General features: G+C 69.7%; 118 protein-coding genes, 5 tRNA genes and 3 pseudogenes (1 of these 126 cut by a window edge). 97 read left to right on the forward strand and 29 right to left on the reverse strand.

What is annotated here, in order from left to right:
• The 4 genes from ACWGJ5_RS17620 to ACWGJ5_RS17635 all read right to left on the reverse strand — a co-directional run.
• On the reverse strand, positions 1-627 hold a 627-nt coding region (locus tag ACWGJ5_RS17620), incomplete at its 3' end, for a 2-oxoacid:acceptor oxidoreductase family protein (RefSeq protein WP_453310612.1).
• Positions 628-893: 266 nt separating this feature from the next.
• Entirely contained in the window at positions 894-1,553 is a 660-nt protein-coding gene (locus tag ACWGJ5_RS17625) for a response regulator transcription factor (protein ID WP_308280789.1), read from the reverse strand.
• Between the two features lie 285 nt (positions 1,554-1,838).
• Positions 1,839-3,176, reverse strand: a complete 1,338-nt coding sequence (locus tag ACWGJ5_RS17630; RefSeq protein WP_453310820.1) for a sensor histidine kinase — start codon at positions 3,174-3,176, stop codon at positions 1,839-1,841.
• Positions 3,177-3,597: 421 nt separating this feature from the next.
• Complete coding sequence (locus ACWGJ5_RS17635; RefSeq protein WP_453310613.1) at positions 3,598-4,779, reverse strand: sensor histidine kinase; 1,182 nt, start codon at positions 4,777-4,779, stop codon at positions 3,598-3,600.
• A 272-nt stretch (positions 4,780-5,051) separates the two neighbouring features.
• On the opposite strand from ACWGJ5_RS17635, the gene ACWGJ5_RS17640 reads away from it, so the two are divergent.
• The 12 genes and pseudogenes from ACWGJ5_RS17640 to ACWGJ5_RS17695 all read left to right on the forward strand — a co-directional run.
• Entirely contained in the window at positions 5,052-5,471 is a 420-nt protein-coding gene (locus tag ACWGJ5_RS17640) for an NADH-quinone oxidoreductase subunit A (RefSeq protein WP_453310614.1), read from the forward strand.
• Complete coding sequence (locus tag ACWGJ5_RS17645) at positions 5,462-6,058, forward strand: NADH-quinone oxidoreductase subunit B (RefSeq protein WP_228621291.1); 597 nt, start codon at positions 5,462-5,464, stop codon at positions 6,056-6,058. The genes ACWGJ5_RS17640 and ACWGJ5_RS17645 overlap by 10 nt, the downstream gene beginning before the upstream one ends.
• Positions 6,055-7,689 (forward strand): NADH-quinone oxidoreductase subunit C, encoded by a 1,635-nt coding sequence (locus ACWGJ5_RS17650; protein WP_453310615.1) that lies wholly within the window; start codon positions 6,055-6,057, stop codon positions 7,687-7,689. Before ACWGJ5_RS17645 ends, ACWGJ5_RS17650 begins: the two co-directional genes overlap by 4 nt.
• Complete coding sequence (locus ACWGJ5_RS17655; protein WP_453310616.1) at positions 7,686-8,654, forward strand: complex I subunit 1/NuoH family protein; 969 nt, start codon at positions 7,686-7,688, stop codon at positions 8,652-8,654. The genes ACWGJ5_RS17650 and ACWGJ5_RS17655 overlap by 4 nt, the downstream gene beginning before the upstream one ends.
• The gene (locus ACWGJ5_RS17660; protein WP_453310617.1) at positions 8,654-9,214 is read left to right on the forward strand and encodes a NuoI/complex I 23 kDa subunit family protein; all 561 of its coding nucleotides are present in this window, start codon (positions 8,654-8,656) and stop codon (positions 9,212-9,214) included. Before ACWGJ5_RS17655 ends, ACWGJ5_RS17660 begins: the two co-directional genes overlap by 1 nt.
• A 14-nt stretch (positions 9,215-9,228) precedes the next feature.
• Entirely contained in the window at positions 9,229-9,867 is a 639-nt protein-coding gene (locus ACWGJ5_RS17665; RefSeq protein WP_453310821.1) for an NADH-quinone oxidoreductase subunit J family protein, read from the forward strand.
• Positions 9,867-10,241, forward strand: coding sequence for an NADH-quinone oxidoreductase subunit NuoK (nuoK, locus tag ACWGJ5_RS17670; protein WP_153539358.1), 375 nt, complete (start codon positions 9,867-9,869; stop codon positions 10,239-10,241). Before ACWGJ5_RS17665 ends, nuoK begins: the two co-directional genes overlap by 1 nt.
• The gene (locus ACWGJ5_RS17675) at positions 10,238-12,232 is read left to right on the forward strand and encodes an NADH-quinone oxidoreductase subunit 5 family protein (protein WP_453310618.1); all 1,995 of its coding nucleotides are present in this window, start codon (positions 10,238-10,240) and stop codon (positions 12,230-12,232) included. Before nuoK ends, ACWGJ5_RS17675 begins: the two co-directional genes overlap by 4 nt.
• Positions 12,233-12,238: 6 nt before the next feature.
• Positions 12,239-13,813, forward strand: a complete 1,575-nt coding sequence (locus ACWGJ5_RS17680; RefSeq protein ID WP_453310619.1) for an NADH-quinone oxidoreductase subunit M — start codon at positions 12,239-12,241, stop codon at positions 13,811-13,813.
• Positions 13,810-15,330: an NADH-quinone oxidoreductase subunit N gene (locus ACWGJ5_RS17685; protein WP_453310620.1), complete on the forward strand. Its 1,521-nt coding sequence runs from the start codon at positions 13,810-13,812 to the stop codon at positions 15,328-15,330. Before ACWGJ5_RS17680 ends, ACWGJ5_RS17685 begins: the two co-directional genes overlap by 4 nt.
• Before the next feature lie 193 nt (positions 15,331-15,523).
• The gene (htpX, locus tag ACWGJ5_RS17690) at positions 15,524-16,387 is read left to right on the forward strand and encodes a zinc metalloprotease HtpX (RefSeq protein WP_453310621.1); all 864 of its coding nucleotides are present in this window, start codon (positions 15,524-15,526) and stop codon (positions 16,385-16,387) included.
• Positions 16,388-16,506: 119 nt separating this feature from the next.
• A pseudogene (locus ACWGJ5_RS17695) lies at positions 16,507-17,037 on the forward strand (GvpL/GvpF family gas vesicle protein); the annotation flags it as partial.
• 227 nt (positions 17,038-17,264) lie between these two features.
• Here the strand turns inward: ACWGJ5_RS17695 and ACWGJ5_RS17700 are convergent.
• The 3 genes from ACWGJ5_RS17700 to ACWGJ5_RS17710 form a co-directional block, all read right to left on the reverse strand.
• Positions 17,265-17,666 carry a YccF domain-containing protein gene (locus tag ACWGJ5_RS17700; RefSeq protein ID WP_453310622.1) on the reverse strand — a complete coding sequence of 134 codons (402 nt, stop codon included), beginning with the start codon at positions 17,664-17,666 and terminating at the stop codon, positions 17,265-17,267.
• Positions 17,667-17,807: 141 nt separating this feature from the next.
• Positions 17,808-19,061, reverse strand: a complete 1,254-nt coding sequence (locus tag ACWGJ5_RS17705) for an APC family permease (RefSeq protein WP_453310623.1) — start codon at positions 19,059-19,061, stop codon at positions 17,808-17,810.
• A gap of 230 nt (positions 19,062-19,291) precedes the next feature.
• Entirely contained in the window at positions 19,292-19,780 is a 489-nt protein-coding gene (locus tag ACWGJ5_RS17710) for a YajQ family cyclic di-GMP-binding protein (RefSeq protein ID WP_019756392.1), read from the reverse strand.
• Positions 19,781-20,016: 236 nt separating this feature from the next.
• On the opposite strand from ACWGJ5_RS17710, the gene ACWGJ5_RS17715 reads away from it, so the two are divergent.
• Positions 20,017-20,098: transfer RNA gene (locus tag ACWGJ5_RS17715), tRNA-Tyr, on the forward strand.
• A 714-nt stretch (positions 20,099-20,812) separates the two neighbouring features.
• On the opposite strand, the gene ACWGJ5_RS17720 is transcribed toward ACWGJ5_RS17715, so the two are convergent.
• The 3 genes from ACWGJ5_RS17720 to ACWGJ5_RS17730 all read right to left on the reverse strand — a co-directional run bounded on the left by ACWGJ5_RS17720 (position 20,813) and on the right by ACWGJ5_RS17730 (position 22,865).
• Positions 20,813-21,172, reverse strand: coding sequence for a hypothetical protein (locus tag ACWGJ5_RS17720; RefSeq protein ID WP_453310624.1), 360 nt, complete (start codon positions 21,170-21,172; stop codon positions 20,813-20,815).
• A gap of 284 nt (positions 21,173-21,456) precedes the next feature.
• Positions 21,457-21,849 carry a hypothetical protein gene (locus ACWGJ5_RS17725; RefSeq protein ID WP_453310625.1) on the reverse strand — a complete coding sequence of 131 codons (393 nt, stop codon included), beginning with the start codon at positions 21,847-21,849 and terminating at the stop codon, positions 21,457-21,459.
• A gap of 533 nt (positions 21,850-22,382) precedes the next feature.
• Positions 22,383-22,865, reverse strand: a complete 483-nt coding sequence (locus ACWGJ5_RS17730; RefSeq protein ID WP_453310626.1) for a carboxymuconolactone decarboxylase family protein — start codon at positions 22,863-22,865, stop codon at positions 22,383-22,385.
• A 209-nt stretch (positions 22,866-23,074) separates the two neighbouring features.
• Between ACWGJ5_RS17730 and ACWGJ5_RS17735 the strand changes: the two genes are divergently transcribed.
• Genes ACWGJ5_RS17735 through ACWGJ5_RS17745 form a run of 3 tightly spaced genes read left to right on the forward strand, consistent with a single transcriptional unit; the run spans position 23,075 to position 23,951 of the window.
• Positions 23,075-23,428 carry a DUF6233 domain-containing protein gene (locus ACWGJ5_RS17735; protein WP_453310627.1) on the forward strand — a complete coding sequence of 118 codons (354 nt, stop codon included), beginning with the start codon at positions 23,075-23,077 and terminating at the stop codon, positions 23,426-23,428.
• 44 nt (positions 23,429-23,472) lie between these two features.
• On the forward strand, positions 23,473-23,697 hold the full coding sequence (locus tag ACWGJ5_RS17740) for a hypothetical protein (protein ID WP_228621255.1): 225 nt from the start codon (positions 23,473-23,475) through the stop codon (positions 23,695-23,697).
• Positions 23,698-23,738: 41 nt separating this feature from the next.
• Positions 23,739-23,951 (forward strand): hypothetical protein, encoded by a 213-nt coding sequence (locus ACWGJ5_RS17745; protein WP_453310628.1) that lies wholly within the window; start codon positions 23,739-23,741, stop codon positions 23,949-23,951.
• Between the two features lie 130 nt (positions 23,952-24,081).
• Here ACWGJ5_RS17745 and ACWGJ5_RS17750 read toward each other — a convergent pair whose 3' ends face one another.
• Together ACWGJ5_RS17750 and ACWGJ5_RS17755 are read right to left on the reverse strand one after the other, a co-directional pair.
• Positions 24,082-24,738, reverse strand: a complete 657-nt coding sequence (locus ACWGJ5_RS17750; RefSeq protein WP_453310629.1) for an SDR family oxidoreductase — start codon at positions 24,736-24,738, stop codon at positions 24,082-24,084.
• A gap of 198 nt (positions 24,739-24,936) precedes the next feature.
• The gene (locus ACWGJ5_RS17755; RefSeq protein ID WP_453310630.1) at positions 24,937-26,199 is read right to left on the reverse strand and encodes an amidohydrolase family protein; all 1,263 of its coding nucleotides are present in this window, start codon (positions 26,197-26,199) and stop codon (positions 24,937-24,939) included.
• Positions 26,200-26,584: 385 nt separating this feature from the next.
• On the opposite strand from ACWGJ5_RS17755, the gene ACWGJ5_RS17760 reads away from it, so the two are divergent.
• The 9 genes and pseudogenes from ACWGJ5_RS17760 to ACWGJ5_RS17800 all read left to right on the forward strand — a co-directional run bounded on the left by ACWGJ5_RS17760 (position 26,585) and on the right by ACWGJ5_RS17800 (position 32,555).
• Positions 26,585-26,657: transfer RNA gene (locus tag ACWGJ5_RS17760), tRNA-Thr, on the forward strand.
• A gap of 46 nt (positions 26,658-26,703) precedes the next feature.
• A tRNA-Met gene (locus ACWGJ5_RS17765) sits at positions 26,704-26,776 on the forward strand.
• A 91-nt stretch (positions 26,777-26,867) separates the two neighbouring features.
• Positions 26,868-27,032 carry a 50S ribosomal protein L33 gene (gene rpmG, locus ACWGJ5_RS17770; RefSeq protein ID WP_003948671.1) on the forward strand — a complete coding sequence of 55 codons (165 nt, stop codon included), beginning with the start codon at positions 26,868-26,870 and terminating at the stop codon, positions 27,030-27,032.
• 184 nt (positions 27,033-27,216) lie between these two features.
• Positions 27,217-27,669, forward strand: coding sequence for an FAS1-like dehydratase domain-containing protein (locus ACWGJ5_RS17775; RefSeq protein WP_453310631.1), 453 nt, complete (start codon positions 27,217-27,219; stop codon positions 27,667-27,669).
• A gap of 7 nt (positions 27,670-27,676) precedes the next feature.
• Positions 27,677-28,105: a MaoC family dehydratase gene (locus tag ACWGJ5_RS17780; RefSeq protein WP_453310632.1), complete on the forward strand. Its 429-nt coding sequence runs from the start codon at positions 27,677-27,679 to the stop codon at positions 28,103-28,105.
• 115 nt (positions 28,106-28,220) lie between these two features.
• On the forward strand, positions 28,221-28,790 hold the full coding sequence (locus ACWGJ5_RS17785; RefSeq protein ID WP_453310633.1) for a TetR/AcrR family transcriptional regulator: 570 nt from the start codon (positions 28,221-28,223) through the stop codon (positions 28,788-28,790).
• An 85-nt stretch (positions 28,791-28,875) separates the two neighbouring features.
• Positions 28,876-30,450: a DHA2 family efflux MFS transporter permease subunit gene (locus ACWGJ5_RS17790; protein WP_453310634.1), complete on the forward strand. Its 1,575-nt coding sequence runs from the start codon at positions 28,876-28,878 to the stop codon at positions 30,448-30,450.
• 44 nt (positions 30,451-30,494) lie between these two features.
• Positions 30,495-30,884: pseudogene (locus ACWGJ5_RS17795) on the forward strand (DUF3291 domain-containing protein).
• A gap of 615 nt (positions 30,885-31,499) precedes the next feature.
• Positions 31,500-32,555, forward strand: coding sequence for a UDP-N-acetylmuramate dehydrogenase (locus tag ACWGJ5_RS17800; RefSeq protein WP_453310635.1), 1,056 nt, complete (start codon positions 31,500-31,502; stop codon positions 32,553-32,555).
• 19 nt (positions 32,556-32,574) lie between these two features.
• Here ACWGJ5_RS17800 and ACWGJ5_RS17805 read toward each other — a convergent pair whose 3' ends face one another.
• Positions 32,575-33,207, reverse strand: coding sequence for an NAD(P)-dependent oxidoreductase (locus ACWGJ5_RS17805; RefSeq protein ID WP_453310636.1), 633 nt, complete (start codon positions 33,205-33,207; stop codon positions 32,575-32,577).
• A gap of 102 nt (positions 33,208-33,309) precedes the next feature.
• On the opposite strand from ACWGJ5_RS17805, the gene ACWGJ5_RS17810 reads away from it, so the two are divergent.
• The gene (locus ACWGJ5_RS17810; RefSeq protein ID WP_453310637.1) at positions 33,310-33,921 is read left to right on the forward strand and encodes a TetR/AcrR family transcriptional regulator; all 612 of its coding nucleotides are present in this window, start codon (positions 33,310-33,312) and stop codon (positions 33,919-33,921) included.
• Positions 33,922-33,966: 45 nt separating this feature from the next.
• Positions 33,967-34,704, forward strand: a complete 738-nt coding sequence (locus tag ACWGJ5_RS17815) for a hypothetical protein (protein ID WP_453310638.1) — start codon at positions 33,967-33,969, stop codon at positions 34,702-34,704.
• Here the strand turns inward: ACWGJ5_RS17815 and ACWGJ5_RS17820 are convergent.
• Together ACWGJ5_RS17820 and ACWGJ5_RS17825 are read right to left on the reverse strand one after the other, a co-directional pair.
• Entirely contained in the window at positions 34,649-35,689 is a 1,041-nt protein-coding gene (locus ACWGJ5_RS17820) for an adenosine deaminase (RefSeq protein ID WP_453310639.1), read from the reverse strand. The genes ACWGJ5_RS17815 and ACWGJ5_RS17820 overlap by 56 nt on opposite strands.
• Before the next feature lie 123 nt (positions 35,690-35,812).
• Entirely contained in the window at positions 35,813-37,039 is a 1,227-nt protein-coding gene (locus ACWGJ5_RS17825; RefSeq protein ID WP_453310640.1) for a pyridoxal phosphate-dependent aminotransferase, read from the reverse strand.
• A 262-nt stretch (positions 37,040-37,301) separates the two neighbouring features.
• Between ACWGJ5_RS17825 and ACWGJ5_RS17830 the strand changes: the two genes are divergently transcribed.
• The 10 genes from ACWGJ5_RS17830 to ACWGJ5_RS17875 all read left to right on the forward strand — a co-directional run bounded on the left by ACWGJ5_RS17830 (position 37,302) and on the right by ACWGJ5_RS17875 (position 50,656).
• Positions 37,302-37,374, forward strand: a tRNA-Trp gene (locus tag ACWGJ5_RS17830).
• Between the two features lie 106 nt (positions 37,375-37,480).
• Positions 37,481-37,768, forward strand: coding sequence for a preprotein translocase subunit SecE (gene secE / locus ACWGJ5_RS17835; protein WP_023547417.1), 288 nt, complete (start codon positions 37,481-37,483; stop codon positions 37,766-37,768).
• An 80-nt stretch (positions 37,769-37,848) separates the two neighbouring features.
• Positions 37,849-38,709: a transcription termination/antitermination protein NusG gene (gene nusG / locus ACWGJ5_RS17840; RefSeq protein WP_228621241.1), complete on the forward strand. Its 861-nt coding sequence runs from the start codon at positions 37,849-37,851 to the stop codon at positions 38,707-38,709.
• Positions 38,710-38,879: 170 nt separating this feature from the next.
• On the forward strand, positions 38,880-39,314 hold the full coding sequence (rplK, locus tag ACWGJ5_RS17845) for a 50S ribosomal protein L11 (protein ID WP_031167035.1): 435 nt from the start codon (positions 38,880-38,882) through the stop codon (positions 39,312-39,314).
• A 100-nt stretch (positions 39,315-39,414) separates the two neighbouring features.
• Positions 39,415-40,140 (forward strand): 50S ribosomal protein L1, encoded by a 726-nt coding sequence (gene rplA, locus ACWGJ5_RS17850; protein WP_453310641.1) that lies wholly within the window; start codon positions 39,415-39,417, stop codon positions 40,138-40,140.
• A 165-nt stretch (positions 40,141-40,305) separates the two neighbouring features.
• The gene (locus ACWGJ5_RS17855) at positions 40,306-41,265 is read left to right on the forward strand and encodes a hypothetical protein (RefSeq protein ID WP_453310642.1); all 960 of its coding nucleotides are present in this window, start codon (positions 40,306-40,308) and stop codon (positions 41,263-41,265) included.
• A 297-nt stretch (positions 41,266-41,562) separates the two neighbouring features.
• A complete protein-coding gene (gene rplJ, locus ACWGJ5_RS17860) occupies positions 41,563-42,093 on the forward strand; it encodes a 50S ribosomal protein L10 (RefSeq protein WP_069779227.1) in 531 nt (176 codons plus the stop codon).
• Positions 42,094-42,209: 116 nt separating this feature from the next.
• Positions 42,210-42,593 (forward strand): 50S ribosomal protein L7/L12, encoded by a 384-nt coding sequence (rplL, locus tag ACWGJ5_RS17865; protein WP_453310643.1) that lies wholly within the window; start codon positions 42,210-42,212, stop codon positions 42,591-42,593.
• Positions 42,594-43,173: 580 nt separating this feature from the next.
• A complete protein-coding gene (gene rpoB, locus ACWGJ5_RS17870) occupies positions 43,174-46,659 on the forward strand; it encodes a DNA-directed RNA polymerase subunit beta (RefSeq protein ID WP_453310644.1) in 3,486 nt (1,161 codons plus the stop codon).
• 97 nt (positions 46,660-46,756) lie between these two features.
• Positions 46,757-50,656, forward strand: coding sequence for a DNA-directed RNA polymerase subunit beta' (locus tag ACWGJ5_RS17875; protein WP_453310645.1), 3,900 nt, complete (start codon positions 46,757-46,759; stop codon positions 50,654-50,656).
• Between the two features lie 91 nt (positions 50,657-50,747).
• On the opposite strand, the gene ACWGJ5_RS17880 is transcribed toward ACWGJ5_RS17875, so the two are convergent.
• The 6 genes from ACWGJ5_RS17880 to ACWGJ5_RS17905 form a co-directional block, all read right to left on the reverse strand.
• Positions 50,748-51,959: a M48 family metalloprotease gene (locus tag ACWGJ5_RS17880; RefSeq protein WP_453310646.1), complete on the reverse strand. Its 1,212-nt coding sequence runs from the start codon at positions 51,957-51,959 to the stop codon at positions 50,748-50,750.
• Between the two features lie 52 nt (positions 51,960-52,011).
• Positions 52,012-52,557 carry a Pycsar system effector family protein gene (locus tag ACWGJ5_RS17885; protein ID WP_453310647.1) on the reverse strand — a complete coding sequence of 182 codons (546 nt, stop codon included), beginning with the start codon at positions 52,555-52,557 and terminating at the stop codon, positions 52,012-52,014.
• Positions 52,554-54,167 (reverse strand): hypothetical protein, encoded by a 1,614-nt coding sequence (locus tag ACWGJ5_RS17890; RefSeq protein WP_453310648.1) that lies wholly within the window; start codon positions 54,165-54,167, stop codon positions 52,554-52,556. The genes ACWGJ5_RS17885 and ACWGJ5_RS17890 overlap by 4 nt, the downstream gene beginning before the upstream one ends.
• Positions 54,168-54,188: 21 nt before the next feature.
• Positions 54,189-56,402 carry a hypothetical protein gene (locus ACWGJ5_RS17895; RefSeq protein WP_453310649.1) on the reverse strand — a complete coding sequence of 738 codons (2,214 nt, stop codon included), beginning with the start codon at positions 56,400-56,402 and terminating at the stop codon, positions 54,189-54,191.
• Positions 56,399-57,283 carry a hypothetical protein gene (locus ACWGJ5_RS17900; RefSeq protein ID WP_453310650.1) on the reverse strand — a complete coding sequence of 295 codons (885 nt, stop codon included), beginning with the start codon at positions 57,281-57,283 and terminating at the stop codon, positions 56,399-56,401. The genes ACWGJ5_RS17895 and ACWGJ5_RS17900 overlap by 4 nt, the downstream gene beginning before the upstream one ends.
• Before the next feature lie 460 nt (positions 57,284-57,743).
• Complete coding sequence (locus ACWGJ5_RS17905; protein ID WP_453310651.1) at positions 57,744-58,520, reverse strand: Crp/Fnr family transcriptional regulator; 777 nt, start codon at positions 58,518-58,520, stop codon at positions 57,744-57,746.
• Positions 58,521-58,976: 456 nt separating this feature from the next.
• Between ACWGJ5_RS17905 and rpsL the strand changes: the two genes are divergently transcribed.
• The 4 genes from rpsL (at position 58,977) to tuf (ending at position 63,336) form a co-directional block, all read left to right on the forward strand.
• Entirely contained in the window at positions 58,977-59,348 is a 372-nt protein-coding gene (rpsL, locus tag ACWGJ5_RS17910; RefSeq protein WP_003948652.1) for a 30S ribosomal protein S12, read from the forward strand.
• A gap of 2 nt (positions 59,349-59,350) precedes the next feature.
• Positions 59,351-59,821, forward strand: coding sequence for a 30S ribosomal protein S7 (rpsG, locus tag ACWGJ5_RS17915; RefSeq protein WP_003992340.1), 471 nt, complete (start codon positions 59,351-59,353; stop codon positions 59,819-59,821).
• A 39-nt stretch (positions 59,822-59,860) separates the two neighbouring features.
• Positions 59,861-61,987: an elongation factor G gene (gene fusA, locus ACWGJ5_RS17920; protein ID WP_453310652.1), complete on the forward strand. Its 2,127-nt coding sequence runs from the start codon at positions 59,861-59,863 to the stop codon at positions 61,985-61,987.
• A 155-nt stretch (positions 61,988-62,142) separates the two neighbouring features.
• Positions 62,143-63,336, forward strand: coding sequence for an elongation factor Tu (gene tuf / locus ACWGJ5_RS17925; RefSeq protein ID WP_201816804.1), 1,194 nt, complete (start codon positions 62,143-62,145; stop codon positions 63,334-63,336).
• Between the two features lie 88 nt (positions 63,337-63,424).
• On the opposite strand, the gene ACWGJ5_RS17930 is transcribed toward tuf, so the two are convergent.
• Positions 63,425-63,940: an ATP-binding protein gene (locus tag ACWGJ5_RS17930; protein ID WP_453310653.1), complete on the reverse strand. Its 516-nt coding sequence runs from the start codon at positions 63,938-63,940 to the stop codon at positions 63,425-63,427.
• A 149-nt stretch (positions 63,941-64,089) separates the two neighbouring features.
• Here ACWGJ5_RS17930 and ACWGJ5_RS17935 point away from each other — a divergent pair, with 149 nt between their 5' ends.
• From ACWGJ5_RS17935 to ACWGJ5_RS17945, 3 genes are read left to right on the forward strand one after another with little or no spacing between them, the layout of a single operon-like run.
• Positions 64,090-64,935: a helix-turn-helix domain-containing protein gene (locus tag ACWGJ5_RS17935; RefSeq protein ID WP_453310654.1), complete on the forward strand. Its 846-nt coding sequence runs from the start codon at positions 64,090-64,092 to the stop codon at positions 64,933-64,935.
• Positions 64,932-65,117, forward strand: coding sequence for a DUF397 domain-containing protein (locus tag ACWGJ5_RS17940; protein ID WP_453310655.1), 186 nt, complete (start codon positions 64,932-64,934; stop codon positions 65,115-65,117). The genes ACWGJ5_RS17935 and ACWGJ5_RS17940 overlap by 4 nt, the downstream gene beginning before the upstream one ends.
• Before the next feature lie 37 nt (positions 65,118-65,154).
• Positions 65,155-65,808, forward strand: a complete 654-nt coding sequence (locus tag ACWGJ5_RS17945) for a serine/arginine repetitive matrix protein 2 (protein WP_453310656.1) — start codon at positions 65,155-65,157, stop codon at positions 65,806-65,808.
• Positions 65,809-66,009: 201 nt separating this feature from the next.
• On the opposite strand, the gene ACWGJ5_RS17950 is transcribed toward ACWGJ5_RS17945, so the two are convergent.
• Positions 66,010-66,273: a hypothetical protein gene (locus tag ACWGJ5_RS17950; RefSeq protein ID WP_453310657.1), complete on the reverse strand. Its 264-nt coding sequence runs from the start codon at positions 66,271-66,273 to the stop codon at positions 66,010-66,012.
• Positions 66,274-66,277: 4 nt separating this feature from the next.
• Between ACWGJ5_RS17950 and ACWGJ5_RS17955 the strand changes: the two are divergent.
• From ACWGJ5_RS17955 to truA, 36 genes and pseudogenes are all read left to right on the forward strand, one after another.
• Positions 66,278-66,850 (forward strand): annotated as a pseudogene (locus ACWGJ5_RS17955) (DUF5753 domain-containing protein); the annotation flags it as partial.
• Positions 66,851-67,030 carry a DUF397 domain-containing protein gene (locus ACWGJ5_RS17960; RefSeq protein ID WP_453310822.1) on the forward strand — a complete coding sequence of 60 codons (180 nt, stop codon included), beginning with the start codon at positions 66,851-66,853 and terminating at the stop codon, positions 67,028-67,030. It abuts the pseudogene before it with no gap.
• Between the two features lie 226 nt (positions 67,031-67,256).
• Positions 67,257-67,742, forward strand: coding sequence for a hypothetical protein (locus ACWGJ5_RS17965; protein ID WP_453310658.1), 486 nt, complete (start codon positions 67,257-67,259; stop codon positions 67,740-67,742).
• A 97-nt stretch (positions 67,743-67,839) separates the two neighbouring features.
• Positions 67,840-68,826 (forward strand): hypothetical protein, encoded by a 987-nt coding sequence (locus tag ACWGJ5_RS17970; protein WP_453310659.1) that lies wholly within the window; start codon positions 67,840-67,842, stop codon positions 68,824-68,826.
• 98 nt (positions 68,827-68,924) lie between these two features.
• Positions 68,925-69,065, forward strand: a complete 141-nt coding sequence (locus ACWGJ5_RS17975; protein ID WP_453310660.1) for a hypothetical protein — start codon at positions 68,925-68,927, stop codon at positions 69,063-69,065.
• A gap of 1,156 nt (positions 69,066-70,221) precedes the next feature.
• On the forward strand, positions 70,222-70,530 hold the full coding sequence (gene rpsJ / locus ACWGJ5_RS17980) for a 30S ribosomal protein S10 (RefSeq protein WP_003948644.1): 309 nt from the start codon (positions 70,222-70,224) through the stop codon (positions 70,528-70,530).
• A 17-nt stretch (positions 70,531-70,547) separates the two neighbouring features.
• The gene (gene rplC, locus ACWGJ5_RS17985) at positions 70,548-71,192 is read left to right on the forward strand and encodes a 50S ribosomal protein L3 (protein WP_062706771.1); all 645 of its coding nucleotides are present in this window, start codon (positions 70,548-70,550) and stop codon (positions 71,190-71,192) included.
• 8 nt (positions 71,193-71,200) lie between these two features.
• On the forward strand, positions 71,201-71,857 hold the full coding sequence (gene rplD / locus ACWGJ5_RS17990; RefSeq protein WP_453310661.1) for a 50S ribosomal protein L4: 657 nt from the start codon (positions 71,201-71,203) through the stop codon (positions 71,855-71,857).
• Positions 71,857-72,276, forward strand: a complete 420-nt coding sequence (rplW, locus tag ACWGJ5_RS17995) for a 50S ribosomal protein L23 (RefSeq protein WP_453310662.1) — start codon at positions 71,857-71,859, stop codon at positions 72,274-72,276. The genes rplD and rplW overlap by 1 nt, the downstream gene beginning before the upstream one ends.
• A 38-nt stretch (positions 72,277-72,314) precedes the next feature.
• Entirely contained in the window at positions 72,315-73,151 is an 837-nt protein-coding gene (rplB, locus tag ACWGJ5_RS18000; protein ID WP_228621219.1) for a 50S ribosomal protein L2, read from the forward strand.
• Between the two features lie 12 nt (positions 73,152-73,163).
• Positions 73,164-73,445, forward strand: coding sequence for a 30S ribosomal protein S19 (gene rpsS / locus ACWGJ5_RS18005; protein ID WP_023547380.1), 282 nt, complete (start codon positions 73,164-73,166; stop codon positions 73,443-73,445).
• A gap of 43 nt (positions 73,446-73,488) precedes the next feature.
• Positions 73,489-73,836 carry a 50S ribosomal protein L22 gene (gene rplV, locus ACWGJ5_RS18010; RefSeq protein WP_019329637.1) on the forward strand — a complete coding sequence of 116 codons (348 nt, stop codon included), beginning with the start codon at positions 73,489-73,491 and terminating at the stop codon, positions 73,834-73,836.
• Positions 73,836-74,654: a 30S ribosomal protein S3 gene (gene rpsC, locus ACWGJ5_RS18015; RefSeq protein ID WP_055706471.1), complete on the forward strand. Its 819-nt coding sequence runs from the start codon at positions 73,836-73,838 to the stop codon at positions 74,652-74,654. Before rplV ends, rpsC begins: the two co-directional genes overlap by 1 nt.
• Positions 74,655-74,659: 5 nt before the next feature.
• Positions 74,660-75,079: a 50S ribosomal protein L16 gene (rplP, locus tag ACWGJ5_RS18020; protein ID WP_030788270.1), complete on the forward strand. Its 420-nt coding sequence runs from the start codon at positions 74,660-74,662 to the stop codon at positions 75,077-75,079.
• A complete protein-coding gene (gene rpmC / locus ACWGJ5_RS18025; protein WP_023547377.1) occupies positions 75,079-75,303 on the forward strand; it encodes a 50S ribosomal protein L29 in 225 nt (74 codons plus the stop codon). The genes rplP and rpmC overlap by 1 nt, the downstream gene beginning before the upstream one ends.
• Positions 75,303-75,587 carry a 30S ribosomal protein S17 gene (gene rpsQ / locus ACWGJ5_RS18030; protein WP_153539280.1) on the forward strand — a complete coding sequence of 95 codons (285 nt, stop codon included), beginning with the start codon at positions 75,303-75,305 and terminating at the stop codon, positions 75,585-75,587. The genes rpmC and rpsQ overlap by 1 nt, the downstream gene beginning before the upstream one ends.
• 100 nt (positions 75,588-75,687) lie before the next feature.
• Positions 75,688-76,056 (forward strand): 50S ribosomal protein L14, encoded by a 369-nt coding sequence (gene rplN, locus ACWGJ5_RS18035; protein WP_003998823.1) that lies wholly within the window; start codon positions 75,688-75,690, stop codon positions 76,054-76,056.
• Positions 76,057-76,058: 2 nt separating this feature from the next.
• Positions 76,059-76,382 carry a 50S ribosomal protein L24 gene (gene rplX / locus ACWGJ5_RS18040; protein WP_133043289.1) on the forward strand — a complete coding sequence of 108 codons (324 nt, stop codon included), beginning with the start codon at positions 76,059-76,061 and terminating at the stop codon, positions 76,380-76,382.
• Positions 76,382-76,939, forward strand: coding sequence for a 50S ribosomal protein L5 (rplE, locus tag ACWGJ5_RS18045; RefSeq protein ID WP_061920719.1), 558 nt, complete (start codon positions 76,382-76,384; stop codon positions 76,937-76,939). Before rplX ends, rplE begins: the two co-directional genes overlap by 1 nt.
• Before the next feature lie 5 nt (positions 76,940-76,944).
• Entirely contained in the window at positions 76,945-77,130 is a 186-nt protein-coding gene (locus tag ACWGJ5_RS18050) for a type Z 30S ribosomal protein S14 (protein WP_003948630.1), read from the forward strand.
• A gap of 214 nt (positions 77,131-77,344) precedes the next feature.
• Positions 77,345-77,743: a 30S ribosomal protein S8 gene (gene rpsH, locus ACWGJ5_RS18055; RefSeq protein ID WP_007384075.1), complete on the forward strand. Its 399-nt coding sequence runs from the start codon at positions 77,345-77,347 to the stop codon at positions 77,741-77,743.
• 24 nt (positions 77,744-77,767) lie between these two features.
• A complete protein-coding gene (rplF, locus tag ACWGJ5_RS18060; RefSeq protein WP_453310663.1) occupies positions 77,768-78,307 on the forward strand; it encodes a 50S ribosomal protein L6 in 540 nt (179 codons plus the stop codon).
• 3 nt (positions 78,308-78,310) lie between these two features.
• Positions 78,311-78,694, forward strand: coding sequence for a 50S ribosomal protein L18 (gene rplR / locus ACWGJ5_RS18065; protein ID WP_014674380.1), 384 nt, complete (start codon positions 78,311-78,313; stop codon positions 78,692-78,694).
• A gap of 36 nt (positions 78,695-78,730) precedes the next feature.
• Entirely contained in the window at positions 78,731-79,336 is a 606-nt protein-coding gene (gene rpsE / locus ACWGJ5_RS18070; protein ID WP_019753099.1) for a 30S ribosomal protein S5, read from the forward strand.
• A 2-nt stretch (positions 79,337-79,338) separates the two neighbouring features.
• Positions 79,339-79,521, forward strand: coding sequence for a 50S ribosomal protein L30 (gene rpmD / locus ACWGJ5_RS18075; protein WP_003998814.1), 183 nt, complete (start codon positions 79,339-79,341; stop codon positions 79,519-79,521).
• 2 nt (positions 79,522-79,523) lie between these two features.
• Positions 79,524-79,979, forward strand: a complete 456-nt coding sequence (gene rplO, locus ACWGJ5_RS18080) for a 50S ribosomal protein L15 (protein WP_014674382.1) — start codon at positions 79,524-79,526, stop codon at positions 79,977-79,979.
• 244 nt (positions 79,980-80,223) lie between these two features.
• Entirely contained in the window at positions 80,224-81,537 is a 1,314-nt protein-coding gene (gene secY / locus ACWGJ5_RS18085) for a preprotein translocase subunit SecY (RefSeq protein ID WP_385311883.1), read from the forward strand.
• A complete protein-coding gene (locus ACWGJ5_RS18090) occupies positions 81,537-82,199 on the forward strand; it encodes an adenylate kinase (RefSeq protein WP_453310664.1) in 663 nt (220 codons plus the stop codon). Before secY ends, ACWGJ5_RS18090 begins: the two co-directional genes overlap by 1 nt.
• Positions 82,200-82,299: 100 nt before the next feature.
• Positions 82,300-83,136, forward strand: coding sequence for a type I methionyl aminopeptidase (gene map, locus ACWGJ5_RS18095; RefSeq protein WP_453310665.1), 837 nt, complete (start codon positions 82,300-82,302; stop codon positions 83,134-83,136).
• 159 nt (positions 83,137-83,295) lie between these two features.
• Entirely contained in the window at positions 83,296-83,517 is a 222-nt protein-coding gene (infA, locus tag ACWGJ5_RS18100) for a translation initiation factor IF-1 (RefSeq protein WP_003948620.1), read from the forward strand.
• A 59-nt stretch (positions 83,518-83,576) separates the two neighbouring features.
• Positions 83,577-83,690: a 50S ribosomal protein L36 gene (gene rpmJ / locus ACWGJ5_RS18105; RefSeq protein ID WP_003998809.1), complete on the forward strand. Its 114-nt coding sequence runs from the start codon at positions 83,577-83,579 to the stop codon at positions 83,688-83,690.
• Positions 83,691-83,886: 196 nt separating this feature from the next.
• Entirely contained in the window at positions 83,887-84,267 is a 381-nt protein-coding gene (rpsM, locus tag ACWGJ5_RS18110) for a 30S ribosomal protein S13 (protein ID WP_009300593.1), read from the forward strand.
• Positions 84,268-84,332: 65 nt separating this feature from the next.
• A complete protein-coding gene (gene rpsK, locus ACWGJ5_RS18115) occupies positions 84,333-84,737 on the forward strand; it encodes a 30S ribosomal protein S11 (RefSeq protein WP_003956432.1) in 405 nt (134 codons plus the stop codon).
• A 147-nt stretch (positions 84,738-84,884) separates the two neighbouring features.
• A complete protein-coding gene (locus tag ACWGJ5_RS18120; RefSeq protein ID WP_003966937.1) occupies positions 84,885-85,907 on the forward strand; it encodes a DNA-directed RNA polymerase subunit alpha in 1,023 nt (340 codons plus the stop codon).
• A gap of 85 nt (positions 85,908-85,992) precedes the next feature.
• Positions 85,993-86,487 (forward strand): 50S ribosomal protein L17, encoded by a 495-nt coding sequence (gene rplQ, locus ACWGJ5_RS18125; RefSeq protein ID WP_228621214.1) that lies wholly within the window; start codon positions 85,993-85,995, stop codon positions 86,485-86,487.
• A 91-nt stretch (positions 86,488-86,578) separates the two neighbouring features.
• Entirely contained in the window at positions 86,579-87,433 is an 855-nt protein-coding gene (gene truA, locus ACWGJ5_RS18130) for a tRNA pseudouridine(38-40) synthase TruA (RefSeq protein ID WP_453310666.1), read from the forward strand.
• Position 87,434: 1 nt separating this feature from the next.
• Here the strand turns inward: truA and ACWGJ5_RS18135 are convergent, their stop codons facing one another.
• Complete coding sequence (locus ACWGJ5_RS18135; RefSeq protein ID WP_453310667.1) at positions 87,435-88,313, reverse strand: hypothetical protein; 879 nt, start codon at positions 88,311-88,313, stop codon at positions 87,435-87,437.
• Positions 88,314-88,570: 257 nt separating this feature from the next.
• Here ACWGJ5_RS18135 and rplM point away from each other — a divergent pair, with 257 nt between their 5' ends.
• The 4 genes from rplM to ACWGJ5_RS18155 all read left to right on the forward strand — a co-directional run bounded on the left by rplM (position 88,571) and on the right by ACWGJ5_RS18155 (position 91,711).
• Positions 88,571-89,014 carry a 50S ribosomal protein L13 gene (gene rplM, locus ACWGJ5_RS18140; protein ID WP_189978663.1) on the forward strand — a complete coding sequence of 148 codons (444 nt, stop codon included), beginning with the start codon at positions 88,571-88,573 and terminating at the stop codon, positions 89,012-89,014.
• Positions 89,015-89,056: 42 nt separating this feature from the next.
• Positions 89,057-89,569 carry a 30S ribosomal protein S9 gene (gene rpsI, locus ACWGJ5_RS18145; RefSeq protein ID WP_228621210.1) on the forward strand — a complete coding sequence of 171 codons (513 nt, stop codon included), beginning with the start codon at positions 89,057-89,059 and terminating at the stop codon, positions 89,567-89,569.
• Positions 89,570-89,707: 138 nt separating this feature from the next.
• Positions 89,708-91,066, forward strand: a complete 1,359-nt coding sequence (gene glmM / locus ACWGJ5_RS18150; protein WP_453310668.1) for a phosphoglucosamine mutase — start codon at positions 89,708-89,710, stop codon at positions 91,064-91,066.
• 102 nt (positions 91,067-91,168) lie between these two features.
• Positions 91,169-91,711, forward strand: coding sequence for a hypothetical protein (locus tag ACWGJ5_RS18155; protein WP_453310669.1), 543 nt, complete (start codon positions 91,169-91,171; stop codon positions 91,709-91,711).
• A gap of 48 nt (positions 91,712-91,759) precedes the next feature.
• Here ACWGJ5_RS18155 and coaA read toward each other — a convergent pair whose 3' ends face one another.
• Positions 91,760-92,728: a type I pantothenate kinase gene (gene coaA, locus ACWGJ5_RS18160; RefSeq protein WP_453310823.1), complete on the reverse strand. Its 969-nt coding sequence runs from the start codon at positions 92,726-92,728 to the stop codon at positions 91,760-91,762.
• A 258-nt stretch (positions 92,729-92,986) separates the two neighbouring features.
• Here coaA and glmS point away from each other — a divergent pair, with 258 nt between their 5' ends.
• Positions 92,987-94,834 carry a glutamine--fructose-6-phosphate transaminase (isomerizing) gene (gene glmS, locus ACWGJ5_RS18165; protein ID WP_453310670.1) on the forward strand — a complete coding sequence of 616 codons (1,848 nt, stop codon included), beginning with the start codon at positions 92,987-92,989 and terminating at the stop codon, positions 94,832-94,834.
• Between the two features lie 66 nt (positions 94,835-94,900).
• On the opposite strand, the gene ACWGJ5_RS18170 is transcribed toward glmS, so the two are convergent.
• Positions 94,901-95,680, reverse strand: a complete 780-nt coding sequence (locus ACWGJ5_RS18170; RefSeq protein ID WP_453310671.1) for an SDR family NAD(P)-dependent oxidoreductase — start codon at positions 95,678-95,680, stop codon at positions 94,901-94,903.
• Between the two features lie 98 nt (positions 95,681-95,778).
• Between ACWGJ5_RS18170 and ACWGJ5_RS18175 the strand changes: the two genes are divergently transcribed.
• The 6 genes from ACWGJ5_RS18175 to tsaE all read left to right on the forward strand — a co-directional run bounded on the left by ACWGJ5_RS18175 (position 95,779) and on the right by tsaE (position 101,809).
• Positions 95,779-96,150, forward strand: a complete 372-nt coding sequence (locus tag ACWGJ5_RS18175) for a holo-ACP synthase (RefSeq protein WP_228621205.1) — start codon at positions 95,779-95,781, stop codon at positions 96,148-96,150.
• A gap of 44 nt (positions 96,151-96,194) precedes the next feature.
• Complete coding sequence (locus tag ACWGJ5_RS18180; RefSeq protein ID WP_453310672.1) at positions 96,195-97,628, forward strand: NAD(P)H-hydrate dehydratase; 1,434 nt, start codon at positions 96,195-96,197, stop codon at positions 97,626-97,628.
• Positions 97,629-97,759: 131 nt separating this feature from the next.
• Positions 97,760-98,698 carry a L,D-transpeptidase gene (locus ACWGJ5_RS18185; RefSeq protein WP_453310673.1) on the forward strand — a complete coding sequence of 313 codons (939 nt, stop codon included), beginning with the start codon at positions 97,760-97,762 and terminating at the stop codon, positions 98,696-98,698.
• A gap of 55 nt (positions 98,699-98,753) precedes the next feature.
• On the forward strand, positions 98,754-99,917 hold the full coding sequence (gene alr, locus ACWGJ5_RS18190) for an alanine racemase (RefSeq protein ID WP_453310674.1): 1,164 nt from the start codon (positions 98,754-98,756) through the stop codon (positions 99,915-99,917).
• Positions 99,918-100,071: 154 nt separating this feature from the next.
• Positions 100,072-101,331 carry an alpha/beta fold hydrolase gene (locus tag ACWGJ5_RS18195; protein WP_453310675.1) on the forward strand — a complete coding sequence of 420 codons (1,260 nt, stop codon included), beginning with the start codon at positions 100,072-100,074 and terminating at the stop codon, positions 101,329-101,331.
• Complete coding sequence (tsaE, locus tag ACWGJ5_RS18200; RefSeq protein WP_453310676.1) at positions 101,297-101,809, forward strand: tRNA (adenosine(37)-N6)-threonylcarbamoyltransferase complex ATPase subunit type 1 TsaE; 513 nt, start codon at positions 101,297-101,299, stop codon at positions 101,807-101,809. The genes ACWGJ5_RS18195 and tsaE overlap by 35 nt, the downstream gene beginning before the upstream one ends.
• A gap of 337 nt (positions 101,810-102,146) precedes the next feature.
• Here tsaE and ACWGJ5_RS18205 read toward each other — a convergent pair whose 3' ends face one another.
• Positions 102,147-102,695 carry a hypothetical protein gene (locus ACWGJ5_RS18205; protein WP_453310677.1) on the reverse strand — a complete coding sequence of 183 codons (549 nt, stop codon included), beginning with the start codon at positions 102,693-102,695 and terminating at the stop codon, positions 102,147-102,149.
• 141 nt (positions 102,696-102,836) lie between these two features.
• Here ACWGJ5_RS18205 and tsaB point away from each other — a divergent pair, with 141 nt between their 5' ends.
• From tsaB to ACWGJ5_RS18230, 5 genes are all read left to right on the forward strand, one after another.
• Positions 102,837-103,493, forward strand: coding sequence for a tRNA (adenosine(37)-N6)-threonylcarbamoyltransferase complex dimerization subunit type 1 TsaB (tsaB, locus tag ACWGJ5_RS18210; protein ID WP_453310678.1), 657 nt, complete (start codon positions 102,837-102,839; stop codon positions 103,491-103,493).
• A gap of 17 nt (positions 103,494-103,510) precedes the next feature.
• On the forward strand, positions 103,511-104,005 hold the full coding sequence (gene rimI / locus ACWGJ5_RS18215; RefSeq protein ID WP_453310824.1) for a ribosomal protein S18-alanine N-acetyltransferase: 495 nt from the start codon (positions 103,511-103,513) through the stop codon (positions 104,003-104,005).
• Entirely contained in the window at positions 103,998-105,086 is a 1,089-nt protein-coding gene (gene tsaD, locus ACWGJ5_RS18220) for a tRNA (adenosine(37)-N6)-threonylcarbamoyltransferase complex transferase subunit TsaD (protein WP_453310679.1), read from the forward strand. Before rimI ends, tsaD begins: the two co-directional genes overlap by 8 nt.
• Positions 105,083-105,340 carry a hypothetical protein gene (locus ACWGJ5_RS18225; RefSeq protein WP_453310680.1) on the forward strand — a complete coding sequence of 86 codons (258 nt, stop codon included), beginning with the start codon at positions 105,083-105,085 and terminating at the stop codon, positions 105,338-105,340. Before tsaD ends, ACWGJ5_RS18225 begins: the two co-directional genes overlap by 4 nt.
• Positions 105,341-105,426: 86 nt before the next feature.
• Positions 105,427-105,499: transfer RNA gene (locus tag ACWGJ5_RS18230), tRNA-Arg, on the forward strand.
• A 41-nt stretch (positions 105,500-105,540) separates the two neighbouring features.
• Here the strand turns inward: ACWGJ5_RS18230 and ACWGJ5_RS18235 are convergent.
• A complete protein-coding gene (locus ACWGJ5_RS18235) occupies positions 105,541-106,410 on the reverse strand; it encodes a COG4705 family protein (RefSeq protein WP_453310681.1) in 870 nt (289 codons plus the stop codon).
• 157 nt (positions 106,411-106,567) lie between these two features.
• Positions 106,568-108,877, reverse strand: coding sequence for a beta-xylosidase/alpha-l-arabinosidase (locus ACWGJ5_RS18240; protein ID WP_453310682.1), 2,310 nt, complete (start codon positions 108,875-108,877; stop codon positions 106,568-106,570).
• 130 nt (positions 108,878-109,007) lie between these two features.
• On the opposite strand from ACWGJ5_RS18240, the gene ACWGJ5_RS18245 reads away from it, so the two are divergent.
• Positions 109,008-109,666, forward strand: the 5' portion of a protein-coding gene (locus ACWGJ5_RS18245; protein ID WP_453310683.1) for a LacI family DNA-binding transcriptional regulator. It continues 373 nt past the right edge of the window; 659 of the gene's 1,032 nt are visible here — the first part of the coding sequence; its start codon is at positions 109,008-109,010; its stop codon lies beyond the right edge, outside the window.

Here is a 109,666-nt window from a genome sequence, read left to right on the forward strand (position 1 = left end):
GAACCTCTCGGTGCCCTCGGTCGGCCGGTGATACATCCACGACAGCAGACCCAACGCGAACATGTTCTTGCTGCGCTCGGCCTCCTTGCGGGACAGGTCGAACTCCTTCAGCGCCTCCACCGTCAGCGTGGTCAACGGCACCGGATGCAGGCCGTAACCCTCCAGCGAACCGTCCTGAAGCGGCGAGGCCTCGTAGCCGACCTTCTGCAGCGCACGCCTGGTGAACTCGTCCGTGTTCACGATGATCTCCGCACCGCGCGGCAGATCACCGATGTTCGCCTTCAACGCGGCCGGGTTCATCGCCACCAGCACGTTCGGCGCATCCCCCGGGGTCAGGATGTCATGATCGGCGAAATGGAGCTGGAACGACGACACACCCGGCAGCGTGCCGGCAGGCGCCCGGATCTCGGCGGGGAAGTTGGGCAGGGTGGAGAGGTCGTTGCCGAACGACGCCGTCTCCGAGGTGAACCTGTCACCCGTGAGCTGCATACCGTCACCCGAGTCCCCCGCGAACCGGATGATCACCCGGTCCAGGCGCCGCACATCCTTGACGCCGCCCGGTTTGCGCTGCTCTCCGACGACGGCTCCGTCGGCCTGCTCCGCCTGGCTGCTGACCTGGCTGGTCACTGAACTGGACCTCCTTCGAGGCGGCTGTCCGGGGCGTGGTCGTCCCACGGACCATCCCAGGATCAACACTACGTCGGTTAGGGTCGCCTTCCCGAGGCCATCCACAGATTGGACGACATCGAGTCGGCCTGTGGCGCTTTCGATTCGGCATGAATCTGCGGTGTCAGGGTGTCTCCCTGGTCGTGTCCTCCGGCCTTCCACCCGGGTACCCGGCCTCCCCGTGGAGGCCGGATCGGCCGACACCCTGCTGACACAGTGTCTTTCGGTCAGGAGTTCAGATAGGTCAGCACGGCCAGAACACGCCGGTGGTCCCCGTCGCTCGGCGCCAGCCCGAGCTTCAGGAAGATGTTGCTGACGTGCTTCTCCACGGCTCCGTCGCTGACCACCAGCTGCCGGGCGATCGCCGAGTTCGTGCGCCCCTCCGCCATCAGCCCCAGCACCTCGCGCTCCCGCGGGGTCAGCCCCGCCAGCACGTCCTGCTTGCGGCTGCGGCCGAGCAGCTGCGCGACCACTTCGGGGTCCAGCGCCGTACCGCCCTCGGCCACCCGCACCACTGCGTCCACGAACTCGCGCACCTCGGCGACCCGGTCCTTGAGCAGATAGCCCACGCCCCGGCTGGAACCGGCCAGCAGTTCGGTGGCGTAGCGCTCCTCCACGTACTGCGACAGCACGAGCACGCCGAGCCCCGGATGCGCCTTCCGCAGCCGTACCGCCGCCCGGACGCCCTCGTCGGTGTGCGTCGGCGGCATCCGTACGTCCGCCACCACGACGTCGGGCAGCTCGCCCTGTGCGTCCAGGTCGGCGATGGTCTTCACCAGGGCCTCCGCGTCCCCGACGCCGGCCACGACATCGTGCCCGCGGTCGGTCAGCAGCCGGGTCAGGCCCTCCCTGAGCAGCACTGAGTCCTCGGCGATGACCACGCGCACCCTGTCCTCCACGATCTCCCGGCCCCCAAGCCCAAGCCCGATCCCGATCCCGATCCAGCCTCCGACGACTGTCGTCCGTACGGAGGTCCGGCATTCGAGCGTACGAAGGTCCAGCATTCCAGCATCGGGTACGCGCCGCTCGCCGCATCAGCACAATCCCGCCTCCGAGGTGGGGCGGGACGGCGCTGGTGCGGTGAATACGGGATCTTCTTCACAGCGAGTCGCTGGTCGCGGTTCGCGGGTCGGTCACCGATCGGTGGGCTTCGACGGTTTCAGGCCCTCGCGTCAGGTTCGCCAGGGCAGTTCCGCGATCACCCGGGTGGGGCCGCCCGCCGGGGAGTCCACCACGAGGACGCCGTCCACCGCGTCCAGGCGGCCGGCGAGACCGGCCAGGCCCGAGCCGCGGGAAGCGTCCGCGCCGCCGACGCCGTCATCGGTGACCTGCAGCATCAGGCGGTCCTCCGCGCGCCACACGTCGACCGAGGCGGAGCGGGCCCGGCTGTGCTTGCTGATGTTCTGCAGCAGTTCGGAGACCGTGAAGTAGGCGATGCCCTCGATGGCCGGCGCGGGGCGGGCCGGCAGATCGACCTCCACCCGCACCGGCACCGTGCAGCGGGAGGCGACCGAGGACAGGGCCGCGTCCAGGCCCCGGTCGGTCAGTACGGCCGGATGGATGCCGCGGGCGAGGTCGCGCAGCTCCTGCAGCGCCGTCTTCACCTCGCCGTGCGCCTCGTCCACCATCCGCGCCGCCGCCCGCGGATCCTCGTGGAGCTTCTCCTTCGCCAGCCCCAGGTCCATGGCCAGGTTGACCAGCCGTGCCTGGGCGCCGTCGTGCAGGTCCCGCTCGATGCGCCGCAGATCGGCGGCGGCCGTGTCGACCACCACCCCGCGGTCCGACTCCAGCTCCACCACCCGAGCCGACAGCGGCGACGGCCCCAGCAGGCCCCGCACCAGCAGCCCGTCCACCGTCGTCAGGGCCCGTACGATCCACGGCGTGGCCAGCGTGAACAGCAGCCCGACCAGCGCGGTCACGGTGATCTCGAAGGGGTTGTCGAGATAGACGCTGTGGTGCTCGTCGCCGTACAGCTGGATGCCGCCCTGGCCGGCATAGGCCGGGAAGACCCAGAACCACAACGGGTAGGTCAACAGCGTCCAGCCCATCGTCCACAGGCTCACCGCCACCGAGAACGAGAACACCGCCCACGGGAACTGCACCAGCGCGTACAGCAGGTTCCGCCAGGACGTGCCGCTCTTGAGCACCGCGCCCATCCAGGCCAGCGCGCCCGGCTTGCGCATCCGCAGCGGCACCGGCTCGGCCACCTCCAGCCGCAGCAGCCCGCGCGCCCGCGCCCGCTCCAGCGCGCCGAAGCCGCGGCAGCCGGCGAGCGCCGCCGCGAGCACCGGGACGCCGAGAAAGGTCACCAGCAGGCCCGCGCCGAGCGACGCCATGGTCACCGTCCAGGTGAACAGCGCGATCGAGAGCGGCAGGCTCAGCAGGACGTAGCCGAACTCGCGCCAGCTGCGCGCCTCGAACGGCGCCCGCAGTGCGGGGGGCAGCCGATGGCCGGTTCCGGCGGGCTGTCCCTCCCCGTATCCGTACCCGTGTCCGTACTCCGTGGCCATCGATTCCGTCCCGTTCTCCTCGTCCCAGCGGCGGTTCAGCCGCATCTCCAGGGTCGTGCGGCGGGGGTCTCCGGGCCATGGAGTCCGTCGGCGTCTTGGGGCGGGGGTTTTCCCCACCTCCTGCCTCCGGCGGTCGGGCCGTTTGACCGGTGCGGTTGGTTTCTTGGTGCGGTTGGCTGTGGGTGGCTGTGGGTGGCTTTGTGCGGGATAGGCGCGGGGGTTCTGCTGTGGGGCGGCTGCGGGGGCGTTGGGGTTGCCCGCGCCCGCGCAGGGGCAGCCGCATATCAGACACAGCCCCGCGCCCTTGGGGGCAGCCGCCGCACCCGCACGCGAGCCCTAACCCCCGCACCCGCACGGGCGCCCTAACCCCCGCACCGGCATGCGGAACCGCGGCCGCCGCACACGTATACGAAGCCGTCGGCTACTCCGTCCGGTCCCGCCACGGCAGCTCGGCCGTGACCACCGTCGGGCCGCCCGCCGGGGAGTCGAGCACGAACAGGCCGTCCACCGCGCCCAGCCGGTCCGCGAGGCCGCGCATGCCGGTGCCGCCCTCGAGGCGGGCGCCGCCCCGGCCGTCGTCCCGGACCTGGATGAGCAGCCGGTCCTCCGCGTGCCACACGTCGACCGAGGCGGAGCGGGCCCGGCTGTGCTTGCTGATGTTCTGCAGCAGTTCGGAGACCGTGAAGTAGGCGATGCCCTCGATGGCGGGCGCCGGGCGGTCCGGGAGGTCCACGGTCACCTTCACCGGCACCGTGCAGCGGGTGGCGACCGAGGACAGGGCCGCGTCCAGGCCCCGGTCGGTCAGTACGGCCGGATGGATGCCGCGGGCGAGGTCGCGCAGCTCCTGCAGGGCCAGCTTCACCTCGCCGTGCGCCTCCTCCACCATCGTCGCCGCCGAGTCGGGATCCTCCAGCAGCTTCTCCTTGGCCAGACCGAGACCCATGGCCAGGTTGACCAGCCGCGCCTGGGCTCCGTCGTGCAGGTCCCGCTCGATGCGCCGCAGATCGGCGGCGGCCGTGTCGACCACGACCCCGCGGTCCGACTCCAGCTCGGCGATACGGCGCTCCAGCTCGTCCGAGGGCGACAGCAGTCCGCGCACCATGAAGCGGTCCACGTTCGCCAGGCCCCGCGCCAGGTACGGCAGCACCGGCCACAGCACGAACAGCGAGGTCAGCACGGTGCAGAAGGTGAGGATGCCCCAGGGCAGCCGGATGAGGTCGTACAGCAGCGTCCGCCAGCCCACCGGGTCCTTCAGCGCCATCCACAGCCGCTGCATCAGCCCACCGCCCTTCGCGAGCGGTAGCGGAGTCGGCTCCTCCACGCGCACCCCGAGCAGCCGTCGCGCGCGGGCCCGCTCCAGCTTTCCCAGCTGCCGGGCGCCCAGCAGACTGAGCGCGAGCAGCGGAAGACCGATGACAGTGATCGTCAGGCCCCCGCCGACGGACAGCACGGTGATCGCGTAGACGAACCCGAACACCGTCACCGGCAGGTTCAGCAGGAGATGCAGGATCTCCTTCCATGTGTGCGCGTCGTACGCCGGCCGGATGGGCGGGAGACGGTCGGTGCCGTCGGCCCGGCCGACGGCGGAGCTGGTAGCGGTCATACCGGTCAGCCTGCCGTGCCCGGCACCCTGCGCGCCATGCGGTTCGCCGCCCTGCGCCGACGGGGGAAAACCCCACCCCGCACGCCTCGCCCGGCTCCTCCACCTGTCCCATGGCGTGACTGGCTGCTTACCGGTTCTTTATCAGGGCCTAGACTCCGGTGCGTACAGATCGTCGAATCACGCTGCATCGCAGAGTGCCCCCTCGTGCACGAGGGCGTACGACGGTGCACGAGTTCACTAAGGTCACGGGGTCAGAGAGCGAGGGACGAACGGTGCGGGAGACGTTGGGGCACTCGACGGCCGCCGCGGCGAACGTCATCGCGGCCGGCTACTTCCGGTCCTATTCGGTGGTGGGCCTGCTCGCCCTCATCGGCGTGCTGTTCGTCGCCGTCGCCTTCGGCGCGGGCCGTCTGCTGCGTCCGGTCGTGCCGACCCCCGAGAAACTCCTGACCTACGAGTGCGGCGTCGACCCCGTCGGCGAGGGCTGGGCCCACACCCAGGTCCGCTATTACGTCTACGCCTTCCTGTACGTGATCTTCGCCGTCGACTCGATCTTCCTGTTTCCCTGGGCGACGGTCTTCGCCGCCCCCGGCTACGGCGCGACGACGCTCGTGGAGATGTTCGTCTTCCTCGGCTTCCTCGCCGTGGGCCTGCTGTACGCATACAAGAAGGGCGTCCTGGCATGGACGTGAACCCTGAGCCTGTTTACCTGCCGGAGCCCAAGCGGCTCGGCGCCCTGGCCCGCCTGGCCCCCGAGCCGATGAAGGTGGTCCTGAACTGGGGACGCCGCTACTCGCTCTGGGTCTTCAACTTCGGCCTCGCCTGCTGCGCGATCGAGTTCATCGCCGCGTCGATGGCCCGCCACGACTTCATCCGCCTCGGCGTGATCCCGTTCGCACCCGGGCCCCGCCAGGCCGACCTGATGGTGGTGTCGGGCACGGTCACGGACAAGATGGCCCCGGCCGTCAAGCGCCTGTACGAGCAGATGCCCGAGCCGAAGTACGTCATCTCCTTCGGCGCCTGCTCCAACTGCGGCGGCCCCTACTGGGACTCCTACTCCGTCACCAAGGGCGTCGACCAGATCATCCCGGTGGACGTGTACGTCCCCGGCTGCCCGCCGCGCCCCGAGGCGCTGCTCCAGGGCATCCTCAAGCTCCAGGAGAAGATCGCCCGAGAGTCGCTTGGGGAGCGGTACGGCGAGTCCCGGCCGTCCGCGGCCGCGCTGACCAGCGACCTGGTGAAGCCGCCCGCCCCAGCCGGTGAGGGGGATGGCCGATGAGCACCGTCGGCTGGCTGCCCGCCCCGGTCGAGGACCTCTTCGGTACGGACGCCACGGCCGAGGAGTCCTACGACCTCCTGACCGTGGACGTGCCGCCGTCCTCCTGGCTCACTGCCCTGGAGACGGCCCGTACGACCCTGGGCTGCACCTACTTCGACTGGCTGAGCGCGGTCGACGAAGCGGGCACGGGGTTCCGCGTGTCCGCCCACGTCGTCGCCCTGGGCCCGGTCCGCCGCCTCCTCGTCCGTACGACCGTCCCGCACGAGGCGCCGACGTTGCCCTCCGCCGTCGGCGTCTACGCGGGCGCCGCCTGGCACGAGCGCGAGACCCACGAGATGTTCGGCGTGGTCTTCGAGGGCCACCCGGGGCTGGAGCACCTGCTCCTCCCGGAGACCTTCGAGGGCCACCCGCTCCGCAAGGACTTCGTCCTCGCCGCGCGCGTCGCCAAGGCCTGGCCCGGCGCCAAGGAGCCCGGCGAATCCGAGCACGGCGGCCCGAAGCGCCGCCAGATGCTTCCCCCGGGCGTGCCCGACCCCAACGAGTGGGGCCCCCTGAAGGGCCAGCTGCCCCCCGCCCCGGCCCGCCCGGCACGCGGCGCGGGCCGCGCGGCGGGCGAACGCCCGGCAGCGCGCGCGGGCGCGGCCGGCGACCGACCGGTACGACGGACCCGCACGGCGGCACAGGGCTCGGCCAGCCAGACAGACGAGGCTGTCGGAGCTGGGACCGAGACCGGGGCTGCCGAGGCTGCTGGCGCTGGCGGAGCTGCTGGGGCCAGCGGGACTGCTGGGGCCAGCGGGACTGGTGGGGCCAGTGGGACTCATGGGGCTGATGAGGCTGCTGGTACTGCCGGGGTCGCCGGGACCGGCGGGACTGCCGGAGCTGGCGGAGCTGCGGGTGCTGCCGGTGCCCGGCCGCGGCGGATGCGGAGTGCCAGCGAGGGCTCGGCGAGCCAGACGCGCGCACCTCAGGACGCGGCCGAGCTCAAGCAGACCGCTGCCGAGGGCGACGCGACGGGTGCCGAAGCGGCGGAAGGCCCGGCCGCCGAGGCCTCCGTTGCCCACGAACCCAGTACCGCCCCGGCCCGTCCGCGCCGCGCCCGCAGCGCCTCGGAAGGCTCGGCCGCACAGCGAGCCCAGACCCCGGAACCGACAGCCCCGGCTACGGGCGAGCCGACGGGACTGGCTACGGGCGAGCCGACGGATCCGGCTGCCCGCGAGTCGACGGCCCCGGCTACGGGCGAGCCGACGGATCCGGCTGCCCGCGAGTCGACGGCCCCGGCTACGGGCGAGCGGGCGGCCCCGGCTCCTGGTGAGTCGGCGGCGCCGGACACCGCGGCTCGTCCCGCGCGCCGGAGCCCGGCCCCGCGCAGCTCGGACGCCCCATGGCACCACGCCCGCCCGGCCTTCGAGGAACCCGGGCAGACCCGCGCCGAGCCCGAGCGGACCCCCGCCGAACCCCGGCAGGCCGAGCAGCAACCCGAACCGCCCGCCGCCACCGGTGACGACCCGACCCCCGGCGACGTGCCCGCCACCCCCGACAACTCCACCCCGAACCCCGGCACCAACCCCGACTCCGACACCGACCCCGCTCCCGACCCCAACGACGACAACCCCGCAGGAGGCCCGCAGTGAACGGCGTGTTGGACGTCGCTCTGCGACTGCTGGCCGTGTTCGCCGTCTTCCTCACCTTCCCGCTGATCGTCGGCCAGACAGAGCACAAGGTGATGGCGCACATGCAGGGCCGCCTCGGCCCGATGTACGCGGGCGGCTTCCACGGCTGGGCCCAGCTCATCGCGGACGGCGTGAAGTTCGCGCAGAAGGAGGACGTGGTCCCGGCAGGCGCAGACCGCCGCGTCTTCCAGCTCGCCCCCGCCGTGGCCCTGCTGCCGTATCTCCTCGTACTGCTCGCCATCCCGATCGGCCCCAGCGAGGGCGCCGTCGGTCAGGTCCTGGACGCGGGTGTGTTCTTCGTGCTCGCGGTGATGGGCGTCGGCGTGCTCGGCTCGCTCATGGCCGGCTGGGCCAGCGCCAACAAGTTCTCCCTGCTCGGCGGCCTGCGCACGGCTGCCCAGCTGCTCGCCTACGAACTGCCGATGCTGCTCGCCGCCGCCTCGGTGGCGATGGCGGCGGGGACCGTCTCCCTGCCCGGCATCCTGCACGCCTTCCACTGGTGGTGGGTGCCCTGGCAGATCGTCGGCGCGGTCGTCTTCTTCGTCGCCGGACTCGCCGAGCTGCAGCGCCCGCCGTTCGACATGCCGGTCGCCGACTCGGAGATCATCTTCGGCGCGTACACCGAGTACACCGGACTGCGGTTCGCACTCTTCCTCCTCGCCGAGTACGCCGGGATCGTCGTCCTGTGCGGCCTGACCACCGTCCTCTTCCTCGGCGGCTGGCACGGCCCGTGGGGCCACGACGGCCTGGGCTGGCTGTGGACCTTGCTGAAGACCGCGATCCTCGCCTTCCTCGTCATCTGGCTCCGCGTCACCTACCCGCGCCTGCGCGAGGACCAGCTCCAGAAGCTGTCCTGGACCCTCCTCGTCCCCCTCTCCCTCGCCCAGATCGCCCTCACCGGCATCGTCAAGGTGGTGATCTCCTGATGGCCCCCATTCCCGGCTCCGGCCTTGCCAAGGGCCTGGCCGTCACCCTCCGCACGATGACCAGGAAGACGGTCACCGAGCAGTACCCGGACGCCCAGCCCGAACTGCCGCCCCGCACCCGCGGTGTGATCGGCCTGTTCGAGGAGAACTGCACGGTCTGCATGCTCTGCGCCCGTGAGTGCCCGGACTGGTGCATCTACATCGACTCCCACAAGGAGACGGTCCCGCCCGCCGTCCCCGGCGGCCGCGAGCGCAGCCGCAACGTCCTCGACCGGTTCGCCATCGACTTCTCCCTGTGCATGTACTGCGGTATCTGCATCGAGGTCTGTCCTTTCGACGCGCTGTTCTGGTCCCCGGAGTTCGAGTACGCCGAGACCGACATCCGCGACCTCACCCACGAGCGGGACAAGCTCCGCGAGTGGATGTGGACGGTCCCGGCCCCGCCCGCCCTCGACCCTGCCGCCGAGGAGCCGAAGGAGATCGCCGCCGCCCGCAAGACCGCCGAGAAGCTGGCGGCCGCACAGGCCGAGCAGCAGGAGCCGCAGGAGGGCGCGTCGTGAGCCTCGCCCCGACCGTGAGCCTGGCCGCGGGCCACCCCGGCTTCCTGTCCCCGACCGGCGTCGAGATCGCCTTCCTCCTGGTCGGCCTGGTCACCTTCGGCGCCGCGCTGGTCACCGTCACCACCCGCCAGCTGGTGCACGCCGCCCTGTGGCTGGTGGTCTCGCTCGGCGGCCTCGCCGTCGAATACCTGCTGCTCACGGCCGAGTTCATCGCCTGGGTGCAGGTCCTGATCTACGTCGGTTCCGTTGTCGTCCTCCTGTTGTTCGGTCTGATGCTCACCAAGGCCCCCATCGGCCGCTCCCCGGACGCCGACTCCGGCAACCGCTGGGCCGCCCTGATCGTCGCGGTCGCTGCCGCCGTCGCCCTGGTGTGGGTGGTCGTCGACGCCTTCCGCACCACCTGGATCGACCTGAACGGCCCGGCCGCCGGCTCCACCCGGGTCACCGGCGAGAGCCTGTTCCGCAACTGGGTGCTGCCCTTCGAGGCTCTGTCCGTGCTGCTCCTCGCGGCCCTGGTCGGCGCGATCGTCCTGTCCCGCAAGGCGAAGGCGGAGTCGAACCCTCGCCATGTGAACTCCCGAGGTGTCACCGAGAGTTCCCCCTCCGTCACGGATTCCGGAATTCACCCGGTCGAGCAGGAAGGCGCCCGCTGATGCACCTCGCCTACCCGGCCGTACTCTCCGCCCTCCTGTTCTGCACCGGCCTGTACGGCGTCCTCGCCCGCCGCAACGCGATCCTGGTCCTGATGTCGGTCGAGCTGATGCTCAACGCCGTCAACCTCAACCTCGTCGCCTTCGACGTCTGGCTCAGCCGGGCGGCGAAGGACACCCTGCACTCCGGACAGGCGCTGACCCTGTTCACCATCACCATCGCCGCCGCCGAGATCGGCATCGGCCTGGCGATCGTGCTCGCCGTCTACCGCAACCGCGGCACCTCCGACATCGACAAGCTCCGCGACACCGCCGAGGGACCCGGCACCGAGGGACCGGGCTCCTCCGCGGCCGAGAAGGCTGAGGCCACCGCGTGACCACGACCACCCTCGCCGTCCTCGTCCCCCTCCTGCCGTTCCTCGGCGCCGCGGCCGGACTGCTGCTGGGCCGCACCGCGCCCGGGTTCGTCCGCCCGCTCGCCGTGCTGCCGCCGCTGGCCTCGCTCGTCCTGGCCGCACTGGTCGCCGTACGCCAGGGCGGCGACCAGGCCATCACCGCGCACACCGAGCTGACGCCCACCGGCTCGGTCCCGATTGATTTGGCCCTGTACATCGACGGGTTCGCCGCGCTCGTCGCGATCCTGGTCGCCTTCGTCGCGGCCTGCGTGCAGATCTACTCGACCGGCTATCTGCGCGACGACCCGCGCTACCCCTCGTACGCCGCCCTAGTCTCCCTGTTCACCTCCGCGATGCTCCTGGTCGTCTACTCCGGCGATCTGATCGTGCTGCTGGTCGGCTGGGAAGCCATGGGCATCTGCTCCTACTTCCTGGTCGGCCACTACTGGGAGACCCCCGAGGCCCGCGCCGCCTCCCTGAAGGCCTTCCTGGTCACCAAGCTCGGCGACGTGCCGTTCCTCATCGGCCTGTTCGTGCTCGCCACCGACGCCGGCTCGTTCCGGATCACGCGCGTCCTCGGCGCCGTCGCGAGCGGCAACCTGCACCATCCGACGGTGGTCGCCCTGCTGCTCCTCGCGGGCGTCGCGGGCAAGTCGGCGCAGTTCCCGCTGCACACCTGGCTCCCGGACGCGATGGCCGGCCCCACGCCCGTCTCGGCGCTGATCCACGCTGCCACGATGGTCGCCGCCGGCGTCTACTTCGTCGCCCGCCTCCTTCCGGTGTTCGAGGCCTCCCAGGCCGCGATGCTCGTGCTGGCCGTCATGGCCGCCGTCACGATGGTCGGCTCCGGTCTCGCCGCGCTCGCCCAGGACGACATCAAGCGCGTCCTCGCCTACTCGACGATCGGCCAACTCGGCTACATGACGGGCGCCCTCGCCGTCGGCGACCGGGGTGCCGCCGTCTTCCACCTCCTGTCCCACGGCGCCTTCAAGGCGCTGCTGTTCCTCGCGGCCGGCGTGATCATCCACGCCGCCGGCACCAACTCACTGGCCGCCATGTCCCGCATGCACGGCCTGCGCGACCGCGTCCCGGACGCCTACTGGACGATGACCGTGGCGCTCCTCGCGCTCGCCGCGATCCCGCCGTTCAGCGGCTTCTTCTCCAAGGAATCCGTCCTCGGCGCCGCCGAGCACGTGGTCGACGGCCACCCGGACCACGCCCCCTGCGCCGCCGGCTGGATCGTCCTCGTCGCCGGTCTGCTCACCGCCCTGCTCACCGCCGCCTACGCGACGCGGCTGTGGCTGCTGGCCTTCCGCGGCCGGGGCGCCGAGGCCCCCGACCACGGCCGCCAGCCGCTGACGATGACCGCGGTGCTGTGGGTCCTCGCCGTACCGTCCCTCGCCTTCGGCGGGCTCGCATACCGCGCGCTGCCCGGCTGGTTCGACGGCCGCGACCTGACCCCGACCCTGCTCACCTCCATCCTCGGCACGGGCCTCGCCCTGGTCGGCGGGCTGCTCACCTACGGCGCCTGGCAGCGCACCACCCAGCTCGCCGCCCGGGTCCCGCTGGGTGCGGTCGCCGCCCATCCGGAGCAGGACGCCGGGCTGGTCGAGGCCGAGGCCATCGCCACCCACGCGCCGGCCTACGGCGACATCGCCTACGCGCCCGACCCGGCGGACCCATCGCGGCTGCTGCTCGGTCCGCTGCGCCGCCACGCGGCCGTCGGCTTCCACCTGGACGCCGTGTACGCGGTGCTGTTCGTCCGCCCGGTGCAGGCCGGAGCGAGCCTCGTCCGGTTCCTCGACCGCGAGGTCGTCGAGACCTACGTACAGGGCGCGGCCGGCCTGCCCCGGTTGCTCGGGGCCGCCGTACGGCGCGCCCAGACAGGCAATGTGCAGACCTATGTGAGCGCGCTGCTCGCCGGCACCGTCGTCCTGGCGGTCGCCGTCGTCCTCGTCGCCACGGGAGCGTGAGCAGGCGTGATCGATATCAACGAGTCCGTGATGCAGTTCCTTCTGGCATTCGTCGTCGTCGGCCCGCTCCTCGGCGCCGTCGCCGCCCTTCTCCCGGCCCCGCCCGGGCTGAAGGGGAAGTCGCCCGAGCAGGCCGTGCTGCGGCACGGCGTGACCGTGACCGGCGCGATCCTCATCGCCGCGATCGTCCTCGCGCTCGGCTTCGACCAGGGCCATCCGTCGAGGATGCAGGCCACGACCGACATCAGCTGGATCCCCGCACTCGACGTGCGGATCCACCTCGGCATCGACGGCATCTCCCTCCCCCTTGTCGTCCTGACCGCGCTGCTGACCTTCCTCTGCGCGCTGTACTCCTACTTCAAGCCGCCCGCGGGCGGCTCCCCGAAGGCGTTCGTCGCGCTGCTGCTCCTGCTCGAGTCCGGCACCCTGGCGACCTTCGCCGTCCTCGACCTGCTGCTGTTCTTCCTCGCGTTCGAGATGGTGCTCATCCCGATGTACTTCCTCATCGCCCGCTGGGGCGGCGAGGGTCGGACCCGGGCCGCCTGGAAGTTCATCCTGTTCACGCTGCTCGGATCCGTCGTCATGCTGCTCGGCCTGCTCCTGATCGGTATCAAGGCGGGCACGTTCGACATGGTGGCACTCGCCACTGACAACGGCCGGTCGCTGACCGCATCCGTGCAGGTCATCGCCGTTCTGGCGATCGGGATCGGGCTTGCGGTGAAGTCGCCGATGTGGCCCATGCACAGCTGGCTGCCCGACGCCCACACCGCCGCGCCGACCGTCGGCTCGGTCCTGCTGGCCGGTGTCCTGCTCAAGATGGGTACGTACGGGTTCGTCCGGATTCTGCTGCCGATCGCGCCGCACGGCTTCCACACCTTCGCGCCGTACCTCGCCGCGTTCGCCGTGGTCGGGATCATCTACGGGTCCCTGGCCTGCCTGGCCCTGGCCAAGCGCGGCGCCAAGGGCGATCTCAAGCGGCTGATCGCCTACTCCTCCGTCGGCCACATGGGCTTCGTCCTGCTGGGCATCGCCACCATGACCCCGACCGGCGTCAACGGCGCCCTGTTCGCCAACATCGCCCACGGCCTCATCACCGGTCTGCTCTTCTTCCTGGTCGGCGCGCTGAAGGACCGCACGGGGACGACCGACCTGGACACCCTCGCCGAGGAGACCGGCCTCGCCCTGTACGGCAAGGCGCCGCGCCTCGGCGGGCTGCTCGCGTTCGGCGCGGTCGCCTCCCTCGGCCTGCCCGGTCTCGCCGGGTTCTGGGGCGAGATGCTGGCCCTGTTCGGCGCGTTCAAGCCCGCCGCCGACCTCAGCCGGCCGGCCTTCCTCACCTTCATGGCGATCGGCGCGTTCGGCACCCTGCTGACGGCCGCGTACATGCTGATCGTGGTCCGCCGCGTGTGCATGGGCGGCGCGGAACAGGAGGTTCCGAAGCTCGCCGACGTCCACGGCTACGAGTTCGCCGCCTGGACCCCGCTCGTCGCCCTCACCGTCGTCGCCGGACTGTGGCCGAGGACGTTGCTCGGCCTGACCGACCCGGCCGTGCACCAGCTCCTCGCAGGAGGCACCCGATGAGCGCCCAGCCCCTCGCCGAGTCGCTGGTCCAGTCCGTCGACTGGCTCGCCGTCGCCCCGCCGGTCATCGCCGCCGCGGTGGGACTCGGCGTCCTGGTCGCCGACCTGTTCCTGCCCGAGGCCCGCAAGGCCGTCCTCGGGTGGGTCTCGGTCGCGGGACTGGCCGTGGCCGTGCTGATGCTGCTGCCCCTCCTCGACGGCGACCGCAGCACCTTCTGCCTGACCGGCGGCGCCACGCGCGCGTGCAGCTACACAGCCGACCACTTCACGCTCGTCATCCAGTTCCTCGTCCTCGGCGGCGCGCTCCTCGCGGCCCTGCTGTCCGTCACGAACCTCACGGACGACCAGCGGCGCGTCCCGCCGGGCGAGTTCTGGTTCCTGCTGCTGTCCTCGGCGGCCGGTGCCGCCCTGCTGCCGGCCTCCCGGGACCTGGCCACCCTGATCGTCGCCCTGGAGGTCGCCTCCCTGCCAGCCTTCGCCCTCGTCGGCATCCGGCACGGCGACGAGCGGTCCTCCGAGGCCGCCCTCAAGTTCTTCCTGTCCTCGGTGACGGCCACCGCGGTCAGCCTGATGGGCATCAGCTTCGTCTACGCCTCCACCGGCACCCTCTACCTCGCCCAGGTCGCCCAGCGCCTGCCCCACGTCGGCGGACAGCTCCACACGCTCGCCCAGGCGGGTGTCGTCCTCACCCTGATCGGCTTCGCCTTCAAGACGGCCGCCGTCCCCTTCCACTTCTGGGTGCCCGACACCTACGTCGGCGCGCCGCTGCCCGTCGCCGCGTACCTGTCGGTCGTCGGCAAGGCGGTCGGTTTCTCCGGGCTGATCCTCGTCACCGTCGTAGCGTTCCCGTCGTACGCCGACGTCTGGGGCCCCGCGCTCGCCGCTCTGGCCGCGCTCACCATGACCGTCGGCAACGTCGGCGCCCTGCGCCAGCAGGCCACGCGCGCGTACAGCGCCGTACGGCTGCTCGCCTGGTCCTCCGTCGGCCAGGCCGGCTATCTGCTGGTGCCGATCGCCGCCGCCGGCTACGCCAGGGACCCGCAGAAGGCGATCGGCTCCACGGTGGCCTACGCGCTGATGTACGGCGCAGTGAACCTCGGCGCGTTCGCGGTGGCCGCCGTGGTGGGCCGCAGCAGGGCCCTGAACCGGATCAGCGACTACCGGGGCCTGTACGCCACCAACCCGCTCACCGCGCTCCTGCTGGCGTTCTTCCTGCTGTGCCTGGCCGGGCTGCCGCCGGGGATCATCGGGCTGTTCGCCAAGGTCACCGTGTTCTCGGCAGCCGTGGACGCGGGCCTCGGCTGGCTCGCCGTCGTCATGGCCGTCAACGTGGTGATCGCCCTCTTCTACTACCTGCAGTGGACGGCCCTGCTGTTCCGCGCCCCCGAGGGCGAACCCGCCCGGCACCGCGTCCCGGCCCCCCTCACGGCCGCCCTCACCCTCACCGGCGTGCTCGGCGTCGCCCTGTCCGGAGCACCCCAGCTGGTCCTCCGTTTCGCGGCGACCGGACTGTTCTGAGGACCCGGCCACACGCGCACGGGGGCACCCGTAGCCTCCACGCGCGCGTGGCCGTACGCGCGCCCTCACCCATACGGCGCCGGCGCGCAGCCGTAGCCATCAGGGAACTCGCAGTCGCCACCTGGCGTTGTCACAAGCGGGAGGGTCCACTGGATCAAAGTGTTCCCCAGCTGCACGACTTGGAGGGCGCACGGTGCACCGCCGGCACAACGGGCTCAGGACCGCAGTACTCCTCGGGGGACTGTCCGCACTCATCATCGTCATCGGCAGCTTCTTCGGCCGCACCGGTCTGGTGGTCGCGGTCCTGGTGGCCCTCGGCACGAACGCGTACGCCTACTGGAACAGCGACAAGCTGGCGCTCCGCGCGATGCGCGCCCGACCGGTCAGCGAGTTCGAGGCCCCGGCGCTGTACCGCATGGTCCGCGAGCTGTCCACGCAAGCCCGCCAGCCCATGCCCCGGCTGTACATCTCGCCGACGGAGGCCCCCAACGCCTTCGCCACGGGCCGCAACCCGCGCAACGCGGCCGTGTGCTGCACCGAGGGCATCCTGCGCCTGCTGGACGAGCGCGAGCTGCGGGGCGTCATCGGCCATGAGCTCAGCCACGTCTACAACCGGGACATCCTCATCTCCTCGGTGGCCGGCGCGCTCGCCTCGGTGATCATGTTCCTGGTGAACTTCGCCTGGCTGATCCCGGTCGGCCGCTCGGACGACGACGAAGGCCCCGGCCTGCTCGGCATGCTCCTGATCATGATCCTCGGCCCGCTCGCCGCCAGCCTCATCCAGCTGGCCATCAGCCGCTCCCGCGAGTACGAGGCGGACGCCTCCGGCGCCCAGCTCACCGGCGACCCGCTGGCCCTCGCCAGTGCCCTGCGCAAGCTGGAGGCCGGTACCCAGCAGCTCCCGCTGCCGCCCGAGCCGCGGATCGAGACGGCCAGCCACATGATGATCGCCAACCCGTTCCGTGCAGGTCAGGGGCTGACCAAGATGTTCTCCACGCACCCGCCGATGGCGGAGCGCATCGCCCGGCTGGAGCAGCTGGCAGGCCGCCACCGGTGACGGCCCCGTCCCCGCGGGTGCTCGCATGACCTGGTGAGCAGGTCGATGCGACCGAGGCCTGGTCATCGACGCGTTCGCACGGGTGCCCCTTAACGGGTGCCCCTTATATGCATGGAAATATGCATCGAAATCGTGAAGGCCGACGCTCGCGTGGTCGTGGCCGGCGTCGACACGTATGCGGGGTTCCGGGCGTGACCGGGAGAAGCAGCACGAGCACGCCGAACGCGGCTCGGGCAGCCGTTCCTCCAGGGAGCGGGAGGAGTGAGCAACCCGATGCCCGTGTATGTGCACGCGATCACCAAGAACTCGCATCCGCTGGATCTGACCAGCCCCAGGGCGTGGGCGCATCACCCGCCGAGCTGCGCGTGGTGCGCGGCGACCCGCTGTGCGCCGCTTTCGGCGACACCCCGGACGACCTCGCGGTCACACGCCGGGACCTGGAGGCGCACCACGGGGTCGTCGATCGCCTGCGGGGCGAAGGCACCGTCCTTCCACTGAGCTTCGGGTACGTCGCCCAGGACGAGGACGCCGTACGCGCCGTACTCCAGACGCGTGCCGAGGAACTCGCGCAACACACCGACGAGTTCGCCGGACGGACGGAATTCAACGTCAAGGGCCTGTGCGACGAGGACGCGCTGCTGCGCGGCATCCTCGAGACCTCCGAGCAGGCCCGGGCGCTGAACGAGGCCACCCGCGACGGCGCGGGACCCACGAGGAGCGGCCGGCGCTCGGCGAGCTCCTGGCCCAGGAGGTGCAGACCCGGCAGGGGGCGCTCGCCGCCGAGGTACTCGCCGCCCTGCGGCCACTGGCGTTGTCCGCGCCCGATGCGGGAGACCATCCGCGCCCGATGCGGGAGATCACGATCCGACGCAGAGGATCAGCGTCCGGCGAAACCCTGGTCCGACGGAACCACCTCACGCCCGAGCGGCATGAGCGAGATCGGGATGAGCTTCAGATTCGCCCAGCCGAAAGGGATCCCGATGATCGACAGGAACAGCGGGATGCTCGTGATCAGGTGGGCCAGTGCCAGCCACCATCCCGCGAAGACCACCCAGAGCACGTTGCCGATGAAGGAGGCGGCCCCCGCGTCCGGCCGTTCCACGGTGGTCCTCCCGAACGGCCACAGGACGAAGCCGGCGATGCGCAGCGACGCGATGCCGAACGGGATGGTGACGATCAGGACGAAGCAGATCAGGGCAGCGATGAGATAACCGATCGCCATCCAGAAGCCGCAGAAGACGAGCCACAGGATGTTGAGCAGCAGGTTGAACACCTTCATGATCGGTACCTCTCCAGGTTTCTCCGTCGGCATGCCTGCTGCCACAAGTATCAGCGCCTCAGGCGTTCGGGCATGACCGCAGCACCTTTGTGGCTTGATCGGGAACGTCCAGGAACGTTCGGGAACGGTCCGTCTACGGCGTCACTCGGTGCGTCGTCGCCGCGCCCACCGTCGTACGCCGTAGGCCGCCGCCCCCACCGCGAGCACGCCCGCCCCCACGGACACCGAGACGGCGGGCAGCGCGAACGCCAGCGTGGCGCAGCCCAGCAGGCCCACCACGGGCACCGCGCGGGCCGACGGGGCCGGACTCAGGGTCCAGGCGGAGGCGTTGGCGACGGCGTAGTAGGCGAGCACGCCGAAGGAGGAGAAGCCGATCGCGCCGCGCACGTCGACCGTCGCGGCCAGTACGGCGACCACCGCGCCCACGGCGAGCTCCGCCCGGTGCGGCACCTGGAACCGCGGATGCACGGCCGCCAGCGCCCCCGGCAGATGGCCGTCCCGGGCCATGGCGAGCGACGTACGGGAGACGCCGAGGACCAGCGCGAGCAGCGAGCCGAGCGCCGCCACCGCCGCCCCGGCCCGCACCACCGGCACCAGCCCCGGCGCTCCGGCCGCCCGTACCGCGTCGGCCAGCGGTGCCGCCGCATGCCCGAGTCCGTCCGCACCGAGGACGGCGAGCACCGCGACGGCCACGCACGCGTACACGACGAGTGCGATCCCCAGGGCCAGCGGGATCGCACGCGGAATGGTGCGCGCCGGATCCCGTACCTCCTCCCCGAGGGTCGCGATCCGTGCGTACCCGGCGAAGGCGAAGAACAGCAGCCCCGCCGCCTGGAGCACCCCGCCCGCGCCCGACGACAGCCCGATGTCCAGCCGTCCGGCGTCGGCCTGCCCGGAGGCCAGGCACACGACCACCACGGCTGCGAGGACGGCCAGCACCACCGCCACGATCACGCGCGTCAGCCACGCCGACTTCTGGATCCCGCCGTAGTTCAGGGCCGTCAGGGCGACCACGGCTGCGACCGCCACCGCGTGCGCCTGCCCCGGCCACACGTAGGCGCCCACGGTGAGCGCCATGGCCGCGCAGGACGCGGTCTTGCCGACCACGAAAGCCCAGCCCGCGAGATAGCCCCAGAAAGGGCCCAGCCGTTCCCGTCCGTACACGTACGTCCCGCCGGAGGCCGGATAACGGGCGGCCAGCCGGGCCGAGGACATGGCGTTGCAGTAGGCCACTACCGCGGCGAGCGCCAGCCCGGGCAGCAGCCCCGATCCGGCCGAGCGCGCGGCCGGCCCCAGGGCCGAGAACACGCCGGCCCCGACCATCGAGCCGAGACCGACGACCACGGCGTCGCGCACGCCGAGAGTGCGTCGCAGCGCGGTGCTGGAAGCTGTCATGCGCCGCACCCTACTGACCGCCGGAACCGGGTGGTGGACCGTCGGCGTCCTCCTCGTCAACAGGCCGCGAACACGCGGTCAAGAGGCAGTGAACCGCGCGACGACAGCACGGAAGGGCGGGCACCGCTCGGGGGCGCCCACCTTCCGTGCTGTCGCGGATGTCCGGCTGGTGTGCCGTCGGTTCCTACCAGTGCCCCACCGGTGTCCTGCCGGTGGTGTCCTGGCGGTTCCTACCGGTAGTTCACGAACTGCAGCGCGAAGTCGAAGTCCTTGCCCTTCAGCAACGCGATCACGGCCTGCAGGTCGTCCCGGCTCTTGGAGGAGACGCGCAGCTCGTCACCCTGGACCTGGGCCTTCACGCCCTTCGGGCCCTCGTCGCGAATGATCTTCGCCACCTTCTTCGCGTTCTCCTGGGAGATGCCCTCCTCGATCGAAGCGAAGATCTTGTACTCCTTGCCGGACAGCTGGGGCTCGCCCGCGTCCAGCGCCTTCAGCGAGATACCGCGCTTGATCAGCTTGGACTGGAAGACGTCGAGGACAGCCTTCACCCGGTCCTCGGAGTTCGCCTCCATGAGGATCTTGTCCCCGGACCACGAGATCGAGGCACCCACGCCCTTGAAGTCGTAGCGCTGCGAGATCTCCTTGGCGGCCTGGTTGAGGGCGTTGTCGACCTCCTGCCGCTCGACCTTCGAGACGATGTCGAAACTGGAGTCGGCCATGTCCTGTGGCTCCTTGTATCGGGGTGCGTATCGGGTGCGTATCGATGCGTGCCGGCGTGCGCGGCGGCGGCCTCCGGGCCCGGCGTGACACCGGGCCGCATCCGCACCAGCCTAGCCATCCCGCGAGCCGAGGGGCGGAGATCAACCGGGTGGCGAAGCACCCCCGTGTATCGGGTATCGTTTACGTCGTCGCCAGGGGGCACCGCCGAAAAGCGGTTCGATCTGGTGGCCACCCCGGCGGTGTGCCCGAGCGGCCAAAGGGAGCAGACTGTAAATCTGCCGGCTTCGCCTTCCCAGGTTCGAATCCTGGCGCCGCCACACGGGAACAAGGGCCCGGTGACCTGCGATAACAGCAGGTCACCGGGCCCTTGTCGTATCCGTGGGTGATCACCGGACTGTCTCACGCTGTCTCGCGTTCGAACGCCCCATCTCGATGTGTGTGGCCGGAGCGTGGACGGGATTTCTGGCCCGTCACCCGGCCTGCTTCAGGCGAGCGGAGATCCTTGGCGTTGGCCGCCTCGTCGCCGTCCCGGAGGAACGTGGCGTACAGCCGGAAAACGTGGCGTACAGCCGGAAGAGGACCGCCACACTGTGGCCGGCGCGCTCCGCCACGAGCCGAGGCTCCACCCCGGGGCTGAGCCAGGTGGACACCGCAGCGTGGCGAAGGCCATACGGTCGCTTGGCCAACGCCGATCTGTACTCGCCCGGAGTCACGGCCCGTGAGCGGGCCTCCGCCCAGACCTCTCCGTAGCCGGTGTCCTGTGCGAGTCCGCCCCGCAGGGTCTGGAACACGCGGCCGTCCGGGGCAGTGCCGTACGCGGTGAGATGCCACCGCAGCACGGCGACCAGTTCGAGTGGGATCGGCACTTGACGGACGGCTCGCCGGGGCAGATCACAGTCACGGCGACGCAGCCCGATGACTTCGGCCGGCCGGACTGCCGCGTAGTAAGTCCTCCGGATCAAGCCCGCTGCCTGCGGTTTCTTCGCCGATGGGGGCCTTGTCGCGGAGCGGGGCCGTCTGCTTGTCCGGCCTCACAGGATCGGGCCGCGCTCGTCGGTCTCGCTAGCCGCGCTGAGGCCCGTGTGCTCACGGATCACTCTCTCCACGGCGTCGGGATCGTCCGGGGTGATGAACGGACGTACGCCCCGGCCGATGTCGAGGATGAGCCCAATGCTCTTTCCCGGCCGTTGTGGGTCCAGGTTCGTCCAGTACAGCGGGTTCGCGGTCCCCCAGATGCGTCCCCTTCCCGTGAAGACGCTCATCGTGACGCGGCGGACCGAGCGGATCGTCGCGTAGGGAATGTGCTTCGTCCCCCAGGGGAAGTAGTAGCCGCGGATCCGAAGGGCCTCGGGCGTGCATTCGATCCAGCGGTCCAGGTATGTACGAGGCATGGGAAATCTCCTCCAGTGGCAGAAGGGCATTGGGGCGGTGCGGGTGAGCCGCATACTCTGCGTAAGCCCGTGTCTCAAGTAGGCCGCGGCCGTCGCATTGCGTCATGACACCGCTCTTCGTGGCTCGGCACGCGGAACGGTCGCTCCAATTGCTTCGGGAGACGACTGTGCGAACGCGTGAAAAGGTCGGCGTTTTCTCTCTTCGGACATTCGACGATCTGGCTGGAGGCGTGACGGCTGGACCGCTCGCTCACTCCGTGCCGCCCCCCGCGTTTGGTCCCAGATCAGGCCTGGGGTATCTCCGCCATATCTTCCGATGGCTGGTTGTAGCGGCCGTCGGGGTCAGGGTAGTTGCAGCCACGGTCGGTGGTCTGGCAGTTGTTGGATCCGTTGTCATACGGGGGTGGTGTTACCGGTGGCTGGTTGTAGCGGCCGTCGGGATCAGGGTAATTGCAGCCGCGGTCGGTGGTCTCGCAGTTGGGAGTACCGGCGCGGGAGTTGCCCTCGCTCGAACCATTGCTGTGGCCGTGGTGACCGCGAGTCGCTGACGTCGTGGTTGCGGTGTGCGACGTCGCAGGGGCGGCGAATGCACCGGCGGGCACCAGAGCGCCTCCCGCGGCCAAGGCGGTTGAGGCGGCAAGTATCGTAAGGCGCTGCGTACGGGTGGTGCGGATCATGGAAATTCTCCTCCAGTGAGAAGCAATGATGGATTGTTGAATGGCCCTGGCAATGCACGGGTACTTCGCCGGGGCGTGTGTCAGGTAAATGGCGCGGTCGGAATTGTTCCGGACGGCGCGGACGACCATCTACTCCGTGTCAACCACGTCTCAATTAAGGCCCCAGCGCTCGATTCCTGTCACGTCGCGGAATCTCGGGGCTTGACAGATGGCGGCGGGCCCTCCATTCGAGACGTCGCCCCCGCTGTTGCTGCTTCCTGAAGACTGACGCCGTACCGGGGATTAGGAACTGCCGGACGACGAAAGCCAGGAGGTCATGGAGACGATCGCGGCAGCTTTGGTCGGGCGTGGAGCGTCTCGCGTCGTCCCATGAAGAGAAGCAACTTCGCTTTTTGCCGGGTCATCGGCGTCGAAGCCGGCCCGCTGTACATCTGTCGGCTCAGCCTTCCCAGGTTCGAATCCTGGCGCCGCCACACGGGAAAGAGAGCCCCGTGACCTGCGGGAGCGGGTCACGGGGCTCTCGTCGTTGACCGTCAGTGGAACTTGGCGACCATGCCCGCCTCGTAGTCGCCGGCGGGCTGCTGGGTGATGACGTTTCCGCGGTTGAAGGCGTTGATGACGGCGATCTGGGCCACCAGGTCGGCGAGTTGGTCCTCGTCGTAGTACTTGGCCGCGTTCGCCCAGACCTCGTCCGGGACACCGCCGGCCGCGTCGGCGATGCGGGTGCCCTGCTCCGTCAGTTCCAGCGCGGCGCGCTCGGCGTCGGTGAAGACCTTGGCCTCGCGCCAGGCGGCGACCAGGTGGAGGCGTACGGCGGTCTCCCCGGCCGCGGTGGCCTCCTTGGTGTGCATGTCGATGCATCCCGCACAACCGTTGATCTGGCTGGCGCGGAGCATCATCAGTCCGCGCGTCGAGGCCGGCACGGTCGACTCCGACAGTGCCATGCCCGCGGCGATGAGGTGCTTCATGGCCTTGGCCGCGACCGGGGCGGCCATGACGTTCAGACGAGCTTCCACGGTGTACTCCTGGGTGGGTTGCCGGTGTGTACGCCCTCCGCGTACGCCCTCTTGGACAGAGCGGCCCCGTGCCCTGTGACAAGGATGGATGTGACCTGCGCCTCGACCCGCCTCAACGCATCCCAACGGCGGAGAACGGTTTCACGCGGACCCCGTTCGGTCGCATCCCGCTGGTCGCACTTCCGGGTCCCTTCACTAGAATCGAACATGTGAACGATGACCGTCCCCTGACGCGTCTCGACATGCTGCGTTTCGCCCGCCGCGTCGTCGAACATCAGGCCGCGCGGCAGCTCGCCCTGATGGACCGGTGGATCGCGGACGAAGAACGCCGGGAGGCCGAACGGCAGCACCGCCTCGCCGCCCGGCAGGCCGCTCCGGACTGGCTGATCGAACGCGGCCTGAATGGCCGCACCGCGGTGTACGTCCACGTCGGCGGCTGTACGAGCGCCGGCGGGCGTGCCAAGGGGGTCGGCCGGGACCAGGCCGTACGTGCCCTCACCGAAGGAGGAGTCGCCGCATGCCCGCTGTGCCGCCCCGACACCACGCTGGGAATACTGGAATGACCGGTCCGGGTGCGGACCCGGGTGGTCCGGACGATGCTGGAGCCATGCCCGGGAAACGACCCATCATCGTGCACCTGCCGTCCCCGACCGGCGGCCGCCGGGTCCGGGTGGACGGCGAGATCCTCGGCCTGGCGCACAACGTGGGGGACCTTGTGGAGTTCCTGCGCCGCGCTGGGCTGGAGATCGAGCCGGAGCAGGTGGCCGAGTCGCCGCTGATCGACTGGCGCGGGGTGGGCCCCGACCGCTGGGAGGCCGAGACCCGCACCTGACCGCGGTGTAGCGTCGGCGCCGGCGCGGGCACACTGACGGCATGTCCTCCCGACGCAGAGCCTGTCCTGTGTGCCGCCGCGACATCGCCGTGGTCGCGGGCCGCTACGCGCGGCACGACCCGCCCGGGGCGCGGGAGAACGGGGAACTCGTCTCCTGCGTGGGGTCGCGGCAGCAGGCGCAACCCGGGGCCGTCCAGCCGGCGTTGGACGGGTACGCCGCACCGGAGTTTCCCGGGCAGTTGCCTCTGTTCTGAGTCACTGAGAGACGGAGGGGCGGCTTGCTCGTGCTGGGGGACGCGGGGGACCTGACGGAGCGGCAGGCCGGCGGTGACGGTGACGAGGGCGTGGTGGCGGGCCCTTCCGTTCAACGGCCGGTGGCCGGCCTCAGTTCCCGGCCACCGACTTCACCGCCACCGACACCGGCGTCGATCCGCTGATCAGCTCCAGCGTCAGGCCGGTCGTCGCCGGGGTGTCCACCAACTCCGCGAGTACGGCCGCCACATCATCCCGGGGGATCGCGCCGCGCCCGGTGTGCGCCTCCAGACGGACCTGACCGGTGCCGGCGTCGTCCGTCAGCGAGCCGGGGCGCAGGACCGTCCAGTCCAGGGCCTCCTGGCGGGTGACGTACGCGTCCGCCTCGCCCTTGGCGCGCAGGTACGCGTCGAAGACACCGTCGCCCTGGTGCGCGGGATCCGCGCCCATCGAGGACACGACCAGGAAGCGACGCACGCGCGCGCGAACGGCCGCGTCCGCGAAGAGCACCGCCGCGCCCCTGTCCACCGTCTCCTTGCGGGCCGCCCCGCTGCCCGGGCCCGCGCCGGCCGCGAAGACCGCCGCGTCGGCGCCCTGCAGGTGCGCCGCGACCTCCTCCACGGAGGCGGACTCCAGGTCGAGCAGCACCGGTTCGGCGCCGGCCTCCCGCAGATCGTCGCCCTGTTGGGACCTGCGGATGATCCCCGCCACCTCGTCCCCGCGCGCGGAGAGCAGGCGCTCCAGCCGCAGCGCGATCTGACCATGACCCCCAGCGATGACAATGCGCATGAATCCGACCGTACGCCGGACGGGGCGCATCCGCCCCGTGAGTTGACCGGCGTGGCATGCCCGCGCCGGCACCCGCCCTCCGGCACCCGCCCTGCAAAACGAATGGGCACACGCTGGCGCGCACGCCCATTCACGCACCCCCGGGTTTCTGGGCGCCCACCCCAGGCCCCCAGGCGCCCACCCGAGACCGCGTGCCCTTCACGACAACGCGCCCCGCCCCTGTCGCGGCAACCCGAGTTCGGCCGTGGCCGCCGAGTTGCAGTACTCGCGTACCGCGCTCGTGCGGGCCACCACCCGGCCCCGGTGGACCACGATCCGGCTGTAGGCCAGGGACAGGGCGCCGGACAGGCGGTTCCCGCGTACGGCGAGGAGGTCGGCGGGGAAGCCGGCCTCCACGCGTACCTCCGGCAGGCCCAGTGTCGCGCGGGCCGAGGTGCTGACGGCGTCGTAGGCGTCCTCCGGGCGCAGGCCGTGGGCGGAGGCGAGGAGGTAGGCCGCCTCCAGGGGGTCACCCCGGCCGACGGGGTTGGAGGCGTCGCGCAGGGCGCCGCTGCCGGCCGACACCCGCACCCCGGCCGCGCGCAGCAGCCGTACCGGAGCGGCGCCCCGGCGGTCGGTTCCGCAGCAGCCGCCCTGGGGCAGGCACACCACCGTCACACCGGCCGCCGCGAGCTGGTCGGCCGCGCGGGAGGCGGCCTCGGTGGGCAGCCGCGCGAGACCGGCGCACGGCCCGATCGTCACGCCGGGGCGCAGGCCCCCGGCCATGGCCGCGAGCCGGGACAACCGGGCGGGGTCGGAGGCGTCCGTGTGCAGGTCCACCGGGCAGCCGTGCTCGGAGGCGACCTCCAGGACGGTCTCCACATAGCCCGTGGGATCGGGGTCCAGGTCGGGACAGCCGCCCACCACCGAGGCGCCCATCTTGAGCGCGTCGCGCAGCATCGCCAGCCCGTCGGCCCCGGCCACACCGGTCAGCAGCCGTGGCATCGCCACCGTCGTCAGCTCGGCGAGTCCCCGCAGCGAGCGCCGCGCCTGCAGGACGGCGCCCAGCGCGCCGAGCCCCTGCACATCGCCCACGCGCACGTGCGTGCGTGCCGCCGTCGCCCCGTGCCCGAGCTGCAGCAGGGCCGCCTCGGTCGCCCGGCGCTGGACGTCCTCGGAGGCGTACGACGCCGGGCCGGGGCGCTCGGCGGACAGCGCGGTGTCTCCGTGGGCGTGCGGCTCGGCCGGGGCCGGCAGGAGCAGGTAGCCGCTCAGGTCCACGCGCGTGGCGCCCGTCCGCGCGGGTCCCGCCGCCAGACTGCCGGCCGTGCCCACCGCCTCGATGCGCCCGCCGCCCAGCCTTACGTCCACCGTCCGGCCGTCGGTGAGCCGCGCCCCGCACAGCAGCAGGGCGGCCGGGGCGGACTTGCCCGAGGAACCCGAGTTCGACGGTGGGTGGGGCTGCGGCTGGCTGTCGGGCATCGCGCTCCAGGATCGGTGCCGGGGGCTCGGGCGGGCCCGCGTGAGACACCGGGGCCCGGGCCCCAAGATCACGCAGAGCGAGTCGAGCCTAGGGTGGCGAGCCGCGCCGGGCGTGCAGGAGCGCAATAGTCGTACCGGCGTGGTCCGCCCTTGGCGGTACGCATGTCGCCCACCCGCGTGGACCCTGCTCTCTCCGCCGACGCCCCCGTGCGCGTGCACCGTTTGTGGCGCTCGGCGGCCCTGCTGCCCTTGGCGACACCTCCTGCCTCTCGGGCCCGCCCTGGGCCCGATGAGGCCGCTGCGCGCCCTGGGCCGGGGGTGGTCGCGGGCTGCCTGATACGGATTTGGGTGAACGGCGGCGGACCGTGTAATGTCTTCATCGCTCGCCCCAATAGCTCAGTCGGCAGAGCGTCTCCATGGTAAGGAGAAGGTCAACGGTTCGATTCCGTTTTGGGGCTCTGGTGTGAGAGGTTCCCGTCGAAAGGCGGGGTCCGATCGCATCACAGCGGTGTAGCTCAGTCGGTAGAGCAAGCGGCTCATAATCGCTGTGTCACCGGTTCAAGTCCGGTCACCGCTACTGACAGTAGCCGATTGCGGGGTCGGTCCTTCGATCGGCTACTCTTTCTTGCGTTGAATTTAGTCCATCCGTTCGTCTTAGGAGCACTCACGTGGCTGCCACCGACGTCCGCCCGAAGATCACGCTGGCCTGCGTGGAGTGCAAGGAGCGGAACTACATCACCAAGAAGAACCGGCGTAACAACCCGGATCGTCTTGAGATGAAGAAGCACTGCCCGCGTTGCAACGCGCACACCGCGCACCGCGAAACGCGATAAACAGGCTCGTCCGCGAGGCCGTCCCCTTCCGAGGGGGCGGCCTCGCGGCGTTTCACCGCTTCACCGGCGCTCCGGCTTCACCCGCGCTCCGGCGGCCGGGGCCTCGCCGTCCCCCCGCGCGTTCCCCGGCGTGGATTCCGGCTAATTTGGGGCCATCACAGCAGACATCAGGAGGTGCCGGGCCATGGCGCTCGACCAGTCCTTCGTGGGACGGACCTACCCGCCCACCACGCCCTATGAGGTGGGCCGGGAGAAGATCCGCGAGTTCGCCGAGGCGGTGGGCGAGACCAACCCGGTCTACACGGACCCGGAGGCCGCGAAGGCGTCCGGTCATTCCGACGTGATCGCCCCGCCGACATTTGTGTTCGCCATCACCTTCCCGGCCGCGGGACAGATCGTCGAGGACCCGCAGCTCGGTCTCGACTACAGCCGCGTGGTGCACGGCGACCAGAAGTTTGCCTACAGCCGTCCCGTGCGCGCCGGCGACCGGCTCACGGTCACCTCCAGCATCGAGGGGATCAAGTCCCTCGCGGGCAACGACATCCTGGACATCCGCGGTGAGGTGCACGACGAGGCCGGCGAGCACGTCGTGACCGCCTGGACCAAGCTCGTGGCCCGCGCGGCCGAGGGGACGTGAGGACCTGATGACGGCGAAGATCGCGTACGACGACGTCGAGGTCGGCACCGAACTGCCGGCGCAGACCTTCCCCGTGACCCGCGCCACGCTCGTGCGTTACGCGGGTGCCTCCGGGGACTTCAACCCGATCCACTGGAACGAGAAGTTCGCCAAGGAGGTCGGCCTGCCGGACGTCATCGCGCACGGCATGTTCACCATGGCCGAGGCGATCCGCGTGGTCACCGACTGGACCGGGGACCCCGGCGCGGTCGTGGAATACGGTGTCCGCTTCACCAAGCCCGTCGTCGTACCGAACGACGACAAGGGCGCGCTGATCGAGGTCAGCGGCAAGGTCGCGGCGAAGCTGGACGACAACACCGTGCGCGTGGACCTGATGGCGACCAGCGACGGCCAGAAGGTGCTGGGCATGTCCCGGGCGGTCGTACGGCTGGCCTGACGGCTCCACCGGAACCGGTGACGTAAGGGGCGTCCTCCCTGGTGGGGCGCCCCTTACGCGTATCTCGGTCGGCATGGGCTTGCCAAGTTAGTGATTGAGTACTAACTTACTTCTCATGGTCAGGATGAGTGCAGAGGAGCGACGCGAGAGCGTGATTCGCGCGGCGATCACGGAGTTCGCGCAGAAGGGCTACTACGGCACTTCCACGGAGGCGATCGCGAGCCGCGTGGGCGTGTCGCAGCCGTACCTCTTCCGGCTCTTCGCAGGCAAGAAGGCGATGTTCTCCGCCGCGTCGCTGCGCTGTGTGGAGGACACCTGCCGGGTCTTCGAGGAGGCGGCAGCGGGGTTGGCGGGCGAGGAGGCCCTGCACGCCATGGCGAACGCCTATGTGCGGTTGATCACGGAGCAGCCCGAGCGGCTGCAGATGCAGATGCAGACGTACATCACGGTCGCGGCGGCCGAGGCGGAGGGTGACCACGAGTTCGGCGAGGCCGTAAGGGCCTCCTGGATGAAGCTCTGGAACACCGTTCACCTGCCGCTGGGGGCGGACGACAACGAGACCACGACCTTCCTGGCGTACGGGATGCTCATCAACACCCTCACGGCCATGGGGTTTCCGTCGGAGCACCGGGTCTGGCAGGGGATGTATCCGTCGGCCCGGATCACCGGCCGGCTGGAGAAGTAGCGGAACGAGGCGGGTTGTCCCGCCTCTTTTCCTGCCCACGAAAGTTAGTCATCAATAACTAACTAGATAGCCCTCTGGGGGAGAGATGTCACAGCACACCGGGACGAGCGCGGGGCGCGGAAGCGCCGCCTGGGCCCTCGTCATCACCAGCGTCGCCGGCTTCATGGCGGCCCTCGACAACCTCGTCGTCACCACCGCCCTGCCCTCCATCCGCAAGGACCTCGGAGGTGCGCTGGACGACCTCGAGTGGACCGTGAGCGCCTACACGCTCACCTTCGCCGTCCTGCTGATGTTCGGCGCGGCGCTCGGCGACCGCTTCGGGCGCCGTCGGCTCTTCATCGCCGGACTCGCGGTCTTCACCGGCGCCTCCGCCGCCGCGGCCATGGCCCCCGGCATCGGCTCCCTGATCGCGGCCCGCGCGGTCCAGGGCGTCGGCGCGGCCGTGATGATGCCGCTGACGCTGACCCTGCTCACCGCGGCCGTGCCCGCCGCCAAACGCGGGATGATGTACGGCATCTGGGGCGCCGTCAACGGGCTCGCCGTCGCCTCCGGGCCGCTCATCGGCGGCAGCCTCACCGAGCACGTGTCCTGGCACTGGATCTTCTGGCTGAACGTGCCGCTCGGCCTGATCACGCTGCCGCTCGCCCGTCTCCGCCTCACCGAGTCCTACGGCACCGGCGCCCGGCTCGACGTCCCCGGCACCTTGCTCGCCAGCGGCGGCCTCTTCGGGATCGTCTACGGCCTGGTCCGCGGCCCCGCCGACGGCTGGACCGACACCGTGGTCCTCACCTCGCTGTTCGCGGGCGGCGCGCTGCTGACCGGGTTCGTCCTGTACAGCTCCCGCGCGGCCAACCCCATGCTGCCGATGCGGCTGTTCCGGTCCCGCGCCTTCTCCGGCATCAACGCGGCCAGCCTGCTGATGTTCGTCGGCATGTTCGGCTCGATCTTCCTGCTCAGCCAGTACATGCAGGGCGTGCTCGGCTACTCGCCCACCGAGGCGGGCCTCAGGATGCTGCCCTGGACCGGGATGCCGATGCTCGTCGCGCCGATCGCCGGGATCCTCTCCGACCGCATCGGCGGCCGTCCGGTCGTCGCCGCGGGCCTGTTCCTGCAGGCCGCCGGCCTCGGCTACATGGCCGCCGTCGCCACCGCGGACGCCTCCTACGCCGCCCAGCTGCCCGCCCTGGTCATCAGCGGGATCGGCATGGCCCTGTACTTCGCCCCGGCCGCCAACCTGGTGATGTCCAGCGTCCGCCCGCAGGAGCAGGGCATCGCCTCCGGCGCCAACAACGCGCTGCGTGAGGTGGGCGGGGCGCTCGGCATCGCGGTGATGTCGTCGATCTTCTCCGCACAGGGCGGCTACGAGAGCGCACAGAGCTTCGTCGACGGCCTGCGGCCCGCCCTGGTCACCGGCTCGGCGGTGGTCGCCCTCGCCGCGGTCGCGGCCTTGGTGATCCCGGCCCGGCGCAGCGCCGCCCGCCTCGCCCTCGCGGGGGACCGGCAGACGCCCGTGACTGCCCTGGAGGCGGCTGCCGCCGAGGCTCCCGCGCCGGAGACCACCGCCCCGGAGACCACCGCGCCGACGACCACCGCGCCGGAGACCGCCGCCGCGGTGACCAGCGCCGTGAAGAGCACCGCCGTGAAGAGCACCGCCCGCTGAGGCCCGGACCTCGAGCCTCGCCTCGCCCACCGAAGGAGTTCGCGATGCCCGCTCTCCCCGCTCTTCCGTGGATCGTGCCGAATACCCCGCCGCAGGACGCCGAGGTGCACGTCTTCGCCTAGCGCTTCGAGACCCGTTCCCTGTGGGGCGCCCTCCGCTTCCTCGCCCGCACCCCGGCCGTGTGGCGGCAGGTCGGCAAGGCCCCCGGCGCGTACGGGGCCTCCCTCAAGGCACAGCCCCTGCGACGGACCTTCTGGACGCTGTCCGCCTGGGAGTCCGCCGACGCGCTGAAGGCCTTCGCCCGCTCCGGTGCCCACCGGCCCGCCTCCCGCGGGCTGGCCTCCCAGATGCGCGACGTCGCGTTCGCCACCTGGCAGACCACCAGCGACCAACTGCCGGTGAGCTGGGGGGAGGCGGAGCGGCGGCTCACGTAGACCGTCGGCAGGCAGTCACGGTACGTCGCCTACGCGCGCGTGGCCTTCGAGAGGAGCCACGCGCGCGTGTAGGTGCGTTGGGGGTTCACGGGCGCGTGCCCCTGTGCAGTCGTTCACGCGCGCGTGCATGCCTGTCGGCGCGTGCGGGTTGGCGGGGAGCGGCTGGGCGAGGTCGGCGTCGGACCAAAGCCTCGCGGTGCGAGGGCCGTTCCGGCCGACCCGCGCGGGGCAGGACCGAAAGTCCCACCGCACCGCACCGCACCGCACCGCCGCTCTCGGCGACCCATGGAGAGGCCGGCCGGGATCGGAGGTGGCACAGTGCCAACGCCGCCCCGTCGCCCCGATTCCGGCCGGCCGACGGAGAAGCCCCGTCCCAGCCGGTGGAGGAGCCCGCCGTTGCCTGCCCAGCCGAATGAGGAGCCCAGTGCCCGCCCAGCCGGGCGAGGCCTCCCACTTCGGCCCGGCATGGCGCGGAACCGCGGCCGCGCCCACCGGCGCCGCCGTCGACCCGGATCTGTGCCGCGAGGCAAGGCGCTCCTGCCGTCCCGCCACAGTGCCGTGACCGCCGCCCGCGGGGATGCGGGGCCGACGGAGCCGTCTCGTAGTCTTGGGCCCGTGCAGGTACTCCACGACGCCCCTCTTGCCCCGTTGACCACCTTCCGGCTGGGCGGCCCCGCGACGCGGCTGGTCACTGCGGTGACCGACGCCGAGGTGATCGCCGCCGTCCGTGAGGCCGACGACAGCGGGACGCCGCTGCTGGTCGTCGGCGGTGGATCGAACCTGGTCATCGGCGACAAGGGCTTCGACGGCACCGCCCTGCGCATCGCCACGCGCGGTGTGGAGCTGCGCGGCACGACGCTGGAGCTGGCGGCCGGCGAGGTGTGGACGGACGCCGTCGCCCGCACGGTCGAGGCCGGGCTCGCCGGCGTCGAGTGCCTGGCCGGCATCCCCGGGTCCGCGGGCGCCACGCCGATCCAGAACGTGGGCGCCTACGGCCAGGAGGTTTCCTCCACCATCACCGAGGTCATCGCCTACGACCGGCGCGCCGGCGAGACCGTCACGCTGACGAACGAGGAGTGCGCCTTCTCGTACCGCCACAGCCGCTTCAAGGCCGACCCCGAGCGCTACGTCGTGCTGCGCGTCCGCTTCGAGCTGGAGGACGCGGGCAGGCTCTCCGCACCCGTCAAGTACGCCGAGGCGGCCCGCGCGCTCGGCGTCGAACCGGGGGACCGGGTGCCGCTGGCCGACGCCCGCGAGACCGTGCTGAAGCTGCGCGCCGGTAAGGGCATGGTGCTCGACCCCGAGGACCACGACACGTGGTCCGCCGGGTCCTTCTTCACCAACCCGATCCTCACCGACGAGCAGTTCGCCGCGTTCCGCGCGCGCGTGGGCGAGCGGCTGGGCGACGGCGTGGAGCCGCCCGCCTACCCGGCGGGGCAGGGCCGTACGAAGACCTCCGCGGCCTGGCTGATCGACAAGGCGGGTTTCACCAAGGGCTACGGCACCGGACCGGCCCGCATCTCCACCAAGCACACCCTCGCCCTCACCAACCGGGGCGACGCCACCACCGAGGACCTGCTGGCCCTGGCCCGCGAGGTGGTCGCCGGCGTCCGCGAGGCCTTCGGCATCACGCTGGTCAACGAGCCGGTGACGGTCGGCGTCAACCTCTGACGGCACGAACGGCAGTGGCCTAGTACGCCACCCCCACCCCCTGCTTCACCGTCCCCGCGTCGTCGATCATCGCCAGCATCGCGTGCGCCACGTCGGCGCGTGCGATGAAACGGCCCTGGCGCGGGAAGCCGCCGACGGTGGTGCGGTAGCGGCCGGTGAGCGGCTTGTTCTGCAGGCGCGGCGGCCGTACGGAGGTCCAGTCCGTGCCGCTGCGGGCCAGCTCGGCCTCCATCCCGCGCAGATCGGTGTAGACGTCCTTCAGGACGGCCGACACCAGGCCGCGCATCGCACGGTCCAGCGCGCCGTCTCGCTCGGGGGCGGGGCCGACGGGACCGGCGCTGACCACGAGCAGCCGTCGTACGTCCTCCGCCTCCATGGCGCGCAGCACCGTACGGGTCAGCCGGGTGGCGACCCCGGCGTCCTTGCGGCTGCGCGCGCCCAGGCCGGAGAGGACCGCGTCCCGGCCCCGGACGGCGGTGCGCAGTTCCTCGGGGTCGGTGAGGTCGGCGCGGAACACCTGCAGCGTGTCCCCCGTGACGTCGAGCCGGGCCGGATCGCGGACCACGGCCGTCACCCGGTGGCCGGCGTCGAGCGCCTGGCGCACGATCTCCCGGCCGATGCCGCCGGTGGCGCCGAAAACGGTGAGGTTCATGAGTGCTCCCGTACTCGGGACTGGTGGGTGAGTGTTCACTCACCCCTGCTCCCCCTAGAGTGGGTAAGCACTCACCCACCCGTCAAGCCCGATTGGACTCCCATGGAGCCGAAGCCGGCGCGTGTCCGCATCCTCGACGCCGCCCACGAGCTCATGCTCACCGTCGGACTCGCCCGGGCCACCACCAAGGAGATCGCCCGCGCGGCCGGCTGCTCCGAAGCGGCCCTCTACAAGTACTTCGACAGCAAGGAGGACCTGTTCGTGCGCGTCCTCGCCGAGCGGCTGCCCCGGCTCACGCCCCTCCTCAACAGCCTCGCCGCACAACCGGGACAGGACACCCTGGAGGGCAACCTCACCGAGATCGCCCGCCAGGCCGCCCTCTTCTACGAGCAGAGCTTCCCGATCGCCGCCTCCCTGTACGCCGAGACCCAGCTCAAACGGCGCCACGACGACGCCCTGCGCACGCTCGGCTCCGGCCCGCACCGGCCCATCCAGGACCTGGACGCCTACCTGCGCGCGGAACAGGCCGTCGGCCGGGTCCGCGCCGACGCCGACACCTTTGCGGCCGCCTCCCTGCTGCTGGGCGCCTGCGCGCAGCGCGCCTTCGCCTACGACGCGACCGACACGGGGGAGCGGCCGTCGGTCGACGCGTTCGCCGCGCGGCTCGCGCGGACGCTGCTGGGCGGAATCTCCGTTGCGCCGCCCTCAGCGTGAGTATCACGCTGAGGGCATGACAACCGTCCACGCGATCACGGCCGTATGCGGCTGAAGCTGCGCGAGTTCCGGCCCCGCACCGGCCCGCACCAGCACCGGGTCGTCCAGCCCCGGCAGCCCCTGCGCCACACCTCGCTGCGCGCCCCCGAGCCCATCGGCCTGCTGCTCGGCGACCACGACGGACTGCGCCGGCTGGCCGGCCTGTTCTCCTTCGCCGCCTACTCCCGGCACACGATCGTCCACGTGCCGCTGCGCGAAGGCGTCCCGCCCGACGAGGGCGTGGGCGAGCGCGTCGACCTCGTCCTCGCCCACCACGTCCTCGGTCTGCGCCCCGCACAGTGGCCCGAACTGCGCCGCAGGCTCCGCCGGGGCGTGCCGCTGACCGCCCGCACCGACGAGGTGCGCACCGCGCGGGACGCCGCCGCCTGGCGTGAGCGGCGGGAGCGGCCGGGCTCCCGGGACGTGCTGCGGCACGCCACGCACGCGTGCACGTTCTTCCTCTTCGGCAGCCGGGACGTGTTCGCCGAGACGGCCACCTGGTTCGCCCACGCGGCCGGCAACGGGCCGTACCGGAAGAACGCCGCCAAGGGGCACGCGATGCTGATGGCCGAGCTCCCGGCCCTCGTCCAGCCACCCGGCGGCGGGCACTCGGTCGACGTACTGGTCTGCTTCAAGCCCTATCCGCCCTACGCCCACTTCAGACGGCCGGGCGAGCCACCGAGTCGTCTCAGACGGCCGGGCGGGCCAGCCATTCGTCCACGCCGGCCAGCAGCCGTGCCCTGACGTCCTCCGGGGCGGCCGAACCCCGCACGGACTGCCGGGCCAGCTCCGCGAGCTCGGCGTCCGAGAAGCCGTGCGCGTGCCGGGCGATCTCGTACTGGGCGGCCAGCCGGGAGCCGAACAGCAGCGGGTCGTCGGCGCCGAGGGCCATCGGAACGCCCGCCTCGAAGAAGGCCCGCAGCGGGACGTCCTCGGGCTTCTCGTACACGCCGAGCGCCACGTTCGACGCCGGGCACACCTCGCAGGTCACCTGCCGGTCCGCCAGCCGCTTCAGCAGCCGCGGGTCCTCCGCCGCGCGCACCCCGTGCCCGATCCGCGAGGCGTGCAGGTCGTCCAGGCAGTCGCGCACCGACGCCGGGCCGGTCAGCTCGCCGCCGTGCGGGGCCGACAGCAGGCCGCCCTCGCGCGCGATGTGGAAGGCCCGGTCGAAGTCCCGCGCCATGCCCCGCCGCTCGTCGTTGGAGAGCCCGAAACCGACCACGCCCCGGTCCGCGTACCGCACCGCCAGGCGGGCCAGCGTACGGGCGTCCAAGGGGTGCTTCATGCGGTTGGCGGCGACCAGCACGCGCATGCCGAGCCCGGTCTCCCGGGACGTCGTGTCCACGGCGTCCAGGATGATCTCCAGCGCGGGGATCAGACCGCCCAGCCGGGGCGCGTACGACGTCGGGTCCACCTGGATCTCCAGCCAGCCCGAACCGTCCCTCACGTCCTCCTCGGCGGCCTCCCGGACCAGGCGCTGGATGTCCTCGGGCCGGCGCAGGCAGGAGCGCGCCGCGTCGTAGAGCCGCTGGAAACGGAACCAGCCCCGCTCGTCGGTGGCCCGCAGCTTGGGCGGTTCGCCGCTGGTCAGGGCTTCGGTCAGGGCCTCGGGCAGACGCACGCCGTACTTGTCGGCCAGTTCCAGGACGGTTCCCGGCCGCATCGAACCGGTGAAGTGCAGATGCAGATGGGCTTTCGGCAGCTCAGAGAGATCACGTACACGCTCCATTCCCAGATCCTGCCGTACGTCCCTGCCGTACCGGTAGCCGTTTCCCCGTACGTGGTCTTGCTCGCACAAACGAACAGGGGCACCCCGAACCTTCGGGGTGCCCCTGTCCAAAAATGGACCAGCTCAGGCCTTGGCCTCCGCCAGCAGCTTCTGGAGGCGGCTCACGCCCTCGACGAGGTCCTCGTCGCCCAGCGCGTACGACAGCCGCAGGTAGCCCGGCGTGCCGAAGGCCTCGCCCGGGACCACCGCGACCTCGACCTCCTCCAGGATCAGCGCGGCCAGCTCGACCGTGTCCTGCGGCCGCTTGCCGCGGATCTCCCTGCCGAGCAGGGCCTTGACCGACGGGTAGGCGTAGAAGGCGCCCTCGGGCTCCGGGCAGACCACGCCGTCGATCTCGTTGAGCATCCGCACGATCGTCCTGCGGCGCCGGTCGAAGGCCTCGCGCATCTTCGCCACGGCCTCCAGGCCACCGGAGACGGCGGCCAGGGCGGCCACCTGGGCCACGTTGGAGACGTTGGAGGTGGCGTGCGACTGCAGGTTGGTCGCGGCCTTGACGACGTCCTTCGGGCCGATGACCCAGCCCACGCGCCAGCCGGTCATGGCGTACGTCTTCGCCACACCGTTGACCACGATGCACTTGTCGCGCAGCTCGGGCAGCAGCGCCGGCAGGGACACCGCGGCGGCGTCGCCGTAGACCAGGTGCTCGTAGATCTCGTCGGTCAGCACCCACAGGCCGTGCTCCACGGCCCAGCGGCCGATCGCCTCGGTCTCGGCCTCGGAGTACACCGCACCGGTCGGGTTGGACGGGGAGACGAAGAGTACGACCTTGGTCTTCTCCGTGCGCGCCGCCTCCAGCTGCTCGACCGAGACGCGGTAGCCGGTCGTCTCGTCGGCCACGACCTCCACCGGGACACCGCCGGCCAGGCGGATCGACTCCGGGTACGTCGTCCAGTACGGCGCCGGGACGATGACCTCGTCGCCCGGGTCGAGGATCGCGGCGAACGCCTCGTAGATGGCCTGCTTGCCGCCGTTGGTGACGAGGATCTGCGAGACGTCGGGCTCCCAGCCGGAGTCGCGCAGCGTCTTCGCGGCGATGGCGGCCTTCAGCTCGGGCAGGCCGCCGGCGGGCGTGTAGCGGTGGTACTTGGGGTTCTTGCAGGCCTCGACGGCCGCCTCGACGATGTAGTCCGGGGTCGGGAAGTCGGGCTCGCCGGCGCCGAAGCCGATCACCGGACGCCCGGCGGCCTTCAGGGCCTTGGCCTTGGCGTCCACGGCGAGGGTGGCGGACTCGGAGATCGCGCCGACTCGGGCGGAGACCCGGCGCTCGGTGGGTGGGGTTGCAGCGCTCATGGAGCCCATCGTTCCAGACCGGAAATGTCCCCGGCACATGGGTTTCACGGACTGAACAACCAGGGGTCGATGCGTGAACACGGGTCCGAATCCGGCCCCCGGCCAGGACGATCTTTGGTCAACCGGCCCTGGACGGGCGCTTTCTGTTCGACGCCGGGCCGCGGACCACGTACACTCTCACCTCGTTGGCCTTCAGAAGCCGCCGCCGAAACCGGTGCACACCTCGCACCCGGCCGGATGCGGTACGTTGGGGGGCACACAAAGGGTCGTAGCTCAATTGGTAGAGCACCGGTCTCCAAAACCGGCGGTTGGGGGTTCAAGTCCCTCCGGCCCTGCTACACACACCGCCAGGATGTGTGCGCATGTACGTACAGCAATGCACCGCCGTGCGGCTCAGAAACCGGGCGCGGCACGGCCACGACCCGGGACCAGGTGAGGACAATGACGGACGCCGTGGGCTCCATCGACACGCCTGATGCCCAGGACGAGGCGCTCGAGTCCAAGAAGAAGGCCCGCAAGGGCGGCAAGCGCGCCAAGAAGGGCCCGCTGAAGCGCCTCGCCACCTTCTACCGCCAGATCATCGCGGAACTCCGCAAGGTCGTCTGGCCGACGCGCAACCAGCTGACGTCGTACACCACAGTGGTGATCTTCTTCGTCGCCATCATGATCGCGCTGGTGACCGTGATTGACTATGGGCTCAACCACGCGGCCAAGTACGTCTTCGGCTGAGCCAAGAGCGAAGGGCGCCGTGGCACCGGCGCCCGTTTTCGCATGTTCCACCCCTATGTATCCAGGAAGAAGCAGCCATCGTGTCTGACCCGAACCTGAACGACGACGCCATCGAGCCTCGCGGTACCGCTGCCGAGATGGTGGACGACGAGCTCGACATCGTCGAGGGCGCGGACGAGCAGGACGAGTTCGAGGCTGCCGAGGCCGAGGCGGGGGAGCCGGCCGAAGAGGCTGCCCTGAACGTCGAGGACGAGGACGAAGAGGACGAGGAAGCCGGCGAGGAGGCTGCCGCCGAGGCCGCCGAGGAGGAGCCGGCCGCGCCCGTCGACCCCGTCGAGGCCCTGCGCGAGGAACTGCGCTCCCTGCCCGGCGAGTGGTACGTCATCCACACCTACGCCGGCTACGAGAACCGCGTGAAGACCAACCTGGAGCAGCGCGCCGTCTCGCTGAACGTCGAGGACTACATCTTCCAGGCCGAGGTGCCGCAGGAGGAGGTCGTCCAGATCAAGAACGGCGACCGCAAGACGATCAAGCAGAACAAGCTGCCGGGTTACGTCCTGGTCCGCATGGACCTGACCAACGAGTCCTGGGGCGTCGTCCGCAACACCCCGGGCGTCACGGGCTTCGTGGGCAACGCCTACGACCCGTACCCGCTGACCCTGGACGAGATCGTCAAGATGCTCGCCCCGGAGGCCGAGGAGAAGGCCGCCCGCGAGGCCGCCGAGGCCGAGGGCAAGCCCGCGCCGCAGCGCAAGGTCGAGGTCCAGGTGCTGGACTTCGAGGTCGGCGACTCGGTCACCGTCACCGACGGTCCGTTCGCCACCCTGCAGGCGACCATCAACGAGATCAACCCCGACTCGAAGAAGGTCAAGGGCCTGGTGGAGATCTTCGGCCGCGAGACGCCGGTCGAGCTGTCCTTCGACCAGATCCAGAAGAACTAGTCCATTTCTGGACGTCGCTCTTCCGCGCAGGTCAGGCGGGCTGTCTCAGCCGGTCTGACCTGCGCGGTTTTTGGCCGCGCATCCATACCCGTTATCGTTGTGCGGTATGCCTGCGTCAGGATCGCGATCCTCGCGCGGGCATGGACCCGAATGAAAGGACCCGGAGAGCTATGCCTCCCAAGAAGAAGAAGGTCACGGGGCTCATCAAGCTCCAGATCAACGCCGGTGCGGCGAACCCGGCCCCGCCGGTCGGCCCCGCGCTCGGTCAGCACGGCGTCAACATCATGGAGTTCTGCAAGGCCTACAACGCCGCGACCGAGTCGCAGCGCGGTTGGGTCATCCCGGTGGAGATCACGGTCTACGAGGACCGTTCCTTCACCTTCGTCACCAAGACGCCGCCGGCCGCGAAGATGATCCTCAAGGCCGCTGGTGTCGAGAAGGGCTCCGGCGAGCCGCACAAGACCAAGGTCGCCAAGATCACCGAGGCGCAGGTCCGCGAGATCGCCCAGACCAAGATGCCCGACCTCAACGCCAACGACCTGGACGCCGCGTCCAAGATCATCGCCGGCACCGCCCGCTCCATGGGCATCACGGTCGAGGGCTGACCTCAACCCCCCGTAGTCATGCGGCCGTCGCCGGTCGCACGTGGCAGGGCCTGCTCGGCCCAGGGACCACGACTCCTTTCAGAACACACAGGAGCAAGTTGTGAGCAAGCGCAGCAAGGCTCTCCGCGCTGCGGACGCCAAGGTCGACCGGGAGAAGCTGTACGCCCCGCTCGAGGCCGTCCGTCTCGCCAAGGAGACCTCCACGACCAAGTTCGACGCCACCGTCGAGGTCGCCTTCCGTCTGGGTGTCGACCCGCGCAAGGCCGACCAGATGGTCCGTGGCACCGTGAACCTTCCGCACGGCACCGGTAAGACCGCCCGGGTCCTGGTCTTCGCGACCGGCGACCGTGCCGAGGCCGCGCGTGCCGCGGGCGCCGACATCGTCGGCGCCGACGAGCTGATCGATGAGGTCTCGAAGGGCCGTCTGGACTTCGACGCCGTCGTCGCCACCCCGGACCTCATGGGCAAGGTCGGCCGCCTCGGCCGCGTCCTCGGCCCGCGTGGTCTGATGCCGAACCCGAAGACCGGCACCGTCACCCCCGACGTCGCCAAGGCCGTCACCGAGATCAAGGGCGGCAAGATCGAGTTCCGCGTCGACAAGCACTCGAACCTGCACTTCATCATCGGCAAGGTGTCCTTCGACGACGCCAAGCTGGTGGAGAACTACGGCGCCGCGCTGGAGGAGATCCTCCGTCTGAAGCCGTCCGCCGCCAAGGGTCGCTACCTCAAGAAGGCCGCCATCACCACCACGATCGGCCCCGGCATCCCGGTCGACCCGAACCGCACCCGCAACCTCCTCACCGAGGAGGACCCGGCCGCCGTCTGAGCCCTCCGCTCAGCCCGGTAGCCGCGTCAGGTACGCGTGAGCAAGGGCGGGCCCTGCAACCTTCCAGGTGCGGGGCCCGTCCTTTCTTTGTGCGAACTTTCGTACGACTGTCAGTGGCCTGAGCTACGGTGCAGGACACACGATTTGTCATAGGGGTGGGACCAGATGAAGAGCACGACCGTCCGCCGTACGGCCCTTTCCGTAGCCGCTGTCGCCGCGCTGACCTCGGTGGCGGCCTGCGGCTCCTCCTCCGGCTCGGGCAAGGGCGACAAGGCGGCGGCAGGCGGCGGCACGATCCACGTCAGCCCCATCGCCGCCGTCCTGCGCACCACCGAGCAGTCCACCGACAAGGCGGAATCGGCGAAGGTGCGCTCCAGCACCACCCTGGGCACGGTCATGTCACTGAGCGCGACCGGCGAGGTGTCCTGGGCCGGCGGCCTCAAGGGCGACCTCACCCTCACCTACACCGGCGGCAGGCTCGGCGAGGCCATGCGCAAGGCCGGCACGCCGTCCTCGGAGGCCCGGTATCTGCCGGACGCCGTCTACGGCAGGGTGGGCGGCAAGTTCGCTGAGCAGACCGGCAAGCACTGGATCCGGTACAGCTACGCCGACCTCACCAAGATCACCGGCGGCGCCACGTCCAACCTCCAGGACCAGGCGCGGACCACCACGCCGTACCAGTCGGTGCAGATGCTGCTGGCCTCGCACGACGTGAAGAAGGTCGGCAGGGAGGAGGTCTCCGGTGCCCGGGTCACGCACTACTCCGGCACCATCGACGTCGCCGACTTCGCCCGCAAGAACGGCAACCTGAGCGCCTCCCGGCTGGCCGAGCTCAAGCGGCAGCTCGACAAGACGGGTATCACCACGGAGACCGTCGACATCTGGATCAACGACCAGAACCTCCTGGTCAAGAAGACCGAGAAGGCCGACACGGCGTACGGCGCCATGACCAACACCACCTACTACAGCGACTACGGCGTGAAGGTCTCCCCCGAGGCGCCCCCGGCGAGCGACACCAAGGACTTCAAGGACCTGATGAAGTCCCTCGGCGTCCCCGGCTCGGGCAAGACGTCGAGCGGTTCCGCCACCAGTGTTCCCGGGGCGGGCACCGGCATCAGCTCCTGACCTCACCGGGGCCGGGGCCCGATTTGCTCGACGGCGCCCCGGTCCCGTAGTCTCCTTCCGAAGCCAAAGACCGCTGGTCGTTGCCGCGCGCTTGAACGAGGGTGCGGTGGCCGAAGGATCCGCTGAAAAGTGGGCGACCCGCGCAGGTGACAGTGGAAGAACTCCCGGAGTGCGCGCGCCGAGCGCGTGTGCGGCCGGTCGAGTCCGCCCCGTGCGCCTGCGCCGGGGCGTTTCGTTTTCCCCAGTCCTCCTTCGGGTCCGCGCGGTCCGAATCACCCGGAAGGAGGCCGAGGCTCTATGGCGAGGCCCGACAAGGCTGCCGCGGTTGCGGAGCTGACGGACAAGTTCCGCAGCTCCAACGCCGCCGTGCTGACCGAGTACCGCGGTCTCACCGTGGCGCAGCTCAAGACGCTGCGCCGGTCGCTCGGTGAGAACGCCCAGTACGCCGTGGTGAAGAACACGCTGACCAAGATTGCGGCCAAGGAGGCCGGGATCACGCTGGAGGACCAGCTCTTCGCTGGCCCGACGGCCGTCGCCTTCGTCACCGGTGACCCGGTGGAGTCGGCGAAGGGTCTGCGTGACTTCGCCAAGGACAACCCCAATCTCGTCATCAAGGGCGGTGTCCTCGAGGGCAAGGCCCTCTCCGCCGACGAGATCAAGAAGCTTGCGGACCTCGAGTCCCGCGAGGTTCTGCTCAGCAAGCTGGCCGGTGCCTTCAAGGGCAAGCAGTCCCAGGCTGCTCAGCTCTTCCAGGCGCTGCCGTCGAAGCTCGTCCGCACCGTGGACGCGCTGCGCGCCAAGCAGGCCGAGCAGGGCGGTGCCGAGTAATTCGGCTCGCTTTCTGATCCTGGCCGCATGAGGCGGCGAGGGTCTCAGCGGGCCGACGTACGCCCGCCTTACCCAGTACATCCGGCACCTGCCGATTGAGTGGAAGGACCGCCATCATGGCGAAGCTCACCCAGGACGAGCTGCTTGCCCAGTTCGAGGAGATGACCCTCATCGAGCTCTCCGAGTTCGTGAAGGCCTTCGAGGAGAAGTTCGACGTCACCGCCGCCGCCGCGGTCGCCGTTGCCGGCCCCGCCGGCCCGGCCGCCGTTGCCGAGGCCGAGGAGGAGAAGGACGAGTTCGACGTCATCCTCACCGGCGCCGGCGACAAGAAGATCCAGGTCATCAAGGTCGTGCGTGAGCTGACCTCCCTGGGTCTGAAGGAGGCCAAGGACCTCGTCGACGGCACCCCGAAGCCGGTCCTCGAGAAGGTCAACAAGGAAGCCGCCGAGAAGGCCGCCGAGTCCCTCAAGGCCGCCGGCGCCTCCGTCGAGGTCAAGTAAGACCTTCCGGGTCCCGCGACACCGCAGGACTCGACTGCGCGCAGAAATTCAGTCCCGTAGGGCTGTAACGCGAACGCACCGAAGGGCGATCATCCATCCGGGTGGTCGCCCTTCGGCGTTCCCCGGAGCCCGGCCTGGGCTGCCTTGCACCTGTGTTCGTGAGGGGTAAGGTGATCTTCGCCGTGTCTCCGGATGCCCGGTTCCCCGCAAGGGGGCCCTTGACGAACCGCACGCAGCGCGCAATTCTCAGGACGCGTCGTCACAAGGATCCGAATCCGAGGCATGGATCGACGGCGAAGAGGGCAGTATCAACGTGCGTTGAGGGCAGGCATGCCGAGGGCGTTGACAAGAGCGGTGAGCACAGCGAGGGTCTCGACAAACCCGCACTGGACATCAGTGTGCCAAGTGGCTACACTGACCCTTTGCGCTGCCTGTTAGCTGTCCCCTGCCCGTCACCAGGGGTCTGCCCTCACTCGAGCACTGATGACAAAAGCTCCCTTGACCTGGGGTTTCTGTCTCTGTGTACGGGTGAGGGGCCGGTACGCGCGTAGTGAGTCCGAGCCCTCGGAAGGACCCCCTCTTGGCCGCCTCGCGCAATGCCTCGACCGCGAATATGAACAACGGCGCCAGCACCGCCCCGCTGCGCATCTCCTTTGCAAAGATCAAGGAGCCTCTCGAGGTTCCGAACCTGCTCGCGCTGCAGACCGAGAGCTTTGACTGGCTGCTCGGCAACACCGCCTGGCAGAGTCGGGTCGAGGAGGCTCTGGAGAACGGTCAGGACGTCCCCACCAAGTCCGGTCTGGAGGAGATCTTCGAGGAGATCTCCCCGATCGAGGACTTCTCCGGGTCGATGTCCCTGACGTTCCGGGACCACCGCTTCGAGCCGCCGAAGAACTCCATCGACGAGTGCAAGGAGCGCGACTTCACGTACGCCGCCCCGCTCTTCGTCACCGCGGAGTTCACCAACAACGAGACCGGTGAGATCAAGTCCCAGACGGTCTTCATGGGCGACTTCCCGCTCATGACGAACAAGGGCACCTTCGTCATCAACGGCACCGAGCGTGTCGTGGTGTCCCAGCTGGTCCGTTCCCCCGGTGTCTACTTCGACTCCACCATCGACAAGACGTCCGACAAGGACATCTTCTCCGCCAAGATCATCCCCTCCCGGGGTGCGTGGCTGGAGATGGAGATCGACAAGCGCGACATGGTCGGTGTGCGTATCGACCGCAAGCGCAAGCAGTCGGTCACCGTGCTGCTGAAGGCGCTCGGCTGGACGACCGAGCAGATCCTCGAGGAGTTCGGCGAGTACGAGTCCATGCGCGCCACCCTGGAGAAGGACCACACCCAGGGCCAGGACGACGCGCTGCTCGACATCTACCGCAAGCTGCGTCCGGGCGAGCCCCCCACGCGTGAGGCCGCGCAGACGCTGCTGGAGAACCTCTACTTCAACCCCAAGCGCTACGACCTCGCCAAGGTCGGCCGTTACAAGGTCAACAAGAAGCTCGGTGCGGACGAGCCGCTGGACGCCGGCGTGCTCACCACCGACGACATCATCGCCACCATCAAGTACCTGGTGAAGCTGCACGCCGGCGAGACCGAGACGGTCGGCGAGTCGGGTCGCACCATCATGGTCGAGACCGACGACATCGACCACTTCGGCAACCGCCGTATCCGCAGCGTCGGCGAGCTGATCCAAAACCAGGTCCGTACGGGTCTCGCCCGTATGGAGCGTGTCGTGCGCGAGCGCATGACCACCCAGGACGTCGAGGCGATCACGCCGCAGACCCTGATCAACATCCGCCCGGTCGTGGCGTCGATCAAGGAGTTCTTCGGCACCTCGCAGCTGTCCCAGTTCATGGACCAGAACAACCCGCTGTCGGGGCTGACGCACAAGCGTCGTCTGAACGCCCTCGGCCCGGGTGGTCTCTCCCGTGAGCGGGCCGGCTTCGAGGTCCGTGACGTGCACCCCTCGCACTACGGCCGCATGTGCCCGATCGAGACGCCGGAAGGCCCGAACATCGGTCTGATCGGCTCGCTCGCCTCCTACGGCCGGGTCAACGCGTTCGGTTTCATCGAGACGCCGTACCGCAAGGTCGTCGACGGCCAGGTCAGCGACGAGGTCGACTACCTGACCGCCGACGAGGAGGACCGCTTCGTCATCGCGCAGGCCAACGCGCCGCTGAACGACGAGATGCGGTTCGCCGAGGCCCGCGTGCTGGTCCGCCGCCGTGGCGGCGAGGTCGACTACGTCGGCCCCGAGGACGTGGACTACATGGACGTCTCGCCGCGCCAGATGGTGTCGGTCGCGACCGCCATGATCCCCTTCCTCGAGCACGACGACGCCAACCGTGCCCTCATGGGCGCGAACATGATGCGTCAGGCCGTGCCGCTGATTAAGTCCGAGGCCCCGCTCGTCGGCACCGGCATGGAGTACCGCTCCGCGGTCGACGCCGGCGACGTGGTCAAGGCCGAGAAGGACGGTGTGGTCCAGGAGGTCTCCGCGGACTACATCACCACCGCCAACGACGACGGCACGTACATCACGTACCGCCTGGCCAAGTTCTCCCGGTCCAACCAGGGCACCTCGGTCAACCAGAAGGTCATCGTCAACGAGGGCGACCGCGTCGTCACCGGCCAGGTGCTGTCCGACGGCCCGGCCACCCAGAACGGCGAGATGGCCCTCGGCAAGAACCTGCTCGTGGCGTTCATGCCGTGGGAGGGTCACAACTACGAGGACGCGATCATCCTGTCGCAGCGCCTCGTGCAGGACGACGTCCTCTCCTCGATCCACATCGAGGAGCACGAGGTCGACGCCCGTGACACCAAGCTCGGCCCCGAGGAGATCACCCGGGACATCCCGAACGTCTCCGAGGAGGTCCTCGCCGACCTCGACGAGCGCGGCATCATCCGCATCGGTGCCGAGGTCATCGCCGGTGACATCCTCGTCGGCAAGGTCACGCCGAAGGGTGAGACCGAGCTGACCCCCGAGGAGCGCCTGCTGCGCGCGATCTTCGGTGAGAAGGCCCGTGAGGTCCGTGACACCTCGCTGAAGGTGCCGCACGGCGAGACCGGCAAGGTCATCGGTGTGCGCGTCTTCGACCGCGAGGAGGGCGACGAGCTGCCGCCGGGCGTGAACCAGCTGGTCCGCGTCTACGTCGCACAGAAGCGCAAGATCACCGACGGTGACAAGCTCGCCGGCCGTCACGGCAACAAGGGTGTCATCTCCAAGATCCTGCCGATCGAGGACATGCCGTTCCTGGAGGACGGCACCCCGGTCGACATCATCCTCAACCCGCTGGGTGTGCCGTCCCGAATGAACCCGGGACAGGTCCTGGAGATCCACCTCGGCTGGCTCGCCAGCCGCGGCTGGGACGTCTCCGGCCTCGCGGACGAGTGGGCCCAGCGCCTGCAGGCCATCGGCGCCGACCAGGTCGCCCCGCGCACCAACGTCGCGACCCCGGTCTTCGACGGTGCCCGCGAGGACGAGCTGGCGGGTCTGCTGCAGCACACCATCCCGAACCGCGACGGCGAGCGCATGGTGCTCCCGTCCGGCAAGGCGCGGCTGTTCGACGGCCGCTCCGGTGAGCCGTTCCCGGACCCGATCTCGGTCGGTTACATGTACATCCTGAAGCTGCACCACCTGGTCGACGACAAGCTGCACGCCCGCTCGACCGGTCCGTACTCGATGATCACCCAGCAGCCGCTGGGTGGTAAGGCGCAGTTCGGTGGCCAGCGGTTCGGCGAGATGGAGGTGTGGGCACTCGAGGCCTACGGCGCCGCGTACGCCCTCCAGGAACTGCTGACCATCAAGTCCGACGACGTCACCGGCCGCGTGAAGGTCTACGAGGCCATCGTCAAGGGCGAGAACATCCCCGAGCCCGGCATCCCCGAGTCCTTCAAGGTCCTCATCAAGGAGATGCAGTCGCTCTGCCTGAACGTGGAGGTGCTGTCCAGCGACGGTATGTCCATCGAGATGCGTGACACCGACGAGGACGTCTTCCGCGCTGCGGAGGAGCTCGGCATCGACCTGTCCCGGCGCGAGCCGAGCAGCGTCGAAGAGGTCTGACGGGAGTCCGGCGGGGCCCCCACCCACGGGGCCCCGCCGACCCCCAGGCCCCCGTTTCAGACCACAGACTTACGACCCTGAGAGGGATTGACGCATAGTGCTCGACGTCAACTTCTTCGACGAGCTCCGGATCGGCCTGGCCACCGCTGACGACATCCGTCAGTGGAGCCACGGCGAGGTCAAGAAGCCCGAGACCATCAACTACCGCACCCTCAAGCCCGAGAAGGACGGCCTCTTCTGCGAGAAGATCTTCGGCCCCACCCGGGACTGGGAGTGCTACTGCGGCAAGTACAAGCGCGTCCGCTTCAAGGGCATCATCTGTGAGCGCTGTGGCGTCGAGGTCACCCGCGCCAAGGTGCGCCGTGAGCGGATGGGCCACATCGAGCTCGCCGCGCCCGTCACGCACATCTGGTACTTCAAGGGTGTCCCCTCGCGCCTCGGCTACCTGCTGGACCTGGCGCCCAAGGACCTCGAGAAGGTCATCTACTTCGCCGCGTACATGATCACGTACGTCGACGAGGAGCGCCGTACCCGCGACCTGCCCTCCCTGGAGGCGCACGTCTCGGTCGAGCGCCAGCAGATCGAGAACCGCCGGGACGCCGACCTGGAGGCCCGCGCCAAGAAGCTCGAGTCCGACCTGGCCGAGCTGGAGGCCGAGGGCGCCAAGGCCGACGTGCGCCGCAAGGTGCGCGAGGGTGCCGAGCGCGAGATGAAGCAGCTGCGCGACCGTGCGCAGCGCGAGATCGACCGCCTCGACGAGGTGTGGAACCGGTTCAAGAACCTCAAGGTCCAGGACCTCGAGGGCGACGAGCTGCTCTACCGCGAGCTGCGTGACCGCTTCGGCACGTACTTCGACGGCTCGATGGGTGCCGCGGCGCTGCAGAAGCGTCTGGAGTCCTTCGACCTCGAGGAGGAGGCCGAGCGCCTCCGCGAGATCATCCGCACCGGCAAGGGCCAGAAGAAGACCCGTGCCCTCAAGCGCCTGAAGGTCGTCTCCGCGTTCCTGCAGACGTCCAACAGCCCCAAGGGCATGGTCCTGGACTGCGTCCCGGTCATCCCGCCGGACCTGCGTCCGATGGTGCAGCTGGACGGTGGCCGCTTCGCGACCTCCGACCTGAACGACCTGTACCGCCGTGTCATCAACCGCAACAACCGTCTGAAGAGGCTGCTCGACCTCGGCGCGCCCGAGATCATCGTCAACAACGAGAAGCGCATGCTTCAGGAGGCTGTTGACGCCCTCTTCGACAACGGCCGTCGCGGCCGTCCGGTGACCGGTCCCGGTAACCGCCCGCTGAAGTCCCTCAGCGACATGCTGAAGGGCAAGCAGGGTCGATTCCGTCAGAACCTGCTCGGCAAGCGTGTCGACTACTCGGCGCGTTCCGTGATCGTCGTCGGTCCGCAGCTGAAACTGCACCAGTGCGGTCTGCCGAAGGCGATGGCGCTGGAGCTGTTCAAGCCGTTCGTGATGAAGCGCCTGGTCGACCTGAACCACGCGCAGAACATCAAGAGCGCCAAGCGCATGGTGGAACGCGGCCGTACGGTCGTGTACGACGTCCTCGAAGAGGTCATCGCCGAGCACCCGGTCCTGCTGAACCGTGCTCCCACCCTGCACCGCCTCGGCATCCAGGCCTTCGAGCCGCAGCTGGTCGAGGGCAAGGCCATCCAGATCCACCCGCTCGTCTGCACCGCGTTCAACGCGGACTTCGACGGTGACCAGATGGCCGTGCACCTGCCGCTGTCCGCGGAGGCGCAGGCCGAGGCCCGCATCCTGATGCTGTCCTCGAACAACATCCTCAAGCCGGCCGACGGCCGTCCGGTGACGATGCCGACCCAGGACATGGTCCTCGGTCTGTTCTTCCTCACCACCGACGGCGAGATGCGTGACGTCAAGGGCGAGGGCCGCTCGTTCGCGTCCGTGGCCGAGGCGATCATGGCGTTCGACGCCGGCGAGCTCTCGCTGCAGTCGCGCGTGGACATCCGCTTCCCGGTGGGCACCATCCCGCCGCGCGGCTGGACCCCGCCGGCGCGCGAGGAGGGCGAGCCGGAGTGGCAGCAGGGTGACAGCTTCCGGCTGAACACCACCCTGGGCCGCGCGCTCTTCAACGAGCTGCTGCCCGAGGACTACCCGTTCGTCGACTACGAGGTCGGCAAGAAGCAGCTCTCCGAGATCGTCAACGACCTCGCCGAGCGCTACCCGAAGGTCATCGTGGCGGCGACGCTCGACAACCTGAAGGCGTCCGGCTTCTACTGGGCCACCCGTTCCGGCGTCACCGTCGCCATCTCCGACGTCGTCGTTCCCGAGGCGAAGAAGGAGATCGTCCGCGGCTACGAGGCGCAGGACGAGAAGGTCCAGAAGCAGTACGAGCGCGGTCTGATCACCAAGGACGAGCGCACGCAGGAGCTCATCGCGATCTGGACCAAGGCGACCAACGAGGTCGCCGAGGCGATGAACGAGAACTTCCCGAAGACCAACCCGATCTTCATGATGGTGAACTCGGGTGCACGAGGCAACATGATGCAGATGCGTCAGATTGCCGGTATGCGTGGTCTGGTGTCGAACGCGAAGAACGAGACGATCCCGCGGCCCATCAAGGCGTCGTTCCGTGAGGGTCTGTCCGTGCTGGAGTACTTCATCTCCACGCACGGTGCCCGTAAGGGTCTGGCGGACACCGCCCTTCGTACCGCCGACTCGGGTTACCTCACCCGTCGTCTGGTCGACGTCTCCCAGGACGTCATCATCCGCGAGGAGGACTGCGGCACCGAGCGTGGCCTCAAGCTCCACATCGCGGAGCGCGGCGCGGACGGTGTGCTGCGCAAGGCGGACGACGTCGAGACGTCCGTGTACGCGCGCTGCCTCGCCGAGGACATCGTCGTCGACGGCAAGGTGCTGGCCCCGGCCGGTACCGACCTCGGTGACGTGCTCATCGACGAGCTGGTCAAGTACGGCGTCGAGGAGGTCAAGACCCGCTCGGTCCTGACCTGCGAGTCCGCCGTCGGCACCTGCGCGATGTGCTACGGCCGTTCGCTCGCCACCGGCAAGCTGGTCGACATCGGTGAGGCGGTCGGCATCATCGCGGCCCAGTCCATCGGTGAGCCCGGTACCCAGCTGACGATGCGTACCTTCCACACCGGTGGTGTGGCCGGTGACGACATCACCCAGGGTCTGCCGCGTGTCGTCGAGCTCTTCGAGGCCCGTACCCCGAAGGGTGTCGCCCCGATCTCCGAGGCGAGCGGCCGCGTCCGCATCGAGGAGACCGAGAAGACCAAGAAGCTCATCGTCACCCCGGACGACGGCAGCGACGAGACGGCGTTCCCGATCTCCAAGCGTGCGAAGGTCCTGGTCAGCGAGGGCGAGCACGTCGAGGTGGGCCAGCAGCTCACCGTGGGTGCCACCAACCCGCACGACGTGCTGCGCATCCTGGGCCAGCGTGCCGTCCAGGTCCACCTGGTCGGCGAGGTCCAGAAGGTCTACAACTCGCAGGGTGTGTCGATCCACGACAAGCACATCGAGATCATCATCCGGCAGATGCTGCGCCGCGTGACGATCATCGAGTCCGGCGACGCCGAGCTGCTGCCCGGTGAGCTGGTCGAGCGCTCCCGCTTCGAGCACGAGAACCGTCGTGTGGTCCAGGAGGGCGGTCACCCGGCCTCCGGTCGTCCGCAGCTGATGGGTATCACCAAGGCCTCGCTGGCGACGGAATCCTGGCTGTCGGCCGCCTCCTTCCAGGAGACGACCCGAGTCCTGACGGACGCGGCGATCAACGCCAAGTCCGACAGCCTCATCGGCCTCAAGGAGAACGTCATCATCGGTAAGCTCATCCCGGCCGGTACGGGCCTGTCCCGCTACCGCAACATCCGGGTCGAGCCGACCGAGGAGGCCAAGGCCGCGATGTACTCGGCCGTCGGCTACGACGACATCGACTACTCGCCGTTCGGCACCGGCTCCGGCCAGGCCGTTCCGCTGGAGGACTACGACTACGGTCCGTACAACCAGTAAGCGAGCAGCTTGAAGGGCGGTCACCCCACGGGGTGGCCGCCCTTCGGCGTGTTCGCCGGCCGTGCGGCCGACGCCGCTACGCGCCCTGCTGCTACTGGCCCTGCGGCTGCGGTCCCTGCGGCTGCAGATACGGCTGCAGGTGGTGCAGCCGGGTGTAGTGGTCCGGGTGGGACGACAGCAGCCGGGCCAGCGCGCTCTCCTCGACGGGCCGCCCGCCGTTCTGAGCGGCCAGCTGGGTCTGCTGCGCCTGCTCCTGCCGGTGCAGCTTGTCGAGTACGGCCGCCAGCATGGGGGCGAAGCCGAGCACGGCGGCATGCTCGTCGGCCCGCAGCTCGGCGCGGCGGCCCACGGCGGCCAGGGCGTACGGCACGGCCAGGATCAGCAGCGGCAGGCCGAAGAAGGTGGTGATCGTGGCCAGGGCGATCCCGCCGACGAACAGCACCAGAAAGCCGATGCCGAAGCAGCCGAAGGCGCGCGACACCTTGAACATGAAGCCGAAGGACGCCTTCAGCACCCGCCAGGCCACCCGGCCGGGCAGGGCGTACCAGTAGCCGAGCAGCGAGGACCAGGCGTGGCCACCGACATGGTGGCCCAGCTCGTGCGCCATGACGGCGGCCAGTTCGCCGTTGGGCAGCCCGTTCATGGCGAAGCGGGTGACGCCGACGATGTGTCCGGCGGCCGCGACCGCGTTCAGGGCGTCGCTGTCCTCCACCCACAGCTCGTAGTTACGGCCCTCGATGCCGGCGCGGGCCGTCACCTCCCGCCAGACCGGTTCGAGTTTGGCGCGTTCTTGTGGAGTGGGGTAGCGCAGACGGAGCACATGGCGCGCGAGGGCGCTTTCCGTCGGCCGGTGGAACACGAGTGCGCCGCTGGCGAGCCAGGCGAGTATGACGACGATGCCCAGGCCGCCGAAGAACAGCGAGACCAGGGCGACGACGAAGAGGCTGCACAGGAAGTTGGGCACGTGCAGCAGCAGATTCCCCACGGCCGTGGCGTCCGTCCGGCGCTGATCGGCGGAGAGGAAGACCCGCCCCCGGTCGGTGTCGATGTGGTGCGGGTGCTGGGCGGGGACCGGGGGCAGGGGCGCAGGCGCCTCCGGGTACTGCGGCGGCACGGACGCCGCCTGCGGGTACGGGGGTGCCGCTGGTGCCGCCTGTGGGTACGGGGGTGCCGCTGGTGCCGCCTGTGGGTACTGCGGAGCCGCCTGTGGGTACTGCGGAGCTGCGTGGGGGTACGGCGGGGCCGGCTCGGGATGTGGGCGGGCGGGTGGCTCGGGGTGGTCCGGGGGCATGGGCTGGGTCATGGCGGTCGTTCGTTCCTTCACGTGCGGGTGGGGACGGCTGCGGACGGTCGGATCAGCCGACCAGCAGGGATGCGGGCAGCAGGACCGTGCCGGCGCAGAAGGCGATGAGCCCGGTGCGGATCCACTGGTGCTTGCGTACGGCGATCCGGCTGTTCTCGGTCAGGGCGCGGGCCAGCCCGGCCGTGGGACGGTTCTCGGTGTCGGCGAGCGCGGTCTCCAACCCGCCCTGCCGGACGGCCTGTTGGACGTCGCCGAAGTACGACAGCGGCTCCCCCGGTGTCCACGTGCCCAGCTGGTAGCGGGGCAGTACGGCGAGCAGCAGGGCGAACAGCGCGAGCAGGAGCGACAGGGCCCCGGCCCACCACAAGACGGTGCCGGCCGCGGAGAGGGCGGACGGGGTCCACTTCCGCCCGGCGAGCAGTCCGCTGAACACGCCGGCGCTCATCCCGAGCGCGGCGACCAGGACGGAGGCCTTGTTGTCGGCGTGGGCGATCTCGTTCCGTGTCTCGGCGAGCAGCCGTTCACACAGCCGCGCGGCAGCGGCGGGGACGTCCGGGGCGTCCGGTGCGCCGGGGGCGGCCGGGTCCGTGGCCGTCATGGAGCGCTCCCGGCGCCGTCGTCGTCGCCGGGCGCGACCGGCGGCTTGGCGTCGTCCGGTTCCGCCGTGGGGCGCGGGTCCGGCACCGTCGGCGTCGTGCCGTACCCCGGAGGCGGCTGCCAGGCCGGGGGCGGTGGGACGTAGGTGGGCTGGGGTGGCGGGGGCGGAACGGCGGGGGTGCCGTACGGTCCCGGCATTCCCGGCGGCGGCACGAAGGGGGCCGCGGCCGGGACCGGCGGACCGTAAGGCGCCGCCGGAGCCGCCGTCGGCGGCACCGGTGGGCTGAAGGGGCCCGGCGGAGTTGCCGTCGGCGCTGGTGGAGCCGTCGGTGTCGGAGACGGGGGAGGGCCGGAGGGCCGTGCCTCGGCGGTCGACGTCGGTGGTGTTCCCTCCGACGTCTCCGGCTGCGGGACCGGTGTCGGCTGTGCCGGTGGGCCGTAGCCGGGTCCGGCGGGCACCGGTGGGCCGTAGCCGGGGCCCTCCGGCAGCAGGGGCGGGTTCTGCGGGACTCCCGGAAGGCGCTGGTTGAGGATGTCGCTGACCGTGCGGAGAGCCAGTTGCTTGGGGCCCTCCAGCTCGTAGCTCTCGGCCGTGTCGCCGCTCAGCAGCTGCTTCACCAGGTCCATCTGCGCCTGGATCATGCGCAGCTGGTCCTCGCGCATGCTGGACATCACCAGCTGGGAGTCCTCGGGGTGCTGGGCTAGATGGAGCGCCCAGGCGTGCACGCCGCCCTGCTGCAGGTGGTACTGGTAGAAGGCGATCTTCTGGGCCTCGATCTGCTGCAACTCGATGTGCTGGCGGCCCTGTTGCAGGGCGAGCTCGTGCTGCTGCCCGCCGGCGAGCACGGCCTGCTCGTGCTGCCAGCGCTGCTGCCGCAGAAGCAGCTCGTGCTGCTGTGCGCCGTACGCGACGGCCCGCTCGATCTGCAGGGCGTCCTGCTGCCGCAGCCTGCGGTCCACCTCGACGTCGACGTCCATGCCGCGCTGGGCCGCGTGGACCTGCTCGGTGGCGGAGTGGTCGATGGCCCGCAGCCGCTGCTGGTGCTCGATGTCGGCCTGGTCGCGCTTGAGCCGCAGGGTCCAGGTGACCTGGAGTCCCGCGGTCGCGCCCGGCGGACCCAGCACGCTCACCGCCTCCAGCAGCCTCCGCTCGGCCGACGCGCTGTCCGCGACCGGGAAACCCCGGGTCACCGGCCGGGCGGCCTGCTGGAGTTCGCCGAGCACCAGGGCGGGCACGTCCCGGTGGCCGCTCGCCACGAACCGGGCCGGATCCAGCACCTGCCAGGACAGGTCGACCTCGGCGGTGAACTCGAAGGCGTCGTTGTTGCTCGGCAGCGCGAGGGTGGCCGTGTGCGGGTGGACGCCCATGTCCACCTCGTAGACGGCGGAATAGCGCCTGGCCGTGATCTCGGCGCGCGTCGGCCGCTGCGGCGGCAGATAGGCCTCGTAGGAGCCCTTGGGGGTGGAGAAGACGAGTGCGTGGTCGATACGGACCAGGGACCGGAAGTTGAACTCGAAGCGGGACAGCTGCCGCACGGTGAGTACCGGGTCGACCAGCTGGGTGTGCCGGTCGGCGGGCTGCTGCCACTCGGGTTGCCGGAAGGAGGGCATGGCGTGTCGTCCAGGGGTAGGTCAGCGGGTGGGACGTGGGTCGGTGTGGAGCGCGGTCAGCAGGCGGTCGGTGACCCCGGGCGGGGGAGTGCCGTCCTCGCCCGGCATGGTGCGCAGCAGGTGGTTCAGCCGCTCGTGCTCGGTGGCCGTGGTGACGAGCCTGGGCAGCAGCGCGGCCAGGGCCCACTCGACGGCCGTCGACCGGTCGGCGATGAGCACCCAGGTGCGCAGGATCTGCAGGGCCTGCCGGGTGGCGCGCGGATCGCCCAGCGCGGCCCGCCACAGCAACGGCACGCCCTGCGCGGCGGGCCCGTCGTCGACGGCCGCGCGGGCGAACCAGCCGAGGACGAGCGGAAGGCCGTACCGCTCGTCGCCCTCGGTGTGCCGGCACGCCCCGACGAAACCGCTCAGCGTCAGGTCGCGCGCGGCAGGGTCGTCGGTCAGGTGTCCGCACAGCTCGTCGAGAACGCGGTCGCTCGCCGCCGACAGCAGCAACAGCTCCACGGACTCGGCCAGTTCCCGCGCCAGTTCGCCGTCGATGTCGTCGGGCGTGTCCGCGTACAGGCGCCGTACGGCACCACGCAGGGCGGCCAGCGCCTGCTCCGGGCGCTCCGCCCCGATCAGCCCGTACGCCCTTACGGCCACCCAGCGCAGCCTCGGGTCGTCGCCCTCGCACCAGGCGTCGAGGACGCGCGGGATGTTGGGCGTGCCGACCAGGTGCGACAGGGCGAGCGCGTTGACCGCCACGAGCCGCTGCCGGTACCGCTTGGAGGTCGCCCACGGCTCGATGACCAGCGCCATCGCGGACGGCAGGTCGGTACGGGCGAGGACGGCCACCGTGGAGGCGGCCCGGGTGCGCACCAGCGGGCGGCCGTCGTCCGCGAGCCGGCGCAGCCAGGCGATCAGCGCGGGTCGGGCGGAGGGGTGGCCGGTCCACACCTCGCGCAGCAGCACCAGGGAGGCGCGCTCGTCACGGAACGCGGCCTTCTGCTGGTCGACCGGGCCCCACTCGGTGTGCTCGGGCTCCCCGTACATGCGCGCCCGCGCCAGTTGCAGCCGCTTGCCGACGTGCGTGCCGAAGACGGGGACCTCGGGGACGCGGGCCGGGTTGTCGGTCTCCTGCAGGAACCGGTAGAGCAGGTCGCTCAGTTCGGCGGTGAGCGCGTAGGGCCCGCCGTCGAAGGCGGCGAGCGCGACGAGGAAGGCCTTGTCCCGCAGGTGGAGTTCGGACTCCTCCGCCTCGAACCACTCCTGGACCTGGTTCTCCAGGGACACCAGCGAGAACTGTCCTACGGCGTCCTCTGCGACCTCCCCGGTCGCGTACCGGGCGAGCAGCCTGGCGAACGCGGCGGACTCGCGCGGCTGGTGACTGCGCTGCAGGAACTCGGTCACCGGCGGCAGGCCGAGCATCTTCCCGGCCGTCTCCTGGCCGGTGCGGGCGCGCAGCTGGGCGGCGAGCACGTCGGCCGCGGCCGGCGGGTGCCACTCCTCGACGGTCACGTCGTCCAGCGCGGCGCCGGGATCGAGGGTGACGACGAGGTAGGCGTCCCGCTCGGTGAGGCGTTCGCGGGCGGCGAGCAGATGCGTCCAGCGCAGCGGCTGGTCGCGGCGCGGGGCGAGGTCGCACAGGACATGGCCGCGGGCCTTCGGCTCGCCCCGCTCGCCGCAGAGCCGGTCGGCGAGGCTGTCGGCGGTGGTGTCGCTGACCAGGGTGCGCACGGGCAGGGCACCGAGGCGGCGCAGCAGCATCAGGGCGGCACTGCGCCGGCCGGTGAAGCGGGCGCCGGACAGCACCAGGACCCGGTCGTCGCGCAGCCGGCGCAGCAGGCGGTCCATCAGCCGCTCGTCGGCGGCGAAACCGCGCTCCAGTTCCTCCAGGGTGGCCTCGGGCACCTCGCCGGAGGCGGGGGCGGCGGCCCCGGACGCGGCGAGCTGGTAGACCTCGGTGCGGCCGCCCAGGAAGACGTCGCCGGTGAAGTGGCCGCCGCTGATACCGCCGTGCTGGTCGCCGCCGAGCAGACCGCCGCTGAAGCGGGCCCGGGCGCCGACGTTCATGCTGCGGGGACTGTGGTCGACCAGGTCCCGCCGCGCCGACCAGGCGGTCTGCGGCTGGTCCCGCTCCTCGGGCTCGCCCGGGTCCGCGCCGCCTTCGGCCGGTCTGGGCTCGTCCGCGGCCGGCTCGGCCCCCGCTGCGGCCGCCGGACGGGGCGGTGCCTGGGCCTCGGGTGTGCTCACGCGCCCTCACCCCGCGGGCGCCCGCCGTCCTTGCCGGGGTCGCCGAAGACGACGTCCCCGTTGAAGCAGCCGCCGCTGATGCCGCCGAACTGGCTGCCGCCGATCAGCCCGCCGGTGAAGCTGCCGCCGTGGACGTTGATGACCGGGCCCGACGCCGGGGCGCTCCCTGATCCGGCCGGTGCCGGGCCGTCCTCGACGGGGGCAGTGGGCCTGCCCGGTGCCGGGCGGTCCCCCGAACCGCCTGGCACCTCCCCCTCCCCCGTGTCGCGGTGGTCCTCCTGACGGTGGTCCTCCTGCCGGTCCAGGCCGGCGGGCAGCGGCCCGTGCAGCCAGGCCTTCAGCGGGCCGTTCTTGCTGCCCACCGTCACCGGGCGGAACTCGGCCGCGGGAATGCCCGGGTGGTCGTGGCGCACGACGCCCGCGTACAGGGCGTCCGAGACGCACAGCGCGAAGTCGTCGGACCGCTCGCGCAGGGCGTCGCGCAACAGGCCGGCGTCGAGCAGACGGAAGGCGTGGTTCAGGTCGGAGCCGACCCAGCCGTCGAGCTCGTCCACGGCGACATAGCCGGTGGCGACGACACCGCGCAGCCGGATCTGGGCGGAGCGGGACGCCATGCGGTTGACGGCGTGCAGCTCGGCCGGGACCTCCTTGAGCAGGACGCGCAGCAGCGTCGTGACCGAGGCGTTCGCATCGATGAGCTCCAGGACCGCGTCCCCGCGGTCGGCGCGCAACCGCCGGGTCTCGTCGATGCCGGCGCGTTCCAGGGTGCGGTCGGTGATGTCGTAGAGCATGCGCCGCAGATAGGCCTGCTCCACGTCGTCTCGGTCGCTGAACCTCTCGATGTCCAGCAGCAGGATCGTACGGCTCACGGGGTCGGTCATCGTCGCCTCTCGGGGGTTTTGCCGTGCAGGGCAGCAGAGTGGCTGCGCCGCGGCGGCGGACGTGAGGGCGGATGACGCAGTCGAAGTGTGACCGTGTGCACAGAGTGACCCCGGGGGCCGCGGTCGCCCTTCGGGGCTTCGGTCCCTTTCGGGTGGCCGTGGCGGCCGGGGTCACTCTTCGGGGCCGGTTTCTTTACTTGGGGACCGTGATGGCCGACGTCGCGCTTCGGACGGCCGTGGTGGATGCGGCCCTGCCTACCGCTGGCACGCTGTCACCGTCCTGCGGCCGTCACCCGTCTGGCGCACGAGGGACCGCTGCCATCGTCGTCGTCACCCATCCGGCGGCGCCCCGGTGACTGCTGTCACCGTCCTGCGGGTGTCACCCGCCTGGCGGCCCCGCTGCCCGCCCGTCACCTCCAGAGGCACGGGTGACCGACCGCCCCGCGACCCGGTGCCCCCGTCACCCCTCCGCCGGTGGCCCCGGTGGCGACGGGATCCACGGGGCGCCCGGGGCCGGAGCGGAGGCCGCGGCAGCTATCCGGCGCAGTATGTCGGGGCGATGGATCAGCAGGGCCCGGCGGCCCGTGGTGACCGCGTGTTTGTCGCGCAGTTCCTTCAGCAGGCGCTGGACCATCTCGCGGGAGGCTCCCACCGAGCCCGCCAGCTCCTGTTTGCTCAGCGGGACGGAGACCTCGATGCCCTCCTCGGTGCGGCGGCCGTGCGTGCGGGCCAGGTCCAGCAGCAGGACGGCGAGCCGCTCGCGCACGTTCATGGAGGCGAACTCCAGCCGGCGCCGGTCGGCCGCGCGGGTGCGGTCGGCGGTGAGGCCCAGCAGGGCGAAGGAGGCGGCGGGGGAGCAGCGCAGGAAGTCCCGGAACCGCTCGTGCTCCACGGCCAGCGAGCGCACCGGCTCCAGCGCGGTCACCGTGGCCGAGCGCGGCCGCCCGGTGAGCGCCGCCGACTCGCCGACGATGTCACCGGGGCCGCGCAGCGCGAGCAGTGCCTCGTATCCGTTGGCGGCCGCCGCGGTCACCTTGGTCCAGCCCTGCACGAGAAAGAGCACGTGGGAGGACGGCTCGTGCTGGTGGATCAGCACCGTGCGGGCGGTGAAGGCCAGCTCCCGGCCGAGGGCGAGCAGCGTCTCCCGGTCCTCGGTTTCCAGCCGGGCCAGGAAGGGCACTCGGTCGTCCAGGCCGCCGTCGTCCCGAGCGGACGCGGTCGTCCCAGTGTTCGCCATGCCGGCCCCCCGAATTGTTCACCCGCAGCGGACGGATCAACGTACTGAAAGCGCACCAGGCATATCCCCGGCAAGAGCGGAAACCGGCCAGTCGCGGCCGAAGGGTGGTTTCCGGTCCTGCGACCAGGCATGACACCGTGCCGTCGCGTCCCCGGGGCGCGCGCAGGACAACTGGGACGAATCCTGGCCGGCGAGGTGGGAAGTCCGGCGTGTCGGTGCCCGCTCCATTTGTTTTGACCGAAGTCCGTGAGGTAGGTACGCTCAGACCTTGTGCCTGGGGTGTGCCCTGGCTCTCGTGCGTGCCTTGAAACCGTATCGCGAGCTATGAGCGGCCACCGTAATCTGTGCTCTTTTCGCCTTGCGGCGGGAGTCCGCCGGATTCGACACACCCGACCGCGTGGGTCGGCGATGTTCCAGGTTAGCTGTACCCATCGGCACACAGAAACCGGAGAAGTAGTGCCTACGATCCAGCAGCTGGTCCGCAAGGGCCGGCAGGACAAGGTCGAGAAGAACAAGACGCCCGCACTCGAGGGCTCCCCTCAGCGTCGTGGCGTCTGCACGCGTGTGTTCACGACCACCCCGAAGAAGCCGAACTCGGCCCTCCGCAAGGTCGCGCGTGTGCGTCTGACCAGCGGCATCGAGGTCACCGCTTACATTCCGGGTGAGGGACACAACCTGCAGGAGCACTCCATCGTGCTCGTGCGCGGCGGCCGTGTGAAGGACCTGCCGGGTGTTCGCTACAAGATCATCCGCGGCTCGCTCGACACCCAGGGTGTCAAGAACCGCAAGCAGGCTCGCAGCCGTTACGGCGCCAAGAAGGAGAAGTAAGAATGCCTCGTAAGGGCCCCGCCCCGAAGCGCCCGGTCATCATCGACCCGGTCTACGGTTCTCCTCTGGTGACCTCCCTGATCAACAAGGTGCTGCTGAACGGCAAGCGCTCCACTGCCGAGCGCATCGTCTACGGCGCCATGGAGGGTCTGCGTGAGAAGACGGGCAACGACCCGATCATCACGCTGAAGCGCGCGCTGGAGAACATCAAGCCGACCCTCGAGGTCAAGTCCCGCCGTGTCGGTGGTGCGACGTACCAGGTTCCGATCGAGGTCAAGCCCGGTCGCGCCAACACGCTCGCGCTGCGCTGGCTGGTCGGTTACTCCCGCGCCCGTCGCGAGAAGACCATGACCGAGCGTCTGCTCAACGAGCTTCTCGACGCTTCGAACGGCCTCGGTGCGGCCGTCAAGAAGCGCGAGGACACGCACAAGATGGCCGAGTCCAACAAGGCCTTCGCGCACTACCGCTGGTAGTCGCTACCCACATCGAGACCGAGAGAAGACTGAAGCCTTATGGCTACCACTTCACTTGACCTGGCCAGGGTCCGCAACATCGGGATCATGGCCCACATCGACGCGGGCAAGACGACCACCACCGAGCGGATCCTGTTCTACACCGGTGTGTCTTACAAGATCGGTGAGGTCCACGACGGCGCTGCCACCATGGACTGGATGGAGCAGGAGCAGGAGCGTGGCATCACGATCACCTCTGCTGCCACCACCTGTCACTGGCCGCTGGAAGACGTCGACCACACCATCAACATCATCGACACGCCGGGCCACGTCGACTTCACCGTCGAGGTGGAGCGTTCGCTGCGCGTCCTCGACGGTGCCGTGACGGTGTTCGACGGCGTCGCCGGTGTCGAGCCCCAGTCCGAGACGGTGTGGCGTCAGGCGGACCGCTACGGCGTTCCGCGTATCTGCTTCGTCAACAAGCTCGACCGCACGGGTGCCGAGTTCCACCGCTGCGTCGACATGATCTCTGACCGCCTGGGCGCTCAGCCGATCGTCATGCAGCTCCCGATCGGTGCCGAGGCCGACTTCAAGGGCGTCGTCGACCTCGTGACGATGAAGGCCCTGGTCTGGTCCGCCGAGGCCACCAAGGGCGAGATGTACGACGTCGTCGACATCCCGGACACCCACACCGAGGCTGCCGAGGAGTACCGCGGCAAGCTGCTCGAGGCCGTGGCCGAGAACGACGAAGAGATCATGGAGCTGTACCTGGAGGGCACCGAGCCCACCGAGGAGCAGCTGTACGCCGCGATCCGTCGTATCACCATCGCGTCCGGCAAGGGCACCGGCACCACCGTGACCCCGGTGTTCTGCGGTACCGCGTTCAAGAACAAGGGCGTCCAGCCCCTGCTCGACGCGGTCGTGCGCTACCTGCCGTCCCCGGTCGACATCGAGGCCATCGAGGGCCACGACGTCAAGGACCCCGAGGTCGTCGTCAAGCGCAAGCCGTCCGACGAGGAACCGCTGTCGGCGCTGGCGTTCAAGATCATGAGCGACCCGCACCTCGGCAAGCTCACCTTCGTCCGGGTTTACTCGGGCCGCCTGGAGTCCGGCTCTTCGGTGCTGAACTCCGTCAAGGGCAAGAAGGAGCGCATCGGCAAGATCTACCGCATGCACGCCAACAAGCGTGAGGAGATCGAGTCGGTGGGCGCCGGTGACATCGTCGCCGTCATGGGCCTGAAGCAGACCACCACCGGTGAGACGCTGTCCGACGACAAGAACCCGGTCATCCTGGAGTCCATGGACTTCCCGGCGCCGGTCATCCAGGTCGCCATCGAGCCCAAGTCGAAGGGCGACCAGGAGAAGCTGGGCGTCGCGATCCAGCGCCTGGCCGAGGAGGACCCGTCCTTCCAGGTCCACTCGGACGAGGAGACCGGCCAGACCATCATCGGTGGTATGGGCGAGCTGCACCTCGAGGTGCTGGTCGACCGTATGCGCCGTGAGTTCAAGGTCGAGGCCAACGTCGGCAAGCCGCAGGTCGCGTACCGCGAGACGATCCGCAAGGCCGTCGAGCGCGTGGACTACACCCACAAGAAGCAGACCGGTGGTACCGGTCAGTTCGCCAAGGTGCAGATCGCGATCGAGCCCATCGAGGGCGGCGACGCCTCGTACGAGTTCGTGAACAAGGTGACCGGCGGTCGCATCCCGAAGGAGTACATCCCTTCGGTCGACGCCGGTGCGCAGGAGGCCATGCAGTTCGGCATCCTCGCCGGCTACGAGATGACCGGCGTGCGCGTCATCCTGATCGACGGTGGCTACCACGAGGTCGACTCCTCCGAGCTCGCCTTCAAGATCGCCGGTTCGCAGGCCTTCAAGGAGGCCGCGCGCAAGGCTTCGCCCGTGCTGCTCGAGCCCATGATGGCCGTCGAGGTCACCACGCCCGAGGACTACATGGGTGAGGTCATCGGCGACATCAACTCCCGCCGTGGCCAGATCCAGGCCATGGAGGAGCGGGCCGGTGCCCGCGTCGTGAAGGGCCTCGTGCCCCTTTCGGAGATGTTCGGTTACGTCGGCGACCTGCGCAGCAAGACGTCCGGCCGGGCCAGCTACTCCATGCAGTTCGACTCCTACGCCGAGGTTCCGCGGAACGTCGCCGAGGAGATCATCGCGAAGGCCAAGGGCGAGTAACGCACCGCGTTCACACGCTTTAGGCTTGACTCCGGAGCCTCAAGGGGCATTCAGCCGCAATCCCGGATGAATGCCCCGGGTTCCGGGCTTTCCAGCAAAGATCACCTGGCGCCGATGAAGTAAGGCGTACAGAACCACTCCACAGGAGGACCCCAGTGGCGAAGGCGAAGTTCGAGCGGACTAAGCCGCACGTCAACATCGGCACCATCGGTCACATCGACCACGGTAAGACGACCCTCACGGCCGCCATTACCAAGGTGCTGCACGACGCGTACCCGGACCTGAACGAGGCCACCCCGTTCGACAACATCGACAAGGCGCCCGAGGAGCGCCAGCGCGGTATCACCATCTCCATCGCGCACGTCGAGTACCAGACCGAGGCGCGTCACTACGCCCACGTCGACTGCCCGGGTCACGCGGACTACATCAAGAACATGATCACCGGTGCCGCCCAGATGGACGGCGCGATCCTGGTGGTCGCCGCCACCGACGGCCCGATGCCGCAGACCAAGGAGCACGTGCTCCTGGCCCGCCAGGTCGGCGTTCCGTACATCGTCGTCGCCCTGAACAAGGCCGACATGGTGGACGACGAGGAGATCCTGGAGCTCGTCGAGCTCGAGGTCCGTGAGCTCCTCTCCGAGTACGAGTTCCCGGGCGACGACGTTCCGGTCGTCAAGGTCTCCGCTCTGAAGGCCCTCGAGGGCGAGAAGGAGTGGGTGGACTCCGTCCTCAACCTGATGAACGCCGTCGACGAGGCCATCCCGCAGCCGGAGCGTGACGTCGACAAGCCGTTCCTGATGCCGATCGAGGACGTCTTCACGATCACTGGTCGTGGCACCGTCGTCACCGGTCGTATCGAGCGTGGTGTCCTCAAGGTCAACGAGACCGTCGACATCATCGGCATCAAGACCGAGAAGACCACCACCACGGTCACCGGCATCGAGATGTTCCGCAAGCTGCTCGACGAGGGCCAGGCCGGTGAGAACGTCGGTCTGCTGCTCCGCGGCATCAAGCGCGAGGACGTCGAGCGCGGCCAGGTCATCATCAAGCCGGGCTCGGTCACGCCGCACACCTCGTTCGAGGCCCAGGCGTACATCCTGTCGAAGGACGAGGGTGGTCGTCACACCCCGTTCTTCAACAACTACCGCCCGCAGTTCTACTTCCGTACGACGGACGTGACCGGCGTTGTGACCCTCCCCGAGGGCACCGAGATGGTCATGCCGGGCGACAACACCGAGATGACGGTCGAGCTGATCCAGCCGGTCGCCATGGAGGAGGGCCTGAAGTTCGCCATCCGTGAGGGTGGCCGCACCGTGGGCGCCGGCCAGGTCACCAAGATCACGAAGTAAGTTCCGCTTGCTTCGAGGTCGATCCGACCTTGGAGAGGCCCGTACGACTCCGGTCGTACGGGCCTCTTCTGCATGTTCGGCGGGGGGCTCACTGCACGTTCTGCAGCGGCGGATGGTCGTACGACGCCTCGCACACGGACAGGTCGGCCACTCCTCGTCGGCCGGCCACAGCCGGTCGGCCGGGTTCCGGTGCCAGGAAGGAGACCTCGGCCCAGACGGTCTTGCGCGGGTGCCGCCCCTGGGCGACGCCCCAGCGGTCGGCCAGGGCCTCCACGAGGACGAGTCCACGACCCGACTCGCCCTCCGCCGCCGGGCATGCGAGTTCGGGAAGGCGGTCACCGCGCGTGTCGGTGACCTCGATCCGGAGCGTGCCGCCGACGACGTAGAGCAGCAACTGGAAGTCACGGCCGGGGACGCGTCCGTGCGTGGCGGCGTTCGCGGCGAGCTCGGCGACGATGTGCGTCGCTCTCTCCAACGGAATTCCCCAGGTGCGGAGTTGCTGTTCGGTGAGCAGTCGGGCGAGACGGGCACCGCGTGGTGTGGGGGACAGCCGCACGCTGAAGTTGGGGACGGTGCCGGTGAGTTGGTTTTCAGGGGCAGCCATTTCTTGATTCACATCACTCAGCGTGGCGACACCTGCGTCCGTAAGTGAGTGACAACGCCCCTACGTACGGCGGCTGTCCCCGCTTTGTCTCGGCTGTCTCGGCTGTCTCGGGCGTTGTACGGGTACGAGTGCGCGGCGGAGGAGGAGCCATGGGCGAGGGTGTGGACGAGGCGGGCTGGGACGTCGAGCCGGGCGACGAGATCGAGCCGATGGTCCAGGCGGTGGGGCGCTTGCTCAGGGTGTGCCGTGAGGCGGCCGGTGTGACGGTGCCCGAGCTGGCCGAGGCCATGGGGTACGGCGAGGACATGATCCGCAAGATCGAGCGCGGTGCTCGCATCCCCCGGCCGGAGTTCCTGGACCGGGCGGACCGGCTCCTGAAGGCACAGGGGCATCTGCGGGCGTTCATGGAGGACATGAAGAGGGCCCGGTATCCGAAGAAGGTGCGCGAGCTGGCGGAGCTGGAGGGGCGGGCGGTGGAGATGCTGCTGTACAGCAACCACAACATCCATGGCCTGTTGCAGACGGAGGAGTACGCGCGAGCGCTGCTTCGTACCTGGCGTCCGGCCTACTCACCGGACCAGCTGGAGCGCATGCTGGGTGCCCGCATGGCCCGGAAGTCCGTCTTCGATCGCTCGCCCGCACCCGAGTTCAGCTTCGTCCAGGAAGAGGTGACGCTGCGCCGCCCGATCGGGGACACAATGGTGTTGCGCCGACAGCTCGAACACATGCTGGAGGTGGCCCGGTTGCCGTTCGTGGAGCTTCAGGTGATGCCGACCGCCCGCGCGAACCATCCTGGGACGGGGGGCCGTATCCAAGTGCTGAAGTTCGCGGACGGTACAGGGATGGGCCGCACCGACGGTGACTTCACAGGCCGCCCGGTCTCGACCCCGAGGCAGCTCCGCGTCCTCGACCTGCGCTATGGCATCATCCGGGCTCAGGCGCTCACGCCAGAGGAGTCTCTGGTCTTCATCGAGCAAGCGCTGGGAGAACTATGAGCACCCGGGAACTCCACTGGTTCAAGAGCAGTTACAGCGACAGCAGCAATGGCAATGACTGCCTCGAAGTCGCCCCCACCCCCACCACCATCCACATCCGCGACTCCAAGAACACCGACGGCCCGCAGCTCGCTGTCGCGCTCACCGCCTGGGCGGACTTCCTGTCGTACGCGACGAGTTGAGGAACCTGCCGTAGCGGTTGCCGTACCATGCGCCACTGTGGCGATACAGAATCCGTACCCGTGGGGACCCCCGTACGGCGGCCCGCCGCCTCCGCCGGTGAACATCCCGGCGAAGGACTTGCGGCCCCGGCGCATCTGGTACCTGGTAGCCGCACTGCTGGGGCTCGTGCTGGCCGGTGTCGGTATCGCCTTCATCGTCGCGACGGTGAAGGACACCGTGAACTCGATCGACACCGCCCACAGCTTCTCCAGCGGTGACTCGCGGACGTTCAGCTTCGTCCGGGGGAAGACGAAGGCGATCTACGTCTCCCAGTCCGGACAGGGCCATGTCGTCTGCCGGATCCCGGACATGCGGTCCGGGTCGATGACCCAGCCGGACAGCACCTTCCGCATCACCCTCGGTTCCCGCTCCTGGGACCGCGTCCTCGAGGTGAAACCCGGCAGCAGCGGCGACTACACGCTCACCTGCACCTCGGAGCTGCCGGCCGAGTTCGCGCTGGGAGACAAGCCCCGGGTGGGAGCCACGATCGGGAGCATCGCCGTGGGGATCGTCTGTTTCCTCGCCGCGCTCGCCGTGGCCACGACCATCACCATCGTCACCACCGTACGTCGCGGCCGGCACCGCCGACGGCTCGCCGCCGCGCTTGCCCCTCCACCGCAGTGGGGCCCGCCGCCTGGCTGGATGCCTTAGCGCGCTGCCGCAGGGGACTCGCTGACCGTCCAGGAACTCACCGATCTGCGTCTGGGCACCCTCAAGACGGCGGTGGAGGACTGGAAGACGATGGCCGGCAAGCTGGAGAAGCTCGCCACCGGAGGCGCCGGCGACGTCAGTGCGTCGGACCTGGAGAAGAAGGCCCACACGGCGGACTGGAAGGGCGTCAACGCCACCGTGTCACGGCAGTTCGTGACCAAGACCGCCAAGCAGTTCGCGGATGCCGCGGCCGAGGCGAAGAGCGTCCTCGGGCTGCTGCGCGATGCGCATGCCGACTTCGCCCGGCACAAGAGCGATCTGCGCACCGCCGTCGACGAACTGGCGAAGCAGAACATCTACGTCCACGTCGACGTCCACGGCAACGGCAACGGCAACGGCAACGGCAACGTCAGCTCGGCCGCCCCGCCCGGTGCCGCCGCCGGGAACAGCCTTCACGGAGGACATGAAGAGGGCCCGGTATCCGAAGAAGGGGCGCTAGCTGGCGGAGCTGGAGGGGCGGGCGGTGGATTTGCTGCTGTACAGCCACCACAACATCCATGGCCTGTTGCAGACACCGGAGTACGCACGAGCAATGTACGAGATGAGGCAGCCCGCCCTCGCCGAAGACGTCGTGGAGCGGGAGACCGCCGCGCGTATGGCTCGAAAGGCCGTCTTCGAGCGAGAGCCCGCCCCGACGCTCAGTTTCGTCCAGGAACAGGTGACACTCGAACGTCTCTACGGTGGGAAGATGGTGCTGCGTCGACGGCTGGAACACCTCTTGGAGGTGGCGAAGTTGAGGAACGTCACGCTCCAGGTCATGCCGACCGACCGGGAGGAGCACGCCGGAGCTGCGGGCCTGGTCGAGGTACTGAAGTTCGCCGACGGCACGGCGATCGGACGTTCCGACGGCGCGTTCAACGGCCGCCCGGTCTCAAGCCCCAAAGATCTTCGGATCCTTGAGCTGCGCCATGGCACGATCCGGGCGCAGGTTCTCACGCCGAGGGAGTCGCAGGCCTTCATCGAGCGAGCGCTGGGGGAGACAATGAGCACTGCGGAACTCCACTGGTTCAAGAGCAGCTACAGCAGCAGCAACGAACCCGGCGACTGCCTCGAAGTCGCCCCCACCCCCACCATCATCCACATCCGGGACTCCAAGAACACCGACGGCCCGCAGCTCGTGCTGACGCAAGAGGCCTGGTCGGAGTTCGTTCGTGCGCTTTGATGAATTCCCTGCGCTATGGAACGAGCCGGGACTGTCAGTGACCGTAGCCGGGCCCATCGTTGAGGCCTTGACCTTTTGCCCATTGGGGGAGGCCGTTGAGGGGGCGGCGTGCCATCACACGGTTCGCTAAGCGAATGTCATGGCTGCAAATCTGCTACCGCTAAGCATTAGCCTGGTTGCTACCCTGACAGGGGCACGCCAGCCAGTCGACGGGGAACGAGGGTTCATGTCCGACAGCACGTCGTTCGATCAGGAGTGGGCGGGGCTGAAGACGAAGGCCCGGATGCGGCTGGACGGGGTGGATCCAGGAGGGCCATCGCCGAGTGGCGCGGACCTGGTCGTCAAGTACGACGACATGGGGAAGATCGGGCACAGCGCCTTCCTGCTGCACCGGCATCTGTCGAGTGCGGGCAGTCACGCCAAGTCGCACGCCGAGGCCGCTGCGAAAAGCCTGAAGAACGACGGGTTCGACATGGGCGCCGCGCTGGCCGAGGCTGATGAGGGTTGGCAAGCACAGTTGCAGGTGCTGCTCGACGCTTGCGCTCAGATCTCCAACCATCTCGACTACTCGGTGAAGTCCTCCCGGCGGGACGACGATTTCATTGCCGCGCAGGTCAGCGCCTCCAAGATCTCCGAGTACCTGGACGTGCCACCCGCCACCTCGGATGACGAGGTGCCCCACATACCGAAGGCGGAAGGCCCCGTCATGTGACGGCTGGCCAGTGTGTGCGGGATGGAGGGACTCCGAAGTGGACCGGGGAACCCTCCAGAGGGCAACGGCGACGACGCCGTGACTGACAGGGGGGCCGGTGCCGACCTTCGAAGAACTTCTCCACGTCAATCTCTCGTCGCTGCATTCGGCGGCCGACGACTGGGCCGCCACGGCGACGCTGCTGAAGAAAGTCACCAAAGAAGCCGGGGACATGCGCAACCTGGCCCAGGGAACCGAGTGGAAGGGCGAGAACGCCACGGTGACCAAGGCGTTCGTCGTCCGGGTGTGCGACGAGTTCTCAGACGCCGTCACTGAAGCGGAATCGATAGGAAACCTGCTGAGTTCCGCGCACGACAAGATCAAGGCGGCCAGGGACGACCTGAAGAATCTTTGTGAGAATCCGCCTGACGGCATCACGATCCACGCCGACGGCTCGTTGAGTCGTAGCGCACAGCCCCCTCGCATGTCGCACGGGGATCCAGAGATCGTGGTGACGCAGAGCGACCTCGATGCCCTGCAGCGCTGCATCGACGCCATCCTCGGCCGGGCTGCGGAAGCGGACTCCACCTGTTCCTGGGGCCTGCGGCAACTCACCAAGAACAAACATGAGTTCGGCAGCACGTACTACGGCTCCCTCAAGGATGCGAAAACCGATGCCCGTATGGAGCTGCAGAACAAGACGGACTCGGAGGAGTACACGCCGCCCGCGAAATGGGGCAGCGGCACCATCAAGCCCGTTGCCGAGTTCCTCAGCTACCGCTCCTGGATGGACGGTGGCGAGGCGCTTCTGCACGGAGACATCAACGGTGCGATACAGGGTCTGATTGGCGGTACCCCCTCTGCGGCGGGCGGCGAGGCCAGCAAGCACCTCTCGAAGGGGGCGCTGCTGAGCGATGTACGCGGCAAACACCATCGCCCCACGTTCATCAACACGATCGGCAAGGTCGGAGAGAAGATATTCGGCGCGCCGGTCGCTGTGATCGCGACCGGGATCGACTTCTACTACACGCCCGAAGCACCCAAGGCGCCGGGCGACACGCATGTGGATGCCCCGGGGGAACCCGGGAAGGTGAGGTACCAATGACGCATTCTGCCGGCCCGCCGAAGTCGGGGCGCCGCCGCCCGGACCTGCGGCACTGGTCGAGACCCCGGAGTTCACGGACGCTTGTTCTGGGCATGTGCATGTCTGTCGGAGGCCTCGCCGGTGGGGTGCGCTCCACGATGGACGGGAAGGGGATCTGGACGGCCCTCGGCATCTTCGGCGTGGGGATCCTCGGCCTGCTCATCGTTGTGAGTTATTTCGTCAACAAGGCGGACCGCTGAGAGCCCTTCTTCCCGCCGGTTTCGAGCTGGTCCCCGAGCTTGCGAAGGGCCTGAGGATCAACGAGGCGAGTCCGGCGAGCCGGCTTCGCCGGCGAAGCGCAGGCTGACGACGAGGCCCATGCCAAGGTCGCCTGCGCCCGCCCTTTCGGCGAACAAGCACCAGCCGCCCGGTCAGGTCGGAGACTCCGGGCTGTGTCGGCAGCTACTGGGGGACAAGAGGGTGCGCTCGGCACCGGGGACAGCAGCATCGGAGTGATCTGAGCTGCTCAGAACTGGGTGTGGCAGCCAAGCGTGCCACTATGGCGGACGACACGGACCAGATCCTGACGTCGGTGAACGTCGACCACATCCACGCGGAGACCCAGAACAACGCGTGGTAGGACCGGGCCGGCGTGCACATGCCCGTCTCGGTGGATTCCCTGCTCCATGTCGCGTACGGCAGCACGGTGGAGCTCGGCTGTTCCGGTTCGCTGCCCGAGCCCGGCGAGTCGGCCGAGGCGCCCGCTCCCCGGCCGGTGGGCCTGGACCATCGGATCTGTGGCATCGCCGGGCTACGGCTGCCGATGGATCTGGGGTCCCGTCCCTCTATGCGGATGACCTTGGGCACAGCGGGAACACCCTGCCCCCGTGGCCGCGGAGGCCACCCGACTGGGCTGCGGCCCGCTGCAGATCCGGATCCCGGACCGACCGCAACCGGCCCGCACGGGCGCGGTACGGCTGCTGACCCGCGCCCCCGGTTTGACCCCCGTCACCCCAGGGGTATTCTCTCCGCCCCGATTGGCATCCGCCCCGCCCCATATGGCAGACTGTCCGAGTTGCTCGGTCGAGTGTTGATGCTGCGCGCCTCCCGCCGGGAGGACCGGAAGCGAGTCCCACAGTACTCGTCGTCCTAACTGCCCTCGGGCAGCACTGGGGCGGACGTACGGGAATCTTCCGGGAAGTGTGAGCGCGGCACCGGCCAGGCGCCCGGTGGGCCCGAGGTCCCCGGTCCGCGGTTCCGGAAGGGCCGTCGCATTCCCCGCAGGGATGTTCGAACAAGGGACATCTGTGTCAGCGAGAGCGCGACACGCCCGACCGCGTGGGTCGGAGAAGCGAAGGCAGCAGAAGGAATCCGCCGGGTTCCAGAGCGTAAGAGAGACAGGACTACTGAGTAGCCATGGCGGGACAGAAGATCCGCATCCGGCTCAAGGCCTACGACCACGAGGTCATCGACTCCTCGGCGAAGAAGATCGTCGAGACGGTGACCCGCACTGGTGCGTCGGTCGCGGGCCCGGTGCCGCTGCCCACTGAGAAGAACGTGTACTGCGTCATCAAGTCGCCGCACAAGTACAAGGACTCGCGCGAGCACTTCGAGATGCGCACGCACAAGCGCCTGATCGACATTCTCGACCCCACCCCCAAGACCGTTGACTCTCTGATGCGACTCGACCTCCCGGCCGGTGTCGACATCGAGATCAAGCTCTGAGGGTCGGTGAGCTGAGAATGGCTAAGCAGATCAAGGGCATCCTGGGCGAGAAGCTCGGCATGACGCAGGTGTGGGACGAGAACAACCGTGTTGTTCCGGTCACTGTCGTCAAGGCCGGCCCCAACGTCGTCACCCAGGTTCGTACCAACGACGTCGACGGCTACGAGTCGGTCCAGATCGCCTTCGGCGAGATCGACCCGCGCAAGGTGAACAAGCCCCTCAAGGGCCACTTCGCGAAGGCCGACGTCACCCCGCGTCGTCACCTCGTCGAGATCCGTACGGCTGACGCCTCCGAGTACACGCTCGGCCAGGAAGTCACCGCCGAGGTCTTCGAGGCCGGCGTGAAGGTCGACGTGACCGGCAAGAGCAAGGGCAAGGGCTTCGCCGGTGTCATGAAGCGTCACAACTTCAAGGGCCTCGGCGCCGGACACGGCACCCAGCGCAAGCACCGCTCGCCCGGTTCCATCGGTGGCTGCGCCACCCCGGGCCGCGTGTTCAAGGGCCTCCGCATGGCGGGTCGCATGGGCAACGAGCGGGTCACCACCCAGAACCTGACCGTCCACGCCGTTGACGCGGAGAAGGGTCTGCTGCTCATCAAGGGCGCGGTTCCCGGTCCGAACGGCGGCCTCGTCCTGGTCCGCACCGCGGCCAAGGGGGCCTGAGGTAACCGATGAGCACTGTTGACATCCTTTCGCCGGCGGGCGACAAGGCCGGTACCGTCGAGCTCCCCGCGGAGATCTTCGGCGTAGAGAAGATCAGCGTTCCGCTGCTTCACCAGGTCGTCGTCGCGCAGCTGGCCGCTGCCCGTCAGGGCACGCACAAGACCAAGACCCGTGGCGAGGTCCGTGGTGGCGGCAAGAAGCCGTACCGCCAGAAGGGCACCGGCCGCGCCCGTCAGGGCTCGACCCGCGCGCCGCAGTTCGCCGGTGGTGGCGTCGTCCACGGCCCGCAGCCGCGTGACTACTCGCAGCGGACCCCGAAGAAGATGAAGGCCGCGGCCCTGCGCCACGCCCTCACCGACCGGGCCCGCCACAACCGCATCCACGTCGTCTCCGGCGTGGTCGAGGGCGCGAACCCCAGCACGAAGGCCGCCAAGTCGCTGTTCGGCAAGATCTCGGAGCGCAAGAACCTGCTCCTGGTCGTCGACCGCGCCGACGAGGCCGCGTGGCTGTCCGCCCGCAACCTGCCCCAGGTCCACATCCTGGAGCCGGGCCAGCTGAACACGTACGACGTTCTCGTCTCGGACGACGTGGTCTTCACCCAGGCCGCTTTCGAGTCCTTCGTCGCCGGCCCGAAGGCCAACGACACCGAAGGGAGCGAGGTCTGATGGCCATCCGTCACCCGAGCATCGCCTCGAAGGCCGCCAAGGCCGCCAAGGCCGCGCGCGTCGCCAAGGCGCGTCGTCACGCCGCCGAGGGCAAGAACACCGTCGAGACCCCGGTGAGCAAGTCCTTCACGGACCCCCGTGACGTGCTGCTCAAGCCGGTCGTCTCCGAGAAGAGCTACGCGCTCCTCGACGAGAACAAGTACACGTTCGTCGTCGCCCCGGGCGCCAACAAGACCCAGATCAAGCAGGCCGTCCAGGCGGTCTTCGAGGTCAAGGTCACCGGGGTCAACACGATCAATCGCCAGGGCAAGCGCAAGCGCACGAAGACCGGCTTCGGTCAGCGTGCCGCCACCAAGCGCGCGATCGTGACCCTCGCCGAGGGCGACCGTATCGACATCTTCGGCGGTCCGACCGCGTAAGCGGGTCGGATCGTCCGATATCGGACGAGGACTGAGAAATGGGAATCCGCAAGTACAAGCCGACTACGCCGGGCCGTCGTGGCGCCAGCGTCGCCGACTTCGTCGAGGTCACGCGGTCCACGCCGGAGAAGTCGCTGGTCCGCCCCCTGCACAGCAAGGGCGGCCGTAACAACGCCGGTCGTGTGACCGTTCGCCACCAGGGTGGCGGACACAAGCGCGCCTACCGCGTGATCGACTTCCGTCGTCACGACAAGGACGGCGTGCCGGCGAAGGTCGCGCACATCGAGTACGACCCCAACCGCACCGCTCGCATCGCGCTGCTGCACTACGCGGACGGCGAGAAGCGCTACATCCTCGCGCCGCGTGGCCTGAACCAGGGCGACCGGATCGAGAACGGTCCCGGGGCCGACATCAAGCCGGGCAACAACCTTGCCCTGCGCAACATCCCGGTCGGTACGACCCTGCACGCCATCGAGCTGCGTCCGGGCGGCGGCGCCAAGTTCGCCCGCTCGGCCGGTGCCTCCGTGCAGCTGCTCGCGAAGGAGGGCGCCTACGCCCACCTGCGCATGCCGTCCGGTGAGGTCCGTCTGGTCGACGTCCGCTGCCGCGCCACTGTGGGCGAGGTCGGCAACGCCGAGCAGAGCAACATCAACTGGGGCAAGGCCGGCCGTAAGCGGTGGCTGGGCGTTCGCCCGACCGTCCGTGGTGTCGTGATGAACCCGGTCGACCACCCGCACGGTGGTGGTGAGGGCCGGACCTCCGGTGGTCGCCACCCTGTGTCCCCGTGGGGCAAGAAGGAAGGCCGTACTCGTTCGCCCAAGAAGGCGTCGAACAAGTACATCGTCCGCCGCCGCAAGACGAACAAGAAGCGCTAAGGACGGGTTGAGATGCCTCGTAGCCTGAAGAAGGGGCCCTTCGTCGACGACCACCTGATCAAGAAGGTGGACGCCCAGAACGAAGCCGGCACCAAGAACGTCATCAAGACCTGGTCCCGCCGCTCGATGATCGTCCCGGCCATGCTGGGCCACACGCTCGCGGTGCACAACGGCAAGACCCACATCCCGGTGTTCGTCACCGAGTCGATGGTCGGCCACAAGCTCGGCGAGTTCTCGCCGACGCGCACCTTCCGGGGTCACGTCAAGGAAGACCGGAAGTCGAAGCGCCGCTAGTAGCGGATCGCATTCAGACACGTAAGTAACTGAAGGGACAACCATGGAAGCCAGGGCCCAGGCGCGGTACATCCGCGTCACGCCCATGAAGGCCCGCCGCGTGGTGGACCTCATCCGTGGCATGGACGCCACGGAGGCCCAGGCTGTTCTGCGATTCGCTCCGCAGGCAGCCTCCGTGCCGGTCGGCAAGGTGCTCGACAGCGCCATCGCCAACGCCGCGCACAACTACGACCACACCGACGCCGACAGCCTCTACATCTCCGAGGCGTACGTCGACGAGGGTCCGACCCTGAAGCGGTTCCGTCCGCGTGCCCAGGGCCGTGCCTACCGGATCCGCAAGCGGACCAGCCACATCACCGTGGTCGTCAGCAGCAAGGAAGGAACCCGGTAATGGGCCAGAAGGTAAACCCGCATGGGTTCCGGCTCGGTGTCACGACCGACTTCAAGTCGCGTTGGTACGCCGACAAGCTGTACAAGGACTACGTCAAGGAAGACGTCGCCATCCGTCGGATGATGACGTCCGGCATGGAGCGCGCCGGTATCTCGAAGGTTGAGATCGAGCGCACCCGTGACCGCGTCCGCGTGGACATCCACACCGCTCGCCCGGGCATCGTCATCGGCCGCCGCGGCGCCGAGGCCGACCGCATCCGCGGTGACCTGGAGAAGCTGACCGGCAAGCAGGTCCAGCTGAACATCCTCGAGGTCAAGAACCCGGAGACGGACGCTCAGCTGGTGGCCCAGGCCGTCGCCGAGCAGCTGTCCTCCCGCGTCTCCTTCCGCCGTGCCATGCGCAAGAGCATGCAGTCGGCGATGAAGGCCGGCGCCAAGGGCATCAAGATCCAGTGCGGCGGCCGTCTCGGCGGCGCCGAGATGTCCCGCTCGGAGTTCTACCGCGAGGGCCGTGTGCCCCTGCACACGCTCCGCGCGAACGTGGACTACGGCTTCTTCGAGGCCAAGACGACCTTCGGCCGCATCGGTGTGAAGGTCTGGATCTACAAGGGCGACGTCAAGAACATCGCCGAGGTCCGCGCCGAGAACGCTGCCGCCCGTGCGGGTAACCGCCCGGCCCGCGGTGGCGCCGACCGCCCGGCCCGTGGTGGCCGTGGTGGCGAGCGGCGCGGTCGCAAGCCGCAGCAGGCTGCCGGCGCCGAGGCCCCCAAGGCCGAGGCCCCCGCCGCTCCGGCTGAGAGCACCGGAACGGAGGCCTGACCGACATGCTGATCCCTCGTAGGGTCAAGCACCGCAAGCAGCACCACCCCAAGCGTCGGGGTGAGGCCAAGGGCGGTACCACGGTCGCGTTCGGCGAGTACGGCATCCAGGCCCTCACGCCGGCGTACGTGACCAACCGCCAGATCGAGGCGGCTCGTATCGCGATGACCCGCCACATCAAGCGTGGCGGCAAGGTCTGGATCAACATCTACCCGGACCGCCCGCTCACGAAGAAGCCGGCCGAGACCCGCATGGGTTCCGGTAAGGGTTCGCCGGAGTGGTGGATCGCGAACGTGCACCCGGGCCGGGTCATGTTCGAGCTGTCCTACCCGAACGAGAAGATTGCGCGTGAGGCTCTCACTCGTGCGGCTCACAAGCTGCCGATGAAGTGCCGCATCGTCAAGCGCGAGGCAGGTGAAGCGTGATGTCGGTCGGTACCAAGGCGTCCGAGCTGCGCGAGCTGGGTAACGAGGAGCTTCTGGCGAAGCTCCGCGAGGCCAAGGAAGAGCTGTTCAACCTCCGCTTCCAGGCGGCGACGGGCCAGCTCGAGAACCACGGCCGTCTCAAGGCGGTCCGCAAGGACATCGCCCGGATCTACACCCTCATGCGTGAGCGTGAGCTCGGCATCGAGACGGTGGAGAACGCCTGATGAGCGAGAAGAACGTGACTGAGAACACCGAGGCGCGCGGTTTCCGCAAGACCCGTGAGGGTCTGGTCGTCAGCGACAAGATGGACAAGACCGTCGTCGTCGCCGTCGAGGACCGCGTCAAGCACGCGCTGTACGGCAAGGTCATCCGCCGTACCAACAAGCTCAAGGCGCACGACGAGCAGAACGCCGCGGGTGTCGGCGACCGTGTCCTCCTGATGGAGACCCGGCCGCTGTCCGCGACGAAGCGCTGGCGCGTCGTCGAGATCCTCGAGAAGGCCAAGTAATTCTCCTGCGGGGCGCCCCTCGCAGGACAGTTCCGCCAGGCTCCGGGGGCCGCTCGGTTGAGCGGCCCCCGGGGAACCGGCAGACATTCAGGAGATAGACGTGATCCAGCAGGAGTCGCGACTGCGTGTCGCCGACAACACTGGTGCGAAGGAGATCCTTTGCATCCGTGTGCTCGGTGGCTCCGGTCGCCGCTACGCGGGCATCGGTGACGTCATCGTCGCCACCGTCAAGGACGCGATCCCCGGTGGCAACGTGAAGAAGGGTGACGTCGTCAAGGCGGTCATCGTTCGCACCGTCAAGGAGCGCCGCCGTCCGGACGGCTCGTACATCCGCTTCGACGAGAACGCCGCCGTCATTCTGAAGAACGACGGCGACCCTCGCGGCACCCGCATCTTCGGCCCGGTCGGCCGTGAGCTGCGCGAGAAGAAGTTCATGAAGATCATCTCGCTCGCGCCGGAGGTGCTGTAAGCATGAAGATCAAGAAGGGCGACCTGGTCCAGGTCATCACCGGTAAGGACAAGGGCAAGCAGGGCAAGGTCATTGCCGCTTACCCGCGCGACGAGCGCGTCCTGGTCGAGGGTGTCAACCGGGTCAAGAAGCACACCAAGGCCGGCCCGACCGCCAGCGGCTCCCAGGCCGGCGGCATCGTGACCACCGAGGCCCCGATTCACGTGAGCAACGTTCAGCTCGTCGTGGAGAAGGACGGTCAGAAGGTCGTCACGCGTGTCGGCTACCGCTTCGACGACGAAGGCAACAAGATCCGCGTTGCCAAGCGGACGGGTGAGGACATCTGATGGCTACCACCACCACTCCGCGTCTGAAGCAGAAGTACCGCGAGGAGATCGCGGGCAAGCTGCGTGACGAGTTCAAGTACGAGAACGTCATGCAGGTTCCCGGCCTCGTGAAGATCGTGGTCAACATGGGTGTGGGCGACGCCGCCCGCGACTCCAAGCTGATCGAGGGCGCCATCCGCGACCTCACCACGATCACCGGTCAGAAGCCGGCCGTCACCAAGGCCCGCAAGTCCATCGCGCAGTTCAAGCTGCGTGAGGGCCAGCCGATCGGTGCCCACGTCACGCTCCGTGGCGACCGCATGTGGGAGTTCCTGGACCGCACCCTGTCGCTCGCGCTGCCGCGCATCCGCGACTTCCGCGGCCTGTCCCCCAAGCAGTTCGACGGCCGTGGCAACTACACCTTCGGTCTCACGGAGCAGGTCATGTTCCACGAGATCGACCAGGACAAGATCGACCGTACCCGGGGCATGGACATCACCGTGGTCACCACGGCGACCAACGACGCTGAGGGCCGCGCGCTCCTTCGTCACCTCGGCTTCCCGTTCAAGGAGGCGTGAGCGAGATGGCGAAGAAGGCTCTGATTGCCAAGGCTGCTCGCAAGCCCAAGTTCGGTGTGCGTGGCTACACGCGCTGCCAGCGCTGCGGCCGTCCGCACTCCGTGTACCGCAAGTTCGGCCTCTGCCGCGTGTGCCTTCGTGAGATGGCTCACCGTGGCGAGCTGCCGGGCGTGACCAAGAGCTCCTGGTAATCCCCGCTTTTAGGGATTCCTGAAGCTCTCGGTAAGCAATGGGTGTGTCAGGCGCCCACCCCTTCATGGCTTAGGCTTGGAGGGTTGGGCGCCTGACAGTCGCCCGTACGACTTACTACGCCGTAGGTCCACCGCGCCGCACCCGTCCCGTCTCGGATCGGGGAGAGGGATGGCGCACCAGGAAACCCCGGCGAGAGAGGCCGAAGGCCAATTCATGACCATGACTGATCCGATCGCAGACATGCTGACGCGTCTGCGGAACGCGAACTCGGCGTACCACGACTCCGTGACGATGCCGGCGTCCAAGATCAAGTCTCACATCGCGGAGATCCTCCAGCAGGAGGGCTTCATCACGGGCTGGAAGGTCGAGGACGCCGAGGTCGGCAAGAACCTCGTCCTGGAGCTGAAGTTCGGCCCCAACCGTGAGCGCTCCATCGCGGGCATCAAGCGGATCTCCAAGCCCGGTCTCCGGGTGTACGCGAAGTCCACCAACCTGCCGAAGGTGCTCGGCGGCCTGGGCGTGGCGATCATCTCCACGTCGCACGGGCTCCTCACCGACAAGCAGGCCGGCAAGAAGGGCGTGGGTGGGGAAGTCCTCGCCTACGTCTGGTAGCAGAAGGGAACGGAGGAAACAGCTATGTCGCGTATTGGCAAGCTCCCCATCACGGTTCCCGCCGGCGTGGACGTCACCATCGACGGCCGTACGGTCTCGGTCAAGGGTCCCAAGGGCTCGCTGACCCACACCGTCGCGGCTCCGATCGACATCGCTAAGGGCGAGGACGGCACCCTCCAGGTGACCCGCCCGAACGACGAGCGTCAGAGCAAGGCCCTGCACGGCCTCTCCCGCACGCTGGTGGCGAACATGATCACCGGCGTGACCCAGGGTTACGTGAAGAAGCTCGAGATCAGCGGTGTCGGTTACCGAGTGACCGCCAAGGGTTCGAACCTGGAGTTCGCTCTCGGTTACAGCCACCCGATCCTGGTCGAGGCCCCCGAGGGCATCACCTTCAAGGTGGAGGCCCCCACCCGTTTCTCGGTCGAGGGCATCGACAAGCAGAAGGTCGGCGAGGTTGCGGCCAACATCCGCAAGCTGCGCAAGCCCGACCCGTACAAGGCCAAGGGCGTCAAGTACGAGGGCGAAGTCATCCGCCGCAAGGTCGGAAAGGCGGGTAAGTAAGCCATGGCATACGGGCAGAAGATCCTCAAGGGCGACGCCTACAAGCGCGCCGCGATCAAGCGCCGTCACATCCGGATCCGCAAGCGGATCTCCGGTACGGCGGAGCGCCCCCGTCTGGTCGTGACCCGCTCCAACCGCCACATCGTGGCGCAGGTGATCGACGACCTGAAGGGCCACACGCTGGCGTCGGCGTCCACTCTGGACGCGTCGATCCGTGGCGGCGAGGCCGACAAGTCCGCGCAGGCCAAGCAGGTCGGCGCCCTGGTCGCCGAGCGTGCCAAGGCCGCCGGTGTCGAGGCCGTCGTGTTCGACCGTGGTGGCAACCAGTACGCCGGGCGCATCGCCGCCCTGGCGGACGCCGCCCGCGAGGCCGGGCTCAAGTTCTGAGCCGCTTGTAGCTAGCGGAAAGAGAGAGGTAATCCAATGGCTGGACCCCAGCGCCGCGGAAGCGGTGCCGGTGGCGGCGAGCGGCGGGACCGGAAGGGCCGTGACGGCGGCGCTGCTGCCGCCGAGAAGACCGCGTACGTTGAGCGCGTCGTCGCGATCAACCGCGTCGCCAAGGTTGTGAAGGGTGGTCGTCGCTTCAGCTTCACCGCGCTGGTCGTGGTGGGCGACGGTGACGGCACCGTGGGTGTCGGATACGGCAAGGCCAAGGAGGTGCCGGCCGCCATCGCCAAGGGCGTTGAGGAGGCCAAGAAGCACTTCTTCAAGGTCCCCCGGATCCAGGGCACCATCCCGCACCCGATCCAGGGTGAGAAGGCTGCCGGCGTCGTGCTGCTCAAGCCCGCGTCCCCGGGTACCGGTGTTATCGCCGGTGGTCCGGTGCGTGCCGTGCTCGAGTGCGCCGGTATCCACGACGTGCTGTCGAAGTCGCTCGGCTCCGACAACGCGATCAACATCGTGCACGCGACCGTGGAGGCCCTGAAGGGTCTGCAGCGTCCCGAGGAGATCGCGGCCCGCCGTGGTCTGCCGCTCGAGGACGTCGCTCCCGCGGCTCTCCTTCGTGCGCGTGCCGGGGCGGGTGCGTAATCATGGCACAGCTCAAGATCACGCAGGTCAAGTCCTACATCGGCAGCAAGCAGAACCACCGTGACACCCTGCGGTCGCTTGGTCTCAAGGGGATCAACACCGTGGTCGTCAAGGAGGACCGCCCCGAGTTCCGCGGCATGGTGCACACCGTCCGCCACCTCGTGACGGTCGAGGAGGTCGACTGATCATGGCGGAGCAGAACCCGCTGAAGATCCACAACCTCCGTCCGGCCCCCGGCGCCAAGACCGCCAAGACCCGTGTCGGTCGTGGTGAGGCGTCGAAGGGTAAGACGGCCGGTCGTGGTACCAAGGGCACCAAGGCCCGCTACCAGGTTCCGGAGCGCTTCGAGGGCGGCCAGATGCCGCTGCACATGCGCCTCCCGAAGCTGAAGGGCTTCAAGAACCCGTTCAAGACCGAGTACCAGGTCGTGAACCTCGACAAGCTGGCCGCGCTCTACCCCGAGGGTGGCGAGGTCACCGTCGAGGGTCTGGTGGCCAAGGGTGCCGTTCGCAAGAACAGCCTCGTCAAGGTCCTCGGCCAGGGCGAGATCTCCGTGGCGCTGCAGGTGACGGTCGACGCCGTCTCCGGCTCCGCCAAGGAGAAGATCACCGCCGCCGGCGGTACGGTCACCGAGCTGGTCTGAGCCCCTCAGGTCCCTCGATGACGTGAACGATCCCGACCGGGGATACCCCACAAAAGGGGTATCCCCGGTTGGTCGTTCCTAGGGCGGTGCTCTCGCCGGTAAGGTAGCCAGCACTGCCTACTTTCAATGGATGCCTCCCATGGGGCACCCTGAGCGGCAGTTGACCGTTAGTAATTCGTCTGTATCCGTCGAACCTCAAGACCGTCACCCTTGACGCAGTTGCGCGGGGGTCGCAGGAGGCACCGTGCTCACCGCGTTCGCCCGGGCGTTCAGGACGCCCGACCTGCGCAAGAAGCTGCTGTTCACGCTGGCCATCATCGTGGTGTACCGGATCGGCACCCACATCCCGATCCCGGGCGTCAACTACCGGAACGTCCAGACGTGTGTCCGCGAGGCCTCCGGTAACCAGGGTCTCTTCGGACTGGTCAACATGTTCAGTGGCGGTGCGCTGCTGCAGATCACGATCTTCGCGCTCGGGATCATGCCGTACATCACGGCCAGCATCATCCTGCAGTTGTTGACGGTCGTGATCCCGCGCCTGGAAGCCCTCAAGAAGGAGGGTCAGGCCGGCACTGCCAAGATCACGCAGTACACCCGCTACCTGACCGTGGCGCTGGCCATCCTTCAGGGCACCGGTCTGGTGGCCACTGCCCGCAGCGGTGCTCTGTTCGGCACCTGCTCGGTGGCGAACCAGATCGTCCCCAACCAGGGGATCTTCACCACGATCACGATGGTCGTCTGCATGACGGCCGGTACGTGCGTGGTGATGTGGCTCGGTGAGCTGATCACCGACCGCGGCATCGGCAACGGCATGTCGATCCTGATGTTCATCTCGATCGCCGCCACCTTCCCGTCCGCGCTGTGGGCGATCAAGAAGCAGGGCACCCTGGCCGGCGGCTGGATCGAGTTCGGCACCGTGATCCTGGTCGGCCTGGTCATGGTCGGGCTCGTCGTCTTCGTCGAGCAGGCCCAGCGCCGCATCCCGGTCCAGTACGCGAAGCGCATGATCGGCCGTCGTTCCTACGGCGGTACGTCCACCTACATCCCGCTCAAGGTGAACCAGGCCGGTGTGATTCCGGTCATCTTCGCCTCGTCGCTGCTCTACATTCCGGCGCTGGTCGCGCAGTTCGCGGGGCACAAGTCGGGCTGGGCACAGTGGGTCCAGCAGAACCTGACCAAGGGCGATCACCCGATTTACATCGTTTCGTACTTCTTGCTGATCGTTTTCTTTGCGTTCTTCTACGTGGCGATCTCCTTCAACCCCGAGGAAGTCGCCGACAACATGAAGAAGTATGGTGGCTTCATCCCGGGCATCCGGGCTGGCCGACCGACCGCTGAGTACCTCAGCTACGTGCTCAACCGGATCACCTGGCCGGGTTCGCTGTATCTGGGTCTGATCGCTCTCGTACCGACAATGGCGTTGGTGGGCTTCGGGGCAAGCCAGAACTTCCCGTTCGGTGGTACCAGCATCCTGATCATCGTGGGTGTCGGTCTCGAGACGGTGAAGCAGATCGAGAGCCAGCTCCAGCAGCGCAATTACGAAGGGTTCCTCCGCTGATGCGTATCGTCCTCGTCGGGCCGCCGGGTGCCGGTAAGGGAACGCAAGCCGTCCGCCTCGCCGAGAAGCTGTCGATCCCGCACATCTCCACGGGCGACCTGTTCCGGGCCAACATCAGCCAGCAGACCGAGCTGGGCAAGCTCGCGAAGTCCTACATGGACGCCGGCAACCTCGTCCCCGACGAGGTCACGATCGCCATGGCCAAGGACCGCATGGAGCAGCCGGACGCCGAGAAGGGCTTCCTGCTGGACGGCTTCCCGCGCAACGTGTCGCAGGCCGAGGCGCTGGACCAGCTCCTGGAGACCGAGGGCATCAAGCTGGACGCCGTCCTCGACCTGGAGGTCCCGGAGGCCGAGGTCGTCAAGCGCATCGCCGGCCGCCGTATCTGCCGCAACGAGTCCTCGCACGTCTTCCACGTGACCTACAGCCCGCCGAAGAAGGAGGGCGTGTGCGACGTCTGCGGCGGTGAGCTGTACCAGCGCGACGACGACTCCGAGGACACCGTCCGCAAGCGGCTCGAGGTCTACCACACGCAGACCGAGCCGATCATCGACTACTACAAGGCGCAGGGCCTGGTCGTGACGATCTCCTCCCTGGGCCCCGTGGACGAGATCACGCAGCGGGCGCTGGAGGCACTCAAGCGCGAGAAGGCCGAGCAGTAACAGCCCGGCTCCTTCGGCCGCGGTGCCCTCCCCGGGTGCCGCGGCCGTACTGTTGTACAGATGTCCCAGCCGATGTGAGTGACGGAGAGCGCAGGCCCCCATGGTGCAGATCAAGACGCCCGAGCAGATCGCGAAGATGCGTGCGGCGGGTCTGGTCGTTGCCGCCATCCACGCGGCCACCCGCGAGGCCGCGGTGCCCGGCGCCTCCACCAAGGACCTGGACGAGGTCGCCCGCAAGGTGCTGGCCGAACACGGCGCGAAGTCGAACTTCCTGGGCTACGGCGGTTTCCCCGCGACCATCTGCACGTCCGTGAACGACGTCGTCGTCCACGGCATCCCCTCCGACGAGGTCGTCCTCAAGGACGGCGACGTCATCTCCATCGACTGCGGCGCGATCGTCGACGGCTGGCACGGCGACGCGGCCTACACGGCGTTCGTGGGCTCCGGTCACGCCCCGGAGCTGATCGAGCTCTCCCGGGTGACCGAGGAGTCGATGTGGGCCGGCATCGCGGCCATGAAGCAGGGCAACCGGCTGGTCGACGTCTCCCGCGCGATCGAGACGTACATCCGCCGCCAGCCGAAGCCGGGCGGCGGCAAGTACGGGATCATCGAGGACTACGGCGGCCACGGCATCGGCACCGAGATGCACATGGACCCGCATCTGCTGAACTACGTCGACCGCCGCCGCGGCAAGGGCCCCAAGCTGGTGCCCGGCTTCTGCCTCGCGATCGAGCCGATGGTCTCCCTCGGCACCCCGCGCACCGAGGTCCTCTCCGACGACTGGACGGTCATCACGACCGACGGCACCTGGTCCTCGCACTGGGAGCACTCGGTGGCGCTCACCGAGCAGGGCCCGCTGGTGCTGACGGCTCCCGACGGGGGCAAGGCCAAGCTGGCGGAGTACGGCATCACGGCCGCGCCCGATCCGCTCGCCTAGGACAGCGGCCGCTCGCTTAGGGATCACCCTGATGGGGCAGACTCCCTCGATTCGCGTTTCCGGGTGGGCCGACGTAGACTGACTCGTCGGCTCTCGTGTACCCGCATGTCCGCATGCCCCTCGTGAGTCGATCTAGGTAGTCGATTCGAAGGGCGAAGCGTGGCCAAGAAGCAAGGTGCCATCGAGATCGAGGGCACTGTCGTCGAGTCTCTTCCGAACGCGATGTTCAAGGTCGAGCTCCAGAACGGCCACCAGGTCCTGGCACACATCAGCGGCAAGATGCGTATGCACTACATCCGCATCCTCCCTGACGACCGGGTCGTGGTGGAGCTGTCTCCGTACGACCTGACGCGTGGCCGGATCGTCTACCGGTACAAGTAGATCTTGCCCGCATCCCGCTCCGGCGGGGTGGTGGCACTGACCCGGAGAACCTCAATCCAATGAAGGTCAAGCCGAGCGTCAAGAAGATCTGCGACAAGTGCAGGGTGATCCGCCGTCACGGTCGGGTCATGGTCATCTGCGAGAACCCGCGCCACAAGCAGCGCCAGGGCTGACGCACGACCGTAACCCTCTGCACCTCTATCGCAGAGATTCGCGCGACGCGAGCTGAATATGTTCATACGCAGGACCCAAACCGTCGCAAGCGGTTTGACACCCCCGGTTCGGAGGCCGGGGACCCGGTTCGTACCTGGTACGGCGGCCGGGATCCGGTTCTGCGGAAGACCTCCGAAGATCACCAGGAGCCATTGAATGGCACGCGTTTCCGGTGTTGACATCCCGCGCGAAAAGCGCGTGGAGGTCGCCCTGACCTACGTGTTCGGCATCGGCCGGACCCTCTCGAAGGAGACGCTGGCTGCGACCGGCGTCGACCCGAACACCCGCGTTCGCGACCTCTCCGAGGAGCAGCTCGTCGCGATTCGTGAGTACGTCGACAACAACATCAAGACCGAGGGTGACCTCCGTCGCGAGATCCAGGCCGACATCCGCCGCAAGGTCGAGATCGGCTGCTACCAGGGTCTGCGTCACCGTCGCGGTCTGCCCGTCCGCGGTCAGCGCACCAGCACCAACGCCCGCACCCGCAAGGGCCCGCGTCGCGCCATCGCCGGCAAGAAGAAGCCGGGCAAGAAGTAGTCCGCAGCGGACACCTGTCCACGGTCTTCGCTGTAGGACCGACCACCTCCCGTAGGAGTTAGTAGATGCCCCCCAAGGGACGTCAGGGCGCTGCCAAGAAGGTGCGCCGCAAGGAAAAGAAGAACGTCGCTCACGGCCACGCGCACATCAAGAGCACGTTCAACAACACGATCGTCTCGATCACGGACCCGTCCGGCAACGTGATCTCCTGGGCCTCCGCCGGCCACGTCGGCTTCAAGGGCTCCCGGAAGTCGACGCCGTTCGCCGCGCAGATGGCCGCCGAGTCGGCTGCCCGCCGCGCCCAGGAGCACGGCATGCGCAAGGTCGACGTGTTCGTCAAGGGCCCGGGCTCCGGTCGTGAGACCGCGATCCGCTCCCTGCAGGCCACGGGCCTCGAGGTCGGCTCCATCCAGGACGTCACCCCGACCCCGCACAACGGCTGCCGTCCGCCGAAGCGCCGCCGCGTCTGAGGCCAGGCTGCTTGTCGGGTTCGGGCGGTACGGCTCTGTAAGGGCCGTACCGCCCGTACCCTTGCAGTACCCGCACTTTTCACGGGGTGCGGTTCTCCGTCGGACGTCAAATAGCGGGCGTCCACGAATGAAGGATCTGATCCACACATGCTGATCGCTCAGCGACCCTCGTTGACCGAAGAGGTCGTCGACGAGTTCCGCTCCCGGTTCGTGATCGAGCCGCTGGAGCCGGGCTTCGGCTACACCCTCGGCAACTCGCTCCGCCGTACGCTCCTGTCGTCGATCCCCGGCGCTGCTGTCACCAGCATCCGCATCGACGGTGTCCTGCACGAGTTCACCACCGTGCCGGGCGTCAAGGAGGACGTCACCGACCTGATCCTCAACATCAAGCAGCTGGTCGTCTCCTCGGAGCACGACGAGCCGGTCGTGATGTACCTGCGCAAGCAGGGCCCGGGTCTGGTCACCGCCGCCGACATCGCGCCTCCGGCCGGTGTCGAGGTGCACAACCCCGACCTCGTCCTGGCCACGCTCAACGGCAAGGGCAAGCTGGAGATGGAGCTGACGGTCGAGCGTGGCCGCGGTTACGTCTCCGCCGTGCAGAACAAGCAGGTGGGCCAGGAGATCGGCCGTATCCCGGTCGACTCCATCTACTCGCCGGTTCTGAAGGTCACGTACAAGGTCGAGGCCACGCGTGTCGAGCAGCGCACCGACTTCGACAAGCTGATCGTCGACGTCGAGACCAAGCAGGCGATGCGTCCGCGTGACGCCATGGCGTCGGCCGGCAAGACCCTGGTCGAGCTGTTCGGTCTCGCCCGCGAGCTGAACATCGACGCCGAGGGCATCGACATGGGCCCGTCCCCGACGGACGCCGCCCTGGCCGCCGACCTCGCGCTGCCGATCGAGGAGCTGGAGCTCACGGTCCGCTCCTACAACTGCCTCAAGCGTGAGGGCATCCACTCCGTGGGTGAGCTCGTCGCCCGCTCCGAGGCCGACCTCCTCGACATCCGCAACTTCGGTGCGAAGTCGATCGACGAGGTCAAGGCGAAGCTGGCCGGCATGGGCCTGGCCCTGAAGGACAGCCCGCCCGGATTCGACCCCACGGCCGCTGCCGACGCCTTCGGCGCCGACGACGACGCGGACGCGGGTTTCGTGGAGACCGAGCAGTACTGATCGGTCGTAGCCGGTGAGCATCCGCTCATCGGGTTCCTGACCCCGGTACCTGACACGGCCGGGGCAGACACACAGGAGAAGAACAATGCCGAAGCCCACCAAGGGTGCCCGTCTGGGCGGCAGCGCCGCGCACGAGAAGCTGCTCCTCGCGAACCTGGCGAAGAGCCTCTTCGAGCACGGCCGTATCACCACCACCGAGGCGAAGGCCCGCCGCCTGCGCCCGTACGCCGAGCGTCTGATCACCAAGGCGAAGAAGGGCGACCTTCACAACCGCCGTCAGGTGCTCCAGGTCATCACGGACAAGGGCGTCGTCCACACGCTCTTCACCGAGATCGGCCCGCGGTACGAGAACCGTCCGGGTGGCTACACCCGCATCACCAAGATCGGTAACCGCCGTGGCGACAACGCGCCCATGGCCGTCATCGAGCTGGTCGAGGCGCTGACGGTGCAGCAGAAGGCCGTCGGTGAGGCCGAGGCCGCCACCAAGCGTGCGGTCAAGGAGGCCGACGAGGCCAAGGCTGCGGAGACCACCGAGGCGCCGGCCGAGGAGGCCGCTGCCGAGGAGTCGACGGAGGCCTGAGTCTCTGCCTGACGCCGAGAGCGGGTCCGCCCTTCGGGGCGGGCCCGCTCTCACGTTTTTTCACAAGGCACGGCCCTGAAAGAATTCGCGTGTGACTGAAGAAGTACAGCCCGGTTTCGTACGCCTCCGCCTCGACCTCTCCTACGACGGCACCGACTTCCACGGCTGGGCCAAGCAGGCCGGCGGCAGGCGGACCGTGCAGGGCGAGATCGAGGACGCCCTGCGGACGGTGACGCGGTCGAAGGAGACGTACGACCTGACCGTGGCCGGACGGACCGACGCCGGCGTGCACGCGCGCGGGCAGGTGGCGCACGTCGATCTGCCCGAGGGGGTCTGGCGGGAGCACCACGAGAAGCTGCTCAAGCGACTCGCCGGGCGGCTGCCGAAGGACGTGCGGGTATGGGCGCTCAGGGAGGCTCCCGGCGGCTTCAACGCCCGTTTCTCGGCGGTCTGGCGGCGCTATGCCTACCGGGTGACGGACAACCCCGGAGGAGTGGACCCCCTGCTGCGCAACCACGTCCTGTGGCACGACTGGCCCCTCGACGTGGACGCCATGAACGAGGCCGCGCGGGCGCTGGTCGGCGAGCACGACTTCGCCGCGTACTGCAAGAAGAGGGAAGGGGCCACGACCATTCGGACCCTTCAGGAGCTGAGCCTGGTGCGCGGCTCCGACGGGATCATCGCCGCCACCGTGCGCGCCGACGCCTTCTGCCACAACATGGTGCGCTCGCTGATCGGCGCGCTGCTGTTCGTCGGGGACGGGCACCGCGGGCCGGAGTGGCCCGCAATGGTGCTGGCCGCGGGGGTGCGGGACTCCGCCGTGCATGTCGTACGGCCGCACGGGCTGACCCTGGAGGAGGTCGGCTACCCCGCCGACGAGCTGCTGGCCGCGCGCAGCAGGGAGGCGCGGAACAAGCGCTCGCTTCCGTCGGCGGGGTGCTGCTGAGCTACCGGTTCGCCGCCGCGGAGGCCTGGGCCTGGCCGCGGCGGTAGATCTGGTTGAAGATGAACTGCTGCAGGTCGTTGCCGGCGGAGAAGACCTTGGTGTCCTTGTTGGTGACGTTCTTGCCGTTGAGGAAGCCGCCGGTGGTGAAGTAGGCGTAGCGGCCGACGGAGTTCGTGGTCGTCAGGCAGATCGCTGCGTTGCAGAAGTTCTTGACGCCCTTGCCGGGCAGGGAGCGCACCACGGCCTTCTTGGCGGCCTGCTTCCTGACCTTCGTGGCCTGCGCCTGGTCGTCGAAGACGGCGACGCCGACGGTGACCGCGACGCCGCCGTCGGTGTAGGTCGCGCGGATCAGGCGGGTGCAGCGGTTCGCGGTGAGGATCTTCGGCAGGTTGCCGCCGGCGGCCGAGGCGCAGTTCGTGGTGTCGGCCGTGGCGCCCTTCTTGTACACGGTGTCGCCCATGGTCAGCTGGGTGCCCGGGAAGAGGGTGTCGGCGCTGAGCGGCGCGGTGTCCTTCTTGGCGCTGGATATGAAGTCCTTGGGGTCCAGCGGCGGCGGGGCGCTGGTGGGCGCGAAGGACGGCGTGGCCGAGCCGCTGGGCACGGAGGCGCTCGCGGGCAGGTTGGTGGGCGTGCCGTGGGCGTCGTTGCCGCTGTTCGCGGAGACGACGGCCATGGCGACGGCCGTGCCGACCACGACCGTGGCGACCGCGCCGACGCCGACGAAGAGCAGTTTGCGGCGCTTGTTGCGGCTCTCCGAGGCCTCGGCGAGCGCCGCCCAGTCCGGGGTTCCGTCGTCACCGCCGGTGTTCCAGGACTGCTGCTGGGAATGCGGTTTCCAGGGATCCCACTGAGACTGGGGTCCCCCCTGCCCGTAACTCATGGGGCGCATCTTAGACGGGGGGCGAGGGTCGGCACGCTGATCGCTCGTTTTGACCCTCACCGACGACCCCGGTATTCTGCTTGTTCGTTGTGTATTGGCTTGCTCATTCTCACGGGACGGGCCCTTACACCGGTCCACCGGGCCGATGACCAGCGACCCCACGTACGCGGTATGCGTCGCCGCCGTGCGGTCTAGGCTGTCGTGATCGTTTCGGTGACCTGTTCAGGACCATTCACTCGAAGCGAAGGCTACGAACCGTGCGTACGTACAGCCCCAAGCCCGGCGATGTGACGCGCCAGTGGCACGTCATCGACGCTCAGGACGTTGTCCTGGGCCGTCTCGCCACCACTGCAGCGACCCTCCTCCGGGGCAAGCACAAGCCGATCTACGCGCCGCACGTCGACGCTGGTGACTTCGTCATCATCATCAACGCCGACAAGGTGCACCTCTCCGGCAACAAGCGGACCCAGAAGATGGCGTACCGCCACTCCGGCTACCCGGGTGGTCTGCGCTCCGTCCGTTACGACGAGCTGCTCGCCAAGAACCCCGAGAAGGCCATCGAGAAGGCCGTCAAGGGCATGCTCCCCAAGAACACCCTGGGCCGTCAGATGCTCACGAAGCTGAAGGTCTACTCGGGCGACCAGCACCCGCACGCTGCCCAGCAGCCGGTGCCGTTCGAGATCACCCAGGTCGCGCAGTAAGTCCGGCCACCCCCTAAGACTGAAGAGAATCTGAGGAGAATCGTGGCCGAGACCACTGCCGAGCAGCCGATCGAAGAGATCGACATCGAGAGCTACACCACCGAGTCCGAGGTCCCCGTCGAGGGCGAGTACACCTCGGAGTCCCTGGCCTCCCGCTTCGGCGAGCCCCAGCCGGCCGCCGGCCTGGGCCGCCGCAAGAACGCCATCGCCCGCGTCCGGATCGTTCCGGGCACCGGCAAGTGGAAGATCAACGGTCGCACGCTCGAGGACTACTTCCCGAACAAGGTGCACCAGCAGGAAGTCAACGAGCCCTTCAAGGTGCTCGAGCTCGACGGCCGTTACGACGTCATCGCCCGCATCGCGGGTGGCGGTGTCTCCGGTCAGGCCGGTGCTCTGCGCCTCGGTGTCGCCCGTGCCCTGAACGAGGCCGACGTCGACAACAACCGCGGCCCGCTGAAGAAGGCCGGCTTCCTCAAGCGCGACGACCGTGCGGTCGAGCGCAAGAAGGCCGGTCTGAAGAAGGCCCGCAAGGCTCCGCAGTACAGCAAGCGCTAAGCGTCGCCTGCTCGTACTCCGAACGCCCCGGCGGCACGCCACATGTGCCGTCGGGGCGTTCGTTTATCCCAGTCGAGGGCGTATAACGACACAAGACGCTCAGGTGCTCAAAGGCTTGTGCGATCGGATGGAGGACAAGTGGGACGACTCTTCGGCACGGACGGCGTGCGCGGTGTCGCCAACGCGGACCTGACGGCCGAGATGGCGCTCGGTCTGTCCGTTGCGGCGGCTCACGTGCTGGCCGAGGCGGGCACCTTCGAGGGCCACAAGCCGACGGCGGTGGTCGGTCGGGACCCGCGGGCGTCCGGGGAGTTCCTGGAGGCGGCGGTGGTCGCGGGCCTGGCCAGCGCCGGCGTGGACGTACTGAGCGTCGGTGTGCTGCCGACGCCCGCCGTGGCGTATCTCACCGGCGCGCTCGGCGCCGACCTGGGCGTGATGCTCTCCGCCAGCCACAACGCGATGCCGGACAACGGCATCAAGTTCTTCGCCCGCGGCGGCCACAAACTCGCCGACGAGCTGGAGGACCGGATCGAGGCGGTGTACGAGTCCCACCGGCACGGCGAGCCGTGGCAGCGGCCGACGGGTGCGGGCGTGGGCCGCGTGCGGTCGTACGACGAGGGCTTCGAGCAGTACGTCGGCCACCTGCTGTCCGTCCTCCCGAACCGGCTCGACGGACTGAAGATCGTCCTGGACGAAGCGCACGGCGCGGCCTCGGGGGTCTCGCCGGAGGCGTTCGTGCGGGCCGGCGCCGAGGTCGTCACGATCGGCGCCGCGCCGGACGGCCTGAACATCAACGCCGGCTGCGGCTCGACCCACTTGGGCCTGCTCAAGGCCGCGGTGGTCGAGCACGGCGCCGACTTCGGCATCGCGCACGACGGCGACGCCGACCGGTGCCTGGCCGTGGACCACACCGGCGAGGAGGTCGACGGCGACCAGATCCTCGCCGTGCTGGCGCTGGCCATGCGGGAGCACTCCGCTTTGCGGGCCGACACCGTCGTCGCCACCGTGATGTCCAACCTGGGCTTCAAGCTGGCGATGGAGAAGGCCGGGATCCACCTGGTGCAGACCGCCGTCGGTGACCGGTATGTGCTGGAGGAGATGAAGGAGCACGGGTACGCCCTCGGCGGCGAGCAGTCCGGGCACGTCATCGTCCTCGACCACGCGACCACCGGTGACGGCACGCTGACCGGGCTGCTGCTGGCGGCACGGGTCGCGGAGACCGGGCGCAGCCTGCGCGAACTGGCGTCGGTGATGGAGCGGCTGCCGCAGGTCCTCATCAACGTGCCGGACGTGGACAAGTCCCGGGTCAAGACCTCGGCCGAACTCGCGGCCGCCGTCGCGGAGGCGGAGCGGGAGCTGGGGGAGACGGGGCGGGTGCTGCTGCGGCCGTCCGGCACCGAGCCCTTGGTGCGGGTGATGGTCGAGGCGGCCGACATCGACCAGGCGCGGTCGGTGGCCGGGCGGCTGGCCGACGCGGTGAAGTCGGCGCTGGGGTAGACCCCAAGGTCTAACCCGGCGTGCATGGTCGACAGCACGCTGTTTCTCTTGTCGTCGAGGCCGCACCGCGCGGCACCCCACTCGATGGAAGAGCGACAGACCATGAAGACCGTGCTCCACACCCTGAAGCGAGCGGCCGGACCCGTCCTGGTGGCGGGTCTTGTCGTCACCTCGTCCGCCACCCCGGCCGCCGCCCAGACCCCGGGCTCCACGGCGTACCGCATCTTCGGCGGCTTCGCCGGGCTGCAGGCGAACAGCGGTTTTCAGAACCACGTCACGGCATCCGTGTCCGGAACCGGCCATCTGATCTTCACGGACACGGCGGGCATCGCGGCCGGTCCGGGCTGCACCCGGGTGACCGGCTCCACCATCAGCGCCGACTGCGGCAGCATTGCCACGGTCACCCAGGTCGGGATTCAGCTGGGCGACCAGAACGACACCGCCGCGATCAACGTCCCCCGCAACAGCCTCGTGGACGCCGGCACGGGCATCGACTCCGTGACCACCAACGGCGGCAACGACACGATCAGCGTGCAGGACGGTGCCGGCGGTGACACGGTGTCCTGCGGCGGTGGCACCGACACGGTGTTCGCCGACACCACCGACACCATCGGCGGAGACTGCGAGGTGCGGCACATCGTCTAGAAGCCGCGCGTCCACGGGGCCGCGTGCCCTCCGGCACGCGGCCCGGCATCACAGCTTGCGCAGTCTCAGCCGCTGGACCTTGTGGTCCTGGCCCTTGCGGACCACAAGGGTGGCCCGGCCGCGGGTGGGGGCGATGTTCTCGACCAGGTTGGGTTTGTTGATCGTCCGCCACAGGGTGCGGGCGTAGTCGAGGGCCTCGTCCTCGGAGACCTGGGTGTACTTGCGGAAGTACGAGTCCGGGTCCTGGAAGGCGGTCTGGCGCAGCTTCTGGAAGCGGCTGAGGTACCAGCGCTCGATGTCCTCGGCGCTCGCGTCGACGTACACACTGAAGTCGAAGTAGTCGGCGAGACCGACCCGGGTGCGGCCGTCCTTGCCGGGCAGGGCGGGCTGCAGGACGTTCAGGCCCTCGACGATCAGGATGTCGGGGCGGCGGACCGTGAGCTTCTGGTCCGGGACGATGTCGTAGATGAGGTGGGAGTAGACGGGGGCCGTGACCTCGCCCTTGCCCGCCTTGATGTCGGCGACGAAACGGGTCAGGGCCCGGCGGTCGTAGGACTCGGGGAAACCTTTCCGTGACATCAGGCCGCGCGCCTGGAGCTCCTTGGTGGGCAGCAGGAAGCCGTCCGTCGTCACCAGCTCCACCCGCGGGTGCTCGGGCCAGCGGGAGAGCAGCGCCTGCAGAAGGCGCGCGACGGTGGACTTTCCCACGGCCACCGAGCCGGCGACGCCTATGACGAACGGGGTGCCGGACTGGGAGCCCTGCTCGCCGAGGAAGGTGTTCAGCGCGCCTCTGAGACCGTCCGTGGCGCCGACGTAGAGATTGAGGAGCCGGGAGAGCGGGAGGTAGATGTCCCGCACCTCGTCCAGGTCGATCACATCGCCCAGACCGCGCAGCTTCTCCACCTCCTCGGCGGTGAGCGGCAGCGGCGTCTTGTCGCGCAGCGCGCTCCACTCGGCGCGGGTGAGGTCGACGTAGGGAGTCGCCTCCGGCCTGTGCCGGTGGGCGCTCCGGGGCATCGAGGAGACCGGTGAGATCACAGTCCATTGTTAACGGAGTTTGAACACGACGGCGGGTGGGCTCCGTCACGCTCTCCGGCCGCCGGGACGTCGTGCGCGCTCTGCCCCGGCGCCGCCGCGCCGTGCCGGTCTCCTCGAAGTCGTGCTTGCTCACCGGAGTCTTCGACCACCGAACGGCCCTCGTACGACGGTGGGAATTTCCGATTTCGGGCAGGCGGAGGCCAGTTCCGTCCGTTCACGGGTCGTAGGCTGCGACTCATGTGCGGAATCGTTGGATACGTAGGGTCACAGTCGGCGCTCGACGTCGTGATGGCCGGGCTGAAGCGGCTGGAGTACCGGGGTTACGACTCGGCGGGCGTCGCCGTGCTGGCCGACGGCGGGCTGGCCGCGGCGAAGAGGGCCGGGAAACTGGTCAACCTGGAGAAGGAGCTGGCCGAACGGCCGCTGCCGGCGGGCCCGACGGCCATCGGCCACACCCGCTGGGCCACGCACGGCGGCCCCACGGACGCCAACGCCCACCCGCATCTCGACAACGCGGGCCGGGTCGGCGTCGTCCACAACGGCATCATCGAGAACTTCGCGGTGCTGCGGGCCGAACTCGCCGAGCGCGGCCACGAACTGACCTCCGAGACGGACACCGAGGTCGTCGCCCACCTGCTGGCCGAGGAGTTCTCCACGTGTGCGGACCTCGCGGAGGCCATGCGGCTGGTCTGCCGGCGGCTGGAGGGCGCGTTCACGCTGGTCGCGGTACACGCCGACGAGCCGGACGTGGTCGTCGGCGCGCGTCGGAACTCGCCGCTGGTGGTGGGCGTTGGAGCGGGTGAGGCGTTCCTGGCCTCGGACGTCGCCGCGTTCATCGCCCACACGCGGTCGGCGATCGAGCTGGGCCAGGACCAGGTGGTGGAGCTGCGCCGCGACGGAGTGACGGTGACGGGCTTCGACGGCCGCCCGGCCGAGGTCCGCAGTTACCACGTGGACTGGGACGCCTCCGCCGCGGAAAAGGGGGGTTATGACTATTTCATGCTCAAGGAGATCGCCGAGCAGCCCAAGGCGGTCGCCGACACGCTGCTGGGCCGCATCGACCCGTCGGGTTCGCTGACACTGGACGAGGTCCGCATCTCGCCCTCCGAGCTGCGCGAGATCGACAAGGTCGTCATCGTCGCGTGCGGTACGGCCTTCCACGCCGGCCTGATCGCCAAGTACGCCATCGAGCACTGGACGCGCATCCCGTGCGAGGTGGAGCTGGCCAGCGAGTTCCGCTACCGGGACCCGATCCTGGACGGCCGCTCCCTGGTCATCGCCATCTCCCAGTCCGGCGAGACCATGGACACCCTGATGGCCCTGCGGCACGCCCGCGAGCAGGGCTCCAAGGTGCTGGCGATCTGCAACACCAACGGCTCGACGATCCCGCGCGAGTCGGACGCGGTGCTGTACACGCACGCCGGGCCCGAGGTCGCCGTGGCCTCCACCAAGGCGTTCCTGACCCAGCTGGTGGCCTGCTACCTGGTGGCGCTGTACCTGGGCCAGGTGCGCGGCACCAAGTGGGGCGACGAGATCCAGGCCGTGATCAAGGACCTGTCCCGCATCTCGGTCGAGGTCGAGCAGGTCCTGGAGACGATGGAGCCGGTGCGCGAGCTGGCCCGGAGCCTGGCGGCGAAGAACACGGTGCTGTTCCTGGGCCGGCACGTGGGCTACCCGGTCGCCCTCGAAGGCGCCCTGAAGCTCAAGGAGCTGGCCTACATGCACGCCGAGGGCTTCGCGGCGGGCGAGCTGAAGCACGGTCCGATCGCGCTGATCGAGGAGGACGTGCCGGTCGTGGTCGTCGTCCCGTCCCCGCGCGGCCGCTCCGTCCTGCACGACAAGATCGTCTCCAACATTCAGGAGATCCGGGCCCGCGGGGCGCGCACGATCGTGATCGCGGAGGAGGGCGACGAGGCGGTGGTCCCGTACGCCGACCACCTGATCCGTGTCCCGGCCACCCCGACCCTGCTGCAGCCGCTGGTGGCGACGGTGCCGCTCCAGGTCTTCGCCTGCGAGTTGGCCACCGCCCGGGGGAACGAGGTGGATCAGCCGCGCAACCTGGCCAAGTCGGTCACGGTCGAGTAGGGGCGGCTGCCCGACTGCCCGACTGCCCGACTGCCCGGCTGCCGGGTGCCCCTTCCGGGCGCGGGCTCAGTGCACCGAGAAGCCGCCGTCCACGAAGATCGACTGGCCGGTTACATAGGCGGAGGCGCGGCTCGCGAGGAAGACGGCCGCGCCTTCGAAGTCCTCGGCCAGGCCGTTGCGGCCGGTCATCGTGCGGGCGGCCAGGGCGGCCACCTTCTCGGCGTCGGACGACAGCCGCCGGTTGAGCGGCGTCATCACGAACCCCGGCACCAGGGTGTTGACGGTGACGCCGTACGGCGACCAGGCCTCGGCCTGCGAGCGGGCCAGTGACTCCAGCGCGCCCTTCGAGACGCCGTACGCCCCGCTCTGCACGAAGGCGCGGTGGGCCTGCTGGGAGGTGATGTGGATGATCCGGCCGAAGCCGCGCTCCGCCATGCCGGGCCCGAACCGCTGCCCCAGCAGGAAGGGCGCCTGAAGGTTCACGGCCATGGTGGTGTCCCACACGTCCTCGCCCAGTTCGCCCATCGGCGGCCGCAGGTTGATCCCGGCGGAGTTGACGAGGATGTCCGGCTCACCGAAGACACCGGCCGCCTCCTCGGCCGCCGCCCGCACACCGTCGCGCGTGCCCAGGTCGGCCGCGACCCAGCCGGCCCGGCAGCCGTCGGCTGTCAACTCGCCGACGGCCTCCTGCAGTTGCTCCTTGGTGCGGGCCACGAGCACCACACCGGCGCCGGCCCGCGCCAGCGCCCCGGCGATGGCCCGGCCGATGCCGGAGCTGCCTCCGGTCACGACGGCGACACGGCCGTCCAGCGAGAAGAGTTCGGAGAGATAGGCCTGGGACGTCATGAACGGAGCCTAGACGGCACGGGCCCTGACCGGCAGTCGGGTTTCGGCAGGTGGGCGGGTACCGCCGGGTCCGGGTCCGCGACCGTAGGCTGCCCGGCATGAGCATCATCGGAGTGGGGATCGACGTCGCCGAGATCGACCGGTTTCGCGCGTCCCTGGAGCGGACGCCCGGGCTGGCCGACCGGCTGTTCGTGGCGCGGGAACTGCTGCTGCCCAGCGGGGAGCGGCGCGGGGTCGCCTCGCTCGCGGCCCGGTTCGCCGCCAAGGAGGCGCTGGCGAAGGCGCTGGGGGCACCGCCCGGGCTGCACTGGACCGATGCCGAGGTGTACGTCGAGGACAGCGGGCAGCCCCAGCTGCGGGTGACGGGCACCGTGGCCGCGCGGGCCGCGGAGCTGGGCGTGCGGTCCTGGCATGTGTCGCTCAGTCATGACGCGGGCGTTGCCTCGGCCGTGGTCGTGGCCGAGGGGTGAGCCCCGGGTGTGGGCGGTGGTGGTTCCGGGGCAGACTCGGTGCCATGCGTAGTGCGTACAGCGTGGAGACGGTGAGGGCGGCCGAACGGGCACTGATGGCGCGGCTGCCGGAGGGTGCGCTGATGCAGCGGGCCGCCGCGGGGCTGGCCGCCGCCTGCGCCGAGTTGCTCGGGCGGGTGTACGGCAGCCGGGTGGTGCTGCTCGTCGGCAGCGGCGACAACGGCGGGGACGCGCTGTACGCCGGGGCGCGGCTGGCCCGGCGGGGCGCCGGGGTCACGGCCGTCCTCCTGACGCCCGAGCGGGCGCACGCGGGCGGGCTCGCCGCGCTGCGGCGGGCGGGAGGCGCGGTCGCCGCGGTCGAGTCCGCCGACGGGCTGATCGAGCGGGCCGACCTCGTCGTGGACGGGATCGTCGGGATCGGCGGCAAGGGCGGGCTGCGGCCCGAGGCCGAGGCCCTGGCCCGGGTCGCCGAGCGGTCCCGGGCCGCCGTGGTGGCCGTGGACCTGCCCAGCGGGGTCGAGGCGGACACCGGGGAGGTGCGGGGGGCCGCGATCCGGGCCGACCTGACGGTGACCTTCGGAACCTACAAGCCGGGCCTTCTGATCGATCCGGCGCGGGAGTACGCCGGGGTCGTGCGGCTCGTCGACATCGGTCTCGACCTGCCCGCCGGGCCCGAACTCCATGCCCTGCAACACGCCGACGTGGCACGGCTGTTGCCGGTGCCCGCCGCGGAGAGCGACAAGTACCGGCGCGGGGTCGTCGGGATCGCCGCCGGGTCCGCGCGCTATCCCGGCGCCGCCGTGCTCGCCGTCTCCGGGGCGCTGCGGGGCGGGGCGGGGGCCGTGCGGTACGTCGGGCCCGCGGGGAAGGCGGTCATCGCCCGCTTCCCGGAGACGCTGGTGTCGGACCTGGGGCCGGCGAAGGCGGGGCGGGTGCAGGCCTGGGTGGTCGGGCCGGGCGCCGGGGAGGACGCGGCGACCGTCGCCGAGGTGCTCGGGGCGGACGTGCCGGTGCTGCTGGACGCGGACGGGCTGCGGCTGGCCGAACGGGACGCGGTGCGCGGGCGTACGGCACCGACACTGATGACGCCCCATGCCGGGGAGGCGGCCGCGCTGCTCGGGGTACGGCGGGAGGAGGTCGAGGGGGCCCGCCTGGCCGGGGTACGGGAGCTGGCGGCGGTGTACCGGGCGACGGTGCTGTTGAAGGGCTCCACGACCCTGGTCGCCGACGCAGGGGGCGGGGCCGCGCGGGTGAACGCCACGGGGACCTCCTGGCTGGCCACGGCGGGCAGCGGTGACGTGCTGTCGGGTCTCGCCGGGTCGCTGCTGGCGGCGGGCCTGTCCGCGCTGGACGCGGGGAGTGCGGCGGCGTACCTGCACGGCCTGGCGGGGAGGTTCGCGGCGAACGGGGCGCCGGTGGGGGCGCATGACGTGGCCGAACGGATTCCGGCGGCCTGGAGGGACGTGCACGCGCGGTAGCCGACGGGGGCGCGACCAGCCGCCCCACGCACCCGCACTCTGACGACGACCGACGTACGCAGGTCCATCCCCCGGGTGATCCTCCCGCGCGGCGCCGCTGATCCGGCAAAGCCCCGCGCTTGGCTGATCGCATGATCAGCAGACGAATCGCGTCCAGGGGCGTCGCGGTGTTGCTCGCCACCGCGACGGCCCTCCCGGCGGCCGGCACCGCCATGGCCTCCCCGGCGGCCGGCGCTCCCGCGGCCGCTGCTCCCGCGGTCGGCGCTCCCGTACCCCCCGCCGCCCCTGCCCCCGCCCCCGAGCTGGTCCCCGGTGTCGCCCCCGCGCCCGGCCGGCCCTGGCAGATCGACACGCCCGACCAGGCGTTGCCGCCGAAGGTGTACACGCCCACCGCCCAAGAGGACGCCGTGGAACCGAAGGCCGCGGCGCCGGGGGCGTTCGACCTCATCGAGTACGTGCCGCTCGCCGACGCCATCGCCAAGGCGACGTGCAGCAAGCAGGCCGGGCCCTATCAGCGGCAGGTGGAGGGGTGGCTGAAGCTGAAGGTCGACGGGAAGCAGTCCACCGCCGACTGCAAGGCCATCCGCGCCTTCCAGCTCAAGTACAAGATCAAGCCCGCCATCGGCTTCGCCGGGCCCGTCACCTGGTCGACCATGATGCTCGTCTCGGCGAAGAAGAACCCGAACGCCGCCAAGAAGTGCCCGGTCCGGTCGTACAAGGTCGCCTGTGTCGATCTGGACCGTCAGCTCACCTGGGTGCAGAAGGGCTCCAAGGTGGTGTTCGGGCCCGTGCCCATGCGCAGCGGGCGCACAGGCCACGTCACGCGCAAGGGCTGGCACACCATCTACTGGCGGCACAAGAACCACTGGTCGACCCTGTACAACCAGCCCATGCCGTATGCCCAGTTCTTCGACGGCGGCGAGGCCTTCCACGCCGTCTACGGCAGCATCTACACCATCGTCGGCTCCTATGGCTGCGTGAACCTGACGCTCGGCGACGCCCGCAAACTGTGGGACGTACTGAAGAAGGGCGACCATGTCTACGTATGGGGGAAGCGGCCGGGTACCTGAGGTTCCTGAGACTGCGACCGGGGCCCGCACGGCCCTCTGAGACACTGGGGGCGCGATGAGTGAGACTGCGACTGTGCCGACCGCCCCCCTGCGCGCCCGCGCCGAGATCGACCTGGGCGCCCTGCGGGCCAATGTGCGCGCCCTGCGTGCCCGGACGCCGGGTGCGGCCCTGATGGCCGTGGTCAAGTCCGACGGCTACGGCCACGGGGCGCTGCCGTGCGCGCGCGAGGCCCTCGCGGCGGGCGCGACCTGGCTCGGCACGGCCACGCCCGAGGAGGCCCTCGCGCTGCGCGCGGCCGGACTGCCGGGCCCCATCCTGTGCTGGCTGTGGGTGCCGGGCGGTCCGTGGCGGCAGGCGGTCGAGGCCGGCATCGACGTGTCGGTGAGCGGCATGTGGGCGCTGCGCGAGGCCGTCGCGGCCGCCAGGGAGGCCGGCCGGCAAGCACGCGTGCAGCTCAAGGCCGACACCGGGCTCGGCCGCAACGGCTGCCAGCCCGGGGCGGACTGGGCCGAGCTGGTCGCCGAGTCCCTGCGCGCCGAGGCCGAGGGGCTGGTGAAGGTCACCGGGCTGTGGTCGCACTTCGCCTGCGCCGACGAGCCCGGCCATCCCTCCACCGCCGCCCAGCTCGACCGCTTCCGGGAGATGCTGGCGTACGCCGAGGAGCAGGGTGTGCGCCCCGAGGTGCGGCACATCGCCAACTCGCCCGCCACCCTCACCCTGCCCGAGACCCACTTCGACCTGGTTCGCGCGGGTATCGCCCTGTACGGCATCTCACCCAGCCCGGAGTTGGGCACCCCGGCCGACTTCGGGCTGCGTCCGGTGATGACGCTCAGCGCCTCGCTGGCGCTGGTCAAGCACGTCCCCGGCGGGCACGGCATCAGCTACGGCCACCACTACGTCACGCCCGGCGAGACCACCCTCGGCCTGGTGCCGGTGGGTTACGCGGACGGCATTCCCCGGCACGCCTCCGGCACCGGTCCGGTGCTGGTCGACGGCAAGTGGCGCACGGTCGCCGGCCGGGTGGCCATGGACCAGTTCGTGGTGGACCTCGGCGGCGACGAGCCCGAGGTGGGCAGCGAGGCCGTGCTGTTCGGGCCCGGCGACCGCGGTGAGCCCACCGCCGAGGACTGGGCGCAGGCCTGCGGCACGATCGCGTACGAAATCGTCACGCGGATCGGAACCCGGGTTCCGCGCGTCTATGTGAACGGGTCCATGTGACCGCGTCCATGTGAGTGGGGAAGGACTCGGGTAGCCCGTTCGGGATGCGCGACCTGGATCACGTGTAACTCCGGTCATACCTGTTACAGCGGCAGCACAGGCACCATCGTCGGACCCACCCAGCGAACTGCAGTACGGCGAAGAGGAGCGGTACGTGAGCGAGAGCAGTGCCGAGGCCGTGGCGGACGTCGTCGCCTCGGCGGCCGCCGCCTCCGCCGCGGGGGCGGTCGGCAGCTGGCGCAAAGCGACCGGCATCGCCGGTGCCGCGATAGGCGTGATCGCCGCGGGTGCGGCGGCCGGCGTCGCCATAGAGCGGATGACGGTGGGGCGCGGGATGCGCAGGAAGGCCCGGCTCGCGCTGGACTCCGCGGGCCCCTACGGCACCCTGCGCGGCACCCCGGGCAAGGCGATCGCCGACGACGGCACCGAGTTGTACTACGAGGTCGACGAGGCCGATCCCGACCCGGGTCAGAACCTCTCCCCGCGCCGGCGCCGGCTGTTCGGCCGTAAGGCCCCCGCCCCGGTCACCGTCGTCTTCTGCCACGGCTACTGCCTCAGCCAGGACTCCTGGCACTTCCAGCGCGCGGCCCTGCGCGGGGTCGTGCGCACCGTGCACTGGGACCAGCGCAGCCACGGCCGCTCCGGGCGGGGCCTGGCCCAGACCCGGGACCGGGTGCCGGTCACCATCGACCAGCTCGGCCGCGATCTGAAGGCCGTCCTCGACGCCGCCGTACCGGAGGGCCCGATCGTGCTGGTCGGTCACTCGATGGGCGGAATGACGATCATGGCGCTCGCCGCCCAGTTCCCCGAGCTGATCCGGGATCGGGTCGTCGCCACCGCCCTCGTCGGTACCTCGTCCGGGCGGCTGGGCGAGGTCAACTTCGGGCTGCCGCTCGCCGGCGTCAACGCGGTGCGCAGGATCCTGCCCGGAGTGCTGAAGGCGCTCGGGCAGCAGGCGGAGCTGGTGGAGAAGGGGCGCCGGGCCACCGCCGACCTGTTCGCCGGCATCATCAAGCGCTACTCGTTCGCGGGGCGGGACGTCGACCCGGCCGTCGAGCGGTTCGCCGAGCGGATGATCGAGTCCACGCCGATCGACGTGGTCGCCGAGTTCTACCCGGCCTTCACCGACCACGACAAGACCGAGGCGCTCGCCTGCTTCCGGGACATGCCGGTGCTGGTCCTGGCCGGCGTGCGGGACCTGGTCACGCCCAGCGAGCACAGCGAGGCCATAGCCGACCTGCTGCCCGAGGCCGAGCTGGTCCTCGTTGCGGACGCCGGGCATCTGGTGATGCTGGAACACCCGGAAGTGGTCACCGACCGCCTCGCCGACCTGCTCACCCGAGCGGGTGCGGTACCCGCAGGGGCTACGGTTATGGGCTATGGAAGCACCAGCAGCACCGCAGGACCCCGCTGAGACCCGGCTGACGATCACCTCGCCCGAGCAGATGCGCGAGCTGGGCCGCAGGCTGGCCAAGCTGTTGCGCGCGGGCGACCTGGTGATGCTCAGCGGTGAGCTCGGCGCGGGCAAGACCACGCTGACCCGCGGTCTGGGCGAGGGGCTCGGCGTGCGCGGCGCGGTCACCTCCCCGACCTTCGTGATCGCCCGGGTGCACCCCTCCCTCGGCGACGGCCCGCCCCTGGTCCACGTGGACGCCTACCGGCTCGGCGGCGGCCTGGACGAGATGGAGGACCTCGACCTCGAAGTCAACCTGCCCGACTCGGTGATCGTGGTGGAGTGGGGCGAGGGCAAGGTCGAGGAGCTGACCGAGGACCGGCTCCAGGTCGTCATCCACCGCGCCGTCGGAGACACCACGGACGAGGTACGGCACGTCACCCTGACGGGGCTGGGGGAGCGCTGGGCGGAGGCGGACCTGGAGACGCTCACGGCCTGAGCGCCGGTATTCCGACAGGCCGTCGGCAACATGTTGCGCAGGACGTCCCGGGCGTGGTCACATGGTGTCCAGCCCGTGGTTAGGCGTGCCTAACCACGCCCGCCCCCGCACGTCAGGAGGCGTCCATGACCGAGTCCGGTCCCACCGCCGTGTCCATGCGCGACCTCTTGGCATCATGCGAGGCGGCGAAGGCGGTCTCCCGTCCGCCCCGGGCCCCTGAGGAGCACCCCGAAGGGCCACGCGGCGGTGTTGAAGATGCGGCTACCGCCGCACGGGCGCGACCGGCCACGACGGACCCGCAGACGAACGACGTCCCCTCGCGGCACCCCAACGCGGCCTAACGAATCACCACCACCCGCACCCCGATCGTCGCGAACACCCACATCGCATCCCCGTCGACCCGCGTCTCCCGGATCCCTCCCGTCCGCTCGCTCGGATCGCCGGCAGCCGCCCGCGGAGCAACAGCCGCGCTGAACCCGATCGCGATCTCGTCCACGCTGGTGAACCGGACCACGTGCTCGACGGGCACACCGTCCGTGCCGGTCGTCGCGCTCGACCGGGACGTCACCCAGTACATGCCCGGCGGAGGGTCGACCGTGCCGGGATCGACCTTGAAGCTGCGCTCCAGCCGGTTCCCGCCGTCGACCAGCCAGACCCGGTCGTCGTCCACCGAGTACACGACCCGTTCACCCGTACCGGACCCGCCCGGCACCGCGGTCGGGCTGTGCCGGTGTGCCTTGGCGGTCACCGAGGCGGACGCGTTCGGGCCGGGCCTGCCGCTCAGGCTCGCCGGTGCGTTCGCCTGGGCCTGGTAGGCGAGGAGGCCGACGGCGCCGAGGGCCGCCGCGGTGAGGCCGGCCACGATTGCCGAGCTGGTCCCTGCCACGTGCGCTCACCTCTGCCTCATGCGCTGTGTCCCATGCACGGTGTCTCATGCGATATGTCGTACTTCGTACAGACCGTAGCAGTCAGTGACCGTCCGCCCCGGACGGCCGTGCACGCGGCGCGGGCGCCGTAGGCTGTTCGCGTGCTCTTGCTCGCTCTGGATACCGCAACACCCGCCGTCACCGTCGCGCTGCACGACGGCACGGACGTCATCGCCTCGTCGAGTCAGGTGGACGCGCGCCGGCACGGAGAGCTGCTGCTGCCGGCGGTGGACCGTGTGCTCGCCGAGGCCGGACTCAGGCTGGACGCCGTCACCGGCATCGTCGTCGGCATCGGCCCCGGCCCCTACACCGGCCTGCGGGTCGGCCTCATGACCGCCGACACCTTCGGTCTGGCGCTCGGCGTCCCCGTCCACGGCGTGTGCACGCTGGACGGCCTCGCCTACGCCGCCGACATCGAGAAGGGCCCCTTCGTCGTGGCGACGGACGCCCGGCGGAAGGAGGTCTACTGGGCGACGTACGCCGACTCCCGCACCCGGCTGACCGGCCCGGCCGTGAACCGGCCGGCCGACATCGCCGAGCAGGTCGCGGGTCTGCCGGCGGTGGGCGCGGGCGCGCTGCTCTACCCGGACACGTTCCCGAGCGCCCACGAGCCCGAGCACGTCTCCGCCGCCGCCCTCGCCTCGCTCGCCGCGGAGAAGCTGGCCGCAGGCGAGGAGCTGCCGGCACCCCGGCCGCTGTACCTGCGCCGCCCGGACGCCCAGGTGCCCAAGAACTACAAGGTGGTCACCCCGAAGTGACCGTACGACTGCGCGAGATGCGCTGGTGGGACATCGACCCGGTCCTGGAGCTGGAGAAGGACCTGTTCCCCGAGGACGCCTGGTCCCGGGGCATGTTCTGGTCCGAGCTGGCGCATGCGCGGGGTCCCGAGGCGACCCGGCGGTACGTCGTGGCGGAGGACGAGGACCGGATCGTCGGATACGCGGGCCTCGCCGCCGCGGGTACCGCGCCGGACAGCGACTCCGCCGCGGTCGGTGACATCCAGACCATCGCCGTGGCCCGCGGCCTGCAGGGCACCGGCCTCGGCGGGCGGCTGCTGACCGAGCTGCTGAGGGCGGCCACCGCCTTCGAGTGCGCCGAGGTCATGCTCGAGTGCCGGGTCGACAACGTCCGCGCCCAGAAGCTCTACGAGCGCTACGGCTTCGAACCCATCGGCTTCAGACGCGGCTACTACCAGCCGGGCAACGTGGACGCCCTGGTCATGCGCCTGACCGACCCTTCTTCAGTACAAGGAACCGAGATCAATGGCTGACGAACCGCTCGTCCTCGGCATCGAGACCTCTTGCGACGAGACCGGCGTCGGCGTCGTCCGCGGCACCACCCTGCTGGCGGACGCCGTCGCCTCCAGCGTGGACGAGCACGCCCGCTTCGGCGGTGTCGTACCGGAGGTGGCGTCCCGGGCCCACCTGGAGGCGATGGTCCCGACCATCGACCGCGCGCTGCAGCAGGCGGGCGTGAGCGCCAGGGACCTGGACGGCATCGCCGTGACCGCCGGTCCCGGTCTCGCGGGCGCCCTGCTCGTCGGTGTCTCGGCGGCCAAGGCGTACGCCTACGCCCTCGGCAAGCCCCTGTACGGCGTCAACCACCTCGCCTCGCACATCTGCGTCGACCAGCTGGAGCACGGCCCGCTGCCCGAGCCGACGATGGCCCTGCTGGTCTCCGGCGGCCACTCCTCCCTGCTGCTGTCGGAGGACATCACCGCCGACGTCCGCCCGATGGGCTCGACCATCGACGACGCGGCCGGCGAGGCCTTCGACAAGATCGCCCGGGTGCTCAACCTGGGCTTCCCGGGCGGCCCGGTCATCGACCGGTACGCGCGCGAGGGCGACCCGGAGGCGATCGCCTTCCCGCGCGGCCTGACCGGCCCCCGCGACCCCGCCTACGACTTCTCCTTCTCCGGTCTGAAGACGGCCGTGGCCCGCTGGATCGAGGCCAGGCGTGCGGCCGGCGAGGAGGTCCCGGTCCGTGACGTGGCCGCCTCCTTCCAGGAGGCCGTCGTGGACGTCCTGACCCGCAAGGCCGTCCGCGCCTGCAAGGACGAGGGCGTCGACCACCTGATGATCGGCGGCGGTGTCGCGGCCAACTCCCGGCTGCGCGCCCTCGCCCAGGAGCGCTGCGAGGCGGTCGGCATCCGCCTGCGCGTCCCGCGCCCCAAGCTGTGCACGGACAACGGCGCGATGGTGGCCGCGCTCGGCGCCGAGATGGTCGCCCGCAACCGGGCCGCCTCCGGCTGGGACCTGTCGGCCGACTCCTCGCTGCCGGTCACCGACCCGCACGTCCCCGGCGACCACGACCATGTGCACGAGGTCAGCAAGGAGAACCTGTACTCGTGACCGTGGCGCTGATGTGGGAGGCCCGGGCCGTCGAGGGCCGGGGCGAGGAACTGCTGGCCTGGGTGCGGGAACAGCCGCTGGACCCGGAGCCGTTGCGCCGCGAGACCTTCCGCGCGCCGCAGGACCGGGTGCTGGTCATCACCTGGTGGGACGCGCCGTACGACGCCGGGATCCCCGAACTGCCGGAGCCTGCGAAGGAGTTGGTGACGCGCCCGGTGCACCGCTGGCGGTTCGAGTCGGTGACCGGCGGCTGAGTTGGCAAGATCCCCCCGATCTGCGCTATGATCATCACACGGCGAACGGGCGGAACCCGGAAACGGAGAACCGTCTCGGACGCGGTGCGTTGGTGGTCCAAGGAAAGACGTCCCGCTTCCTGCGGGGAGATGCAGGTGCAAGGCCTGCCCGGCGCTCCACAGAAACCCCGCCCCCGGTGATCCGGAGGCGGGGTTTCGCGTTATCGGCGCCCGGCCTCCTCGGGCTGGACCGCCTCCGCCTCGGGGCCCCCGAAGGTGTGGCCCGCGGCCCGCCGTTCCTTCACCTGCGCGTACCCCATCAGGCCGAACAGCACCGCGAGCAGCACTGCCGAGGAACCGGCCGTACCCAGGTCCAGACCGCCCTTGGCGACCGGCTTGGTCAGGAAGTCACCGGCTGTGGCGCCCAGCGGGCGGGTCAGCACGAACGCGATCCAGAAGAGCAGGACGTTCGGCACCGCCGGGACCCTCATCAGGGCGACGAGGAGCAGGAGGAGGCCGGTCACCAGGGACGCGCCGCCCAGATAGCCCAGGCCCGAGCTGTCGGACAGGAAGTCGCCCATCGAGGTGCCGAGGGTGTTGGAGACGAGGATCGCCGACCAGAACAGGGCCTCGCCCCGGAAGGTGACGATCTCGGTGATCTGGAAGGTCATCCCGCTCAGCTTCCAGCCGAGGAAGATCAGCAAGAGGATCGAGACCAGGATCGCGGCGCCCTCGGGATAGCCGAGGCCGAGCCCCTGCGGGCCCCAGCCGAGGCGTGTCGCGCCGTTCGCGAGGTACTTCTCGCTGGCGTCCCGGTTCATGAAGTCGGACATGGTGGTGCCGGCCATGGAGGTCGACAGGATCACGGTCCAGTAGAAGAACGGGTTGTAGCGCGCAGAGCGCAGCTGGACCACCAGCGTCACCACGAAGACCAGGAAGAGAGCGATGGTGGTGAGGAAGTAGCCGAGTTTGAGCGTCTGGGCGAACAGGTCGCCCGCGGTCTCGCCCAGGGTCGTCGCCGCGATCTTCATGATCCAGAACGCGAGGGTGACCTCGGGCAGCTTCTTCATGACGGATTTCGTGGTCGTCACGGACGTCAAGGTTGCTCCTGTGAGGGGGTGTCAGGTGATCAACGACCCTGTCAGGGGCAACCTGAAACGATCCTGAACGCCCGTGTCAGGGGTCTTGCGGAAGAGCGGTCACTGTGCTTCCGCCGTGACTCAATACGTGCCACCCGCTCCCTGAGGTTCAATCAGTTCCCTGGGACACCACCACATCGCACCGCAGTCGCCGCTCGGACCCGACCGCCCGGACCGGCCCCGCCAGCCGCAGCCGCACCCGGTGCCGTACGTCCGTGCTCGACGCGGCCAGCCGCAGCTCCAGCGCTCCCGGCTCCACCACGCGTGCCCCCGTGCGGTCCGTGAACGAGGACAGGTCGGCGTGGAAGCGGAAGGTCAGCCGGCGGGACGCGCCCGGCGGCAGCTCCACCCGCCGGTACCCGATCAGCCGTACGTCGGGCCGGGTCACGCTCGCCACCGGGTCGTGCAGATACAGCTGGACGACCTCGGCGCCGGCGCGGTCGCCGGTGTTGCGGACGGTCAGGGAGGGCTCGTACGCGCCGTCCGTCGCGATCTCGGCCTCGGGAGCGCGGACGTCCTCCCAGGCGAACGTCGTGTACGAGCGGCCGTGGCCGAACGGGTACAGCGGGGTCGGGTCCAGGCTGCTGACCTCGCCGGCCAGGCCCAGCGGAGGCTGGAGATACGTCCAGGGCTGGCCGCCGGGCACGCGCGGCACGCTCACCGGGAGCCGCCCGGAGGGGTTCACCCGGCCGGACAGCACCCCGGCCACCGCGGGTCCCCCCTCCTCGCCGGGGAAGAAGGCCTGGACGACCGCGCCGAGCCGGCCGTGCCAGCGGCCCAGGGCGTACGGCCGCCCGGTGAGCAGGACCAGTACCACCGGGACGCCCGTCGCCACCAGACGGTCCAGCAACTCGGCTTGCGCACCGGGCAGTTGGAGATCCGTCACGTCACAGCCCTCGCCCGAGGTGCCCCGGCCGAACAGGCCCGCCCGGTCGCCGAGCGCCGCCACGCACACGTCCGCCTCCGCCGCCCGGGCCACCGCCTCCTCGAAGCCGGCCGTGTCCGGGTCCGAGACCCCGCAGCCCTCGGCGAAGGTGACCTTGGCGTCCGGGAGTTCGGCGCGCAGGGCGTCCAGGACCGTGGGGATCTCGATGCCGAGCGGGACGTCGGGGTGGTGGGTGAGGACGTGGGAGGGGAAGGAGTAGCAGCCGAGCATGGCGAGCGCGTCCGCCGCGCGCGGGCCGACCACCGCGATCCGGGAGTCGGGGGCCAGCGGCAGCAGCCCGTCGGGATTGTCCAGCAGGACCACCGACTCCTCGGCCAGCCGCCGGGCCACGGCACGGTTCTCCGCCGAGTCCAGGTCCACCGGGCCCTGCGGCTCCGGCCGCCAGTCCGCGTCCAGCAGGCCCAGCTCGCACTTCTGCAGCAGCACGCGCCGGGCCGCCCGGTCCACCAGGGACTCCGGGACACGGCCCTCGCGTACGGCGGTGACGAGCGGGGTGCCGTAGCACTTCACGGTCGGCAGCTCGACGTCGATGCCCGCGGCCATCGCCCGGTGCGCCGCCTCCGCCTCGTCCGCCGCGACCCGGTGCAGGGTCTCGAGGAACCCGATGCCGAAGTAGTCGGCGACCACCGTGCCGGTGAAGCCCCACTCCTCGCGCAGCAGCTCGGTCAGCAGGCGCGGGTCCGCGGAAGCGGGCACGCCGTCGGTCTCGGTGTAGGCCGCCATCACCGACCGGGCCCCGCCCTCGCGCAGGGCCATCTCGAACGGCGGCAGCGTGACGTCCGCGAACTCCCGTACGCCCGCCCGCACCGGCGCCAGGTTCCGGGCGCCCGCCGAGGACGCGTACCCGGCGAAGTGCTTGAGCGTGGCGACGACCCCGGCCGACTCCAGGCCGCGTACATAGGCCGTGCCGATCGTGCCGACCAGGTACGGGTCCTCACCGATCGTCTCCTCCACCCGTCCCCAGCGCGGGTCGCGGACCACGTCCAGGACGGGGGCGAGGCCCTGGTGGACGCCGCACGCACGCAGGTCCTGGCCGATGAGGCGGCCCATCTCCTCCACCAGCGCCGGGTCGAAGGCCGCACCCCAGGCGAGCGGCACCGGGTACGCCGTCGCGCGCCAGGCGGTGAACCCGGCCAGGCACTCCTCGTGGGCGACGGCCGGGATGCCGAAGCGGCCGGCGGCGGCGATCCGGCGCTGGGCGCGGGCCAGCGCCCGGGCGCCGAGGGCGGGGTCCACGGGCGCGGTGCCGAAGGAGCGGGTCAGCTGGCCGAGGCCGTGGGTGAGCAGCTCCTCCCAGTCGAAGTCGGCGGTCATCTCGCGCTGCAGGGGGGCCACCCCGTCGCCGTCCGTGGCGGCGCCCACCCACACGCCGTACAGCTGGGCGGCCTTCTCCTGAAGGGTCATCCGGGCGAGCAGGTCGGTCACGCGGGCGTCGGCGGGCAGGGCGGGGTCGCGCCAAGGAGCGGTGGTCATGGAACTCCCGTCACTCTGACTGTCGCTCACGAATGTTCCCGAATGTTTCGATGACAATACCGAATGTTCCGGGAACCTATGGCGCGCACAAGCCTTCGTCAAGGGGTGCGGCGGGGATACGATCGCGGGCATGAAGCCCGCGAAGCCCACAGAAACGCAGACGGCAACCCTCGCCGAAATCGCCCGTGAGGCCGGGGTGTCGGCTCCGACTGTTTCGAAGGTGCTCAACGGCCGTGCCGACGTCGCCCCCGCGACCCGCACCCGGGTCGAGGAACTGCTGCGCGCCTACGGCTACCGGCGCCGCCGCGCCGAGGCGTCCCGCTCCCCGCTGATCGACCTGGTCTTCCACGAGCTGGAGAGCGCCTGGGCGCTGGAGGTCATCCGGGGCGTGGAGAACGTGGCGAGGGACGCCGGGCTGAGCGTCGTACTGTCCGAGTCGGCCGGCCGGCTCACCCCGGGCCGCACCTGGGCCGACCAGGTGGCCGCCCGCCGCCCGCACGGCGTGGTGCTGGTGCTGTCCGGACTCGACGAGTCCCAGCGGGCACTACTGACCAGCCGCTCCATCCCGTTCGTGGTGATGGACCCGGCGGGCGACCCGGGTCCGGACGTGCCGTCCATCGGCGCCACCAACTGGCAGGGCGGACTCGCCGCCACCCGTCATCTGGTCGAGCTCGGCCACACCCGGATCGGCGCGATCAGCGGCCCGTCGAGGATGATGTGCAGCCGGGCCCGCGTCGACGGCTACCGCGCAGCCCTGGAGACGGCCGGCCTGCCCGTCGACCCCTCGCT

The organism is Streptomyces sp. NPDC054783 (genome assembly GCF_053611725.1).

What these genes read in the sequence shown, in the direction of transcription:
- rplP (WP_030788270.1), top strand. Translation starts at nt 74,660, where the DNA reads ATGCTGATCCCTCGTAGGGTCAAGCACCGCAAGCAGCACCACCCCAAG.
- ACWGJ5_RS17785 (WP_453310633.1), top strand. Translation starts at nt 28,221, where the DNA reads ATGGTCAGGATGAGTGCAGAGGAGCGACGCGAGAGCGTGATTCGCGCG.
- ACWGJ5_RS18175 (WP_228621205.1), top strand. Translation starts at nt 95,779, where the DNA reads ATGAGCATCATCGGAGTGGGGATCGACGTCGCCGAGATCGACCGGTTT.
- ACWGJ5_RS17630 (WP_453310820.1), bottom strand. Translation starts at nt 3,176, where the DNA reads ATGGCCACGGAGTACGGACACGGGTACGGATACGGGGAGGGACAGCCC.
- ACWGJ5_RS17775 (WP_453310631.1), top strand. Translation starts at nt 27,217, where the DNA reads ATGGCGCTCGACCAGTCCTTCGTGGGACGGACCTACCCGCCCACCACG.
- nuoK (WP_153539358.1), top strand. Translation starts at nt 9,867, where the DNA reads ATGCACCTCGCCTACCCGGCCGTACTCTCCGCCCTCCTGTTCTGCACC.
- glmS (WP_453310670.1), top strand. Translation starts at nt 92,987, where the DNA reads ATGTGCGGAATCGTTGGATACGTAGGGTCACAGTCGGCGCTCGACGTC.
- ACWGJ5_RS17890 (WP_453310648.1), bottom strand. Translation starts at nt 54,167, where the DNA reads ATGCCCTCCTTCCGGCAACCCGAGTGGCAGCAGCCCGCCGACCGGCAC.
- ACWGJ5_RS17685 (WP_453310620.1), top strand. Translation starts at nt 13,810, where the DNA reads ATGAGCGCCCAGCCCCTCGCCGAGTCGCTGGTCCAGTCCGTCGACTGG.
- rpsS (WP_023547380.1), top strand. Translation starts at nt 73,164, where the DNA reads ATGCCTCGTAGCCTGAAGAAGGGGCCCTTCGTCGACGACCACCTGATC.
- rplJ (WP_069779227.1), top strand. Translation starts at nt 41,563, where the DNA reads ATGGCGAGGCCCGACAAGGCTGCCGCGGTTGCGGAGCTGACGGACAAG.
- ACWGJ5_RS17645 (WP_228621291.1), top strand. Translation starts at nt 5,462, where the DNA reads ATGGACGTGAACCCTGAGCCTGTTTACCTGCCGGAGCCCAAGCGGCTC.
- ACWGJ5_RS17705 (WP_453310623.1), bottom strand. Translation starts at nt 19,061, where the DNA reads ATGACAGCTTCCAGCACCGCGCTGCGACGCACTCTCGGCGTGCGCGAC.
- ACWGJ5_RS17720 (WP_453310624.1), bottom strand. Translation starts at nt 21,172, where the DNA reads ATGCCTCGTACATACCTGGACCGCTGGATCGAATGCACGCCCGAGGCC.
- ACWGJ5_RS17885 (WP_453310647.1), bottom strand. Translation starts at nt 52,557, where the DNA reads ATGACGGCCACGGACCCGGCCGCCCCCGGCGCACCGGACGCCCCGGAC.
- ACWGJ5_RS17745 (WP_453310628.1), top strand. Translation starts at nt 23,739, where the DNA reads ATGTCCTCCCGACGCAGAGCCTGTCCTGTGTGCCGCCGCGACATCGCC.
- rplV (WP_019329637.1), top strand. Translation starts at nt 73,489, where the DNA reads ATGGAAGCCAGGGCCCAGGCGCGGTACATCCGCGTCACGCCCATGAAG.
- rpsG (WP_003992340.1), top strand. Translation starts at nt 59,351, where the DNA reads ATGCCTCGTAAGGGCCCCGCCCCGAAGCGCCCGGTCATCATCGACCCG.
- ACWGJ5_RS17930 (WP_453310653.1), bottom strand. Translation starts at nt 63,940, where the DNA reads ATGGCTGCCCCTGAAAACCAACTCACCGGCACCGTCCCCAACTTCAGC.
- rpmD (WP_003998814.1), top strand. Translation starts at nt 79,339, where the DNA reads ATGGCACAGCTCAAGATCACGCAGGTCAAGTCCTACATCGGCAGCAAG.
- ACWGJ5_RS18180 (WP_453310672.1), top strand. Translation starts at nt 96,195, where the DNA reads ATGCGTAGTGCGTACAGCGTGGAGACGGTGAGGGCGGCCGAACGGGCA.
- ACWGJ5_RS18170 (WP_453310671.1), bottom strand. Translation starts at nt 95,680, where the DNA reads ATGACGTCCCAGGCCTATCTCTCCGAACTCTTCTCGCTGGACGGCCGT.
- rplR (WP_014674380.1), top strand. Translation starts at nt 78,311, where the DNA reads ATGGCATACGGGCAGAAGATCCTCAAGGGCGACGCCTACAAGCGCGCC.
- ACWGJ5_RS17700 (WP_453310622.1), bottom strand. Translation starts at nt 17,666, where the DNA reads ATGAAGGTGTTCAACCTGCTGCTCAACATCCTGTGGCTCGTCTTCTGC.
- rpsM (WP_009300593.1), top strand. Translation starts at nt 83,887, where the DNA reads ATGGCACGCGTTTCCGGTGTTGACATCCCGCGCGAAAAGCGCGTGGAG.
- rplE (WP_061920719.1), top strand. Translation starts at nt 76,382, where the DNA reads ATGGCTACCACCACCACTCCGCGTCTGAAGCAGAAGTACCGCGAGGAG.
- rplO (WP_014674382.1), top strand. Translation starts at nt 79,524, where the DNA reads ATGGCGGAGCAGAACCCGCTGAAGATCCACAACCTCCGTCCGGCCCCC.
- ACWGJ5_RS17960 (WP_453310822.1), top strand. Translation starts at nt 66,851, where the DNA reads ATGAGCACTGCGGAACTCCACTGGTTCAAGAGCAGCTACAGCAGCAGC.
- ACWGJ5_RS18120 (WP_003966937.1), top strand. Translation starts at nt 84,885, where the DNA reads ATGCTGATCGCTCAGCGACCCTCGTTGACCGAAGAGGTCGTCGACGAG.
- ACWGJ5_RS18135 (WP_453310667.1), bottom strand. Translation starts at nt 88,313, where the DNA reads ATGAGTTACGGGCAGGGGGGACCCCAGTCTCAGTGGGATCCCTGGAAA.
- ACWGJ5_RS17740 (WP_228621255.1), top strand. Translation starts at nt 23,473, where the DNA reads ATGCCCGGGAAACGACCCATCATCGTGCACCTGCCGTCCCCGACCGGC.
- ACWGJ5_RS17790 (WP_453310634.1), top strand. Translation starts at nt 28,876, where the DNA reads ATGTCACAGCACACCGGGACGAGCGCGGGGCGCGGAAGCGCCGCCTGG.
- rplW (WP_453310662.1), top strand. Translation starts at nt 71,857, where the DNA reads ATGGCCATCCGTCACCCGAGCATCGCCTCGAAGGCCGCCAAGGCCGCC.
- ACWGJ5_RS17975 (WP_453310660.1), top strand. Translation starts at nt 68,925, where the DNA reads ATGTCTGTCGGAGGCCTCGCCGGTGGGGTGCGCTCCACGATGGACGGG.
- rpsH (WP_007384075.1), top strand. Translation starts at nt 77,345, where the DNA reads ATGACCATGACTGATCCGATCGCAGACATGCTGACGCGTCTGCGGAAC.
- rplK (WP_031167035.1), top strand. Translation starts at nt 38,880, where the DNA reads ATGCCTCCCAAGAAGAAGAAGGTCACGGGGCTCATCAAGCTCCAGATC.
- ACWGJ5_RS17810 (WP_453310637.1), top strand. Translation starts at nt 33,310, where the DNA reads ATGGAGCCGAAGCCGGCGCGTGTCCGCATCCTCGACGCCGCCCACGAG.
- tsaD (WP_453310679.1), top strand. Translation starts at nt 103,998, where the DNA reads ATGGCTGACGAACCGCTCGTCCTCGGCATCGAGACCTCTTGCGACGAG.
- rpsK (WP_003956432.1), top strand. Translation starts at nt 84,333, where the DNA reads ATGCCCCCCAAGGGACGTCAGGGCGCTGCCAAGAAGGTGCGCCGCAAG.
- ACWGJ5_RS17805 (WP_453310636.1), bottom strand. Translation starts at nt 33,207, where the DNA reads ATGAACCTCACCGTTTTCGGCGCCACCGGCGGCATCGGCCGGGAGATC.
- fusA (WP_453310652.1), top strand. Translation starts at nt 59,861, where the DNA reads ATGGCTACCACTTCACTTGACCTGGCCAGGGTCCGCAACATCGGGATC.
- ACWGJ5_RS17880 (WP_453310646.1), bottom strand. Translation starts at nt 51,959, where the DNA reads ATGACCCAGCCCATGCCCCCGGACCACCCCGAGCCACCCGCCCGCCCA.
- rpsE (WP_019753099.1), top strand. Translation starts at nt 78,731, where the DNA reads ATGGCTGGACCCCAGCGCCGCGGAAGCGGTGCCGGTGGCGGCGAGCGG.
- tsaE (WP_453310676.1), top strand. Translation starts at nt 101,297, where the DNA reads ATGGAAGCACCAGCAGCACCGCAGGACCCCGCTGAGACCCGGCTGACG.
- ACWGJ5_RS18240 (WP_453310682.1), bottom strand. Translation starts at nt 108,877, where the DNA reads ATGACCACCGCTCCTTGGCGCGACCCCGCCCTGCCCGCCGACGCCCGC.
- rpsJ (WP_003948644.1), top strand. Translation starts at nt 70,222, where the DNA reads ATGGCGGGACAGAAGATCCGCATCCGGCTCAAGGCCTACGACCACGAG.
- ACWGJ5_RS17905 (WP_453310651.1), bottom strand. Translation starts at nt 58,520, where the DNA reads ATGGCGAACACTGGGACGACCGCGTCCGCTCGGGACGACGGCGGCCTG.
- ACWGJ5_RS17900 (WP_453310650.1), bottom strand. Translation starts at nt 57,283, where the DNA reads ATGACCGACCCCGTGAGCCGTACGATCCTGCTGCTGGACATCGAGAGG.
- rpmC (WP_023547377.1), top strand. Translation starts at nt 75,079, where the DNA reads ATGTCGGTCGGTACCAAGGCGTCCGAGCTGCGCGAGCTGGGTAACGAG.
- ACWGJ5_RS18050 (WP_003948630.1), top strand. Translation starts at nt 76,945, where the DNA reads ATGGCGAAGAAGGCTCTGATTGCCAAGGCTGCTCGCAAGCCCAAGTTC.
- rpmJ (WP_003998809.1), top strand. Translation starts at nt 83,577, where the DNA reads ATGAAGGTCAAGCCGAGCGTCAAGAAGATCTGCGACAAGTGCAGGGTG.
- rplB (WP_228621219.1), top strand. Translation starts at nt 72,315, where the DNA reads ATGGGAATCCGCAAGTACAAGCCGACTACGCCGGGCCGTCGTGGCGCC.
- rimI (WP_453310824.1), top strand. Translation starts at nt 103,511, where the DNA reads ATGCGCTGGTGGGACATCGACCCGGTCCTGGAGCTGGAGAAGGACCTG.
- ACWGJ5_RS17820 (WP_453310639.1), bottom strand. Translation starts at nt 35,689, where the DNA reads ATGGAGCGTGTACGTGATCTCTCTGAGCTGCCGAAAGCCCATCTGCAT.
- ACWGJ5_RS17725 (WP_453310625.1), bottom strand. Translation starts at nt 21,849, where the DNA reads ATGATCCGCACCACCCGTACGCAGCGCCTTACGATACTTGCCGCCTCA.
- ACWGJ5_RS17710 (WP_019756392.1), bottom strand. Translation starts at nt 19,780, where the DNA reads ATGGCCGACTCCAGTTTCGACATCGTCTCGAAGGTCGAGCGGCAGGAG.
- ACWGJ5_RS18090 (WP_453310664.1), top strand. Translation starts at nt 81,537, where the DNA reads ATGCGTATCGTCCTCGTCGGGCCGCCGGGTGCCGGTAAGGGAACGCAA.
- map (WP_453310665.1), top strand. Translation starts at nt 82,300, where the DNA reads ATGGTGCAGATCAAGACGCCCGAGCAGATCGCGAAGATGCGTGCGGCG.
- ACWGJ5_RS17950 (WP_453310657.1), bottom strand. Translation starts at nt 66,273, where the DNA reads ATGTCCTCCGTGAAGGCTGTTCCCGGCGGCGGCACCGGGCGGGGCGGC.
- ACWGJ5_RS17935 (WP_453310654.1), top strand. Translation starts at nt 64,090, where the DNA reads ATGGGCGAGGGTGTGGACGAGGCGGGCTGGGACGTCGAGCCGGGCGAC.
- ACWGJ5_RS17635 (WP_453310613.1), bottom strand. Translation starts at nt 4,779, where the DNA reads ATGACCGCTACCAGCTCCGCCGTCGGCCGGGCCGACGGCACCGACCGT.
- rplD (WP_453310661.1), top strand. Translation starts at nt 71,201, where the DNA reads ATGAGCACTGTTGACATCCTTTCGCCGGCGGGCGACAAGGCCGGTACC.
- ACWGJ5_RS17855 (WP_453310642.1), top strand. Translation starts at nt 40,306, where the DNA reads ATGAAGAGCACGACCGTCCGCCGTACGGCCCTTTCCGTAGCCGCTGTC.
- rplQ (WP_228621214.1), top strand. Translation starts at nt 85,993, where the DNA reads ATGCCGAAGCCCACCAAGGGTGCCCGTCTGGGCGGCAGCGCCGCGCAC.
- rplX (WP_133043289.1), top strand. Translation starts at nt 76,059, where the DNA reads ATGAAGATCAAGAAGGGCGACCTGGTCCAGGTCATCACCGGTAAGGAC.
- ACWGJ5_RS18185 (WP_453310673.1), top strand. Translation starts at nt 97,760, where the DNA reads ATGATCAGCAGACGAATCGCGTCCAGGGGCGTCGCGGTGTTGCTCGCC.
- coaA (WP_453310823.1), bottom strand. Translation starts at nt 92,728, where the DNA reads ATGCCCCGGAGCGCCCACCGGCACAGGCCGGAGGCGACTCCCTACGTC.
- rplC (WP_062706771.1), top strand. Translation starts at nt 70,548, where the DNA reads ATGGCTAAGCAGATCAAGGGCATCCTGGGCGAGAAGCTCGGCATGACG.
- secE (WP_023547417.1), top strand. Translation starts at nt 37,481, where the DNA reads ATGACGGACGCCGTGGGCTCCATCGACACGCCTGATGCCCAGGACGAG.
- ACWGJ5_RS17780 (WP_453310632.1), top strand. Translation starts at nt 27,677, where the DNA reads ATGACGGCGAAGATCGCGTACGACGACGTCGAGGTCGGCACCGAACTG.
- rplF (WP_453310663.1), top strand. Translation starts at nt 77,768, where the DNA reads ATGTCGCGTATTGGCAAGCTCCCCATCACGGTTCCCGCCGGCGTGGAC.
- ACWGJ5_RS17965 (WP_453310658.1), top strand. Translation starts at nt 67,257, where the DNA reads ATGTCCGACAGCACGTCGTTCGATCAGGAGTGGGCGGGGCTGAAGACG.
- ACWGJ5_RS18155 (WP_453310669.1), top strand. Translation starts at nt 91,169, where the DNA reads ATGAAGACCGTGCTCCACACCCTGAAGCGAGCGGCCGGACCCGTCCTG.
- ACWGJ5_RS17750 (WP_453310629.1), bottom strand. Translation starts at nt 24,738, where the DNA reads ATGCGCATTGTCATCGCTGGGGGTCATGGTCAGATCGCGCTGCGGCTG.
- rpsC (WP_055706471.1), top strand. Translation starts at nt 73,836, where the DNA reads ATGGGCCAGAAGGTAAACCCGCATGGGTTCCGGCTCGGTGTCACGACC.
- rpsQ (WP_153539280.1), top strand. Translation starts at nt 75,303, where the DNA reads ATGAGCGAGAAGAACGTGACTGAGAACACCGAGGCGCGCGGTTTCCGC.
- ACWGJ5_RS17815 (WP_453310638.1), top strand. Translation starts at nt 33,967, where the DNA reads ATGCGGCTGAAGCTGCGCGAGTTCCGGCCCCGCACCGGCCCGCACCAG.
- ACWGJ5_RS17660 (WP_453310617.1), top strand. Translation starts at nt 8,654, where the DNA reads ATGGCCCCCATTCCCGGCTCCGGCCTTGCCAAGGGCCTGGCCGTCACC.
- ACWGJ5_RS17825 (WP_453310640.1), bottom strand. Translation starts at nt 37,039, where the DNA reads ATGAGCGCTGCAACCCCACCCACCGAGCGCCGGGTCTCCGCCCGAGTC.
- alr (WP_453310674.1), top strand. Translation starts at nt 98,754, where the DNA reads ATGAGTGAGACTGCGACTGTGCCGACCGCCCCCCTGCGCGCCCGCGCC.
- ACWGJ5_RS17755 (WP_453310630.1), bottom strand. Translation starts at nt 26,199, where the DNA reads ATGCCCGACAGCCAGCCGCAGCCCCACCCACCGTCGAACTCGGGTTCC.
- rplL (WP_453310643.1), top strand. Translation starts at nt 42,210, where the DNA reads ATGGCGAAGCTCACCCAGGACGAGCTGCTTGCCCAGTTCGAGGAGATG.
- ACWGJ5_RS17650 (WP_453310615.1), top strand. Translation starts at nt 6,055, where the DNA reads ATGAGCACCGTCGGCTGGCTGCCCGCCCCGGTCGAGGACCTCTTCGGT.
- ACWGJ5_RS17940 (WP_453310655.1), top strand. Translation starts at nt 64,932, where the DNA reads ATGAGCACCCGGGAACTCCACTGGTTCAAGAGCAGTTACAGCGACAGC.